The sequence below is a fragment of the Streptomyces sp. NPDC090045 genome (assembly GCF_044747975.1).
Lineage (GTDB): Bacteria > Actinomycetota > Actinomycetes > Streptomycetales > Streptomycetaceae > Streptomyces.
In genome coordinates this window covers 229,538-342,732 of the sequence record NZ_JBIVFA010000007.1, presented here as the reverse complement: position 1 = coordinate 342,732, position 113,195 = coordinate 229,538, and the positions used below count along the sequence as shown (strand labels likewise).

The window sequence follows — 113,195 nt, the reverse complement described above, 5'->3', positions numbered from 1 at the left end:
TAGACCTCGGCGAGGGCCGTGTACAGGGAGGTGTACTTGGCGAGCGAACGGCGCAGCGCGGGGAAGCGCTTGGCCGACAGGTGTGTGGTCTCGATGGCCATCGGCTCGCCGCTGGCCAGGCGCAGCCGCTCGATGCGCAGCACCCGTCCGCCGGTGGTGATCTTGAGCAGTCCGGCGAGGGTGTCGTCGGCCGTCACGTAGCCGATGTCGAGGAGCTGGGAGGTCGGTTCCAGCCCCTGGGCCCGCATGTCCTCCGTGTACGAGGTCAGTTGGAGCGCCTGGGAGACCTTGGGCTTGGCGACGAAGGTGCCTTTGCCCTGGATCCGCTCCAGTCGTCCCTCTACGACCAGTTCCTGGAGGGCCTGCCGGACGGTGGTCCGCGAGGTGTCGAATTCGGCCGCGAGCGTGCGCTCCGGCGGCACCGGGGTGCCGGGCGGCAGCGTCTCGGTCATGTCGAGCAAGTGCCGCTTGAGTCGGTAGTACTTGGGAACACGCGCCGTACGGGTGGCTGCCCCGCCGTCCGGCTCCGTGGTCGCCCCTTCGGTGGCCATCGCCGCCCGCCTTCCCGACTCCAGTTTCGCTGCCGTCACCGGCTCCTCCGATATGTGCGGTCACATCGTGACACGAGTGGGGGGACAGGCCTTCTCTCTCCCCAGGTGTCGGTCCGATAACGGACCGGGCACCCGCTCATTAGACCCTTGACACCCCTAAAGGTCTAGGCCAAGCTCCAGCTACTGGTCTAAACCAATATGGATCAGATCCCGGCCCCACGGCAGTACTTCGCGTATGTCACCGCGGCGGGCGAGGGAAGTGCAGGCAGGCATCCCTGAGGAGGGTGGCGTGAAGCGCAAGCTCATCGCGGCGGTCAGTGTCGCGGGCATGATGGTCGGAGTCGCGGCGTGCGGCAACGGCGGCGACGACAAGGCGAAGACCGACGCGGGTGGCGCCAAGGAGATCACCGTCTGGGTGATGGACGGCTCCGCTCCCAAGGCCTGGATCGACGAGGTCAACAAGGAGTTCTCGGCCAAGCACCCCGGTGTCACGGTCAAGGTCGAAGAGCAGAAGTGGACCGGCATCCAGGAGAAGGTCACCACGGCCCTCTCCGAGAACAACCCGCCGGACGTCCTTGAGCTCGGCAACACGCAGACCGCCGGCTACGCGGTCACCGGCGGGCTCGCCGACCTGACGAAGGACAAGGCCAAGCTCGGCGCCGACGCCTGGCAGAAGAGCATGCTCGCCTCGGCCGAGATCGACGGCAAGCTCTACTCCGCGCCGTGGTACGCCGCGAACCGCGTCGTCATCTACGACAAGAAGGCCTACGAGAAGGCCGGCGTCACCCCGCCGAAGACCCGCGACGAGTGGATCGCCGGTCTGGAGAAGCTGAAGGCGGCCGACCCGGCCTCGCAGCCGATCTACCTGCCCGGCCAGAGCTGGTACGTCCTCGCGGGCTTCGTCTGGGACGAGGGCGGCGACCTCGCCGTCAAGGACGGCGCCAAGTGGAAGGGCGGACTGGGAACCCCGCAGGCTGCTTCCGCCGTGGAGTTCTACAAGAAGCTCCAGTCCTTCTCCACCGCCCCCAAGGACAAGGACGAGGCCAACCCGCAGCAGTCCACCGACATCGTTCCCAAGGGCGGCATCTCCTCCTGGATCGGTCTCGGCTGGGAGGCCGGCGGCGCCGAGAAGGCCCTGAAGGACGCGGGCAAGGAGGCCGACTTCGGCTACTTCCCGATCCCGGGCAAGACCGCGGACAAGACCAGCACCGTCTTCCTCGGCGGCTCGAACCTCGCGATCGCCGAGCGCTCCAAGAACAAGGAGCTCGCCAAGGAGTGGCTGGCCCTCGCCGCAGGCAAGGACCAGATGACCAAGTACGCCGCCGAGACCAAGGGCGCCCTGCTGCCGAACCAGGCCGGCGCGAACTTCACCCCGGCCGCCGGCTCCTTCGCCGAGGCCATGGGCAAGGCCGGCGTCAACGGCAAGATCACCCCGGTCACCGCGGGCTGGGCGAACGTCGAGACCGAGCCGAACCCCATCAAGGAGTTCATGACCAAGGTCCTGAACGGTGAGGACGCCGCCAAGGCGGGCGCGGACGCGGACAAGGAAATCGCGAACCGCATCAACAAGTAGTCCCACCCCGCAGTTCCCGCACCACCCAGCAGTGTGATCGCACCGGGGGCACGGCAGGCGCCACGCCGCCTGCCGTGCCCCCGGTCGCGCATTTGACTCCACAGTCAACCGCGAGGAAGCCACGCCATGACCGTGCACTCCCAGGGAGCGATGACCGCCGCTCCACAGGACGCACCACAGAAGTCCGCCGGACGGCCCGAGAAGTCCGCGCCCCCGACCGGTCCCGGTCCCACGTCTCCTCGCGGAGGCAGAAAATCGCTCCCCTCGGGGTGGCTGCCCTACCTGCTGGTCGCGCCGGCGGTGCTCGCCCTCGCGACACTGCTGCTGTACCCGCTGATCAAGAACGTGATCCTGTCCTTCCAGGACATCAACAAGATCGAGTTCATCCAGCGGAAGTACCCCTTCGCGGGGTTCTCCAACTACACCGAGCTGATCGGTGACGCGGACTTCTGGACCGTGGTCGTCCGCAGCTTCGCCTTCACCGCCGCCAACGTCGCACTGATCATGGTGCTCGGCAGCCTCATCGGCATCCTGCTGAACCGGCTCGGCAAGAAGATGCGCCTGGTCCTCTCGATGGCGCTGGTGATGGCCTGGGCCATGCCGATCGTCGCCTCCGTGCAGGTCTTCAAGTGGCTGTTCGACGAGCAGTTCGGCGTCATGAACTGGGTGATGCGCACCGCCGGCTTCGCCGGATACGAGCAGCACAACTGGATGCAGACGGGCCTCTCGACCCTGACGATCGTCACCGTCCTGGTGGTCTGGGGCTCCATCCCCTTCGTCGCCCTCAACATGTACGCCGGACTGACCACGGTCGGCGCCGAGCTGTACGAGGCCGCCCGGATGGACGGCGCCAACGGCTGGCAGACCTTCTGGAAGATCGTCTTCCCGAATCTCAAGCCGTTCTTCCTCATCACCACGTTCCTCGAGGTGATCTGGGTGTTCAAGGCATTCACCCAGGTCTACGCGATGAACAAGGGCGGCCCCGACCGCGCCTCCGAGATCCTCCCGGTCTTCGCCTACGTCGAGGGCCAGAGCCAGGCCCACTACGGCCTCGCCGCCGCGATCTCCGTCCTGACGATCCTCATCCTCGTGGTCGTCATGTCCTTCTACTTCCGCCTGATCCTGAAGCAGGAGGAGGAGCAGTGAGCAGCAGCACCACCACCACCGCGCCGAAGCCCGCGCAGCAGCTCCGCAAGCGCCGGCCGGTCCGCCCCGCCGCCGTCGCCAAGAACCTCGGCGCGCTCCTCCTCGCCCTGGTCTTCGTCTTCCCCGTGTACTGGATGTTCTCCTCGGCCCTCAAGCCGTCGAGCCAGATGCTCACGAAGGACCCGGTCTTCGTCTTCACCCCGACGCTCGACAACTTCACCAAGGCCACCGGGGTCTCCAACTTCTGGACGTACGTCACCAACAGCGTCCTCGTCACCGTCGGCGCCGTCGCGCTGGCCCTGCTCGTCGCCCTCGCCGCGAGCTTCGCCATCGCCCGCATGAGGTTCAAGGGCCGCAAGGGCCTCGTCCTCACCGTGATGATGGCCCAGATGGCCCCCTGGGAGGTCATGGTCATCGCGATGTACATGATCGCCCGCGACGGCGAGATGCTGAACAGCCTCCCGCTGCTCACCGCGATCTACTTCGTGATGATCCTCCCCTTCACCATCTGGACCCTGCGCGGCTTCATCGCCGCCGTCCCGGTGACCCTGGAGGAGGCGGCCCAGATCGACGGCTGCACCCGCGGCCAGGCCTTCCGCAAGGTGATCTTCCCGCTGCTGGCCCCCGGCCTGATGTCCACCTCGCTCTTCGGCTTCATCACGGCCTGGAACGAGTTCGCCATGGTCCTGATCCTCAACAAGGACAAGAGCGCGCAGACCCTGCCGCTGTGGCTGACCGAGTTCATGTCGGCCTTCGGCAACGACTGGGGCGCCACCATGGCCGCGTCCTCGCTCTTCGCGGTCCCGGTCCTGCTCATCTTCATCTTCCTCCAGCGCAAGGCCGTCGGCGGCATGACCGCCGGCGCCGTGAAGGGATAACGGCCGCCATGACTGTCCTTGCGCACCAGACCGACACGCTCACCCGGGACGCCCTCGCGGTCCTCCAGCCCGGTTTCGAGGGCACCATCGCCCCGGCCTGGCTGCTCCGCCGGATCGGCGAAGGCCTCACCGCGGTCGGCCTGTTCGGCCGCAACATCGCCTCGCCCGAGCAGCTCGCCGCGCTGACCGCGCAGCTGCGTACCGAGCGGGACGACGTCCTGGTCGCCATCGACGAGGAGGGCGGCGACGTCACCCGCCTGGAGGTCCGCGGCGGCTCGTCCTTCCCCGGCAACCTGGCCCTCGGCGCCGTCGACGACACCGGCCTCACCCGCGACGTCGCCCGCGAGCTGGGCCGCCGCCTCGCCGAGTGCGGGGTCAACCTCAACTGGGCCCCGTCCGCGGACGTCAACTCCAACCCGGACAACCCCGTCATCGGCGTACGGTCCTTCGGCGCCGACACCCACCTCGCCGCCCGGCACACCGCCGCCTACGTCGAGGGCCTCCAGGCCGCCGGCGTCGCCGCGTGCACCAAGCACTTCCCGGGCCACGGCGACACCAACGTCGACTCGCACCACGCCCTGCCGCGCATCGACGTGGACCTGGACACCCTCCAGGCCCGCGAGCTCGTCCCCTTCAAGGCGGCCATCGAGGCCGGCACCAAGGCCGTGATGAGCGCGCACATCCTGGTGCCCGCCCTCGACCCGACCCGCCCGGCCACGCTCAGCCCGCAGATCCTGACCGGCCTGCTGCGCAAGGAGCTCGGCTACGAGGGCCTCATCGTCACCGACGGCATGGAGATGAACGCCATCGCCGGGACGTACGGGATCGAGCGCGGCTCCGTCCTCGCCATCGCGGCGGGCGCCGACGCCATCTGCGTCGGCGGCGGACTCGCCGACGAGGCCACCGTCCTGCGGCTGCGCGACGCCCTGGTCGCGGCCGTCCGCGAGGGCACGCTCCCCGAGGAGCGGCTCGCCGACGCCGCCGCCCGGGTCCGCGAGCTCGCCGCCTGGACCCTCGGGGCCCGGCCGGACGCACGGCCGGAGGGGAGCCGCGCGTCCGGCATCGGCCTGACGGCGGCCCGCCGCGCCCTGCTCGTCACCGGCCCGGTGGGCCCGGTCCGGAACCCGTACGTCGCGACCCTGACCCCGGTCGCGAACATCGCGGTGGGCGACGAGACCCCGTGGGGCGTGGCCGGCGAACTGGCCGCACTGGTACCCGGAACCGCCTCGGGCCGCTACCCGGAGGGCGCCGCGGCCGCGGACATCCTGGCGGCGGCGGGGGACCGTACGGTCGTCGCGGTGGTCCGCGACGCACACCGCCACCCGTGGATGACCGAGGCCCTGGACGCACTGGTCGCGGCCCGCCCGGACACGGTCGTGGTCGAGATGGGCCTGCCGCAGGCCGCTCCGCGCGGAGCCCTGCACATCGCCACGCACGGCGCCTCGCGCGTCTGCGGCCGTGCCGCCGCCGAGGTCATCGCAGGGGTGTGACCCGGTTCGAGCGCGCACCACGGTGCCCCCGGCCCCAGGGCCGGGGGCACCGCTGTGTCAGGGCATCTCCCAGAGGGTCAGCCTGGTCTGGAAGTCGGGCCGGCCCTCGTTGTCGCTCACGCTCGTGACCTCCATCATCGCGAGCTTGTTCTGCTTGGTGATGCCGCACAGCACCAGACCCGGCACGATCTGCTTCTTCACCTGGGCGGCATCGAGCTTGGGGGACAGGGCGTTGGCGCCCGCCGCCATCCGGCAGCGCTCCGGCGAGGCGTCCTCGCTCGGCCCCATGGGCCTCTCGAAGAGCAGCTCGTAGCTGTCCCTGACCCCGCCGAGGTGCGAGTACACGATCTCCGTCTGGCCGCTGTCGGCGCCGAGCGGCATGGCCTTGGGCGTGTCCAGGTCGAACTGCGTGTACCCGGTGGAGGGGTAGCGCAGCGCGAAGGCCTCGCCCTGGAAGACGACCTTGTAGCTGCCTGCCTTCGGCGCGGCGGGCGTGGCGGCGGCCTTGGACTGCGAGGGAGCGGAGGACGGGGCGGAGGACGGGACCGGGGCGCTCGCGGACGGGGCCGGCTGCCCGCCCGCCCGGTCCTTCCCGGTGTCGGGATCCGTCTCCGTGTCCCGGGCCAGGGCCCAGCCGGCGACGGCCACCGCGGCCACGGCCACCGCCACGGCGCCCACCACCACCGCCAGGCCCGGGCGCCGCTTCGGGGCGGCCGGCGCCGTCACGGGGGGCCCGTACGGGCCGGCCGGGGGCGGTGCGGCGGCCGCCGGCACCTGACCGCCGGGGCCCCAGCCACCCGTTCCCGTACCGACGGCCGGACCGGTGCCGGTGCCCGTGCCCGTTCCGGGAGCCTCGGGCGGCCACGTGGTGCCGCCCCCGTACGGGCCTCCGGTGGCCGGGGCGCCCGGCAGCACGGTCTCGGGGCCCGTCTCGGCCAGCCGCTCCCGCCGGGCGATGTCGGAGGCGACCGGGACGGGCAGCCAGCCGTCGAAGTCCCGCAGCTGCCGCCCGCTCAGCTCCTGGCACAGTTCGGCCAGTCCCGACGGAGTGGGCCGGGCCTGCGGATCGGCGGCCAGGCAGTGCTGCAGGACGGTCCGCAGGGGCTCGGGGTAGCCGGTGAGGTCCGGCGGCCGCATCTCGGTGTTGGCGATCTGCGCGGCCACGGTGATGGCCCCGGAATCCCCGTACGGATGGCGGCCGGTCGCGCAGACCGCGGCGATCAGGCCGAGCGAGAAGATGTCCGTCGCGGGCGTCAGCGGCAGGCCGTTCGCGTGCTCCGGCGACATGTACTGCGGGGTGCCGATGAAGCCGCCGCTGCGGGTCAGCTGCGTGGCGTCGGCGGCCCGCGCGATCCCGAAGTCGATGACCCAGGGCCCCTCCGAGCCGATGAGCACGTTGCTCGGCTTCAGGTCGCGGTGGATCACCCCGGCCTTGTGCACCGAGTGCAGCGCCTCCGCCGCGCACCCGGTGAGCTGGAGGGCCGCGGCCGGCGGCAGCGGACCGTGCAGCGCCAGTACGTCGTCCAGCGCCAGGCCGGGGATGTACGTGGTGGCCAGCCACGGCTGCGGCCCGTTCGTGTCGTGGTCGACGACGGGCACGATGTGGTAGCCCTGCACCTGCCGGGCCGACCGCGCCTCCTGCTCGAAGCGGCGCCGGAACTCCGGATCCTGCGCGTACTCCCGCCGGATCACCTTGAGGGCGATCGGCTGGTTGCCCCGCGTACGGGACAGGTACACCGATCCCATCCCGCCCTCGCCGATCCTGGCGAGCAGCCGGTAGCCGGACACCTCTCGTGGATCCTCGGGGCCCAACGGCTCCAACTGCGGTCCGGAACCCGTGGTGTTGATGCGATCACCCTCCCCCGTTCAAGGCTGCGATGCTATCGCCGGGCCCACCGGCACCGGCGGGAAATCGGGGAACCCGCAGGTCCGTTGAGGGGGACGCAGGGAACGGCGCCCGGCTGCCCCGGCCGACGCGGAAGGGCCGGGCGCCCCCTGACGGAGGAGCCCGGCCCTTGTCCGGCCGGCCGCGAGGCCGCGGCCTCGTGGTTACAGGCCCTGCCAGCCGGGCTTGTTCGCGTACGCGTGCCGGAAGTAGTCGGCCAGCTTCAGCTTCGACGCGGCGGCCTCGTCCACGACGACGGTCGCGTGCCGGTGCAGCTGCAGCGCGGACGCCGGGACCAGCGCGGACAGCGGGCCCTCGACGGTCTGCGCGACCGCCTCGGCCTTGCCCTCGCCGGTGGCCAGGAGGACCAGGTGGCGGGCGTCGAGGATGGTGCCGATGCCCTGGGTGATGACGTGGTGCGGCACCTGGGCCAGGTCGTCGTCGAAGAAGCGCGCGTTGTCCACGCGGGTCTGCTCGGTCAGCGTCTTGATGCGGGTGCGGGAGGCGAGGGAGGAGCACGGCTCGTTGAAGCCGATGTGGCCGTCCGTGCCGATGCCGAGCAGCTGGAGGTCGACGCCGCCGGCCTCGGCGAGGGCCCGATCGTAGGCCTCGCACGCGCCGACGAGGTCCTCGGCCGAGCCGTCGGGGCCCATGAAGGAGGCCTCGGACAGGCCGAGGGGCTCGACGACCTCGCGCAGTACGACGGCGCGGTAGGACTCCGGGTGCCCGGCCGGCAGGCCGACGTACTCGTCGAGCTGGCAGATGCGGGCCCTGGAGGCGTCGACCAGACCGGCCTTGACCTTGGCGGCGAGGGCTTCGTAGACGGGCAGCGGGGTAGAGCCGGTCGCCACGCCGAGCAGGGCGTCGGGCTTGCGGCGCACCAGGGCGGCCATGGCCTCCGCGATGAGCTCGCCGCCTGCCTTGGCGTCCGGGACGATGACAACTTCCACGCGGGGCCTGCCGATCTGGAGTGGGTGATGTGGTATAGACCAATCTAGCAGAGGTCGGCGCGGTCGGCGGGGGTCTCGTCGTTATCCATGGTGATCCGGATCCGGGCGCCCGGCCCGCCGGGCGGCCGCCCGGACCGAGCGCGGTGCGACGGCGTGCACGGGCCCCCGGAGGAGCGGTCGCCCGAAGGGTGATCCGCTAGATCAGTGCGAGCTGCAGCCCGCCCGTCGCGTCCAGGTGCTGGCCCGTGACCCAGCGGGAGTCGGCCGAGGCCAGGAAGGCCACCACGTCCGCGACCTCCTCCGCCGTACCCACCCGGTGGAAGACGGAGCGGGCGGCCAGGTGGGCCCGGGTCGCCGGGTCGGCGAGCAGGCCCGCGTTCAGGTCCGTCTCGATGATTCCGGGGCCCACCGAGTTCACCGTGATCCCGCGCGGGGCCAGCTCGGCGGCGAGCGAGCGGGTCATCGCGTTCGCCGCGCCCTTCGCCATGACCGTCGCCAGGATCGCCGGCAGGGCGATCTCGGGGGTGCCGGTCACGTTCACGATCCGGCCCCCGTCCCGCAGCCGCGCCAGCCCGTGCTTGATCACGAAGAACGGCGCCTTGGCGTTGAGGGCGTGCGCGCGGTCGTACGTCTCCTCGTCCGTCCCCTCGATCCCCGCGAAGGTGGCCCCGCCCGCGTTGTTGACCAGGATGTCCACGCCCTCGGTGTGCGCGGGATGGGCCTCGTACGCGGCCCACAGGGCCTGTGCGTCGCCGGGGACCCCGAGTTCGGCCCCGATGGCGAAGGCCCGCCCGCCGGCCGCCCCGATCGCCGCCACCGTCTCCTTCGCCGCCGCCTCGTTGCGCCCGTAGTGCACGGCGACCAGCGCGCCGTCCCGCGCCAGCCGCTCGGCCACGGCCCGCCCGATGCCGCGGCTGCCGCCCGTGACCAGTGCCGTCTTCCCCTTGAGCACGCCCATGACGCGCCCCCCTCCGAAATTGATAGTGGTCGCTACAGAAAGGACCGTATCAGATTCCCTAGCGTCCGCTATAGAATGCGGGCATGGTGACCGGACAGCGCGGCAGACCCCGTTCCTTCGACCGCGACGCCGCCCTCGACAAGGCGATGACCGCCTTCTGGGAGCGCGGTTACGAGGCGACCTCCATCTCCGACCTGACCGCCCTGCTCGGCATCAGCGCGCCCAGCCTGTACGCGGCCTTCGGCGACAAGCGCAAGCTCTTCGACGAGGTCGTGACCGTGTACGGGGGCCGGTACGGGGACTTCGCGAGCGTGGCGCTCGCCGAGGAGCCCACCGCCCGGGCCGCCGTCGAGCGCATCCTGCGCGAGGCCGCCGAGGTCTACACCGACCCGGCCCACCCGCGCGGCTGCATGGTGATCAGCGCCGCCATCAACACCACCGCGGACGAGGTGGCGGCGGCCCTGCGCGACCGGCGCAACGCCAACCTGGAGGTGTTCGAGAGCCGGATCCGGGCCGACGTGGCCACCGGGGTGCTGCCCGCGGACACGGACGCGCGGGCGCTGGCCCGGTACGCCGGGGCCGTGCTTCAGGGGATGTCCCAGCAGTCGCGCGACGGGGCGAGCCGGGAGGAGCTGGAGGCGGTCGCGGCGCGGGCCCTGCTGGCCTGGCCGCCGGCGTAGTCGCCGGCTGGGGCCTCCGGCCCGGAAATCCGCCCGAAAATTCCTCTGGGCCACGGTGCAGGACGGGACCCTCAGCCCATCCGGCACCGTAGCCCGGAGTACTTACGGCCGACAGGTGTGCGGTTCCCGACGGCCGGTGGGAGGTGCCTGCGCGGTCAGGGCAGAGCGCGCGGCTTACCTCGATCCGTCCTCCTGTGCGGGGAGGGCGGAAGCTTAGTCAATTGTGGACTAGACCATTCTGTTCTGTCCATCCAAGGACGGGACGTGGAAACCCGTCGCTTCCTCCAACAGTACGCGGCCCGCGGCCCTCCTGGATACTCCTGAGTACCGTCGTGGGGAAAGTCATCACGCGTACCCGGGGTACGCTCGCAACGTGCCCTCCATGAACGACCTCGTACGCCAGCACACCGCTCTCGGTGAAACCGACCTGGAGTGGCTCCACCTGCTGGTCTCGGAGTGGCAGCTGCTCTCCGACCTGTCCTTCGCCGACCTCGTGCTGTGGGTGCCCACCCTCGACGGCACGCGGTACGTCTCGGTCGCCCAGATGCGCCCGAACACCGGCCCCACCTCGTACCAGGACGACATGGTCGGCCACCTGGTTCCGCGCGGCCGCCGTCCGCTGCTGGACGCCGCCCTCGACGAGGGCCGGATCGTGCGCGAGGGCGACCCGGAGTGGCGCGAGGAGGTGCCGGTCCGCGTCGAGTCGATCCCCGTCCGCCGCGAGGGCCGGGTACTGGGAGTGATCGCGCGCAACACCAACCTGCTCACCGTGCGTACACCGAGCCGGCTGGAGCTGACCTACCTCCAGTCCGCCTCCGACCTGGCCCAGATGATCGCCGCGGGCTCCTTCCCGTTCCCCGGCCAGCAGGTCGACATGGACGCCTCCCCGCGCGTCGGGGACGGCCTGATCCGCCTCGACGCCGACGGCGTGGTCACCTACGCGTCCCCGAACGCGCTCTCCGCCTACCACCGGCTCGGCCTCGCCTCCGACCTGGTCGGTCAGCACCTCGGCAACACCACCGCCGAACTCGCCCCCTCCCGCGGCCCGGTGGACGAGGCCCTGGTCAAACTCGCCAGCGGCTGGGCCCCCAGGGAGACCGAGATCGAGGGGAACGGCGGGGTCATCCAGCTGCGCGCGATCCCGCTCAAGCCGAAGGGGACCCGGATCGGCTCCCTGGTCCTCTGCCGGGACGTGACCGAACTGCGCCGTCGCGAACGTGAACTCATCACCAAGGACGCGACCATCCGGGAGATCCACCACCGGGTGAAGAACAACCTCCAGACGGTGGCCGCGCTGCTGCGGCTCCAGGCCCGCCGAATGGATTCTCCACAGGGCCGCGAGGCGCTCAACGAGGCCGTGCGCCGCGTCGGTTCGATCGCGATCGTGCACGAGACGCTCTCTCAGAACCTGGACGAGCGGGTCGAGTTCGACGAGATCGCCGACCGCGTGATCGCGATGGTCTCGGAGATCTCTCCGGGCAAGGTCGACTGCCGGCGTACCGGCCGGTTCGGGATCCTGGACGCGGAGGTCGCCACTCCGCTGTCCATGGTGCTCACCGAGATCCTGCAGAACGCCTTGGAGCACGCCTTCACCCAGGGCGAGCGGGGCACCGTGGAGGTGGCCGCGACCCGCACCGGAACCGGCCGCACCGACGGGCGGCTGCTGATCACCGTGCTCGACGACGGCAGCGGCCTGCCCGAGGGATTCGATCCCCAGCGGGCCGGCAACCTCGGGCTGCAGATCGTACGGACCCTCGTGGAGGGGGAGCTCGGCGGAACGTTCGACATGGTCCGGGCCCAGCCGCGGGGGACCAAGGTCGTCCTCGACCTGCCGTCGAGCCCGCAGAAGTAGCCGTACCGGTCACGCTGCGTCACCCGAGGTGACGTGCGCCGGACCGGGTGGACATTACTCGGCGTGACCGGGAAAGCACTGAGCCCCGGACCGATTTGTGATCGGTCCGGGGCTCAAGAGCACGTTGCTGAGCGCTTATTCGGGTACTACGCGCTGCGCGTCGAGGCTCGAAAGTCGTTGTCAGGCGCTGGCGTTGCGCGCCCGGTTGCGAGCGGCGCGGCGCTTCATCGCGCGGCGCTCGTCCTCGCTGAGACCGCCCCAGACGCCGGAGTCCTGACCGGACTCGAGCGCCCACTGCAGGCACTGCTCCATGACGGGGCAACGGCGGCAGACGGCCTTGGCTTCCTCGATCTGCAGCAGCGCAGGACCGGTGTTGCCGATGGGGAAGAAGAGTTCCGGGTCTTCCTCGCGGCAAACGGCGTTGTGACGCCAGTCCATGGCTGCTCCATCTCCTTGTATTGCGGGCACTTTGCTTGTGAATGTGAACGCTTTCACGAATCCCCCCGTGAGGGAAGGGCGACCGCCCGGTTTCACGCGGGAGACCAGTCTGAGATTCGTGGAGGGGTTCTGGCGATCTGTGCGGGTGCCGGGTTGTGCGGGCTGTCCCGATCGCCATGAAGAGATTCGCAAACCTCGGACGGGGATACAACCCCTTCCGGAAAGTTTTTTTTGATTCGTCGGTGTCTACTAGGTCACAGCCCTACATCGTGAGGGTGGACCGGCGTGTAAACGTTCGAGTGAAAGGCCTTCAGGCCCTTCCACTCACACAATCACACGCAGTGCACGGCGTACGCCTGTGAACCGAACGCTGGTCCGCAGTCCGAGGTGGTCTCCGTCCATCTGGAACGGAAGCGGCACCTTCGAATGCAAGGTGAAGTTGGTCAGATCGTGCAGAGACACCGCGTGCTTGCCGTGCGGACCCCGCTCAGGAGTGGAGGTCAGGAGCTGTGTCGCGTACCGCGCGACCGCCGGAGTTGACAAACGGTCGAGCGCCAATACGTCAAGCGCGGTATCGAACGACGCCTCCGGAGAGGCATAAAGCGGACGATTGCCCAGATACGTCCACGGTGAGGTGTTGCACACTATCGACAGCACCAGATCCGTCACCGGATCGGCGCCCGGTCGCTCCAGCGTGACCGTGCCGTGCCGCCGGTTCGGCTCCTCCCAGAACTGGCGCATCAGCTGTCGTACGTACAGGGCGTGCGTCGAACGCTTGCCGCGTTCCCGCTGCTGCTCGACCCGACCCACCACGCCCGCGTCGAAGCCGAAGCCCGCGCAGAAGGTGAACCAGCGCGCCGGGACCGACTCGTCCTCCGTGCCCGGGGTGCCGGCCGCCAGGCCCAGCCCCACCGTCCGCTCCCGTTGCTCGCGCAGCGCGTCCAGCAGGGCGCCGGTCGCCTCGACCGCATCGTTGGGCAGCCCCAGGGCGCGCGCGAACACATTGGTGGAGCCGCCGGGCACCACCGCAAGCCGGGGCAGCCGGTCCGGATCGGGCCCGTTGTGCAGGAGCCCGTTGACCACCTCGTTGACCGTGCCGTCGCCGCCGAGGGCGACGACGAGGTCGAGCCCCTCGTGCGCGGCCTTGCGCCCCAGGTCCCGGGCGTGCCCGCGGTACTCGGTGGTCACCGCCTCCAGCTTCATCTCGCTGGCCAGGGCATGGGTCAGGACGTCGCGCGTGCGCGCACTGGTGGTCGTCGCTGCTGGGTTGGCCACGAGAAGTGCACGCATGAGCGCCAGACTACCCACCCCTCCTCGCGCCGACCCTACTGCCCGTCCCCTCCGGGGTCCGGGGCCCGCCGCTACCCTGCTGGAGTGAGTAAGAAGCAGCCTGCGCAGGCCCCCGCCCCCACCGCCGCACCGCCCGCCGGGCTGCCCGGCCGGCTCACCGCCGCCGCCGCGCTCACCGCGCTGGAAGGCCTGGCGCTGGCCGGCCTCGGCGTCTACATGCTGTTCGTCGGCATCGCCGGCGACCCCGACTCCCCGCAGCAGGCCGAGACGGGCGGGCTCACCCTGCTCGCCCTCGCCGCGCTGCCGCTGATCGCGGCCCGAGGGCTGCGCCTGGGCCGCCGCTGGAGCCGCGGCCCGGCACTGATCACCCAGCTGATGGCGCTGCCGGTGGCCTGGACCCTCTACAGCACCGGCGGCGCGATGATCGCCGCCGCGGTTGCGCTGGCGCTGGCCGCGGTGGCCGTCGTGGCGCTCCTGGTGAACCCGACGGCGACCGAGGCGCTCGGCATCGGGCCCGGCGAGCAGGCCCGATAACCGGACGTCCGGCGTCTGGTCCTACTCCTCGACCAGCAGCTTCTCGCGGAGCTGGGCCAGGGTGCGGGCCAGCAGCCGGGAGACGTGCATCTGGGAGATGCCGACCTCCTGGGCGATCTGCGACTGGGTCATGTTGCCGAAGAACCGGAGCAACAGGATCCGCTTCTCTCGTGGAGGCAGTCCCTCCAGCAGCGGCTTGAGGGACTCGCGGTACTCGACGCCCTCCAGGGCCTCGTCCTCCGCGCCCAGGGTGTCCGCGACCGCCGGCGACTCGTCGTCGGTGTCCGGGACGTCCAGCGAGAGCGTGCTGTAGGCATTGGCCGATTCCAGCCCCTCCAGCACCTCCTCCTCGGAGATCCCCAGCCGTTCGGCCAGTTCGTGCACCGTGGGGGAGCGGCCGTGCTGCTGGGAGAGCTCGGCCGTGGCCGTCGTCAGCGAGAGCCGCAGCTCCTGCAGGCGCCGGGGCACCCGAACCGCCCAGCCCTTGTCACGGAAGTGGCGCTTGATCTCGCCGACCACCGTGGGCGTGGCGTACGTGGAGAACTCGACCCCGCGGTCGGGGTCGAACCGGTCCACCGATTTGATGAGGCCGATCGTGGCGACCTGGGTCAGGTCGTCCAGCGGCTCGCCGCGGTTGCGGAAGCGCCTGGCCAGGTGTTCGACCAGCGGCAGGTGCATCCGTACGAGCCGGTTGCGCAGCTCCGCCTTCTCCGCCGACCCGTCGGGCAGCGCCCGCAGTTCGATGAAGAGGGCCCGCGCGCCGCTGCGGTCGCGCGGATCCGGCAGCGCCGGGGTCACCGGGAACACCGGCGCCGCCGGCGCCACGGGGGCCGTGGCCTCCGGTGGCTGTGGTTGGTCGTGCTGGTTCTCGCTCATAGGGCCCGCCCGTCGCTCCGCCGAGTCCAAAAAGCCGTCTTCCGCATCCGCGTCAGCCGGGTGCGGCCGGGCGTGCTGCTGCTCCGGGATGCCGCCGTCGACCTCGTGCCGTACCCGGGGCCGATCCCCGCCCCGCACCGGGATCTCCCCGCCGCTCACGCCGGGCCTGGTCCCGCGCCGCGCTGTTTGTAGAGGCTGATGCTCACCGTCCGGTTCTCCTCGACCGTGGCCTCGACCTTGCCGGCCAGCGCCGACAGGACCGTCCACGCGAACGTGTCACGCTCCGGTGCGCGCCCGTCGGTGGTCGGCGCCGAGACGGTCACCTCCAGCGAATCGTCGATCAGCCGGAACACGCAGCTGAGGACGGAGCCCGGCACGGCCTGCTGGAGCAGGATCGCGCAGGCCTCGTCCACCGCGATGCGGAGGTCCTCGATCTCGTCGAGGGTGAAGTCCAAACGTGCTGCGAGACCGGCCGTGGCCGTGCGCAACACCGACAGGTAGGCACCCGCAGCGGGCAGCCGGACTTCCACGAAGTCCTGAGTCCCGGGCTCGCCTGCGATCTGGGACACCCTCACCTCCAAGGTGGTACGAGCTCTGTTCGCCGGTGACGCTATCGCGATCCGGGCGATCGTGTCGCGGCACCCCTCTTGGCGCCCGCTTGGACACCCGCCTACGGCCAGTGACTGATGGTAAGCCCATGGGTACGCACAGTGGCTAGGGGTCTGCGGGGCCCAAATCAGGGGAACCGGCGGAGGGTTGACCTACCCCGCCTCAGACGATCGAACCGTCGACAAAACACCATCGCCAGGTCTCACCCGGTTCGAAGCTCCGCATCACCGGATGACCGGTCTCCTGATGGTGCGCGGTGGCGTGCCGGTAGGGCGAGGAGTCGCAGCAGCCCACCTCCCCGCACTGCAGGCACATCCGCAGTTGCACGGGGTGGCTGCCGAGCGCCAAACATTCGGGACAGGTCTGCGCAGAGGGGATCGGCTCGGGGCGCGGCAGTTCGGCAACATGGGTGCACTCGCTCATGATGACCAGCGTAGAGCCGCGGTGCGGGCACGTGACGGATGAGGTGGATCTTCGTGGAGGTATTGCCGCTGGTGGCGCTCGTCGCGGGCAGCGCGGCCGTCGCGGGGCTGGCCCGCCGTACGCCCGTGCCCGCGCCGCTGCTGCTCGTCGCCGCCGGCCTGGTGGCCGCGTACCTCCCGGGCGTGCCCTCGTACGCCCTCGACCCGCACATCGTGCTGCCGCTGCTGCTGCCGCCCCTGCTGTACACGGCCGCCGTGGACAGCTCGTACCTGGACCTGCGGGCCAACATCCGGCCGATCGCGCTGCTCTCGGTGGGCTACGTGCTCTTCGCGACGCTCGCCGTCGGGTACGCGACGTACCTGCTGGTGCCGGGGCTGTCCGTGCCTGTGGCCCTGGTGCTGGGCGCGGTGATCGCGCCGCCCGACGCGGTCGCGGCGACCGCGATCGCCCGCAAGCTCCGGCTGCCGAACCGGATCACGACCATCCTGCAGGGCGAGTCCCTGGTCAACGACGCCACCGCGATCACCGCCTACAAGGTGGCACTGGCCGCGGCGGTCGGGGTGAGTGCCGGCTGGGCGGGCGGGATCGAGGAGTTCCTGCTGGCCTCGGTCGGCGGCATCGCCGTGGGCCTGCTGCTGATGGTGCCGATCCACCACCTGCGCACGCGGCTGAATGAACCGCTGCTCCAGAACACCCTGTCGCTGCTGATCCCCTTCGTGGCGTACGCGGCGGCCGAGCGGGTGCACGCCTCCGGGGTGCTGGCCGTGGTCGTGGTCGCGCTGTACCTCGGACACCGGAACTGGCAGGTCGACTTCGCCACCCGGCTCCAGGAGGAGGCGGTGTGGAGGGTGGTCGCCTTCGTGCTGGAGTCGGTGGTCTTCGCGCTGATCGGGCTCCAGCTGCCGGTGGTCCTGAAGGGACTGGGGGAGTACGAGGACCTGCACGCGGCCTGGTACGCGATCGCCGTGTTCCTCGTGGTGGTGGTGGCCCGGTTCCTGTGGGTGTTCCCGGCGACCTTCGTGCCGCGCTGGATCTCCCCGCGGATCCGGGCGAGGGAGCCGGACACCGACTGGAAGTCCCCGGTGATCGTGGGATGGGCCGGGATGCGCGGAGTGGTCTCGCTGGCCATCGCCTTCTCCGTGCCGAACGGGGTGCCGCACCGGAACCTGATCCTCTTCCTGACCTTCACGACCGTCATCGGGACGCTGGTGGTGCAGGGGCTGACGCTGCCGCCCCTGATCAGGGTGCTGAAGCTGCCGCCCAAGGACCTGCAGGCCGAGACGCTGGCGGAGGCGCAGGCGCAGAGCGAGGCCTCGCGGGCGGCGGAGGAGCGGCTGGCGGAGCTGCTGGAGGAACCGGAGAACAGCACCCTCCCGCCGCCGCTGGCGGAGCGGCTGCGGACGGTGCTGGAGCGGCGGCGCAACGCCGTGTGGGAACGGCTGGGCGAGGTCAACCCGCTCACGGGGGAGTCGGCGGACGACGTCTACCGCAGGCTCGCGCGGGACATGATCGAGGCCGAGCGGGAGGTGTTCGTCGCGCTGCGGGACCGGCGGCGGATCGACGACGAGATGCTGCGGGCCCTGCTGCGCAGGCTGGACCTGGAGGAGGCGGCGGCGTACCGCGAGTCGACCTGACTCTCCGGCCGGGCGCAGCGGCGGCTACGGGCGGCCCGTGATGACCGCGGCCAGGGTGGTGCCGTGGGGGAAGGCGCCGGCGGCGGTGAGGGCGGTGAGGGCCCACAGCAGCTTGGCCACGTAGATCCGCTCCACCGGGAGGCCGTGCCGGGACTCGAAGTCGGCGGCGAAGGCCTCCAGGGCGGCCGGGACGCGGGCGTAGCCGCCGTGGTGGAAGTCCTCGGCCAGGGACCAGTCGCCGACCGTGCCGCCGTACGCCTCGGTCTGGAGGGAACGTATCTCCGCGGACAGGAAGCCGCCCGCCAGGACGGGGACGCCCAGCGCCCGCTGGCCGGGGGCGAGGCCCGCGGCCAGGCCCGCCAGGGTCCCGCCGGTGCCGCAGGCCACGGCCACCACGTCGGCCGCACCCCGCAGCTCGTGGCCCAGCTCCGCGCAGCCCGCCAGGGCGAGGGCGTTGCTGCCGCCCTCCGGCACGACGTACGCCCCGCTCGCGCCCGCCTCGTCCAGCAGCGGGCCCAGCACCTGCGGGTCGGCCTTGGCGCGGTAGCGCGACCGGGACACGAAGTGCAGCCGCATGCCGTCCGCCGCGCAGCGGGCGAGGGAGTCGTTCAGGGGCCGGCCGGCGAGCTCGTCGCCGCGCACGACGCCGACGGTCCGCAGGCCCAGCAGCCGCCCGGCGGCCGCGGTGGCCCGCAGGTGGTTCGAGTACGCCCCGCCGAAGGTGACCAGCGTGTCCTGCCCCGCCTCCACCGCCGCCCGGAGGTTCGGCGCGAGCTTGCGCCACTTGTTGCCGGGCAGCTCCGGATGGACGAGGTCGTCCCGCTTCAGCAGCAGCCGTACGCCGTGCGCGGCGAACCGCTCGTCCGCCGCCTCGACGAGCGGGGACGGCGGGCGCGGCTGCAGGAGCGCGTCAAGGTCGGCGGGCCGGTTCACCCGTCCATTGTGGGGCGCCCCTGCCCGCGCCGCCGCACGTCACGGCACGACCGGGCACGGCCGGATGCCCGGAAGTTCTTCACGTGCCGGGGGCCATCGGTGATGATGGGTCGTCATATCCGTGTTGACGGTGGGGGATTCATGAACAGCAGTGATGCGATTCCGTTCGGTGTGGTGGGGCTGTTATTCATCGTCCTGGCCTATTTCATTCCGACTGCCGTCGCATTCGGCCGAGGGGTGCCCAACAAGGGCTCCGTCCTGGTGGTCAACCTGTTCTTCGGCTGGTCCGTGGTGGGATGGGTGATCGCGCTCGCCATGGCCGCGCGCAGCAGGTAGCAACGCCCCGTCGTCGTCCCCGGCGCGGCGCCGGGGACGACGGTCCGGAGCCGCGGCCGGGTCCGGGGCCGGTTACTTCAGGCGCTCGGCGATGCGTCCGCGCAGGGAGTCCATCGTGAAGCCCCTGGGGTCGACCTTGCCCGGCTGCCATTCGCGGTGGCCGATCACCGAGCGGGCGGTCCACCGGTGCGCCCGGCAGAGGGCCGCCGCCGCGCGGGCGATGGCGTCGATCTGGACCGCCGGCCAGGGGTCCTCGCCGTCGCCGAGGTTCTCGCACTCGAAGCCGTAGAAGTGGCGGTTGCCGTCGGTGTCCGCCTGGTTGTCCGGCGGGAGCCGCTTCTCCGCGATCACCGCCGCCAGGACGTCGGAGTCGCCGAGGCCGGCGTGGTTGGCGCGGCCGTAGCCGACCAGGTGGACCCGGCCGTCCTTGGCGATCACGCCGTGGCAGAGCGGGCCCGGCAGGGCGCTGTGGCCCTCCCGGCAGAGCTGGACGGTGTACGGGGTGCCGCGCGTGACGGTGTGGTGGATCATCACCCCGTGCATCGGGCCCCAGGGCCCCTTGTGGTTGCGGTTGTGGGTGCGCCAGGCGCCGACCTCGACGACGGTCAGACCCTCGCGCCGCAGTGCGTCGATGAACCGGTCCGCGGACATGGGTGCGGCCATGGTCGCCTCCTTCGTTGCGGTGCGGGACGGACACCCTGTGTGTCCGTCTCATCACGCTACGGTTTAGTGGAGGCGGCCCTTCCGCGGCTAGTGCATTCGTACGGCGAGCGAGCCGATCCGGCCACGGCTCACGCGGAAGCGAGCCACAGGTCGGGGCCGAACACCTCGTAGTGGATGTCGGCGGCCGGCACGCCCCTGGCGATCAGCTGCTCGCGCACGGAGCGCATGAAGGGCAGCGGCCCGCACAGGTAGGCGTGGGTGCCGGGGGCGACGGGGACGGCCGAGAGGTCCATGAGCCCCTCGCCGTCGCCCGGCTCCGCCGCCTCCTCGTACCAGAACCGGGCCGAGGCGTCGGCCAGCTTGTGCGTCAGGGATCGGTGGTCGTCCCGCAGCGGGTGGTCGGCGGGGGAGCGGTCGGCGTGAAGCACCGTCACCGGAGCGGCGTGCCCGGTGTCGGCCAGGTGCTCCAGCATCGAGAGCATCGGGGTGCACCCGATCCCCGCGGAGGCGAGCAGGACCGGGGCCGTCGAGTCCCGCAGGACCAGGTCGCCGTAGGGGGCCGAGGCCCGCAGGGTGTCGCCGGCGCGGACATGCGCGTGCAGGTGGTTGGAGACCTCGCCGTCGGGGCCCGTGGCGGCCGGGCCGTGGACGCGCTTGACGGTGATCGAGCGGACCGGGGGGCCGGGCGGGGAGGAGAGGCTGTACTGGCGGATCTGGCGGGCGCCGTCCGGGAGTTCGACCTGGACCGAGACGTACTGTCCGGGCTTGAACCCGGGCGCGGGGGCGCCGTCCGCGGGGGCCAGCCGGAAGGTGGTGCAGTCGGCCGTCTCCTCCACCCGGCCCGTGACGGTCCACTCGCGCCACACGTCCCCGGCGGTGACCTGCTGTTCGGCGTAGAGGCGCTCCTCGATGGCGACGAGGGCGCCCGCCATCAGCCAGTAGACCTCGTCCCAGGCCCGGGCGACCTCGGGGGTGACGGCCTCGCCGAGGATCTCCGCGATGGCCGCGAAGAGGTGCTCGTGGACGACCGCGTACTGCTCGCGGGTGACGCCCAGGCTGGCGTGCTTGTGGGCGATGCGGCCGAGCATCACGTCGGGGCGGGTGTCCGGGTGCTCCACGAGGTGGACGGCGAAGGCGGCGACGGACCCGGCGAGGGCCTGCTTCTGGAGGCCGGCGTTCTGGTTGCCGCGGTTGAAGAGGTCCCGGATCAGCGCCGGGTGGGCCGCGAAGAGCTTCGTGTAGAAGAGCTCCGTGATCTCGCCGATCGCCGCCCCGACGGCGGGCAGGGTGGCGCGTACGGTCGCGGTCGACTTCTCGGACAGCATCGTGACTCCTTGCGTGAGCTGAGTGAATTGGTATGTGAGATGCGTATTTATGGTCGCGGAAAGATGCGGCCGGTGGGAGCCGGGGCCCATGCGGACTTCTGTTCGGAGGCTGGGACGGTGCCGGTTCCGGCGGGGCGCAAGGCAGTGGGAACCGGCCATCCGGCCCGGACCGTCAGGGTCCGTCGGCCCCCGTGGGCGCCCGGCCGGAAATGCCCAGGAGCAGCGGTCCGGTCGGGGCCGCCACCAGGTCGTTCACCGTCAGCGGGTCCAGTGCGGCGAAGAAGGCCTCCTGGGCCCTGCGCAGGGCCCCGCGCAGCAGGCAGGCGCCGCGCAGCGGGCAGGGTGTGGTGCCGTCGCAGTCCACGACGTCGCCCGCGCCCTCCAGTTCGCGCACCACCCCGCCCACCGAGGCGGCCCGCCCGGCGGAGGTCAGGGCGAGCCCGCCGCCGCGGCCGCGCCGCGCCTCGACCAGCCCGAGGTGCTGCAGCCGGGCGACCACTTTGGCCGTGTGGGTGTACGGGACCTCCATGGTCGCCGCCACGTCGCGGGTGGTCGGGAGTTCGGTCTCCTCGACCGCCAGGCGCATCAGGACGCGCAGCGCCAGGTCGGTGAATCGGGTCAGCCGCATGGGCCCACCGTAGAAAACTTGCATCTTGTGTGCAAGTTAAGCGGCGCGCGCGGGGGCCGCCTGGCCGAAATCGATGGGGTGCAAGGGGCTCGCGGGGTCCCTGGGGGAGGTGGGGGGCCCGAAAGGGTGCCCCGCGCACGGACGGAGTAGTCCCACCCTTTTGTGTAATGGTCCCATCACGTTCTGTACTGAAAGGCTGATCCCGCAGATCCATGGAGTGATCGAAAGGGAAATACATGTCGGTCCAGGCAGGTTCCGAACCCGAGGCCCAGGCACCACAGCGCAGCCTCGGGACGACGGCCGCACGGAACTTGGCAACCACCACCAAGTCCGCGCCGCAGATGCAGGAGATCACCTCCCGGTGGCTCCTGAAGATGCTGCCGTGGGTGTCGGTGCAGGGCGGCACGTACCGGGTCAACCGCCGCCTGAGCTACTCGGTCGGCAACGGCGTCGTCGAATTCGTCAAGACCGGCACCCAGGTCCAGGTGATCCCCGCCGAGCTCGGTGAGCTCCCGCTGCTGCGCGACTACGAGGACCTCGACGTCCTCGGTGAACTGGCCCAGCGGTGCCGCCAGATCGACTTCGAGGCCGGCCAGGAGCTGACCGCCTTCGGCAGCCCCGCCGACCAGGTGTTCCTGCTCGCCCACGGCCGCATCGACCAGATCGGCCCGGGTCCCTACGGGGACGACGCGGTCCTGCAGACCGTGGCCGACGGCGCGTACTTCGGCGAGGACTCCCTCGTCGATGAAGAATCGATTTGGGAGTACACCGCCCGCGCCGCCACCGCCGGCACCGCACTGGTCCTGACCCGCCAGGACTTCCAGCTGCTCGCCGACCGGGTCGACTCGCTGCGCGCACACCTGGAGAACGTACGGACGCTGCCCGCCCAGCGCACCAACAAGTACGGCGAGGCCGAGATCGACCTCTCCGCCGGCCACCAGGGCGAGGCCGTCCTCCCCGGCACCTTCGTGGACTACGAGGCGCGCCCGCGCGAGTACGAGCTCTCCATTGCACAAACGGTCCTGCGGGTGCACAGCCGCGTCGCGGACCTCTACAACCACCCGATGAACCAGACCGAGCAGCAGTTGCGGCTCACGGTCGAGGCGCTGCGCGAGCGCCAGGAGCACGAGATGCTCAACAACCGCGACTTCGGCCTGCTCCACAACGCCGACTACGACCAGCGCATCCAGCCCCACGACGGCGCGCCCAGCCCCGACGACATGGACCAGCTGCTCAGCATGCGGCGCGGCTCCAAGCTCTTCCTGGCCCACCCCAAGGCGATCGCCGCCTTCGGCCGCGAGTGCAACAAGCGGGGGCTCTACCCCGAGTCGGTGGAGATCGACGGCAACCGGGTGCCGTCCTGGCGCGGGGTGCCGATCTTCCCGAGCAACAAGATCCCGATCAGCGACGCCCGGACCACGTCCATCCTGTGCATGCGCACCGGCGAGGACGAGCAGGGCGTGATCGGCCTGCACCAGCCGGGCATCCCGGACGAGATCGAGCCGAGCCTCTCGGTCCGCTTCATGGGGATCAGCGAGCAGGCGATCATCTCGTACCTGGTCACCGCCTACTTCTCCGCCGCCGTGCTGGTGCCGGACGCGCTCGGCGTGCTGGAGAACGTCGAGATCGGCCGCTGGCGCTGAGTACGGTGAACGCCACCGCGACCGGTGAGGGCCAGGAGGCCGCCGCCCTCCTGGAACGGACGAGGGAAACGGTCGATCCGGAGCTGCGCCGGACGGTCGAGAGCCTGCCCGGGGGGATGCGCCGCGTGGCGAGGTACCACTTCGGCTGGGAGCGCGAGGACGGCAGCCTGGCCGAGGGCAACGCCGGCAAGGCCATCCGGCCGGCCCTGGTCCTGGCCGCGGCCCAGGCCCTTGCCGGGCTGGGGGCGGGCAAGGGCGACGAGGCCGTCCGGGCGGCGGTGGCCGTGGAGCTGGCCCACAACTTCACGCTGCTGCACGACGACGTCATCGACAAGGACGTCCGGCGGCGCGGCCGCGCCACCGCCTGGACCGTCTTCGGCGTTCCGGACGCGATCATCACGGGCGACGCCATGATGGCGCTCGCGCTGCGGCAACTCGCGCAGGATCCGCATCCGGCCTCGGCGGCGGCCTCGTCCCGGCTGGCCGCGTGCGTCATCGAGCTGTGCGCCGGCCAGCAGGCGGACTGCGCCTTCGAGCAGCGTCCGGACGTCTCGCTCGACGAGTGCCTGGCCATGGCCACGGCCAAGACCGGGGCGCTGCTGGGCTGCGCGTGCGCGCTCGGCGCGCTGTACGCGGGGGCCGGGCCGGACGAGGTCGACGCCATGGACGCCTTCGGGCGGGAGGCCGGGCTGGCCTTCCAGCTGATCGACGACCTGATCGGCATCTGGGGGGATCCGGGGCACACCGGCAAGCCCGCCGGGGCCGATCTGATCGCCCGCAAGAAGTCCCTCCCGGTCGTGGCCGCCCTCACCTCGGGCACCGCGGCGGGGCAGGAGCTGGCCGCCCTGTACGCGGGTCCCATGACCGGGGACGACGTGCGCGACGCGGCGGACGCGGTGGACCGGGCCGGCGGGCGCGACTGGGCGCAGGCCCATGCCGCCGACCGGATGGGGCGGGCGGTCCAGCAGCTGTCCCGCGCCGTACCGGACCTCGCGGCGGCGGGCGGGCTGCTGGCACTCGCTGAGTTCGTGACGCGCCGCACGCGGTAGCCCGGCGCGATCGGCATGGCCGCGATCGGCAAGACACCGACGAGGCCTGTTCCGGCACGGCACGGTGCCGGAACGGGCCTTACCGCGCCTCGGCGTCAACTCTAGGATCGCTCACGGTTGTTGACGCGTGAGCGAAGGGTGTGACCAGTGGTGCTGGAGATACGTCAGGCGGATCAGTCGGACCGGGACGCGGTGGCGCGGCTGCTCGACGAGGCCTTCCGCACGGACCCGGTGAGCAGCTGGGTCTTCCCGGACCCGGAGCACCGGGCCGCCGTGCACGGGAAGTTCCTCGGCGTCTTCGTGGACGTGGCGCTGGCCGAGGGCCGGATCGACTACGCGGTGGACGGCTCGGCGGCCGCGCTGTGGCTGCGGATCCCTGCGGGCGAGCCGGAGGAGGAGGACGAGACCCCGGCGCGGATGCGCGCGGTGGCCGACCCGGACAACGAGCGGTGCGAGCTGGTCGGGCGGCTGACGGGCGCGGTGCACCCGACGGCCGAGGAGCACGAGTACCTGCTGATGATCGCGGTCGATCCGGGCCGGCAGGGGCAGGGGCTGGGCAGCGAGCTGATGCGCCCGGTGCTGGAGCGCTGCGACCGCGAGGGCGTGCCGGCGTACCTGGAGGCGAGCAGCGAGCGCAGCAAGGGGCTGTACGAGCGGCTCGGGTGGGAGTTCACGGGCGAGGCGGTGCGACTGCCGGAGGGTCCGCCGATGTGGCCGATGTGGCGCAAGCCGCGCGGGTAGGCGGGCCGGCGCGCGCGTGGGGGCTTGCGTGAGGGCCTACGTAAGGGCTTGCCTAACCACTTCAGGTGAAGTACTTTCCTCGACGTGCCTCTGATGCGGTGGCACTGCCGAACGGAAGAGAATCGCTTGCGCAAGCTCACGTACTTCATCGCCACGTCGGTCGACGGCTTCATCGGGGCCCCGGACGGCGACGGCGACTTCTTCTACGCCCACGTCGACGCGGAGTTCACCGAATTCCTCAAGACCGAGTACCCGGAGACCATCGCGGCCCAGGGGCGTGCCGCCCTCGGGATCGCCGACGCCGAGCCGAAGCGCTTCGACGCGGTGCTCATGGGCCGGAACACCTACGAGCCGGGCCTCAAGGCGGGCATGACCAGCCCCTACGGCCACCTGCCCGGGCAGTACGTCGTCTCCCGCTCCCTCACCGCCTCGCCGGACCCGCAGGTCGAGCTGATCTCCGGGGACGTCGCGGCCAAGGTCCGCGAGCTCAAGGCCCGGGACGGGCTGGGCATCTGGCTCTGCGGCGGAGCCGATCTCGCCGCCCAGCTGATCGACGAGATCGACGAGTTCATCGTCAAGACCTACCCGGTCTTCCTGGGCACCGGCATGCCGATGTCGCGGGCCGGATTCGGGGTGCGCCCCCTGGAGCTCACCGGGGTCGAGGTCCTCGGCGGAGGCCAGACCGTCGCCTCGTACGCCGTCAAGCGCTGATCCCGCCGGCCCCCGGGCCTCTCCCGCCCCAAAAGCGCCGAACCGGCCTACCGTGGAGGTATGGCCGGTGAACAGCAGCAGCGCGCACACGAGACGATCGCCCCGCAGGCCGGGCACGAACAGCAGACGTGCCCGGCGTGCGGGCGCCGCGTCGACACGGTGGTCAGGCGGCGCAAGTCACTCGGGATCTTCATTCCGGTGTGGGGCCGAGGCCCCTGCCGGAATCCGGGATGCCCCGATTACGCGGACCCCGAGGAGCGGTGACTCAGCCCTTGGCGGCGAGTTCCTTCTGGCCCAGGCCGGAGGCGAAGCCGTTGGCCCAGAGCTGGTTGACGCGCGCCCGCTCGGCGGAGTTCGGGTTGGCGTTCTGGCACGAGGTGCCCGGTCCACCGCCCGACATCAGCTCGGAGCACGGGCCCGAGTAGTGGTCCGGAAGGCCCAGCACGTGGCCGGTCTCGTGCGCGGTCACGCGGGTGGAGTTGTACTGCTGGTTCTGCCGGTAGTCGAGGAAGATGTAGCCCCGGCCGTGCCCGTCCGTGCTCGCGTACGAGCCGCGTGAGTCGTTGCCCTCGCGGTACGAGAAGTTCCCGCCGGAGGACACCTCCTGCAGCCTCACGTTGCTCACCGAGCTGTTCCAGATCTGCGTGGAGCGGGCTATCTGGCTGCGGAAGCTGGGCGCGTTGCGGGTGTTGTACGTGACGGTCACGGCCAGGACGCCGGGGTTCGCGGCGCGCTGCTCGGTGACCGAACGCTGCACGGCCTCGAAGAAGGCGCGGTTGGCGGCCTCGTTCTCCTGCGAGCCCGCGTACGCGGCGTAGCTTGCGGCATTGCCGACGGGGGCGGGAGCGGCGCTGGCGGTGGGGGTGACACCGAGGGCGGCGGCGAGGCCGAGGCCGACGGTCGTGGCCAGAACGGCCTTACGGGAGTGGCGCATGTGGGGGAGCTCCTACTCGTCCGGTGCGGTGGGGGGTGGGTCGTTCGGTACCGGAGTCTGCGGGAGTCCACTGGCCCGGCGGATGATGTCACTCCCCGATAGCGCCGGCCTATCGGGAAGATTTCGACAGCCCAACTAGCGTGAGAATGGCGGGATTCGGGGGGCTATCAGTGGCTGGTGCGGTCCACCGGGACCGGCCTACTCTCGGGTCATGGAGCTTGAGGTCAGGCACCTGCGCGCGCTGTGCGCCATCGCCGACGCCGGGAGCCTGCACAAGGCGGCCCGGCAACTCGGCGTGAGCCAGCCCTCCCTGACGACCCAGCTGCGCCGCATCGAACGGGCCCTGGACGGCGAGCTGTTCCTGCGCGAGCGGACCGGCTGCCGGCCCACCCCCTTCGGCCGGACCGTACTGGGCCGGGCCCGGCCGCTGCTCGCCGAGATGGCCGCACTGGTGGCCGAGGCCCGAGCGCAGGCCCGCGGACCGCGGCTGCGCATCGGCTCCACGGCCAGCCGGGCACTGCCGGGATGGCTGAGGCGGCTGCACCGGCGGATGCCGGACACCGAGACCTCGCTGGTGGTGGACGTGTCCGCCAACGCGCTCCTGCGGATGGTGGCCTCGGGGCAGCTGGACGTGGCGTTCGTGCACGAGGTGGAGGGCAGCCCGCTGCGGGTGCCGGCCGGGCTGCAGATGCACGTGCTGATGGAGCGGGAGCCGCAGTTCGTGTCGATGTCCCGGGACCATCCGGCCGCCGGACAGTCGGTGGTCTCCTTACGGGACCTGGCCGCCGACCGGTGGATGGTGGACCCCTCGGTCGACGGCGAGTGGGACGGGCTGCGGCGGGTCTTCGCCGGAGCCGGGCTCGACCCGCCCGTCCTCCACGCCGACTACCACACGGCGACCTCGCTGATCATCTCCGGCGAGGCCGTCGCACCCTGCCAGCCGACGTCGGGGCCGCGCGAGGACATGGCGATCCGGCCGCTGTCGGGGGACCCCCTCGCCGTCCGCCTGCTGCTGGCGACCCGGCCCGGCGCCCACGCGGAGGTCTACGAGGACCTCCGCGCCGCCTATCGCGAGGCGGCCCTGCGCACGCCCCCGTACCGCGCCTGGCTCCACCACCACGCGAGCCCCCTGCTGGCGGCCTGACGGGGCCCCGGGCTCCGCACACCTGACCCGCGCCGAACGCCGGTGGGGCCGGATTTTCCGGCCCCACCGGCGTTTTCGGCATGCCCGCGCACAGGCTTGACTTCCCCCGGCCGCGATATATCGTGTTGTTCAGAAGACGCGATATGTTGCGTGCGTCGAGCCCGGTCCGTGAACGCACGAGGAGGATCAGCACCATGACAGAGCAGTCGTCCCGGCCGTCGCCTTCGCAGTCGACCTGGCACATCGCCGAACCGCGGAAAATCGCCTTCGAGGCGGCGGTGACCGAGCTGCGCGTGCGCGTCGTGAGCGGCACGGTGAACGTGGTCGCCGCCGAGGAGGGCCCGGCCCGCCTGGAGGTGACCGAGGTCGACGGACCGCCGCTGTACGTGGTGCAGGACGGCGACACCCTCACGGTCTCCTACGAGGACGTGCCCTGGAACGGCTCCCAGGGCCTCAAGCAGTGGTTCGAGTCGAAGCCCTGGAAGGCCTGGTCCTCCGGCACCGCCGCCGGCCGCAAGGCCTGGGAGCGCAGCGCCGCGATCACCCTCACCGTGCCCGCCGCCACCCGGGTCCAGGTGGCCGCGGTCGACGCCACCGCCTTCGTCTCCGGCATCTCCGGCGGCACCGAGGTCACGGGGGTCTCCGGCGACGCCACGCTGGTCGGACTCTCCGGCCGGGTCAAGGCGCACACCGTCTCCGGCGGCGTCGAGGCCCAGTCCGTCACCGGCGACCTCCGCTTCCACTCGGTGTCCGGCGGCCTGACGGTCGTCGACGGCGCGGGCGTGAGCGTACGGGCCGACTCGGTCAGCGGTGACATGCTCATCGACCTGGACCTCGGCCCGGCGGCCGCGCGCCCCGTGGACATCGCGCTGAACTCCGTCTCCGGCCAGGTCGCGATCCGCCTCCCGCACCCCGCCGACGCCCGCGTGGAGGCCAACACCGCCACCGGCGGCGTCTCCAACGCCTTCGAGGACCTGCGGGTCTCCGGCCAGCTGGGCGCCAAGCGGATCACCGGCACGCTCGGCTCCGGCACCGGCACCCTGCGGGCCACCACCGTCTCCGGCGGCATCGCGCTGCTGCGCCGCCCGCAGGCCGACGCCGACGCCCCCGCGTCCGCCGCTCCCCTCGCGCTCGACAAGAAGGTGCTCTGACATGCCGCCCGTCTTCGCCCACGGCCGCCTGCGCCTCTACCTCCTCAAACTGCTGGACGAGGCCCCGCGCCACGGGTACGAGGTGATCCGGCTGCTGGAGGAACGCTTCCAGGGCCTGTACGCCCCCTCTGCGGGCACCGTGTACCCGCGGCTGGCCAAGCTGGAGGCCGAGGGCCTCGTCACGTTCGCCACCGAGGGCGGGCGCAAGGTGTACTCCATCACCGAGGCGGGCCGCGCCGAACTGGCCGACCGCAGCGGCGAACTCGCCGACCTGGAGCTGGAGATCCGCGACTCGGTCACCGAACTGGCCGCGGAGATCCGCAACGACGTCCGGGGCGCGGCGGGGGACCTGCGGCGCGAGATGCGGGCGGCGGCCTCGGCGTCCGCGACCCAGGTCGAGGACGAGTCCTGGAAGGCGGCCAAGGAGGAGCTGCGCAGGGCGAGGCAGGAGTGGAAGGAACAGGCGCGCCGGGCGAAGGACGAGAGCCGTCGGGCCCGCGAGGAGGCGCAGCAGGCCCGCCGCCAGGCCAAGGAGGCCCAGGAGCGGGCCCGCGAGGAGGTCCAGCGCATCGCGGTCCAGCTGCAGGAGCAGTTCGCCAGGTCCGGTGGCGTGCTGGGCAGTCTGGCGGGGGCGTGGCTCGGGGGCGGTGCGGCGCCGTCTGCGTCTTCGGCCGGGCCGGCTGCCGCGGAGGCCGAGGCCGATGCCGCGGCCGATGCGGGCTGGGCCGAGGATCTGGTGCCCAGCGGTGACCCGGCGCGGGACCTGGACCGGCTGCTGGACCGCTTCCGCGACGAGGTGCGGGATGCTGCGCGGGACCACGGGGTGAGTGCGGCGCAGGTGGCCGAAGCCCGTGCGGGGCTCGCGGCCGCCGCCGCCCGGCTGAGGTCGACGCTGCGGGCCGGGTAGCAGGCCCGGCGCCGTTGCGGGGGCTCCGCCCCCGCGCCTCAAACGCCGGCGAGGCTGGGATGCGCGGCGGGGCTGGGATGTGCGGCGGGGGTGGGAGAGCGGGCCTTCGCCCCGGGTCCCGTGCCTCAAGCGCCGGCCGGGCCGGATCTGTCAGGCGGCCAGGGTGGTTTCGGCTGTGGTGTAGGTGATGCCGTGGTCCATCAGGACCTCGGAGACCGTGCCGGGGCGGGAGAGCAGGGCCAGGAGCAGGTGCAGGGTGCCGATGTGGTGGTCCTTGCGGGCCAGGGCGACGCGGAGGGACTGTTCCAGGACCTTCTTCGAGCCCTCGGTGAAGGGGACCCGGTAGCTGCCGGCGCGGTCGTCCGGCTCGGCGCGGCCGAGGGCCGAGCGGAGCGAGGCGCGCAGGGTCCGCCGGCGCGGCGCGGGGGTCGCGAGCGCGCCCTCGCCGTGGGTCTCCTCGATGCGGGAGACGATCTCCGTGAGGTCGATGCCGAGTCCGGCCAGCGCCTCCTCGTCCGCCCGGGACATGCCGCCCCGGCGGCGGGCAGCCGCCAGGTCGGCGGCCACCGCCGCGCGGTCCACCCCCAGCCGGTCCAGGGCCCCCAGGTCCAGCAGGGAGAGCAGCAGGTGCTCCTCGGTGACGGTGGCGGCCCCGGCCCGCCGGGCCTCGGTCACCGCCCCCGTCACGGTGTTCCGGGCGTCGGTCGTGAAGCGTTCGAACATCAAAGCCTCCCGTACTTCTTGTGCACGGCCTGCCGGCTGACGCCCAGCTCGGCCGCGATCTCCTGCCAGGACCACCCCTGCGCGCGGGCACTGCGCACCTGTACCGCCTCCAGCTGCTCCAGCAGCCTGCGGAGGGCGGCCACGGCACGCAGGCCCACGCGCGGGTCGCGGTCGCCGGCCCGCTCGGCGAGATCGGTTGCTTCCGTCATGACTGTCAATTTAGGTTGACGCGGGAGGGTCTGTCAACCTTCATTGACGCATGCGTGCCTACGGCTTGAGGACGATCTTTCCGAAGAGGTCACCCGCGGCGAGCTTCTCGAAGCCCTCGCGCGCCCGGTCCAGCGGCAGCACCTCGTCGATGACCGGCCGGAGCCCGGTCGTGGCGCAGAACGACAGCAGGTCCTCCAGCTCGTCCTTCGAGCCCATGGTCGAGCCGACCACCTTCAGCTCCAGGAAGAAGATCCGGGTCAGCTCGGCGTGCGCCGGGCGGTCGCCGCTCGTGGCGCCGGAGATCACCAGGGTGCCGCCGGGGCGCAGGGACTTCACCGAGTGGGACCAGGTGGCCGCGCCCACCGTCTCGATCACCGCGTCCACCCGCTGCGGCAGCCGCGCGCCCGGCTCGTACGCCTCCACCGCGCCCAGCTCCACGGCCCGCTTGCGCTTGGCCTCGTCCCGGCTGGTGGCGAAGACCCGCAGGCCCGCCGCCTTGCCGAGGGCGATCGCGGCGGTCGCCACCCCGCCGCCGGCGCCCTGGACGAGCACGGAGTCCCCGGGGCGGACCCCGGCGTTGGTGAACAGCATCCGGTACGCCGTCAGCCAGGCCGTCGGCAGGCAGGCGGCCTCCTCGAAGGTCAGCTCTGCGGGCTTGCGCAGGACGTTCCACGCGGGGACGGTCACCTGCTCGGCGAAGGTGCCCTGATAGCGCTCGGTCAGGATCGAACGGGGCTCGTCGGGGCCGACCCCGTGGCCGCTCTGGCCGATCACGGAGTGCAGGACGACCTCGTTGCCGTCCTGGTCGATCCCGGCGGCGTCGCAGCCGAGAATCATCGGGAGTCTTTCCTCGCCGAGGCCCACCCCGCGCAGCGACCACAGGTCGTGGTGGTTGAGGGAGGCGGCCTTGACGTTCACGGTCACCCAGCCGGGCCGGGCCTCCGGTGCCGGGCGGTCGCCCAGTACAAGGCCGTTCAGCGGCTGGTCACGGTCGATTCGGGCGGCGTAGGCAGCGAACATGCCGCGACGCTACCGCTCGGTAGGGCGGGGTTCCAGCCCTCGCGTGACCGTGGCGGTGAGGCCTTCGTCGCACCGCGCGGGCGGCGCGAGAAAAAGGAAAGGCCCGGCCGGAGGGATCCGGCCGGGCCTCTGCCCGTACAGCTCGCGCGGCGGTCAGGCCAGGCGGGCCACGCCGTCGGCCTTCGCGGCGGCGGCGACGGCCGTGGCGACGGCCTCCGCGACGCGCTCGTCGAACGGCGACGGGATCACGTAGTCGGCGGCGAGCTCGTCACCCACGACACCGGCGATGGCGTCGGCGGCGGCGATCTTCATGCCCTCGGTGATCCGGGTGGCGCGCACCTTGAGGGCACCCGCGAAGATGCCCGGGAACGCCAGCACGTTGTTGATCTGGTTCGGGAAGTCCGAGCGGCCCGTGGCCACGACCGCCGCGTACTTGTGCGCGACGTCCGGGTGGACCTCCGGGTTCGGGTTGGCCATGGCGAAGACGAAGGCGTCCTTCGCCATCGAGGCCACCGCCTCCTCCGGGACCGTACCGCCGGAGACGCCGATGAAGACGTCCGCGCCGGCGAGGGCCTGCTCCAGCGAACCGGTCTGGCCGGTCTTGTTGGTCAGGCCCGCGATCTCCGCCTTGACGTCCGTCAGGTCGGAACGGTCCGCCGACACGACGCCCTTGCGGTCGGTGACGCAGACGTCGCCGATGCCCGCGTCCACCAGGATCTTGGCGATGGCGATGCCCGCCGCGCCCGCACCCGAGATCACGGCGCGCAGGTCGCCGAGGGTGCGACCGGTGAGCTTCGCGGCGTTGCGCAGCGCGGCCAGCGTCACGATGGCCGTGCCGTGCTGGTCGTCGTGGAAGATCGGGATGTCCAGCGCCTCCTGGAGGCGCCGCTCGATCTCGAAGCAGCGGGGGGCCGAGATGTCCTCCAGGTTGACCCCGCCGAAGGACGGGGCGAGCCGGATGACCGTCTCGATGATCTCGTCCGTGTCCTTGGTGGCGAGCGCGATCGGAACCGCGTCCACACCACCGAACTGCTTGAAGAGAATGGCCTTGCCCTCCATGACGGGGAGGGAGGCCTCGGGGCCGATGTCACCGAGTCCGAGCACGGCCGTGCCGTCGGTGACGACGGCGACCACGTTGGACTTCCAGGTGTACTCGTTCACCAGCTCCGGCTGCTCGGCGATGGCGCTGCACACCTTCGCCACGCCGGGCGTGTACGCGAGGGACAGGTCGTCCTTGTCGTTGACGGGCACCGTGGCCTGGATGGCCATCTTGCCGCCCCGGTGCAGCGCGAACACCGCGTCCGGGTTGTTGTCCGTGACGCTGTCACTGCGAGGGTTGATGATCTCCGCTGCCACTGTGTGTGACCCCTTAAGTCCTTTGAATCGTTGAGGGTGGCCACTCCTGGTTAAGGGGTGGGCGGGCACCGCGTCCGTACTCCGCATCGACGGTTGGCCCGTCTCCGCGGAGGGGAGGTTCGTACGCGCGGGCGCGCCGCACGCGCGCCCTGAGCCCCGGATGAGGGGTGTAAGGATCTGTTCTACCCGAAGAACGCTCGCCCAGACGAGTCGATTCCCGCTCAATCGTAGGCCGGTTGCCCCGCTTTTGGCGAAAAGTCCAAACCTTGATGTCCAACGGGCGAGACGCCCCGGAGAAACTGCGGTGAAAAGGCCAGGTCACGGCAGGTTTTTCGGTCTCGAACCCCCATGTCCGCAGTCCTGTTGGGTCACACCGGCCGCCCGTTATGCGATTTTGACCTGACGGGCACCCTGAATGTCTCGGTCCGAATGGCAAGATGCCGTAATCACACGAGGTCGCGACACTCGATGGTGCGTGCCCGACCGTTTTTCGATGCTTTTCCACCACTGCCGGAGGACCAAAGCCATGACCGCTAGCACCACCCGTCGTACGACCGCCGCACGGTCCCGGATCGCCGCGGTCGGCGCGATCGCGGTCGCGGGCGCCCTGATCCTCACCGGCTGTGGTGACCAGACCGACAAGGCTTCCACCAGCCCGTCGGGTGCGGCGAACAACAGCGCCCCGCTCTTCTCGAAGCTCCCGAAGAAGATCCAGGACGCCGGTGTCATCAAGGTCGGCACCGACGCGACCTACGCGCCGATGGAGTTCACCGAGGGCGGCAAGATCGTCGGTGTCGACCCCGACATCGCGGCGGCCCTGAGCAAGCAGCTCGGCGTGCAGTTCAAGTTCGAGTCCGGCACCTTCGACACCCTGATCGGCAGCATGCAGACGGGTCGCAGCGACCTGGTCATGTCCTCGCTCACCGACACCAAGGCCCGTCAGGAGGGCCTGGACGACAAGGGCGCCAAGACCGGTGCCGGTGTCGACTTCGTCGACTACTTCTCCGCCTCGACCGGCATCCTGGTCAAGAAGGGCAACCCCCAGGGCATCAAGACCCTCGACGACCTGTGCGGCAAGACGGTCGCCGTGCAGCGCGGCACCACGTACGAGGAGTCCGCCAAGACCCAGGCCGAGAAGTGCAAGACGGACGGCAAGGGCGAGCTCAAGATCGAGTCCTTCCCGACCGATGCCGAGGCCCAGACCCGTGTGAAGGCCGGCGGCGCCGCCGCGGACCTGAACGACTCCCCGGTCGCCGCGTACATCGCGCAGACCGCCGGCGGCGGCAACGACTTCGAGGCCATCGCCAACCCGACCGACGCCGGTCTCTTCGGCATCGCGGTGGACAAGAAGAACACCGAGCTGCGCGACGCGCTCAAGGAAGCCCTTGACGCGGTCATCAAGGACGGCACGTACAAGGCTGCCCTGGACAAGTGGAACGCGGGCTCCGGCGCCGTGACCGAGGCCAAGATCAACGCCGGTTCCTGACCTCCGCGTACCACCGCAGCACACTGAAGGGCAGTCACTGTGACTGACAAGCTCGACAAGGTCCCGGGCCCGGCGGACACCCCGCCGGCCGGGGCCGTCCCCCCCGAGGCCATCAAGGCCATCCCGGTGCGCCACTACGGCCGCTGGATCAGCGCCGTGGTCGTCATCGGCCTGGTCGTGGCGCTCGTGATCGCCTTCTCGCAGGGCAACGTGCGCTGGGCGACCGTGCCGGAGAAGCTGTTCGACCCCACCATCCTCCGTGGTGTCGGCAACACCATCTGGATCAGCATCACCGCGATGGCCCTGGGCCTGGTGCTCGGTGTCCTCTTCGCGGTCATGCGGCTCTCGAAGAACCCGGTCACCAGCACCATCGCCTGGTTCTACATCTGGCTGTTCCGCGGCACCCCGGTGTACGTGCAGCTGCTCATCTGGTTCAACCTCGCCCTGATCTTCCCGATCCTGAACCTCGGGTTCTACAAGGACGAGATGACCCAGGTCATGACGCCCTTCCTGGCCGCCCTGCTGGGCCTCGGCCTCAACGAGGGCGCGTACATGGCGGAGATCGTCCGCGCCGGCATCCAGTCGGTCGACGAGGGCCAGACCGAGGCCTCGCACGCGCTCGGCATGACCCGTACGCAGACCATGCGCCGGGTCGTGCTCCCGCAGGCCATGCGGGTGATCGTGCCGCCGTCGGGCAACGAGTTCATCAACATGCTCAAGACCTCGTCGCTCGTCGTCGCCGTGCAGTACTTCGACCTGCTGCGCGCGGCCCAGGACATCGCGTCCACCTCGTTCGCGGTGATGGAGATGTTCTTCGTCGCCTCGATCTGGTACCTCGCCCTGACCAGCGTGTTCAGCGTCGGCCAGTACTACCTGGAGCGCCGCTACGCCCGTGGCGCGCTCCGCTCGCTGCCGCCCACGCCGCTGCAGAAGATCAAGGCGAAACTGTCCAGCTTCTCGAACCGCAAGGCGGTGGCCTGATGACGACTGCCATGGTGAAGGCCGAGGGCGTCCACAAGTCCTACGGTGCGGCGCACATCCTCAAGGGCATCGACCTGGAGGTCGCCCCGCGTGAGGTCTTCTGCCTCGTCGGCCCGTCCGGCTCCGGCAAGTCGACCTTCCTGCGGTGCATCAACCACCTGGAGCAGGTCAACGCGGGACGGCTGTACGTCGACGGCCAGCTCGTCGGCTACCGCCAGAAGGGCGACAAGCTCTACGAGCTGAAGGACAGCGAGGTCGCGGCCCAGCGCCGGGACATCGGCATGGTCTTCCAGCGCTTCAACCTCTTCCCGCACATGACGGCCATAGAGAACGTCATGGAAGCCCCGGTCATGGTCAAGGGCGAGTCCAAGGCGGTGGCGCGCGAGCGCGCCATCAAGCTGCTGGACCGCGTGGGCCTCGGCGACAAGGGCGGGAACTACCCCACCCAGCTCTCCGGCGGCCAGCAGCAGCGCGTGGCGATCGCCCGCGCGCTCGCCATGGAGCCGAAGCTGATGCTCTTCGACGAGCCCACCTCGGCGCTCGACCCGGAGCTGGTGGGTGACGTCCTCGACGTCATGCGCGACCTGGCCGAATCGGGCATGACCATGATCGTGGTCACGCACGAGATGGGCTTCGCCCGCGAGGTCGGCGACAACCTCGTCTTCATGGACGGCGGCGTGGTCGTCGAGTCGGGCAACCCGCGCGACGTGCTGGGCAACCCGCAGCACGACCGCACGAAGGCGTTCCTGTCCAAGGTGCTCTAGGGCTCCGGCGGACAGGTGAGGGGCGGTACGGGATTCCCGTACCGCCCCTCACCCGTGCTCATGTCCCTCCTGGGGATCCAGGTCCCTACTTCAGACCTAGGACCAGCGCGTCCGAGGGGGAGCGCCAGACGGTTCGGGCCTCCGCGAAGCCGGCTCCGAGCAGGGCGGCGGTGTGCCAGGCCTCGGACGGGGTGTCGCCGTCCGCGTGCTCCCCGTAGATCGCGAAGCGCTGCTTCACCGGCTCCGCGAGGACCGGGTCCGCGGCGGCCAGGTCCCACCACTCGCGCCAGTCCAGCGCGCCGGCCGACTTGGCCCGGTCCATCCCGGCGTGCCGGTGGGCGTGCTCGGCGGCGTCAATGCGGGGGGTGGCCGGGTCGGGCATGTGGTCGGCGTTCATGAACACCCCGCCCGGGGCCACCAGCGGCGCGAGCTGCCCGTACAGGACGGTCAGGTCCTCGCTGTGCAGCCAGTGCAGGGCGGTGGCGGTCAGGACCGCGTCGTAGGAGTCGTGGGGGAGGGCGGAGCGCCAGTGCGGGTCCTTGAGGTCGGCGGTGACGAAGGCGACCCGGTCGTCCCCGGCGAAGTGGCCCTCGGCGATGGCCAGCAGCGCGGGGTCGAGATCGACGCCCGTACTGGTGGCTCCCGGGAACCTCTTGAGGACCCGGTCCGTGATACTTCCCGTACCGCACGCGAGATCCAGCACCCGGGGGGTGGGTCCCACCAGGGCCTCGACCATGTCCAGCATCACCCGGAACCGCTCCTCGCGGTCGGGCATGTACCACTCCTGCTGCCGGTCCCAGCTGTCCTGCCAGGCCTGCCAGTACCCGGTGCCGGTGGCCGTATCTGTCGTATTCGTCGTATTCGCCATCCCGAACCCCTCCTACGTAATACCCTCGAAGACGTCTCAGCCGTTACCGGAGACATTAATCCGCAGCCGTAAGGACTACAAGTGGAACTGGCCCATTACTCGGACTTCGCCGTGCGCCTGGTCAACACCGAGGAGCCGGCCCGCAACAAGGACGAGCTCACCTCCGTGGACGCCGTCCGTGCCCTGTTCGGCGCAAGCGTGCAGATGGCCCGCCGCGTCACCGACACCGACGTCACCCGTTTCCGCAACGTACGGGCCCGGCTGCGCGCCGTCTTCGAGGCCGCCGACGGCGGTGACCACGTCCTCGCGGTCGACCTGCTGAACTCGCTGCTCATGGAGTTCCCGGTCAGCCCCCAGGTCTCCGGGCACAAGACCATCGGCGAGGACGGCCGCCCCGACTGGCACATCCACCTCGCCGAGCACCCCTCGAACGCATCGGCGGGCTACGCCGCCATGGCGGCCATGGGCCTGGCCTTCGCCCTCACCGAGCACGGCCCCGACCGCCTCGGCCTGTGCCAGGCCGCGCCCTGCCGCAACGCCTACCTCGACACCTCCACCAACCGCTCCCGGCGCTACTGCTCCGACCGCTGCGCCACCCGGGCGAACGTGGCCGCCTACCGCGCCCGCAAGCGGCTGGAGGCCGAGGAGTCCGCCCGCAGCGGGCGCAGCGCCGAGGCCGCCCAGGACAGCCGGGCCCTCAGCGAGCGCTGATCCTCCTCGCGCGGCCGGAAGCGCAGCACCGCCGTCGCCAGCACCAGCTCGCCGGGCACCGGACCGTAGACGGTGCTGTCGCCGGTCTCGTTGTACGGGTTGTCGCCCAGCACCCACCAGCAGCCGCCCGGCCGCCGCTCCACCGCGCGCTTGATCACCAGCAGGTCCTGCTGGAAGGGATGGCGCAGCACCACCACGTCACCCGGGCGGACGGCGGCCCCGTAGCGGACCACCACCTGGTCCCCGTTGGTCAACGTGGGCACCATCGACGCCCCCGTCACCTCCACCACCCCGAACCGCTTGCGCGGGCGCCCGTTCTCCACCATGCGTGTCCTCCTCGTCACCCCCGCATGCTGCCGCACCGGTCCGTACATTCGCTCACCGGTCCGGCCGCGCCCCTGGACTTTTGTCCTAAGCCCATGGGGGCGCCCGCGAAATCCGGTTCTCCAGCGAGTAATCTCCCCCTTGAGAAGACGATCACGAGGAGGACACACTCCATGCTTTCCCGCCTCTTCGCCCCCAAGGCGAAGGTCTCCGCCCACTGCGATCTTCCGTGCGGCGTGTACGACCCTGCCCAGGCCCGCATCGAGGCCGAGTCCGTCAAGGCCGTGCAGGAGAAGTACCAGGCCAACGACGACGCCGACTTCCGCGCGCGCGCCATCACCATCAAGGAGCAGCGCGCCGAGCTCGCCAAGCACCACGTCTCGGTGCTGTGGAGCGACTACTTCAAGCCGCCGCACTTCGAGAAGTACCCCCAGCTGCACACCCTGGTCAACGACACCCTGAAGGCCCTCTCGGCCGCCAAGGCGTCCAACGACCCGGCGACCGGCGCGAAGGCCCTCGAGCTCATCGCCGAGATCGACCGCATCTTCTGGGAGACCAAGGCCGCCTGATCCGGCGCCCGGTACCCCTGCTCGCGCCTGCCCGAGAGGCCGGCGCGACCACGAGAACGGCCCGACTGCCTTGTGGCAGCCGGGCCGTTCTCGTTTCGCGCTTTTCGGCTCCGCGTCCTGCGGGTACGCGCCGAGCTCACTCGTCGGCGTCGTCGTCCTCGTCGTCCAGGCGGGCCAGCCAGGTGGCCAGGCGTTCCACCGGGACCTCGAAGTCCGGGTTCAGGTCGACGAAGGTGCGCAGCTGCTCGGCGAGCCACTCGAAGGTGACCTCCTCCTCGCCGCGCCGCTTCTCCAGCTCCTCGATGCCGCGATCGGTGAAGTACAAGTCGGGCTCCGTGCCGTGATGGGGGTGTGCAGGGGGTGTTTCCCGCCAGGATAATCCGCGGGGCCGAAGAGGCCTCCCGCCCGTGGTGTCCCCGGGGCTAGCCTGGATGCCCAACGAGCGGGGGGTGCGGATGAGGGACGGGCGCACGACCGGCCCGGCGCGCGCCTTCGAGCTCCTCGAGCCCCTCGTCCAGGCCGCGACCGTACGCGTTCACGCCCCGCCGGGCGGGTATGACAACCCCGGCAGCCATCGGACCGGTCCCACGTGGGGGAGCGGTTTCTTCATCGCCCCCGGCTGGGTCCTGACGTGCGCGCACGTGGTCGGCGAAGGGGGTGCTGCGGTGCGTCTGACGGGACGCGAGGTCGGCATCACCTTCTCCTCCGGGGCCCACGGGGCGACCGGGACGGTCACCGGGCGCGTGGAGTGCGTACTGCCCGAGCGGCTGGAGGAGCGGCGTCCGCGCCGGGGCGCCCTGTGGGACCTGCCCGACCTGGCGCTGCTCAGGGTCCTGGCCCCGGTGTCGCACGCCTGCGTCTGGCTGACCGACCGGTCCAGACCACGCTTCGACGAGGTCGCCTACTTCGGCTGCACCGAGGACCTCGGCACCCCCGAGATCACCGGCCGCACCACCCGGCTGCGCGGCAGCGCCGGGAACGGCGCGGCCATCCGGCTCGGCGACGACGACGAGATCGACCCCGGCATGTCCGGCGGCCCCGTGGTGGACCTGGCCCGCGGGGAGGTCGTCGGGGTGCTCAAGGCCCGGCGGCACGGGGCGGGCGGCGGGCTCGCCGTCTCCGTCGTGCAGCTGCGCACGCTGCCGATGCCCGCGCGCGGCCAGGTCGGGCTCTACCGGCGCGTCATGCAGGCCCACGACCTGCACCACTACGACCAGCACCTCAGCGACCTCGACAACCGCCGGACCTGGACGGACGCGCACGGCGAGCTCCCCCCGGAGGAGGGCGCCCCGTACGGCGGCCGCGGCCGGCTCACCCCCGGCGAGCGCACCACCCTGTGCGGGCTGCTGGCCGAACTGCCCCCGCCGGGTTCCTCCGAGGTCGTACGGGCCCTGGTCGAGGCGGCCCGCGGGGAGGAGCCGGACCCGCAGCCGCCCGCCCCGCTGAGCTGGCGCGACGGGCTGGGGCTGCTGCACGACCCGCCCGGCGGCGTGGCGGAGGCCGCGGCCATGCTCCGGTACGCGACGGACGTGAGCGTGGCCGACTACCGGGAGCCGCCGACCCCGGGCGCGGACGAGGAGCTGTGGGACTGGATCCGGGCCACGGCCGAGCGGCTGTGGCGCCCGCTGCGGCGCGAGCTCGGCGAGCGCCACGAGCGGGGCCTCGCGGAGCGGGAGCGGCGCCGGCGGGCCTCCGCCGGCCGGGCGGTGGGCGGCCCCGCCCGGCGGGCCGGCGGGCTGCCGCCCGGGTCCTCGGCGCTGCTGGAGGTGTGGGCGCACGGCTGGGAGGACGTCTACGACTGGCGGGTCTCCGTCCTGGCCGGTCCGGCGCACCCCGGGCGGGTGACCCCGGTGGACTCGGGCGTACGCGCCACCCTGGCGGGCCTGCCGGAGGCGTTACGGGTCCCGCTCGCCGAGGCCTTCCGGCGCTGCGACACCCACGAGGCGGCGGCCCTGCTCGAAGTGGCCGTGGCCCCCGAGCTGTTCGGGCTGGCCGTGGACGAGTGGGTGGTGGCGGGCGGCGTACCGCTGGGCGTGCAGCGGCCGGTGGTGCTGCGTCACCCGGGCGGGCGCACCGGGGCCGGGCACCCGGCCGATCCCGGGCAGCCCGCGGATCCCCAGGATCCGGCGGGCCGCGCGCACCCCGCGGATCCCGAGGGCCCCGAGGGCCGCGGGCACCCCGCGGCGGCCGCCCGGTGGGCGCGGGTGCAGGCGGGACCGCTGCTGGACGAACGGGCCGACTGCGTACGGGGACGCCCGCGCAGCCCCGCCGCCGAGTGGCTGACGGGACTGCCCGACAACACCGTGCCGGTGCACTGCCGGGCGGCGGACCAGGAGCCCACGCTCGGCTCGCTGCACGCGGTGCGGGAGGCCGGGTACGGCGTGGTGGTGACCCGGCGGCCCCCGCCGGATCCGGGAGCCTCGTGCGCGCCGTTCCACCGCGGGCTGCGGGAGGAACTGGCCGACGCCGGGCGGGCGGAGGTGCTGCCGCTGCGGCTGCAGGCGCTGCGGGGGCGGGCGCACGGGGCGGACCCCGACGCGTACTGGGCCGCCGGGACCGGGCTGGTGTGGGAGGACCCGGCGCGGCCGCTGCCGGACGACGAACCGCTGCAGGGCGACCTGTGACGGCACCGGGCCCGGCCGATTCGAGTGAGTGAGGGAGGGGCAATGAACGACGAGTGGCTCATATACCGGGGGGTCGGTGAGCCCCATGACGGGATCGACGCCCTGCCCGACCCGCCGCCCTGGCGGGACTTCGACGGCGGTCCGGTGGCGGCGCCGGGCGGGCCCGCCGTGGCCGCCGACGGCAACGTGGCCCGGCGGCTCGGGGCGCACCGGCAGGCCGCCGAGCTGCACCGGCCGGAGCCCGAGGAGCTGGAGGCCGTCAACGCGGCGCTGTACCTGCGCCGGCCGCTGCTCGTGACGGGCTTCCCCGGAACGGGCAAGTCCACCCTCGCGCACGCCGTCGCCCACGAGTTGAAGCTGGGACGGGTGCTGCGCTGGCCGGTGGTCTCGCGGACCGTGCTGCAGGACGGGCTGTACCGGTACGACGCCCTCGCGCGGCTGCAGGACGTACAGCTCGCGGCGAGCGGGGGCGCCGGAGCGGGTGGGGCCGACGGGGACCCGGGCGGGGCTTCGGCCGGAGCCCCCGGCATCGGGAAGTACATCCGGCTCGGACCGCTGGGCACGGCCCTGCTGCCCACCGGGCGGCCCCGGGTGCTCCTCATCGACGAGCTCGACAAGAGCGACATCGACCTGCCCAACGACCTGCTGAACGTGCTGGAGGAAGGGGAGTTCGCCCTCCCCGAGCTGGAGCGGGTCGCCGACACCGAGCCCGAGGTGCAGGTGCTCACCGACGACGGGACCAAGGTGACCGTCCGCGGCGGCCGGGTCCGCTGCCGGGAGTTCCCCTTCATCATCCTCACCAGCAACGGGGAGCGGGACTTCCCCGCCGCCCTGCTGCGGCGCTGCATCCAGCTCAAGCTCGGGCAGCCCGGCGAGAAGCGGCTCGCCACCATGGTCCGCGCCCACCTCGGGGAGGAGGCCGCCCGGCTCGGGGCGGACCTGATCCGGGAGTTCCTCAGCCGCTCCCAGACCGAGCTGGTCGCCGCCGACCAGCTGCTCAACGCCGTGTACCTGACCCACTACGCCTCCCCGCCCACCCGGGAGGACCTCGCGGACCTGCTCATCCAGCGCCTCGACCGCCCGAGGTGACGGGCCGTGCCGCCTGCCGCACCCGAATCCCCTCAGGCCGCCCCGACCGTCCCGGGCGTCCGCGAACTGGCCGCGCTGCTGCGCGCCGCCGGGCTCGACCCGAGCGCCGAGGAACTCGCCGACGCGCTGTGGCTGGCCGGGCACATCCGCGGGCCGGGCACGGCCGCGCCGGGCGCGCGGGGGCCGGACCCGGACGAGGACGAGGACGCCGAGGACCCGGCCGGCAAGCCCGTGGAGCCCGGCCGGGAAGAGCCCGACGCCGATGATCCGGTCCGGCTCTACGCATCCGGGGCGCGCCGCGCCGGAGGCGCCGAGGGGGACCGGCCGGAGGAGTCGCCCGAGGAGTACGGAGTGCCCGTACGGGTGCCCCGGGCCGCCGCGCTGCCGCGCATCCTGGACATCCAGCGGGCCCTGCGCGCCCTGCAGCGGCACCGCCCGCCCGCCCCGCCCACCCGGCTGGTGATCGACGAACCGGCCACCGCCGAGGCCAGCGCCCGCGCCCTCGGCCTGGTCATCCCGGTGCTCCGGCCGGAGAGCCGGCGCGAGGCGACCGTACGGCTGGTGATGGACGCGTCCCCGTCGATGGCCGTGTGGCAGGACATGTTCGACGAACTGCGCGCGGTGTGCGAGCGGCTGGGGGCCTTCCGGGACGTCCAGGTGCACTACCTGCACCGTCTCGCGGACGGTACGGCGGTCCTCGGGCGCAGCCCCCTGCCCGCCTCCGGGCTCCGCTCCGGCGACCAGTTGCGGGACCCGACCGGCCGGGCCCTGACCATGGTGGTCTCCGACTGCGCCGGGCCGATGTGGCGCGAGGGCGCCGCGCAGCGGCTGCTGTACCGGTGGGCCGAGTGCACCCCGTGCATGGTCGTCCAGCCGCTGCCGCAGCGGCTGTGGGGCCGCAGCTGGCTGCCGACCGAACGGGGCACGCTCACCCGGCTGGAGGGCGGCGGGCAGAAGCTGAGGTTCCGGCCGGACCGGCCGCTGCCGCCCGGACGGCTCACGGGCGGGCTGACCGTGCCCGTGCTCCCGCCGAGCCCGACCGCCCTCGGGGCCTGGGCCCGGCTCGTCGCCGGACTCGGCACCGGGCCGGTGCCGGCCGAGGTCGGCCGGGTGCTGGCCGGCCATCCGGCCGCGCCCGTGCCGCCGCCGCGCGCGGTACGGCCGCCGCGCGAGCTGGTGGCGCGGTTCCGGTCCTCGGCCGCGCCCCGGGCCGTACAGCTGGCGGTGTACCTGTCGGCGGCGCCGCTGACGCTGCCCGTGATGCGGCTGGTGCAGCGCACGATGCTGCCGGACTCGGAGCCCTCCGACCTGGCGGAGGTCCTGCTGAGCGGGCTGCTGCGGCGCAGCGGGCCGGGGCCGGGGCACTGGTACGAATTCGTACCCGGGGTGCAGGACGTGCTGCTGGGGCCACTGGGACGGGACGAGGCCGCCCTGGTGCTCAAGCACTGCTCGGAGTACGTGCTGGCGCACTTCGGGCGGGGCGTACGGAACTTCCCCGCGCTCGCGGTCTCGCAGCTCACCGGGGCGCCGCCGACGGTGGCCGACCCCGGGCCGCAGGAGGCCGAGCGGATGCCCGAGGGACGGCTCCCGCAGGCCTTCGCGCAGGTTTCGGCCAAGGTCGTACGGCGCTACCTGCCCGGCATGCCGGAGCAGGGCCCGGCCCGGCGCGAGCCTCCTCCCACCCCCGCACTCGGGCGGGCCGGGGCGGTGCGCGCCGCACGGGACCGGCTCGCGGACGCGGCGGCGGACGGGGGCGCGGACGGGGGCGCGCGGGCCCTGCACGAGGCCGTCGCGGTGCTGCGGCGGGCGGTGACGGCCCCGGTGGCGCCCGGCGACCCGCCGGAGGAGGCGGAGACCGAGCTGGCGGGCGCGCTGCTGCGGCTGTGGGCGGCCCAGCGGGACCCGGAACTCCTCGCCGAGGCGGAACGGGCCGTGACCGGGCTGCGGACTCCGGCGGCGCGGGCCGTCCTCGGCCGGGTGCTGTACGAACGGGCGCTGGCCCACGGCCCCGACGCGGAGCTGCTGGCCGACGCGGACCGGGAGTTCGCGGCGGCGGGCGCCACGGCCGACCCGGAGCTGCGGCGGGACTGCGCGGTGCGGCGGGCCGAGACCCTGATCCGGCTGAGCGGGCTGCGGGCGGACGCGGGCGCGCTCCGGGAGGCCCGCGCGGCCCTGGAACCCCTGGTGGGCCCCCCGGCCGCCCCCGGCGGGGCCCTCGACGGGGACCCGGACGCGCACCCCGATCCCTCGGAGCCCGGATCCGACCCCGAACTGCAACGGGCCCTGGGCCGGGTCCTCCTGGCCCTCCTGCCCCGCACCGAGGACCCGGCCGAGCGCACGGCCCTGGCCGAACAGGCCGCGGCCCGGCTGGCCGTGCCCGGCCCGGCCGCGGGCACGGTCGCCGTGGCCCGGGTGCGGGTGGACCTGGCCGGCGCGCTGCGGTACCTGCCGGCGCGGCTGGAGGAGGCGGCCGGCCAGCTGACCACGGCCCTGGAACGGGCCGGCGGCGACCCGGAGCTGCGGGTCGCCGCCCTGGTGTGCCTGGCCCGGGTGCACCGGGAGCGGTACGCGCGGGACGCCGACCCGGCGGCCCTGGAGGAGGCGGCCGAGGCGTACGGCCGGGCCCGGCGGCTGATCCCCCGCGACGGGGAGGCCTTCGGGGAGCTGCTGCCCGAGTGGGGCGAGGTGCTCCTGGAGCGGGCCCGGGCCGCCGACGGGCGGCGGTTCACCGGAGCCGCCGTACGCGTCCTGCGCGACAGCCGGGCCGCGGTCCCGCAGTCGGACCCGGGAGCCGCGCACCGGCTGGTGCGGCTGGCCACAGGGCTGCGGCTGCGGCACGCGTACGAGGGCGACCCGGTGGACCTGCGGGAGGCGGAGTACCTGCTGGAACTGGCCGTCCGGCACGGCCGCAGCCCGCTGGAGCGGGCCCGGGCCTGGCGGGACCACGGCGACGTGCAGCAGGAGATCCACGGTCACACCCGGGCGGTGGAGCGCCTCGACCGGGCGGCGGACTCCTACCGGCGGGCCTGGCGGGCGGCCCTGGAGGCCGACCGCGAAAGCCGCACGGGCCGCGAGGACCGCGACGGCCCGCAGGGCCACGAGCCCCCCGCGGCCCTTACGGCCCTTCCGGCCCCTGCGGGCGGCGAGGGCACCTCCGGCACCTCCGGCGCGGCCGTCCGACTGGCGGCCCGTGTGCAGGAGTCGCGGGGAGAGGTGCTGGAGCGCCTCGCCCGCCCCCGGGCGGCCCTGGACGCCTACCGCTCCGCGCTGGAGCTGTGGACGCGGCCCGGCGCGGCCGGCGGGGGCGAGGCCGACACCGCCGACGCCGAAGGGCGGACGGAGGCGCTCCGGGCCCGGGTGCGGGCCCTGGAAGCCGGCCTCTGACGGCGGCGCCGCGAGCGGAGCGCGCTGTTTCCGCGGACCGGCCGGAGGGAAAGGGCAGGGGACCGTCCGGTCCGCGACGCGACAGGGGGAGCAGCGGCACATGGTGACGAAGCGGCAGGAAGTGGAGGCGGTGACCCCGGCATGCCCCGGGCGCCTGCCCGACCTCTCCGGGCTGGACCTGGCCGCGCTGCGCGGGATCGACCATCCCGTGCTGGCCCAGGTGATCGAGGGCATGGTCGAGCGGGTGACACATCCGGCCGAGATCCTCAACGCCTTCGACTCCGGGGTGACCTGACCGGCGCGCGTCTGATCCGCCCCACCTTGAAACCGAGTTGACCACTTTCCGCCGTTAGCGGGGACCGTCCTCAGGGCAGGGATGGACCGTCCGCCGGGGGTTGCCTCCCGGAGGCACGGGGGAGGAAGGCGGGGCGATGAGGCGAGCGGTCACGAGCAACTCCGCGCTGCCCGCGCCCGGCGACACCGACTCCACCCAGCCCCAGCCGGTCCCGTCCCGGCCTCGGCAAGACCCGGCCCGGCCCCAGCCGGCCCCGGCCCGGCCCCAGCCCCAGCCGGCCCCGGCCCGGTCCGAGCCGGTCCCGCCCCGGCCACAGTCGGTCCCGGCCCGGTCTCGGCAAGACCCGGCCCAGCCCCAGCCGGCCCCGTCCCGGCCTCAGCAAGATCCAGCCCGGTCCCAGCCGGCCCCGGCCCGGTCTCGGCAGGAGGTCGCCGGGGTGCATCGGCTGCGTCATGTCCGGTACGCGCCCTGGCCCTACGCCCGGCTCGACGTGGCCGCGGCGCGGGCCGCGGGCCACCGGCCGCATCCGATCCGGCAGTTCGTGCTCAAGACGCGCAGCCGCTGCAACCTCGCCTGCACCTACTGCTACGTCTACGAGATGGCCGACCAGGGCTGGCGCGGCCAGCCGCCCGCCATGACCGCCGCCACCGCCGCCCGCGCCGCCGAGCGGATCGCCGAGCACGCCGCCGCCCACGCCCTGCCCCGCGTCGACCTGGTGCTGCACGGCGGCGAACCGCTGCTCACCGCCCCCGCCGCGCTGGCCGGGCCCGTCGAGGCCGTACGGGCCGCCGTGGCCCGGGCGGCCCCGCGCACCCGGGTCACCGCCACCGTCCAGACCAACGGCACCCTGCTCACCCGCGGCCGCCTCGCCGCCCTCGCCGCCGCCGGGATCCGCGTCGGCGTCAGCCTCGACGGCGGACTGCCCGCGCACAACACCCGGCGCGTGGACCACGCCGGGCGGCCCGGCTTCGGCGCGGCCGCCCGGGGCCTGCGGCTGCTGGCACGGCATCCGGACAGCTACGCCGGGGTGCTGTGCGTCGTCGACCTCGGCCAGGACCCGGTGGAGACGTACGAGTCCCTGCTCGCCTTCGCCCCGCCCGGCATCGGGCTGCTGCTGCCGCTCGCCAACTGGAGCAACCCGCCCCCCGGCCACCACCCGGGCCTGACCCCGTACGCCGACTGGCTGCTCGCCGTCTTCGAGCGCTGGTGGCACGACGGGGTGCGGCGCACCCGGATCCGGCTCTTCGAGGAGATCATCGCCCTGCTGCTCGGCCTGCCCGCCGCCACCGAGACCCTCGGGCTCGCGCCCGCCGCCACCGCCGTGATCGAGACCGACGGCTCCATCGAACAGGCCGATTCACTGAAATCCGCGTACGAGGGGGCCGCCGCGACCGGCATGAGCCTCGACACCCACAGCTTCGACGAGCTCCTCGACCACCCCGGCCTCGCCGCCCGCCAGCTCGGACGGGACGCGCTCGCCGCCGGATGCCGCGCCTGCGAGCTGGTCGAGGTGTGCGGCGGAGGGCACTACCCGCACCGCTACCGGGCCGGCGAGGGCTTCCGGCAGCCGTCCGTGTACTGCGCCGACCTCCAGGTCCTCATCCGGCACATCGCCTCCGCCGTCCACCGCGCGGCGCAGGCCACCGGGGCCGCCGTCCCCGTGACCGCCGCCCGGCGCACCGCCCAGACCGTCACCGAGCGAGCCGCCCCGTCCGCCAAGTCCGCCCCGTCCGCCCAGGCCGCCGCCCGGCGCGCCGCACGGGCCGCCGCCGCCCATCCGCCGGCGGTCGCCTCATGACCACCGCCCTCACCGCCTTCACCGTCTCCTCCCGCACCCTGCGCGCCCTCGCCTCCACCGAGCCCTCCACGGAAGGCACCCGCCTGGTCCGCGACGTGCGCCGCTCCAAACGCCTCGTCCTCCTGCGCGCGGTACTCGACGCCGCCCCCGGCGGCTCCTCCGGGGAGGCCGCCGACCACTGGGCCCTGTTGGAGGAGGCCGAGCGCCGCGACGCGGGCGCCGTGCGCGACGTACTGCACTACCCGGCCACCGGGGTCTGGGCCGAGGAGACCCTGCGCCGGCTGCACGCCTCCTACGGCCCCCCGCCCGACCTCGGCCACCTCGGGGCCCTCGCCGTCGCCGCCGCCCTGCGCGCCGGCCTCGCCTTCACGCACACCCTGCGGCCCCAGCACGGCCGGCTCGTCCTGCCCACGCTCGGCCTGCTGCGCCCGGACCGCCCCGGCCCGCTCACCCTCACCGAACGCTCCTGGGACCCCGACGACCCCGCCACCGTTGCCCTGCACGCCCTGCCCGGGGGCCGGACCGCCCTCGACGACCTCGACCCCTACCGGGCGCCCGGCCCCGCGCAGCCCGCGCCCGTCCGCCCCGCCCGCCGGCTCACGCCGAAGGGGCACAAGCGCTGGGACACCCAGTGGTCCGGCGCGCTCACCCTGCTCCTGCGGTACGACACCGTCCGCGCGGAGGAGACGGGACAGCTGCTGCGCTCCGTCGTACCGCTGTCGGGCGGCTCCCGCTCCAACGGCGCCACCCTGCCCGCGGCCGCCGGCTCCGTCCTGGCCCGCGCGCAGGCCCCGCCCGCCCTGGCCGCCACCCTCGTCCACGAGGTCCAGCACGGCAAACTCGCCGCCCTCGCCGACGTCCTGACCCTGCACACCGCCGACCGCACGCCCCGCCACTGGGCCCCCTGGCGCAGCGACCCGCGCCCGCTGGAGGGACTCCTGCACGGCGCCTACGCCCACCTGGCCCTGGCCGGCTACTGGCAGCGGGCCGCCCTCTACGGGGCCCGCGGCGCCTGGGCCCAGCACGCCCGGATCCGCGCCCAGGTGGCCGCCGTCCTGCCCGCCCTGCGCGCCCACGACCGACTGACCGCCGCGGGGCGGGAGTTCACCGAGGCGATGGCCGCCGCCGAACGGGCCATGGACGAACTGCCGCCGCCCGGCGACCAGCACACCGCGGCCCGCCGGGCCGTCGACCGGGAGCGCCGCGCCTGGTGCGAGGAGCACCCCGAACTCGCCCCGTTCGCCCGCGGTTGAGGGGCCGCGCCCACCGGCACCGCTGCGGTACCTTTTCAGTCCCGTCCACTGCCCGGAGCCCAGGGAGACGGCGCATGACCACCGGTAGTCGGCAGGACCAGGGCAACACCGCGCACCCGTACCCGCACGCCCAGCCGCAGCGCTTCGTCATCAGCTTCGCCGGGTTCAACCGCCCCTGGGCCGTGTGGATCGGCCACCGCCTGGAGGAACACGGCCACCGCGTCGCCCTCCAGCGCTGGGACCCGCAGAACAGCCCCGGCATCGCCCAGGCCCTCGACGACCTGGCCCGCTCCGGCAGCCGGGTCCTCCTCGTCCTCAGCGAGCGCTACTTCTCCGCCGGCACCCACGCCGACGAGGAGTGGAACACCGCCCTGCGCGCCGTCACCGACCGCCACCCCGACCGGTTCGCGGCCGTCTGCCTCACCGACGCCCCGCTGCCCAGCGCCGTCGCCGTGCTGGAGAAGACCGACCTGTGGGGCCTGGACGCGTACGAGGCCGAGTACCGCGTGCTGCGCCGGCTGGAGCTGCCCACCGACCGGATCGGCACCGAAACCGGCCGCCGTGGACCCCGCTTCCCCAACGACCCGCCCGAGATCTGGGGCCGGGTCCCGCGCCGCAACCCGCGCTTCACCGGCCGCAACGACGTCATCGGCACCCTGCGCGAGGCCCTGGCCGAGGCACCGGCCGGCGCCTCCACCGTCACCCTGCTCGGCCTCTCCGGCGTCGGCAAGACCCAGGTGGCCACCGAGTACGCCTACCGCTTCGCCTCCGAGTACGACGTGGTGTGGTGGGTCCCCGCCGAGGACCGGCCCACCCTGCGCGAACGCCTCGCCGACCTGGCCCCCGCCCTCGGCCTGCCCCGCGGCGCGGGCAGCTACGGCGAGCAGATCCGGGCCGTCCTCGAAGCGCTGCGGCGCGGATCCCCGTACGGCCGCTGGCTGATGGTCTTCGACGGCTGCGACAACCCCGACGACCTCATCGACCTGCTGCCCTCCGGCGCGGGCGACGTCATCATCACCTCCCGCAACCGCGAATGGGCCACCCGGCACACCAGCCTCGTCGAGGTCCCGCTCTACGCCCGCCCCGAGTCGATCACCTTCATCCGCCGCCGGGCCCTGCGCCTCACCGCCGACGAGGCCGACCAGCTCGCCGAGGCCCTGGAGGACTACCCGCTCGCCCTCGACCAGACCGCCGGCTGGCTCGCCGACTCCCCGCTCCCGGTGGGCGACTACCTCGCCCTGCTGCAGCGCCGGATGGACTCCCACGAGGCCGTCACCGTCTCCGAGGACTACCCGCTGCCCTTCCCCACCGCCCTCGCCATACTCCTCAACAACGTCCGCGAGAACTTCCCCGACGCCCTCTCCCTGCTCCGGCTGTTCGTCTTCTTCGCCCCCGGACCGGTGCCGCTGCGGCTGCTGCGCGAGTTCCCCGCCGACGACGTGCCCGAAGAGCTCGCCGGGCTGATCAACGACCAGATCCGGTGGAACGCCGCCCTCAACAAGCTCGTCCAGTTCTCCGTCGTCCGGCTGGAGTACTCCGACCTGCCACTGGAGGAGGGCGGCGGCGGGCTGGAGACCGTACAACTGCACCGCATGGTCCACGGCATCGTCCGCGAGGACCTCTCCGAGGAGGAGGCCGAACCGCTGGCCCGGGCCGTCCGGCAGGTCCTCGCGGCCGCCGACCCCGGCGGGCCCTCCGACTCCCGGCTGTGGCCCCGCTACGCCGAACTCGTCCCGCACCTGGCCACCTCCGGGGTGCTCACCAGCGGAAACCCGCGCATCCAGAACTTCCTGCTGCGCTGCCTGCGCTACCTGATCCTCGCCGGGGAGTACCGCACCTGCCTGCGGCTCTCCGAGGAGACCGACCTGATCTGGCGGGCCGTGCTCGGCGAGGACCACCCCAAGGTGCGCGAGCTCAGCTACCAGTACGGCAACGCCCTGCGCAACCTCGGCCTGTTCCGGCGCGCCGAGACCCTCACCAAGACCGTGTCCGGCCGGCTCACCGCGGAGCGCGGCGACCGGGACCTGGAGAGCCTGCGCGCCACCAGCGCGTACGGCGGCGTCCTGCTGTGCATCGCGAAGTTCGAGCCCGCCCGCGAGATCTTCGAGCACTGCCTGAGCACCTACCGGGAGCTGCTCGGCGAGGACGACTCCGTCACCCTCGACGCCCAGAACAACCTCGCCGCCACCTACCGGCTGCTCGGCCGCTACCAGGACGCCTACGACCTCGACCTGGACACCCTGCGCCGCCGCGAGCGCGTCCTGAAGCCCCTGCACATCTCCACCCTCGCCTCCGGCATCGCCTGCGCCATGGGACTGCGGCTGATGGGCCGCTACCGGGAGGCGCAGACCCGGCAGGAACAGGGGGTCAAGCTGAACACGCAGGTGCTGGGGCTGGGCCACCCGCAGACCCTGCGCGCCGAGCACAACCTCGGGATGTGCCTGCGCCGCTCCGGGGACATCCCCGGCGCGGGCCTGCGGCTGCGGACCGTGTGGGAACGGGCGACGCGGGTCTTCGGGGTCGACTACCCGTGGACCCTGATGGTCGCCTCCGACTACGCCACCTACCTCAGGGAGTACGGGGACATCGGCGAGGCCCGCCGCATCTCCGAGGACGTGGTCCGCGGCTACCAGTCGCAGCTCGGCCTCGCCCACCCGTACAGCATCGGCACCGTCGGCAACCTCGGACTGGTGCTCCGCGCCCAGGGCGAGCGCGCGGAGGCCCTGTCCCTGGCGGAGCAGGCCCTCGTCGGCATGCGGGGCGCGCTCGGCGACCGCCACCCGTGGACCCTGGGCTGCGCCCTCAACGCCACCGGCCACCGCAACATCACCGGCCGGCTGGAGGACGCACTGGACCTGAGCCGCGACACCCTGCGCACCGCGGAACAGGTGCTGGGCCCGGACCACCCGATGACGCTGAGCGCCCAGATCGCGCTCGCGGCCGACCTCCGCTCCGTACGGGAACACGCTGAGGCGGCGAAGCACGAGGACGCGGGCATCAAGGGCCTCACCCGCACCCTGGGCGCGCAGCACGTCCACACCGTATCGGCGAAGCAACAGACCAGGCCGTACTGGGATTTCGAGCCGCAGCCGTAGCGGGTCCGGTAACGCCTCCGGGGCCCACTAGTCCGGCACCGGGATGAGGTTGGGGCCGTTGTCGAACACCTGGTCCTTGAACCTGGCGCGTTCCTCCGGCGTGACGCACTTGACGTCGCCGTCCCACATCTCCCGCCATACGTAGCCGGGCATGCAGGTGGACGGCCCGTAGGCGCCGCCGCCGGGCTGGCGGTGGGGGTTCTGCGCGTGGGCCCGGTCGCGGATCTGCGGCGTGACGCAGAGGGAGTCCCCGTCGAAGCTGTCACGCCAGACGTAGCCGGGCAGACAGGTGTACGGCCCGTAGGCGCCGCCGTCGGGCTCCTGGTGGGGGTTCGGGTAGACGTCGGAGCGGACGCCGGCCGCCGACTGCGACGGCTGGGCGACCGCCGCCGACGCCGGCAGCGCGACGGCTCCGCAGATGAAGGCGACCGAGGCGACGGGTATCACGAAGCGCGCGATCCGCAGCCTGGGCCGGGTGGCAGCAGGGGTGTGGACGTCGTAGGACATGGTGGGCTCCTCGCAGGTGTGGGTCCGGCGGCGCGGGGCGCCGCCGGATCTCTGACGGGTTCGTGGCCCCGCGGCCATCGCCGCGTGAGCACACCTCCAGTAAGCGAGCCGGCGCCGGTCCCGGTCATGTCCCGGAAGGACGTGACTTGACGGGACGGAGCAGGGGTGCTGGGTGACCGAGAGGAGGCACCGACCCGGAAGCCGGGCCAGGGACGCCGGAAGGCCCGGCTCCCCCCGAGGGGGAGCCGGGCCTTCCGTACTGCTGAGCTCAGCGCAGCGATCAGGCCTCGAAGACCTCGTTCAGCAGGAGCTGCTGCTCCGCCTGGTGGCGCTTGGCGGAGCCGACCGCCGGCGACGAGCCGTGCGGGCGCGAGATGCGCCGCAGGCGCTCGCCCGCCGGGACGTCCGCGCCGACCGCCAGGTCGAGGTGGTCGATCAGGTTCAGCGCGATGAACGGCCACGCACCCTGGTTCGCCGGCTCCTCCTGCGCCCAGATGTACTTGGCCGCGTTCGGGAACTTGGCGATCTCCGCCTGGAGCTCCGCACCGGCGAGCGGGTACAGCCGCTCGATGCGGATGATGGCGGTGTCGGTGATGCCGCGCTTCTCGCGCTCGGCCTCCAGGTCGTAGTAGACCTTGCCGGCGCAGAAGACGACCTTGCGGACCGCGTTCGCGTCCACCGTGCTGTCACCGATGACCGGACGGAACGAGCCGGTCGTGAACTCCTCCGCCTTCGACGCCGCCGCCTTCAGACGCAGCATCGACTTCGGGGTGAAGACGATGAGCGGCTTGTGGTGCGGGTTGTGGACCTGCCAGCGCAGCAGGTGGAAGTAGTTCGACGGCAGGGTCGGCATCGCGACCGTCATGTTGTCCTGCGCGCACATCTGCAGGAAGCGCTCGGGACGCGCGGACGAGTGGTCCGGGCCCTGGCCCTCGTAGCCGTGCGGGAGGAGCAGCGTGACGCCGGAGGTCTGGCCCCACTTCTGCTCGGCCGAGGAGATGAACTCGTCGACGACGGTCTGCGCGCCGTTGACGAAGTCACCGAACTGGGCCTCCCAGAGGACCAGCGCGTCCGGGCGGGCCAGCGAGTAGCCGTACTCGAAGCCCATGGCCGCGTACTCGGAGAGCAGCGAGTCGTAGACGTTGTAGCGGGCCTGGTCGTCCGACAGGTAGAGCAGCGGCGTGTAGTCCTCGCCCGTCTCCCGGTCGATGAGGACCGCGTGGCGCTGGCCGAAGGTGCCGCGGCGGGAGTCCTGGCCGGACAGCCGGACCGGGGTGCCCTCCATCAGCAGCGAACCGAAGGCCAGGGTCTCGCCCATGCCCCAGTCGATGGTGCCCTCGTCGATCATCGCCGCGCGGCGCTGCAGCTGCGGCAGCAGACGCGGGTGGACGGTGACGCCCTCGGGGATGGTGACCTGGGACTCGGCGATCCGCTTGACGACGTCCTGCGAGATCGCGGTGTTCACGGCGACCGGGAACTCCTGCGCGGTCTGCGCGGGCGTCACCGGGGCGCCGGCGGCCGGAGCCGTGGCGGCCTCGCGGACCTCCGCGAAGACCTTCTCCAGCTGGCCCTGGAAGTCCTGCAGCGCCTGCTCGGCCTCTTCCAGGGTGATGTCGCCGCGACCGATGAGGGACTCGGTGTAGAGCTTGCGCACCGAGCGCTTCTTGTCGATCAGGTCGTACATCAGCGGCTGCGTGAAGGCCGGGTTGTCGGACTCGTTGTGCCCGCGGCGGCGGTAGCAGATGAGGTCGATGACCACGTCCTTGTTGAACGCCTGGCGGAACTCGAAGGCGAGCCGCGCGACGCGGACCACGGCCTCCGGGTCGTCGCCGTTCACGTGGAAGATCGGCGCCTCGATCATGCGGGCCACGTCGGTCGCGTACATGGACGAACGCGAGGACTCCGGGGCGGCGGTGAAGCCGACCTGGTTGTTGATGACCACGTGCACGGTGCCGCCGGTGCGGTAACCGCGCAGCTGCGACATGTTCAGCGTCTCGGCGACGACGCCCTGGCCGGCGAAGGCCGCGTCGCCGTGGAGCGCGAGCGGGAGGACGGTGAAGTCCGTGCCGCCCTTGTTGATGACGTCCTGCTTGGCGCGGGCGACACCCTCCAGGACCGGGTCGACCGCCTCCAGGTGCGAGGGGTTCGCGACGAGCGAGACCTTGATCTGCTCGCCGTCCAGGCCGGTGAAGGTGCCCTCGGCGCCCAGGTGGTACTTGACGTCGCCGGAGCCGTGCATGGACTTCGGGTCGAGGTTGCCCTCGAACTCGCGGAAGATCTGCGCGTACGACTTGCCGACGATGTTCGCCAGGACGTTCAGGCGGCCGCGGTGGGCCATGCCGATGACGACCTCTTCGAGGCGGGCCTCGGCGGCCGAGTCGATGACGGCGTCGAGCAGCGGGATGACGGACTCGCCGCCCTCCAGGGAGAAGCGCTTCTGGCCGACGTACTTCGTCTGCAGGAAGGTCTCGAAGGCCTCCGCCGCGTTCAGGCGGCGCAGGATGCGCAGCTGCTCCTCGCGCTCCGGCTTGGTGTGCGGGCGCTCGATGCGGTCCTGGATCCAGCGGCGCTGCTTCGGGTCCTGGATGTGCATGAACTCGACGCCGGTGGTGCGGCAGTACGAGTCGCGCAGCACGCCGAGGATGTCGCGGAGCTTCATCATCGACTTGCCGGAGAAGCCGCCGACCGCGAACTCGCGCTCCAGGTCCCACAGGGTGAGGCCGTGCTCGGTGATGTCGAGGTCGGGGTGCTTGCGCTGCTTGTACTCCAGCGGGTCGGTGTCGGCCATGACGTGGCCGCGGACCCGGTAGGAGTGGATCAGCTCGAAGACGCGGGCGGCCTTCGTGACGTCGTCGTCGTGGCTGGCGTCGATGTCACGGTTCCAGCGGACCGGCTCGTACGGGATGCGCAGCGACTCGAAGACGGCGTCGTAGAAGCCGTTCTCGCCGAGCAGCAGGTTCGCGACGATGCGCAGGAACTCGCCCGAGGCCGCACCCTGGATGACCCGGTGGTCGTAGGTCGAGGTCAGGGTCATGACCTTGGAGATGCCCAGCTTGTTCAGGGTGTCCTGCGAGGTGCCCTGGAACTCGGCGGGGTAGTCCATGGAGCCGACGCCCATGATGACCGACTGTCCGGGCATCAGGCGGGGCACGGAGTGGACGGTGCCCAGGCCGCCGGGGTTGGTCAGGGAGACCGTCACACCGGTGAAGTCGTCCATCGTCAGCTTGCCGACGCGGGCGCGGCGGACGATGTCCTCGTAGGCCTGCCAGAACTCGAAGAAGTTGAGGGTCTCGGCCTTCTTGATGCCGGCGACGACGAGCTGGCGGTCGCCGTTGGGCTTCACCAGGTCGATCGCGAGGCCGAAGTTGATGTGCTCCGGCTTGACCAGGGTCGGCTTGCCGTCCTTCTCCGCGAAGGAGTGGTTCATGCCGGGCATGGCCTTGATCGCCTGCACCATCGCGTAGCCGATCAGGTGCGTGAAGGAGATCTTCCCGCCCCGGGCGCGCTTGAGGTGGTTGTTGATGACGATGCGGTTGTCGAACAGCAGCTTCACCGGGACGGCGCGGACGGACGTGGCCGTCGGCACTTCCAGGGAGGCGTTCATGTTCTTGGCCACGGCGGCCGACGGGCCGCGGAGCGTCACCAGCTCGGGGCCCGCGGGGGCCTCGGTGGCGGGCGCGGCCTTCGGGGCGGCTACGGCGGAGGGGGCGGGCGCGGCCGGTGCGGCGGCCGGGGCCTGGGAGGTGACAGTCACAGCAGGGGCACCAGAGGGGGTGGCAGGAGCAGGGGCAGGAGCTGACACAGGCGTGGGCGCGGGAGCCGGGGCGGTCGCGGGCGCGGCGCTCGCCGCCCCCGTGGCGGCGTCGGCGACCTGCGGGGCCTGGGCGACGGTGGTGGCGGCCTGTGCGGAGGCGCCGTCCGTCGTCGTCGTGGGCTTCTCCGTGCCGGCGGACTTCACCGGAGCGGCGACGCCCCCCGGCTTGTAGTCGGCGAAGAAGTCCCACCAGGCCCGGTCGACCGAATTCGGGTCCTGGAGGTACTGCTGATAGATCTCGTCGACGAGCCACTCATTGGCACCGAAGCCTGAGGCAGGGTTCTTCCCGCCCTCTGCTGCTTCGGTCGTGGTGCTCGAGTTACTGGGGGACTGTGGCGACACGGCGGCAACCGCCCTCTTCCGCTTCACAAGGTATGGACAGCGGGAATAAAGGCTACGCCTCCTCGGCCGCTGCATGCAGGCCGGGCGGGACTTCCGTCGCGCAGGTCACATCGAACGGCGGGTTTCACCGCCTGGAATGGCGGGAAACAAGTGTGGTTCGGGTAGGGGGCACCGAGGTTGCGGCCCCCTTGGCTTCGCACCCCTGACGGACCCCGGGTACGTGTGGCCGAGATCATGTCCTTCCCACTCGAACCCTACGTCAACACGGAGCCTGCGAGCTGCCCGGAAGCGTGACAAGGATGCGGCAGCCGCGTGACGATTCGGCCACTCCGATCCGCCCGCCGTGCAGCTCCACGGCCCAGCGGGCGATCGCCAGCCCCAGTCCGGTACCGCCGTCGCCCCCGCGGGCGCTGCCCCGGTTGAACCGCTCGAAGACCCGGTGGCGCTCGGCCTCCGGGATGCCGGGCCCCTCGTCCCGCACTTCCAGGACCAGGCCGCCGGGTGCGTCGCCGGCCCGGGCGCGGACCGTGACCCGGCCGTGCGGCGGGCTGTGCTTGACCGCGTTGTCGATCAGGTTCGCCACCACCTGGTGCAGGCGCTCGTTGTCCGCGTACGCCCACAGCTCGGGCGGGAAGACGTCCAGGTGCAGGTGCACGTCGTTGCGGGTGTGCCCGCCCGAGCCGGAGAGCAGCCCCGGCCGGCCGGCGGCCGCCAGCCGCGACTCCTTCAGCACCCCCGACAGGTACGGCCACACCTCGAAGCGGCGCGCGCGCAGCGGGACCACGCCGTTGTCCACCCGGGACAGGTCCAGCAGGGTCTCCACGAGCCCGCCGAGGCGCTCGGTCTGCTTCAGCATCGTGCGCATGGTCTCGGGATCGGCGGCCGAGACCCCGTCCACCACGTTCTCCAGCACGGCGCGCAGCGCGGCGATCGGCGTGCGCAGCTCGTGCGAGACGTTGGCGACGAGCTCCTTGCGGTGCCGGTCCACCGCCTCCAGGTCGTCCGCCATCAGGTTGATGGTGGAGGCCAGGTCGCCCAGCTCGTCGCGGCGTCCGGCCCCGCGCACCCGCCGGGTGTAGTCGCCGTGGGATATCGCCCGGGCCACCGTCGTCATGTCGTCCAGCGGGGCCGTCAGGCTGTGCGCCACGAACTGCGTGATCAGCATCGAGGCGATCACCGAGAAGACCGTGATGAAGCGCAGCTCGGTGTCGGTGCGCAGGGCCACCAGCAGCAGGCCGGTCGTGATGAAGACCGAGACCACAACGAGCGTGCCCAGCTTGGTCTTGATCGAGAACGGCGAGAAGGGCCGCAGGCCCCCGGCGGGCCGCTGCCGCTGCCTTTGCCGCTGCCTCGGTCCGGTCGGCGGGCCGCTCACGGCTGGGCCGGGGTCTCCAGGGCGTACCCGACGCCGTGGACCGTACGGATCCGCTCCGCGCCGATCTTGCGCCGCAGGGCCTTGATGTGGCTGTCGACCGTACGGGTCCCGGACGCGTCGGCCCAGTCCCACACCTCGGCCAGCAGCTGCTCCCGGGAGAGCACCGCCCGCGGGGTCCCGGCCAGGCACACCAGCAGGTCGAACTCGGTCGGCGTCAGGTGCACGTCCTCGGTCTGCACCCGGACCCGGCGCTGCGCGTGGTCGATCTCCAGATCGCCCAGGCGCAGGGTGGCCCCGCGCGGGGTGGACGCGGCGATCGTGGCCCGCTCCACCCGGCGCAGCAGCACGTGGACCCGTGCGGCCAGCTCGCGCATCGAGAACGGCTTCGTCATGTAGTCGTCCGCGCCGACCCCGAGCCCGACCAGCAGGTCGGTCTCGTCGTCCCGGGCGGTGAGCATCAGCACCGGGACCGGCCGCTGCGCCTGGACCCGGCGGCAGACCTCCAGTCCGTCGAAGCCGGGCAGCATGACGTCCAGGACCAGCAGCTCCGGCAGCCAGCTCTCGGCCGCGGCGACGGCGGCAGGGCCGTCCGCGGCCGTCTGTACCTGGAAGCCCTCCGCGCGCAGGCGGGCCGCGATGGCCTCGGCGATGGTGTGGTCGTCCTCGACGACGAGCACACGCCGCTGGGCGCCGGGTGTCGCCGCGGCGCCGTTGTGTGTGGTGTGTGTCTGTTCCATGTCCGCCCCTGAAGATCCCGCGTGAATGGGGTGCAGCGTAGAGGAGGCATCGGCCTGCGGCTACGTGGGGTTCGGACATGGCATATGTGCTGGAGCAGGTTAAGCGGAATGATATGTACCGGGTGCCGGACCCCCCACGGGACCGGCACCCGGCGGGCGGGACCGGTCAGGTGCCCCGCCGTCTGCGGCCCCCTACAGGGTCAGTCCGTGCCCGTGCGGGAAGACCGGGTCGTGGGTGTCGTTCGGCACATCGGGGCGGGAGGCCGCGACCGCTTCCATCGAGCGCGGGAGCTCGAAGGGGAGCCGGCCTTCGGGGACGGCGCGGCCGAAGGCCACGTCCAGCAGGGCGGCGTCCGAGGCGCCGTAGTCGGCGATCAGGGCGGCCGCGCGGTCGGCGATCTCCGGGATGACGGCGGCCCGCTCCAGGTTGATGCAGACCAGGGTCGGGACCCGGTCCAGGAGGGCCAGGATCTCGGCCAGCTCCGCCTCGGGGAAGGCCAGCGAGCCCGAGTGGAAGAAGGATTCGAAGAGGTTCTCCCGGGGTTCGTACGGGGTCCGCAGGCGCAGGACGGCCAGGTCTGCGTCGGCCGGTCCGGCGACCACCTCGCCGTACCCGGCGGCCACCGCCTCGTCCACGCCCCGCACGTACAGCCTCGGCCGCCCGCGCAGCGGCAGCCGGCCGCCCGGGTTGGTGAGGACGGTCAGCGAGCGGCGCTGGGCCGCGTCGCCCAGAGCCGCGAAGTCGGCCCGGCCCACGGTCTCGGCCGCCGCGTCCGGATCCACGTACGGGTCCTCGAACAGGCCGAGCGTGAACTTCTCGCGCAGCAGCCGGCGTACGGACGCGTCGATCCGGGACTCGGAGACGCGGCCCGAGCGGACCAGCTCCACGACGACCTCCGGGCACTGCTCGCCGCCGAACTGGTCGCAGCCGGCCTCCAGGGCGCGGGCCGCCCGCTCGGCCACGCTCAGGTGCTCCAGGCCCCAGGCGCGCGCCGGATGCACCTGCCCGAAGATCGTCGCGTCGTTGAGCAGCCCCCAGTCGGTGCAGACGATGCCGTCGAAGCCGAGCTCCTCCCGGAGCAGGCCGGTGACCACGCCCTTGCTGAAGCCGAAGCCGACCTCCTCCCAGTCGGTGCCCATCGGCTGGCCGTAGTACGGCATCATCTGCGCGCACCCGGCGGCGATCGCGGCCTTGAACGGCTCCAGGTGGTGCTCGCGCATGCCGCCCGGGTAGACCTGCTCCTTGCCGTGCGCGAAGTGTGGGTCCTCGCCGTCCTTCTGGGGGCCGCCGCCGGGGAAGTGCTTGACCATGGCGGACACCGATCCGGGGCCGAGGGCCGGGCCCTGGAGGCCGCGTACGTACGCCTGGACGAGCCGGCCGGTCAGCTCGGCGTCGGAGCCGAAGGTGCCGGTCTGGCGGGCCCAGCGGGGCTCGGTGGCCAGGTCGATCTGCGGGTGCAGGGCGACGCGGAAGCCGACGGCGAGGTACTCGCGGCGGACGGTGTCCGCGAACCGGTGGACGAGCTCGGGATCGCCGATCGCGGCCAGGCCCAGGGCCTCCGGCCAGGCGGAGAAGGCGCCGGCGTTGAAGGAGGCGCCGATGTTGTCCGTGAAGGCGTGGCGCGGATCGGTCGAGAGGGTGACCGGGATGCCGAGGCGGGTGGCCGCGGCCATCTCCTGGACGGCGTTCTGCCACCGGGCCATCTCGAAGGCCTCGTAGGTGCCCAGCAGGTTGAAGTGCGACAGGAAGCGGTCCTCGACCAGCTCGGGCGTGGTGAAGGGGAGCATCGAGCCGTCGGTCTCGGTGACCGGGCTGCCGTCCGCGTTCATCATCAGCATCGAGTGGAAGAGCTGGCCGGCCTTCTCCTCCAGCGTCATCCGGGAGAGCAGATCGGCCACGCGCCGGTCGACGGGGAGGGAGGCGTCCTGGTACTCGGGGATTGCGTTCACGGCGGGGCTCCTGGACTGCGTGACCGGGCGGATCGGCGGCGTGGCGTCACGGTAGAGGCGAAAACCTTGCACCCGCTAGGTTTTTGAAAAGTGACCTGGATCACGCTCCCGGGCGGCCGGGCGGGAGCGGCGTCTAGGGTGGTGCGCATGGCAGGGGACACGGGGCGAGCGGCTCCGAAGGGCGCCGGGCGCGGGACCTACGCGGTGGGCGACGCCCGCCGGCAGAAGATCCTCGACACCGCGGTCGAGCACTTCGCGCAATGGGGCTTCCACGCCTCCTCGCTGGCCCGGATCTCGGCCGGCTGCGGGATCACCCAGGGCGGACTGCTGCACCACTTCCGCGGCAAGGAGGACCTGCTGCTGTCGGTGCTCGCGCAGAGCGAGCGGCACGACGTGGAGCGGCTCTTCGGCGAACCCGCAGCATCGGTCGCCGCGTACTTCACCACCCTCGTGGGCCTCGCCGCGGACAACGAGCGGCGGCCCGGCATCGTCCGGATGTTCAACACCCTGGTCGGCGAGGCCGCCGACCCCGGGCATCCCGCCCACGCGTACTTCGAGCAGCGCTACGCCCGGGTGCTCGGCCACACCGTCGACGTGCTGGAGGCGGGCGTCGCGCGCGGCGAACTGCGCCCGGACGCCGACTGCGAGGCCGCCGGGCGGGAGGTCATCGCCGTCATGGACGGCCTGCAGATCCAGTGGGTGCTGGCGCCCGGGAACGTGGACATGCCGACCCGGCTGCGCGGCTTCCTGGACCGGCTGCTGCGGGAGCTCTCGGCCGCGGGGACGGGCCCGGCCCTGTCCCTGCCGAATGCGGAAGAGGCGGTCTAGCCCGCCGTGAAGGAGGGCAGGGCGTCCACGACCTTCGTCAGGGCCGGCGGCAGGGAGCCCTGGTCGCCCGCCACCTCGAAGCCGCCGTGCACGAAGGCGTAGAAGTACCCGTCGTAGATCGTGGGGCCGCCCGTGGCGATCCTGGGCAGGTGGGCGAAGTCCGCCTCCTGGAGTGCCGTGCGCAGGGCGGCGAGATCGGCCTCCGGCATCGTGCCGGTGCGCTCCTGCTTCGCCCTGGCGTCCAGCAGGGTCCAGGAGCCGTCGCCCTTGACGATGAGGGTGTGGGTCTGGCCGGCGAAGCCGCCGCTGCGGGTCACGCGGACCAGGGTCTCGCCGGGGGCGGGGACCCGGCCGGCCGTGGGGCTCGCGGTGGGGTCCGGGCTCGTTCCGGGACCGGGGGCGCTTCCGGTCGGGCCGGGCACCGACGCCGTCGGGGCCTTCGGGGGCGCGTCGTCGCCGTCACCGGAGGGAGACGGTCCGCATCCCGCCAGCAACGCCGCACCCAGCACCAGGCCCGCCACCGCTCGTAACGCGCGCACACCCACCTCCGCCATCACTCCGGTCCACCCCCGAGTATGGAGTCCCCACACCCGTTCCGACAGCTCACGGAGGCCGACATCAGCCGGATCGCCCCCTGGCGACTGCTGCCGCCGCTGCTCGCCGTGGTCCTCGGCCTCTGGGGCCTGGAGCGGAGCGGCAGCATGTGGCGCGACGAGTCCGTCACCTGGCAGGTGGCCCACCGGCCGCTCGGCGGGATCCGGGAGCTGCTGGGCGGCGTCGACGCCGTCCACGGCCTGTACTACCTCCTCATGCACGGGGTGTTCCAGCTCTGGGACGGCGGCCTGTGGGCGCTGCGGCTGCCCTCCGTCGCCGCCACCGCGCTCGCGGCCGCCGGGGTGGCCGCCGTCGCCCACCGGCTGGTGGGGGAGCGGGCCGCGCTGATCGCCGGCTGCGTGTACGCCGTCCTCCCGCCCGTGCAGATGTACGCCCAGGAGGGCCGCTCGTACGCCCTGGTCGCGGCCGCCGTGGTGTGGGCGACGTACCTGATGCTGCGCGAGCGGTGGGCGGCGTACACGGTGGTGCTGCTGCTCGGCTGCTGGCTGCACGAGTTCGCGGTGCTGGCCCTGCTCGCCCACGCCTTCACCGCGTGGCGCTCGCGCGGCTGGCGGTGGAGCGCCGCGGCCGTGGCCGTCCTCCTGCTGCCGCTGGCCGTGGTGAGCGCCCGGCAGGCCGAGCAGCAGCTCGGCTGGCTCGGCCGGCCGAGCTGGCAGGACTGGGCGGCGTACGGGGTGGTGGGCGGCGCGGCGCTGCTGCTCGCGCGGGGGGCCGCGAAGGACCTCGTCCGGGTGGCGCTCCCCCTCACCCTGCTGCCGCCCGGGCTGCTGATGGTGATCTCCCTGCTGCACCCCTGGTACGTCGACCGCTACGTCCTCTACGCGCTGGCCGGACCGGCCCTGCTGGCCGGGGCCCGGCTGGCGGCGGCCCGCGGCTGGTGGCCGTGGGTGCTGGCCGGGGCGCTGCTCGTGCCGTTCGGCATCTGGTCGGTGTGGCTCCGTACGCTGGAGAGCCGCAAGGACGACGTCCTCGCGGTGGCCGCCGCGGTCCGGGAGCGGGCCCGGCCGGGGGACGCGGTGGTGTTCATGCCCTCGCGCCGGCGCGAGTGGCTGCTCTCCTCGCCCGGGACCTACGCGGACCTGCGCGACGTGGCCCTGGACCGGACCCCGGCCGCTTCGCACAGCCTCCAGGGCACCGAGCTGTCCCCGGACCGGATCCGCTCGGCCCTGCTCGCCTCACCGCGGGTGATCGCCCTGCTGGACCCGGCCGGTCAGCCACTGGACCCGTACCCGCGGGAGGCGGTCAAGCGGGAGACCCTGGCCACCCGGTTCGAACTGTGCTCGACGACCGCCGTCCGCGGAGCCCGCATCGCCGTGTACGCCCACCGGGGCTCCTGCCGCTGACCCGGCCGCTGCCCCGCCGGGGGTGCGCCGCCGGTGTGAGCCCGCCCGGGCGCTCGCCGCTGCCCTGCTCGCAGCCCCGAGCCGGGCCGGCCTGCCGGGAGGCCCGCCGCCGCCCCGGCCCGGCGGGGGCCCGGTCGGCGCGCGGACGGGACGGGGCCCGCCGCCGCCCCGCCCGGCCGGTGCCCCGAGCGGCGGAGGAGGATGGGGCGACCCGCGTCGCACAGCCGGAGGTGCCGAATGCCCACGCCCCAGAACGCCGCGCCCCAGGAGCCCGCGCCTGCAGCGGTGGGCGAACCGGCGCCGGCGCCGGGAGGACAGGCGGCCGGCGAGCCGGCGGGACCGCTCGCCGGCGTGCCGCGCGGGTCGGAGACCGGGGCATGGGCCGGGCCGGAGGCGGGACGGCTGCCCGGGCCGGAGGCCGAATCGCTGCCCGGGGCGGAGGCCGGATCGTTGCCTGGGGCCGAGGCCGGACTGCTTTCCGGGGCGGAGGTGGGACGGCTACCTGGGCCGGAGGCCGAGCCGTTGCCTGGGGCGGAGGCGGGACTGCTGCCTGGGCCGGAGGCCGAATCGCTGCCCGGGGCGCTCGTCGGGGTGGACTGGCTGGGCGCGCGGCTCGGGGCGGCCCGGCTGGTGGTCCTCGATGCCTCCGTCGGTGCCCACCGGGGTGCGGAGCGGCGGATTCCGGGGGCTCGTCCCTTCGACCTCGACGGGGCCCTGTCCGACCACGGGGCCCCGGCCCCGCACACCATGCCCGGGGCCCGTGAGTTCACCGAGGCCGTGCGCGCGCTCGGGATCTCCGACCCGGACACCGTCGTCGTCTACGACGGCGCCGGGATCTACTCCAGCGCCCGCGCCTGGTGGATGCTGCGCGCCATGGGCTTCGACCGGGTTGCCGTCCTCGACGGGGGACTGCCCGCCTGGACCGCCGCCGGCCTGCCCGTCGAGGACACCGGACCGGCCTACGACGGCCCGCGCGGCTCCTTCACCGCGCGGCCCCGTCCCGGGCTGCTGGTCGGCAGCGAGACCGTCGCCGCGGCCCTGGCCGATCCGGCCGCGGCCGTCGTCGACGCCCGCACCCGCGGGCGCTTCGCCGGTACCGCCCCCGAGCCCCGCCCGGGCCTGCGCGCCGGGCACATGCCGGGCGCGGTCAACCTGCCGTTCGGCGAGCTCCAGGACCCCGACGGCCTGATGCGCCCGGCCGGGGAGCTCCGCGCGGCCTTCGCGGAGGTCGCGGGCGGGCGCGAACGCCTCTACTTCAGCTGCGGCTCCGGGGTGACCGCCTGCGTGCTGGCCCTCGGCGCCGACCTCGCCGGATACGAGGAACTGGCCGTGTACGACGGCTCCTGGAGCGAGTGGGGCCTGCCGTCGCCGCTGCGCCCGGTCGCGACCGGCCCGTAGGCGTCCGGGCGGAGGCGGCGGCGCCGGCCGGGCGGGGGTTATCCCCACCCGGGGTCCGGGTACCGGCCCCATCGGCCGGGCGGCCGCGCCGCGCGAGGATCGGTCCATGACTTCTCACGCCACGTCACCCCGCCCCGTCCGCACCGCGGTTGCCGTCCTCGGGGCCGGACTCCTGCTGGCCGGCTGCTCCTTCTCGGACGGACCGAAGAAGACGGCGACCGCCGACACCACGGTCACCGAGGCGGTCGCGGCGGTCGAGGTGACGGATGCCCGGGCGGGCTCGATCGAGGTCACTCCGGGGACGGGTCCCGGCGTCACCGTACGCCGCACCGTCCACTACCGCGGCGGCCCGGCCCCCACCCCCGGCCAGCAGGTCAGCGCGGGCGTGCTCACCTTCTCCAACGGCTGCTCCGGCAGCTGCTACATCGACTACCGCCTGGAGGTCCCGGCCTCGGCCAGGGTCAAGCTGGAGAGCAGCAGCGGCCGCATCACCGTCACGGGCGTGGCGGCCGCCGAGGTGGAGGCCGACTCCGGCGAGGTCCGGGCCGAGCGCATCGCGGGCCCGCTGAAGATCCGTACCTCCTCGGGCGAGATCACCGCGGCCGGCCTGACCGGCCCGAGCGCGGACGTCCACTCGGACTCGGGCGACGCCCGCCTGGACTTCACCGCGGCCCCGTCCTCGGTGCTCGCCGAGACCACCTCGGGCGACGTGACACTGAAGGTCCCCACGGCTCCCTACCGGGTCGACGTCTCCACCACCTCCGGCGGCCGCGACATCACCCTGCCCGCGGACCCCTCGGCCGCCTCCCGCCTCTCCGCGAAGACCACCTCGGGCGACGTCCGCGTCTCCGCCGTGTGACGCCGGCGCCCGGCCGCCGTCCGGTCGCGTGGGTGACGGCCTGCTCAGTCCTGCGGCCGAGCGCCGGGCCCGTCGCGGTGTGCCAGGCGGGAGAGGACCTTGGCGTACACGATCGTCGCCGCCGCGGAAACGGTCACCACGACTGCCAGCGCGAGGATGCCCAGCAGTGCGGGCCACTGGCGCAGCGGGTCATCGCACCGGGAGTCCCCGGACGAAGACGGGTCGACCAGCGGGGCCCGGCACAGGGCCCTGTCCCCGAAATCGGGGCCGTAGTCGGCGAGCATCAGGAAGGCGAACCATCCCCAGATCGCCAGCGCCAGGATCATCCACGCGATCGACCACGCCTCGATCCGGCGTGCCCGCCGATGCTCCTGTCCGGCCTGCGCCGGCGCGGTACTCGCGGCATCGGGCGTCTGCTGGGCCGGCACCTCGGCGGTCATGTCTCCCCCTCTTGGACACGGATCAACGGACGGCAGTCCATCACACCGCTCCGGCCCGCCGCGGCATCGCCCCGTCCGGCCGGAACAGGGCATCCACCCCTGTTCGCCCCCGGCGAACGGGGGTTGGGGAACATCGGGGGGCGCACATGCATTGAGTCGGCATAGCTCAACTTCACTGCCGGAGGGAAGATCATGGCTTCGACGTCCGTCACACTCACCCTGCCCGTGCTGCCGCTCGACGACGAGGTCGTGCTGCCCGGAATGGTCGTTCCGCTGGACCTGTCCGACCCCGAGGTGCGCGGTGCCGTCGAGGCGGCCCAGGCCGCTGCGGGCACCGGGAAGCCCCGGGTGCTGCTCGTGCCGCGGATCGACGGGAAGTACGCCGGGACGGGTGTGCTCGGGACGGTCGAGCAGGTGGGGAGGCTCTCCGACGGGGACCCCGGGGCGCTCATCCGCGGCCGCGGCCGGGTCCGTATCGGCGCCGGCACCACCGGGCCCGGGGCCGCGCTCTGGGTCGAGGGCGAGACCGTGGACGAGACCGTGCCGGACCCGCTGCCCGGATCCGTGGCCGAGCTCGTCAAGGAGTACAAGGCGCTCGCCACCAGCTGGCTGAAGAAGCGCGGTGCCTGGCAGGTCGTGGACCGGGTCCAGCAGATCGAGGGGGTGTCCGCGCTGGCGGACAACTCCGGGTACTCGCCGTTCCTGACCGTCGACCAGAAGGTCGAACTGCTGGAGACCGCCGACCCCGTCGCCCGCCTCAAGCTCGCCATCAAGGCGCTCAGCGACCACCTCGCCGAACAGGACGTGGCCGAGTCCATCGCCAAGGACGTGCAGGACGGCGTCGACAAGCAGCAGCGGGAGTTCCTGCTCCGGCGGCAGCTGGAGGCCGTGCGCAAGGAACTGCGCGAGCTGAACGGGGAGAAGGACGGCGAGGAGTCCGACGACTACCGGGCCCGCGTCGAGGCCGCCGACCTCCCCGAGAAGGTGCGCGAAGCCGCCCTCAAGGAGGTCGAGAAGCTGGAGCGGGCCAGCGACCAGAGCCCGGAGGGCTCCTGGATCCGCACCTGGCTGGACACCGTGCTGGAACTGCCCTGGAACGAGCGCACCGAGGACCGGTACGACATCCAGGGCGCCCGGGCGGTGCTGGACGCCGAGCACGCCGGCCTGAGCGACGTGAAGGACCGCATCACCGAGTACCTCGCCGTCAGGAAGCGGCGCAGCGAACGCGGCATGGGCGTCATCGGCGGCCGCCGCGGCGGGGCCGTGCTCGCGCTCGTCGGGCCGCCCGGCGTCGGCAAGACCTCCCTCGGGGAGTCCGTCGCCCACGCCATGGGCCGCAAGTTCGTGCGCGTCGCCCTCGGCGGAGTCCGCGACGAGGCCGAGGTCCGCGGCCACCGCCGGACCTACGTCGGCGCCCTGCCGGGCCGGATCGTCCGGGCCATCAAGGAGGCCGGGTCGATGAACCCGGTGGTGCTGCTCGACGAGATCGACAAGGTGGGCTCCGACTACCGCGGAGACCCGGCGGCCGCCCTGCTGGAGGTCCTGGACCCGGCGCAGAACCACACCTTCCGGGACCACTACCTGGAGGTGGAGCTCGACCTGAGCGACGTTGTCTTCCTGGCCACCGCCAACGTCCTGGAGGCCATCCCGGAGGCGCTGGCCGACCGGATGGAGCTCGTCCGCCTCGACGGCTACACCGAGGACGAGAAGGTCGTCATCGCCCGCGACCACCTGCTCCCGCGCCAGCTGGAGCGCGCCGGCCTCGCCGCCGACGAGGTGGTCCTGGAGGAGGACGCCCTGCGCAGGCTGGCCGGGGAGTACACCCGGGAGGCGGGCGTCCGCACCCTGGAGCGGTCCCTCGCCCGCCTGCTGCGCAAGGTCGCCTCCCAGCACGAGCTGGGCGAGCGCGATCTGCCCTTCCGCATCGGCGCCGACGACCTGCGCGGGCTGATCGGACGCCCGCACCACGTGCCCGAGTCCGCCCAGGACCCGGCCGAGCGGCGCACCGCGGTCCCCGGCGTGGCCACCGGCCTCGCGGTGACCGGCGCGGGCGGCGACGTGCTGTTCGTCGAGGCCTCGCTGGCCGATCCGGAGACCGGCGCGGCCGGCCTGACCCTCACCGGCCAGCTCGGCGACGTCATGAAGGAGTCGGCGCAGATCGCGCTCAGCTTCCTGCGCTCGCACGGCGCGGAACTGGAACTCCCGGTCGCCGACCTGAAGGACCGCGGCGTGCACATCCACTTCCCGGCGGGCGCCGTGCCCAAGGACGGCCCGAGCGCCGGCATCACCATGACCACCGCGCTCGCCTCGCTGCTCTCCGGCCGGCAGGTCCGCACCGACGTGGCCATGACCGGCGAGGTCTCGCTGACCGGGCGCGTCCTGCCGATCGGCGGCGTGAAGCAGAAGCTGCTCGCCGCGCACCGGGCCGGGCTGACCACCGTGATCATCCCGAAGCGGAACGAGGCCGACCTGGACGACGTCCCGGCGGAGGTGCTGGAGGGGCTGGAGGTGCACCCGGTGACGGACGTGCGCCAGGTACTGGAGCTCGCCCTGGCCCAGGCGGAAGTGGAGATCGCCGCCGCGGCGTGACGGAGGGCGCACGGCCCGCCGAGTGCCCCTCCCACGCTTCGCGCGCGCCCTGCGCGCGCCACCACACGGCCCGGCTCCCCGCTCCGGCGGGGTCCCGGGCCGTCGGCGCGCGCCCTGCGAAATACTGGCCCCTCACCCACCGGGGTGCCACACACCATCGAAGGAGCGGGACGTGCACGGGAGCGAAGACCAGGAGTTCCTTGCCCTGGAGCGGGAGCTGTCCGTCTTCCTCCGGCGCGCCCGCGCCTCCTCCGGAGAGATGGCCCGCGAGCTCCACCCCGAGCTGGAGCCCGCCGCGTACGGGCTCCTCGTACGCCTGGAGGCGGCCGGCCGGCAGCGGGCCACCGAGCTCGCCGCCTACTTCGGGGTCGGCAAGGCCACCATGAGCCGGCAGCTGCGGGCCCTGGAGGTCCTGGGCCTGGTGGCCCGCGAGCCGGACCCCGCCGACGGCCGGGCCTTCCTGGTCGGCCTCACCGAGGAGGGCCGCGAGCGGTTCCTGCGGGTACGGGGCGCACGGCGCGAGCAGTACATGCGCAAGCTCGCCGGCTGGGACCGCGGCGAAGTGGCGGAACTGGCCCGGCTGCTGAACCAGCTGAACGCGGGCGCCGAGTAGGGGCACCCGCCCGACCCGGGCCAGGGGTCCGGAGCCCGGCGGTTCCAGAGCCCGGCGGTTCTAGAGCTCGGCGTAGACCGTGGACGCGTCGTCGTGCCGCTTGTACCGGGCCGACGGCCGGGCCGGGTCGCACTCGATGGCGCGGACCCGGCCGATCAGGCCCTGCGCGCCCTCCTTCCGCAGCACCGCCAGGCACTCGGTCCAGTCGCCCTCCCCGAACGTGTCCGTCCACCGGCTCGCCCCGTCCGTGAGCGCGGCCACCGCCCGCACCTGCCCGCGCGGGGTGCGCCCGGTCACCGCCCGGGCCGCCACCGCCGGGTCCGCGGCCGCCGTGAAGAAGCCGCCCTCCGCGTTCCGCAGCGCGTCCGTCGCCGCCACCGAGCGCAGCACCTCCCGCGGCAGCCGGTCCAGCCGGTCGTCGAGCACCGCCGTCACCTCGCCCCCGGGCGTCTGGAGGAGGAGTACGGAGTCCGAGAGCACGAGGTGCTCCACGTGGGCCTCGTCCCAGCGGACCATGACGACCGTCGCCTGCGGCGTGCGGACGTGAGAAAGGTCACAGGTGTCGCGGTGGGCCTCGGCCGTGGCGCGGACGGCCTCGGCCAGAATCCGGTCCAGCGTCATGTCCCGCCGCGATCCGGACAGTTCGGTCAATCGGCCGCCGAGCCGGGCCGCGAACCACGGAACTCCGTGCACGCAGCCGTCCTCTCCCTTCGGCGGGGTGACCCCGTCCAGGGCGATCAGAACGCCGCCGCCAGAGGCGGGGATCGCCGCCGACACCCAGTCCTCATTGGGGCGTTCTTCGCTGCCGGGGGCCGAGGCGAGATCGATGCGCATGCCACCATTCTGCCGGGCGGGGACCGCACCGCACGCGCAGGTCCGTACCAAAGCGGGAGGAGGCGGGCGGCCCGTACGCGGACCGTTCGGGCGCGGTCGGTGAGGGCCCGGGGCGGGGCGCCGGCACGCGGGCGGACATGTGGGCGGGCATCCTGCCAAAGCCCGTATCGATCTTTCAACCACCTGTCCACGGAGGCGCTCTGGCACAGGGTGCCCGAGTTGGTTGCCAACTCATCCGTGATGTTCACTCGTTCGAGTGGCCGGGTGGGCGATGTGCGGCTCTCTCCCCAACACGCTGCAAAGGTCTGAGGCGGTACGAGGGGGCAGGGGGCGTTTACTTGTTGACCGGCCGTTACCTCGGCCACACGAGTAGACGAGCACAAGCACACGTACAGGATTGCGAGCACCGGTGCAGAAGAAGCGGTCTCGGAAGAACGGCACCGCCGCCGACGGCCCGGCCCCCGCAGGACGCCGCGTCCGCGTGCGCCGCAGGCTGGTCGTCGGCGTTGCCGTCGCCGGCCTCACCGTCCTCGCGGCAGGCACACCCGCCGTCGTCACCGCCGCGAGGGAGCTGAACGACTCCCAGCGGCTGGTCACCCTCGCCGAGCAGACCGGGCAGATCCTCACCGCCGCGCACGTCCTCGCCGACGAACGCGACGCCGTGGTCGAGTACGCCGCCAAGGGCCGGCCCGGCGCCGCCCGGGGCGCCCTCCAGGAACGCATCCTGCGTACCGACCGGCAGATCGCCGAGGCCGCCACCGAGGTCGACGAACCCCTCGCGGTGGCCCTCGCCCGCGTCGCGGCCGTCCGCACCGAGGCCATCGACGGCAAGGGCACCGCCCTCGCCGCCCACCAGGCCTACACGGGCGTCATCGCGGAACTCCTCGCGCCGGGCGACCGGCTCGCCGAGCTGACCCCGCCGCGCGCCGGGGCCGCCCTCACCACCACCCGCCCCCTCGCCCCGCTGGGCCAGGCCGTGGAACAGGCCTCGGCCACCCGCGGACTGCTGCTCGCCGCACTGGGCGTCCCCCGCGGCGACCAGCCCCCGGGCTCGGCCGCGGTCGACGAACTCACCACCGCCGCCCAGCGTTCGCGCGTACGGGAACTGGCCGCCCTGGACGACTTCGCGCGGGCCGCGCGGCCCGACGTGCGCCAGACCCTCACCGCCACCGTCACCGGCCCCGAGGTCAAGACGGCCGACGACTTCCTCAAGCGGCTCACCGACCGGCCCACCCTGACCCCGGCCGACCGCAAGGCCGACGGAGCCGCCGTCGGCAGCGCGCTCACCGCCCGCATCGACCGGATGCGGACCGTCGAGGCCACCCTCGCGAGCCAGCGGTCCTCCGCCCTGGCCTCCCTGCGCGACGACGACGTGACCCGGCTCGAAACCCTGGTCGCCCTGCTCGGCCTGCTGTTCCTGATCGCCGTCGGCGTCTCGACCGCCGTCGCCCGCTCGCTGACCCGGCCGCTGTCGGTCCTGCGGCGCGGCGCGGCGCGGCTGGCGACGCCGGAGGGCTCGGTGGAACCGGTGCGGTTCACCGGCCGCAACGACGAGTTCGCCGAGGTCGTGCGCCACCTGAACGCGGTGCGCGACCAGACGGTCTCCCTGCACACCCGGATCGCCGGGCTCGACGCCGACCGCCGCCGGATCATCGGCCGCAACGAGGCGCTGAACGCCGGCCGGGACGTGCTGGAGGAGGAGCTGACGAAGCTGCGGGCGGGGCTGGAGGAGCACCGCCGCGTCATGTCGACGACCTCCGTCTCGCTGTCGCTGCGGACCCTGGGCCTGGTCGAGCGCCAGCTCGCGGTCATCGAGGAGCTGGAGTCCAAGGAGCAGGACCCGGACCGGCTCGCGACCCTGTTCAAGCTCGACCACCTGGCGACCGTGATGCGCCGCCACAACGAGAACCTGCTGGTCCTGGCCGGGCAGGAGCACGGCCACGGGCAGGTGCTGCCGGTGCCGCTGGTCGACGTGATGCGGGCCGCCGTCAGCGAGATCGAGCGCTACGAGCGCGTCGACCTCGCCGCGCTGCCCTCGTACACCCAGGTCGCCGGGCACGCGGCCGACGACCTCTCGCACGTGCTGGCCGAGCTGCTGGAGAACGCGACCACGTTCTCGCCGCCGGACGTCAAGGTGAAGGTGTCCGGCTGGACGCTGGACTCCGGTGACGTGGTGCTGTCCGTCGTGGACGAGGGCATCGGGGTCACCGAGGACCGGCTGGAATCGCTGAACTCCCGGCTGTCCACGCCCGAGGCGTACGACGAGGAGCCCGAGGCCGAGCACGGCCTGGGCCTCGGCCTGTACGTGGCCGGGCGGCTCGCGGCGCGGCACGGGGTCACGGCGGAACTGCGCGCCGGACGGCACGGCGGGACCGAGGCCCTGGTGGTCGTCCCGGCGGCGCTGCTGCCCGCCACCCCGCCGGTCTCCCCGGTCCACACCCTGGCCACGCCGGGCGCGCCCGCGCTGCACCTGCCGGGCGTGATCGCCGAGGCCAACGAGAACACCCTCCCGCCCCGCCGCCGAGGCACCCACGCCGCCCCGGACCCCACCGACCAGGCCACCGCCACAGACCAGGCCACCGCCGACGCCCCGGCCACCCCGGCCGACGCCGACGCCACGGAGCAGGCCACCCAGGCTGCCGCCAACTCCGCTGCGGAGCCGACGGCCCCGGCTGCCGCCGACGAGTCCGCGGCTTCGGCCGACACGGAGGCGGAGTCCGCCTTCCGCGTGCCCACCACCACGGTGGCCCCGGTGACCCTGGCCGAGGCCCTCGCCGGCCCGACCACCACCGAGCCGCCCCTTCCCCCCGCCGACCAGATCTTCACGGCCGAGCCCCCGGCTGGGGACGCACCCGCGGAGCAGATCCTCACGGCCGATCCCCTCGCAGGGGCCCTGGCCGAGCAGGACTTCACGGCCGAGCCCCCCGCAGGGGACCTGGCCGAGGAGGACTTCACCGCCGAGCCCCCGTCAGGGGACGTGCCCGCGGAGCAGATCTTCACGGCTGAGCCCCCCGCGGGGGACCTGGTGGAGCAGGCCTTCACCGCCGATCCCCTCGCAGGGGACCTGGTGGAGCGGGCCTTCACCGCCGATCCCCTCGCAGGGGACCTGGCGGAGCAGGCCCTCACCGCCGAGCCCCCGTCAGGAGAGGTGCCCGCGGAGCAGATCTTCACGGCCGAGCCCCCCGCGGGGGACTTGGTGGAGCAGGCTTTCGCGGCCGAGCCCCCGTCAGGGGACGTGCCCGCAGAGCAGGTCTTCACGGCCGAGCCCCCCGCAGGGGTCCCGGCTGGGGACCTGGCCGAGCAGGCTTTCACCGCCGAGCCCCCCGCAGGGGACCCGCACACGCATGCCCCCGCCGAAGGCAACTGGCTTCCCCGTCAGGGCAGCCACCCCGCCGACACCGCCGAGGCCGTCACCGACAAGGGCCTGCCGAAGCGGACCCCGCGCACCGTCACCGCCGGGCGCGCGGACGACGTACGGCCGCCCGAGCCACCGCGCCGGATCGACGCCGACGAACTCCGGCGCCGGCTCGGCGGTTTCTACCAGGGAGCCCAGGACGGGCGACGCGTCGTCGCCGCCGAGCTCGCCCAGGACCACGCGCAGGACCAGGGGCAGGGACACAGCAAGACCGACCAGGGGGACACCGCACAGGAGGCACGCACATGACCGCGCCCAGTACGTACGGACTGAGCACCCAGGCCCGCAACCTGCAATGGCTGCTGACCGACCTGGTCGAGGAGGTGCCCGGCGTCAACTCCGTCGCCGTCGTCTCCTCGGACGGGCTGCTGCTCCTGTCCTCCGACCCGGCGACGGGCAGCGCGGGCGGCGCGGGCGAGCCACAGACCAAGGACAGGCCGAAGGGCCCGCGCGGGGCGTCCGCCGACCTCGCCACCATCGTGTCCGGCCTCGGCAGCCTCACCACCGGCGCCGCCGCCCTCATGGAGACCGGCGCCGTCAAGCAGACCATGGTCGCGATGGAGCACGGCTCCGTCTTCGTCATGGCCATCAGCGACGGCTCACTGCTGGGCGTGCACGCCACCCCCGACTGCGACATGAGCGTCGTGGCCTACCACATGGCCCTGTTCGTCGGCCGCGCCGGCCACGTCCTGACCCCCGAAGTCCGCAGCGAGCTGCGCCAGTCGATGGAGAACACCCCGTGAGGAGTACGGCCTCCGACCGGCTGCCGATACGCGGCGCCGACCGCCGCCCCGCCCGCGTCCGCCCGTACTCCCTCACGGGCGGCCGCACCCGGTTCACCCAGGTCCTGAACGTCGAGACCTTCGTCGCCGCCCTGGACACCAAGGTGTCGGAGCCGCGGAAGCCCGACCGCATGCCCGAGATGCCCGCCATCGTCGAGGTCTGCCGCCGCATGCGCACGATCGCCGAGATAGCCGCGCTGCTGAAGCTGCCGCTCGGGGTGGTCCGCGTGCTCGTCAGCGACCTCGCCGACCAGGGCCGGATACGGGTCTACGGGACCGGCCACGGTACGGGCCGTCCCGAACGCGCGCTGCTGGAAAGGGTGCTCAGTGGTCTTCGCCGTCTCTGATCAGCCGGTGTCGCCGGCCGTGGACGACGAGCCCGTCCAGCCCTGGCAATACGACCGTTCCCGCGCGCCCGTCGCCGTCAAGGTGCTGGTCGCGGGCGGCTTCGGCGTCGGCAAGACCACCTTCGTCTCCTCCGTCTCCGAGATCACCCCGCTGCGCACCGAGGCGGTGATGACCCAGGCCAGCGTCCCGACCGACGACCTGTCCGGCACCCCGGACAAGAACACCACCACCGTCGCCATGGACTTCGGCCGCGTCACCCTCGACGACGACCTCGTGCTCTACGTGTACGGGACCCCGGGCCAGGAGCGGTTCTGGTTCATGTGGGACGACCTGGTGCGCGGGGCCATCGGCGGGCTCGTGCTGGCCGACACCCGCCGGCTGCGCGACTGCTTCCCGGCCCTCGACTACTTCGAGAGCTGCGGGCTGCCGTACGCCGTCGCCGTCAACCACTTCGACGGCTCCCAGTCGTACGAGCCGCAGGACGTGCGCGAGGCGCTCAGCGTCCCGGCCCACGTACCCGTCGTGATCATGGACGCGAGGCGCCGGCACACCGTGATCGAGTCCCTGCTGGCCCTGGTGGGCCACGCCCTCGACACCACTCCCGAATAGCCCCGCAGACCCGAATCGAGAACGTGAGATGCGCAAGATACTCGTCGTCGGAGCCGGCCAGTCCGGTCTCCAGCTCGCCCTCGGCCTCCAGTCGAAGGGGTACGAGGTCACCCTCATGTCCAACCGGACGGCGGACGAGATACGCACCGGCCGGGTCATGTCGACGCAGTGCATGTTCGACACGGCGCTCCAGCACGAGCGCGACCTCCGGATCAACTTCTGGGAGCAGCAGGCCCCGAAGATCGAGGGCCTCGGCGTCTCCGTCGCCGCCCCCGACGCCGGCCGCGCCGTCGACTGGCTGGGCCGCCTCAAGGGGTACGCCCAGTCCGTCGACCAGCGCGTGAAGATGGCCGGCTGGCTGGACACCTTCGCGCAGCGCGGCGGGCAGCTGGTCGTCCACGGCGCGTCCGTCGCCGACCTCGACTACTTCTCCCGTACGTACGACCTGGTGCTGGTCGCCGCCGGCAAGGGCGAGCTGGTGTCGATGTTCGGACGGGACGCGGCGCGGTCCCCGTACGACGCCCCGCAGCGCGCGCTGGCCGTCTCGTACGTGCACGGGCTCGGGCCGCGCGCCGAGCACCCGGACACGGAGGCCGTGCGCTGCAACCTGGTCCCGGGCGTGGGCGAGCTGTTCGTGATGCCGACCCTGACCACCTCGGGCCGGGCGGACATCCTGTTCTGGGAGGGCCTCCCGGGCGGTCCGCTCGACGTCTTCAACGGGGTCAAGGACCCGTCGGAGCACCTGGCGCTCACGCTGGAGCTGATGGAGAAGTTCACGCCGTGGGAGTACGCCCGGGCGACGAAGGTGGAGCTGACGGACGCGGGCGGGACGCTGGCCGGGCGCTACGCGCCGGTGGTCCGCAACCCGATCGGGCGGCTGCCCGGCGGCGGCCTGGTGCTGGGCGTCGCGGACGTGGTCGTCGCCAACGACCCGATCACCGGGCAGGGCTCGAACTCCGCCGCCAAGTGCGCGGCCTCGTACCTCTCCTCGATCCTGATGCACGGGGACAACCCGTTCGACGAGGCGTGGATGAAGGCGACCTTCGACAAGTTCTGGTTCACCACGGGCAAGCCGGTGACCCAGTGGACGAACGCCATGCTGGGCGTCCCGCCGGAGCACGTGCTCAACCTGATCGGCGCGGCCGGGCAGCTGCAGCCGGTGGCGGATCGATTCGCCAACGGCTTCGACAACCCGGCCGACTTCGACGCGTACTTCTACGACCCCGAGGACGCGGCGGACTACGTGGCCGAGGTCGCCTCGTCGGTCGCGGCGTCCTCGGAGGGTGCCTCCTCGGACGAGTAACCGGCGTCCTCGTCCCCCGCCGCGCCCGTCGTGCCCGCCGCTTCCGCCCCGGGCAGCGGCGGGGGAGTGAACTCCGTGAGCGGGGTGCCGCCGGGGTCCGGGCGCACGGCGCCGAGGAGCGGGTTCGCGGCGAGGGGCGAGACCTTCACCTTCGCCCCCGGCCGCGGCGCCTGGATCACCTTGCCCTCGCCCACGTACAGGGCCACGTGCGTGGCCTTGGGGAAGTAGACGACCAGGTCCCCGGGACGGAGCTGGTCCAGCGGCACCTTCGGCAGCTGCGCCCACTGCTCCTGGCTGGTCCGCGGGATGGTGCGCCCGGCGTGCGCCCAGGCCTGCGAGGTGAGCCCGGAGCAGTCGAAGGACCCCGGGCCCTCGGCGCCCCAGACGTACGGTTTGCCGATCTGCGCCGCCGCGTAGGTGAGGGCGGCGCCGCCGGCCGCGGTGGGGGTGCCGGTGCGGGCGGGGAGCCGGCCGGAGTCCAGCAGGTCGCGCTGCGCGGCCGCGGTGTTCTCGGCCTCCCGCGCGCCGAGCCGGGTGAGCTGCTCGGGGGTCAGCGAGGCGAGCACCCGCTCGACCTCCTTGAGCTGCGCCGCGACCTCGTCCTTGTGGAGCTTCTGCCGCGCCGCCAGGGTCTGCCGGGTGTCCAGGGCCTTGCGGGCCCGGACGGCGAGCGCGTCGGCCTTCTTCTCGCCGCGCGTGAGCCGGCTGAGCACGCCGGCCTGCCGGGCGCCCTCGCGGGCGGTGAGCCGGCGCTGTTCCAGGGCCGCCTGGGGGGTGCCGGCGAGCAGCATCCGGGCGTAGGGGGAGAGGCCCCGGGTGCCCTGGTACTGCTCCCGGGCCAGCCGCCCGACGAGGGCCCTCTCCGAGTCGAGGGCGGTACGGGCCCGGCCGAGGTCGGTGGTGCGCCGCCGCTCCTCCTCCTCGCCGGCCTTGAGGGCGACCTCGGTGGCGTTGTACGCCTCGGCGGCCTCCTCCGCCTTCTGGTAGAGCCCCTGCAGCCGGGTGAGCAGCACCCCGACCGACTCCGCCTCGGGGCGGGCGGGCTCGGCCCCGGCACGCGGGACCGGTCCGGCGACGAGGAGCGCCGCGGCGATGCAGACGGCGCGAAGCGGCCGATATGACATGGGATCACCTCCGAGGCGGCCGATGCTGCCACGCCCGGTATGACAAATCGTCCAACGGTGTCGGCCGGTCGCGGAGTGCCACCCGGTTGGAGGAGGGTCCCGCGTGGTCGGCGCCGGTCTCCGGCGGGCCGGCATCGAAAACCGGTTCGGGGCCGGGGGAGGGGCTGTGGGATCCTCACCAGCGATGAACACCTTTGCCATGCACCGCACCACCGTCTGCACGGTCGCCGCCGTCGCGATCGCCCTCACCGCCCTGTCCGGCTGCACGGACGCGCCCGCCGGGGCGGCCGCCCCGGCGGCGCCCGCGGCCACTCCCGCCGGAGCCGCGGCCTCTTCCGCCGCGCCCGTCGCGGGGGCGTTCGACCCCGAGGCGGCCCTCGCCGAGGCCGAGAAGTCGCCCTACGCGGCCTCCGTGAAGTTCACCTCCGAGGCCGCCGGCCAGGAGATCTCGACCACGACCGGCCGGTCCAACCTCGGCACCCTCTACACCGGCCGGGCGGAGGTCCGTTCCGCGGGCGGGAGTCCGGGCGCCCCGGCCCTCTGGACGGAGACCGTCACGACGGCCGACGCCAACTACGTCCGCAACCGCGCCGTGGCCGGCGGCGACTGGATGAAGACGCCCCGCTCCGCGGGCAACAACGAGGCGGACTACGCCGGTTACGCCAAACTGCTGCTCGCCGCCGGGCCCTCGGCCCGCAAGGGCATGGAGGACCAGGGCGGGACTCCCGCCTATCACCTGACCGGGCACCTCGGCATCGACCAGGTGGCCTCCGTCGATCCGCGCACCCACCGCTCGATGAAGGCCAAGGGCGTCACCGGCTTCGACATCGACCAGTGGATCGACAGCCAGGGCCGCACCCTGCGCTTCGAGCAGCGCATGGAGCTGCGCGGTACGCCCGCCGCCAACAAGGGCACCTTCGGCGAGTTCGGCCCCGTCGAGACCTTCGCCGCGCCGACCGGCTGATCAACCCCGGGATCCACCCTGGCATTCGTGCGGTTGTTCTGATGGACTCCGCGGATGGTGCTCCTGCTTCTGCTGCTCGTTCCGGCCGCGCCGCTCGTGACCCTCGGGCTCCTCGGCTACGGCCTGGGCACCCTCGGCCGCCGCGGGCGGTACCGGAGCGCGGCCGCGCTGCTGGGCGCCGTCGCGGCCGGTTTCTACACGTGGGGGCTGCTCCACGTCGCCGGTGCCGTGGTGAGCGCGGAGGACGGCGGAGCCTCGTCGTCGCCGCTCCTGCCCTGCCGGACGCCGGGGCAGGAGGAACGGGCCTCGAAGGTCATCGACTACAGCGTGGACTACGTGCCCCTCCGGTTCGTCTGCGAGACGACCGGCGGCGGGCGCTACGCCGGCGAGTCCGTCCCCGGCTACGTCAATCCGGCCGTGGCGGTCTTCGCGCTGGCCGCCCTCGTCTGCGGGGCCGCCCCGGCCGTGGTGTCCGGGCGCCGCGCCGCGAAGGGTCCGGCCGTGTGACGCGGCCGCGCGGCGTCAGTCGCGCAGCAGGCGGGCCTTGGCCGCCGTGAACTCCTGCGGGGTCAGCAGGCCCTCGCGGGCCAGGTCGGCCAGTTGCCCGAGCTCCGCCACCAGGGGGGTCCCGGGCGCGGTCGCCGTCGGGGCGGCCGTCCCCCCGCCGTCCCTTTCCTCCTCCGGCTCGGGTCCGGACTCGGGCGCCGGTTCAGGTTCAGGTCCAGGTTCCCATTCCGGTTCCCATTCCTGTTCCTGTTCCCGTTCCGCCGGGGCCTGAGCAGCCTGGACGCCCCGCGCCGGCAGGCCCCGGCGTGGCGGCCCGTCGGGGCCCACCGCACCCGTCGTGTCCTGCACCGCCCCGGCCGCCCGGGCCAGCAGACCGCGCAGCAACGGGTGCCCCGCCGGGCGCTGGGCCGGGCGCACCGTCGCTCCCACGGGCCGGATGAACATCAGGCGACCCCCGCCCGGGGGTCCGCCGGGATCCGGTCCGGCGGGATCCGGACCGAGCCGACGATCCGCCCGCCCGCCGCCCGTACGGCGACCGCCGCGTCCTCGGCCCACACGTGCTCGACCACCAGCAGCAGCGCACAGCTCCCGCGCTCCAGCAGCCCCGCCGCCTCCTGCACGTCCTCCGGTCCGATGAGCCGTGCCACGTCCCGCCCCGTCAGCAGGCCGTGCAGCTCCACGAACTCGTCGAACTCCGCCGCGAGCACCTCGCCCGAGGCGGTCCTCGTCGCCACGAGCCCGTCGATCAGCCGGACCACCCCCGCCTTGCGCAGCCCCATCACGGCCTCGATCGCAGGGACCCGGAGCTGCTCCTCCGGGAAGGCGAGGACGATGAATTCCACGGGTCCCATACGCCTCGGCTCCTCACGTGTGACCGTTTTTGACGACTCTTCGGCACACTATGACATAAGCGGACATACCATCCGTCTGCTTGCTACGTTTCGCGTATGACCGCTCTGACGGCGAAGGTGACGGAGCCCGCGCCCCCGCCCCCCGACGCCGGCGCCCCCAAGCGCCGCGGCGTCGAGCTGACGCTCCTCGCCGGCGCCGTCCTGGTCTCCGTCCTCGGCCACCTCTACGTCGGCCTCGCCACCACCGGCCACATTCCCCGCCTCGCCGGCCGGTACGCCGCCGGGCTCGGCGCCGCCGCCCTGCTCGCGCACCTCGCCGTCCGGTTCAGGGCCCCGTACGCCGACCCGCTCGTGCTGCCGATCGCCGTCCTGCTCAACGGTCTCGGGCTGGTCTTCATCCAGCGCCTCGACGCGACCACCCCCGGCCACCTCACCGCCGGGGACCAGCTCCGCTGGTCCGCCCTCGGGATGGCGCTCTTCGTCCTCGTCGTCGCGCTGCTCCGCGACCACCGTGTGCTGCAGCGCTACGCGTACCTGTCGGTGGCCGCCGCCCTCGTGCTGATGCTGGTCCCCGTCTTCTTCCCCGCCGTCAACGGCGCGCACATCTGGATCAGGTTCGCCGGACTCTCCTTCCAGCCGGGGGAGTTCGCCAAGATCCTGCTCGCCGTCTTCTTCGCCTCCTACCTCGCCGCGAACCGCACCGCCCTCGCCCTCACCGGCCGCCGGCTCTTCTGGAAGCTGCGCCTGCTCCCCGGCCGCGTCCTCGGCCCGATCCTCGCGATCTGGCTGCTCAGCGTCGGCCTGCTCGTCCTGGAGCGGGACCTGGGGACCTCGCTGCTGTTCTTCGGACTGTTCGTGATCATGCTGTTCACCGCCACCGGGCGGATCGGCTGGATCGCGATCGGACTGCTGCTCGCCGCCCTCGGCGCGTACGCCGTCGGGACCTTCGAACCGCACGTGCACAGCCGCGTCAACGACTGGCTGAACCCTTTCGCCTCCATCGAACGCGGCGAAGGCCCCGGCCAGCTCGCCCAGTCCCTCTTCGCCTTCGGCGCCGGCGGCCTGCTCGGCGCCGGGCTCGGCCACGGCCACTCCTTCCTCATCGGCTTCGCCGCCAAGTCGGACTTCATCCTCGCCACCGCCGGCGAGGAGCTCGGCCTCGTCGGCCTCGCCGCGATCCTGCTCCTCTACGGGCTCCTCGTCGCCCGCGGCTTCCGCGCCGGCCTCGCGCTGCGCGACCCCTTCGGCCGGCTGCTCGCCACCGGGCTCGCCTCGATCGTCGCCCTCCAGGTGTTCGTCATCGCGGGCGGAGTCACCGGGCTGATCCCGCTCACCGGCATGGCCATGCCCTTCCTCGCCCAGGGCGGCTCCTCCGTCGTCACCAACTGGATCATCGTCGCGCTGCTCGTCCGGCTGAGCGACAGCGCCCGCAGACCGCGCCCCGCCGACGAGGGGGCCCGGTGATCCGCTACATCCGCTGGTGCGCGTACTTCTGCGCCCTGCTGCTCGTCGCCCTGCTGGTCAACATCGCCCGCGTACAGGTCTGGGAGTCCGCCGCCTACGGCGCGAACCCGGCCAACAAACGCCCCGCCATCGAGCGCTACGCGAAGCCGCGCGGGGACATCCTGGTCGACGGGCGGCCCGTCACCGGCTCCCGCGACAGCGGCCAGCTGCTGCGCTACGAGCGCACCTACACGAACGGCCCGCTCTACGCGCCCGTCACCGGCTTCTCCTCCCAGACGTACGGGACCAGCTTCGTGGAGCGCGCCGAGGACGCGGTCCTGTCGGGCACGGACCCCGGCCTCTCGGCCTTCCCGCTCTGGTACGACCTGGCCCGCGGCCGCCCGGCCGGCGGGAACGCCGCCATCACCGTCCGCTCCGGCATGCAGCTGGCCGCGTACGCCGGGCTCGCGGGCAAGCGCGGGGCGGTCGCCGCTGTCGAGCCGGCCACCGGGAGGATCCTCGCGCTGGTCAGCAGCCCCTCGTACGACCCGGCGGAGCTGTCCGGGACGGGCGCGCGGGTGCAGGCGGCCTGGGTGCGGCTGAACGCGGACCCGGCCAAGCCGATGCTCAACCGGGCGCTCCGCGAGACGTACCCGCCCGGCTCCACCTTCAAGATCGTGACGGCGGCGGCCGCCCTCGACGCGGGCGTGGTCACCGACGTGGACGCGCCGACCCGCACCCCCGACCCCTACCCGCTGCCCGGGACCAGCACCCTGCTGCCGAACGCGGCCACGGGCTGCGAGGACGCCTCGATGGCCGACGCGGTGCAGTGGTCCTGCAACACGGTGATGGCGAAGATCGGTGTACAGGTCGGGCTGAACGCGATGGTGGAGGCGGCCCGCCGCTTCGGGTTCAACGGCGACGGGCTCCGCGTGCCCTCCTGGGTATCCCGGTCGACCTTCGACACCGACATGAGCCAGGACCAGCTGGCCCTGTCCTCGATCGGCCAGTTCAACACCAAGGCCACCCCTCTCCAGATGGCGATGGTGGCGGCGGCGGTCGCCAACGGCGGCGAGCTCGTGTCGCCCTACCTGGTGGAACGCACCACCCAGGACGACGGCTCCCCGGTCCGGCGCGGGGACCGGCGCAGCCTGGGCCGGGCGATGAACCCGGCCACCGCGCTGCGGATGCAGGAACTGATGGTGAAGGTGGTGGAGAACGGGACGGGCCGGAACGCGGCGATCCCGGGCGCGGTGGTCGGCGGCAAGACCGGCACCGCACAGCACGGCGTCGGCAACGCCGGCACCCCGTACGCCTGGTTCATCTCCTGGGCCAAGGCCGAAGGCGCGCCGCTGCCGGCGGTCGCGGTGGCGGTGGTGGTCGAGGACGCGGCGGCGGACCGCGGCGACATCAGCGGCAACAGCGCGGCCGCACCGATCGCCCGGTCGGTGATGGAAGCAGCCCTGTCCCCGACCCCCCAGCCCTAGCTCGTCCCTTCCGGACCCTGCCGGGTCGGGTGTGTGCAGGGGCGCTCCCCGCAGGGCGTCGAACGCAAGGTGCCCCGGCCCTCCGACCCCCCGACACGTTCGACGCCCGAGGAGACGCCCCGGAACGCGCCCGGCCCACCACAACCGCCGCACGCCCGGGCCGAGGCCCCCGCAGCCCTAGCCGGAGGCTCCATCGCGAACCGTCGCCTCCACCTCCGCCACCCGCCGCGCCTCCTCGGCCGCGAAGCGCTCGCGGTCCAGGACCTCGGCGATCTCCTCGTCCTGGCTCATCAGCAGGTCCAGGTTGGAGTCGCCCATCTCGAAGACGCCCATGTCCACGTACGCCTGCTGGAGCCGCTCGCCCCACAGCCCGATGTCCTTCACACACGGCACGATCCGGCTGAACAGCAGCTTCCGGAACAGGTGCAGGAACTCCGACTGCTCGCTGAACCGCTCCGCCTCCTTCCTCGGGATGCCGAAGTTCTCCAGCACCTCCACCCCGCGCAGCCGGTCCCGCATCAGGTGGCAGCCCTCGATCACGAACTCCTCGCGCTCGCGCAGTTCGGCGTCCGTCAGCTGCTTGTAGTAGTCCCGCAGCGCCATCCGCCCGAACGCCACGTGCCGGGCCTCGTCCTGCATCACGTACGCCAGGATCTGCTTCGGCAGCGGCTTGTCCGTCGTGTCGCGGATCATGCCGAAGGCGGCGAGCGCCAGCCCCTCGATGAGCACCTGCATGCCCAGGTACGGCATGTCCCAGCGGGAGTCGCGCAAGGTGTCGCCCAGCAGCTCCTGCAGGCTGCCGTTGATCGGGTACAGCATCCCGACCTTCTCGTGCAGGAAGCGCCCGAAGACCTCGGCGTGCCGGGCCTCGTCCATGGTCTGCGTGGCGGAGTAGAACTTCGCGTCCAGGTCCGGCACCGACTCCACGATGCGCGCCGCGCACACCATCGCGCCCTGTTCGCCGTGCAGGAACTGGCTGAACTGCCACGCGCTGTAGTGCCGGCGCAGTTCGCCCTTGTCCTTCTCGGTGAGCTTGGCCCAGTGCCGCGTGCCGTAGAGCGTCAGCGACTCGTCGGGGGTGCCGAGCGGATCGTACGGGTCCACCTCGATGTCCCAGTCGATGCGCTTGGCGCCGTCCCACTGCTTGTCCTTGCCCTTCTGGTAGAGGGCGAGGAGCCGCTCGCGGCCGTCGTCGTACTCCCAGTTGAAGCGGGCGGAGCCGGAGGCGGGAACCTGCCAGACGGCTTCGCCCGGGTCCTCGGTGTAGAGCTCGTGCGTCGACATTGACGCCTCCTCGTCTCACGTACTGCCGTGCGGGACCGGATGGTTGGCAGGGTCACACGTTGGTAGACACGGGGTCAACAAGTCGTGCGCGAGGGATTGACGACCTTGCTGACAGGCAGTCTCATAAGAAGTGACCGCCGGTAACTCGACCACGAGGTGTCCGAAACCATGACGACCGTGACCGAACGAGCCGCGCTCAGGGACGCCCTCGGCCTGCTGAAGGACCGGGAGCAGATCGCCGAGCGACTGCTCGAATCCTCGGCCAAGCACTCCTTCGACCCCGACAAGGAACTCGACTGGGACGCCCCCGCGGTCGAGGGCAAGTACTACTGGCCGCCCGAACTGCTCTCCCTCTACGACACCCCGCTCTGGAAGAAGATGGGGGAGGAGCAGCGCATCGACCTCTCCCGGCACGAGGCGGCGGCGCTCGGCTCGCTCGGCATCTGGTTCGAGATCATCCTGATGCAGCTGATGGTCCGGCACATCTACGACAAGTCGCTGACCAGCAATCACGTGCGCTACGCCCTCACCGAGATCGCCGACGAGTGCCGCCACTCGATGATGTTCGCCCGCATGATCAAGCAGAGCGGCAGTCCCGAGTACCCGGTCTCCCGCCTCAACCACAACCTCGCCCGGATCCTGAAGACCGTCTCCACCACCCCCGGCTCCTTCGCCTGCACCCTCCTCGGCGAGGAGATCCTCGACTGGATGCAGCGCCTGACCTTCCCGGACGAGCGCGTGCAGCCGCTGGTCCGCGGGGTCACCCGGATCCACGTCATCGAGGAGGCCCGGCACGTCCGGTACGCCCGCGAGGAACTGCGCCGCCAGATGCTGACGGCCCCGCGCTGGGAGCAGGAGCTCACCCGGATCAGCTGCGGCGAGGCCGCCCGCGTGTTCTCCCTCGCCTTCGTGAACCCGGCCGTCTACGACAACGTCGGCCTGGACCGCCGCGAAGCCGTCGCCCAGGTCAGGGCGAGCGGCCACCGCCGCGAGGTCATGCAGACCGGCGCGAAGCGGCTCACCGACTTCCTCGACGACATCGGCGTCCTGCGCGGGGTCGGCCGGAGGCTGTGGAAGAGCTCCGGACTCCTGGCCTAGGCCCTGGCCGGGCGCCGCTGGGCCACGGAGATCGCCCGGACCGGTCCCGGGCCGTCACGGTCGGGCTACCCTGCGGTCATGACCGTACGCGCCTACCGCAGGCTCAGCGTCGAGGAGCGGCGAGCCCAACTCCTCGACGCGGCCCTCTCGCTGTTCGCGCACCGGGCGCCGGAGGAGGTCTCGCTCGACGACGTCGCCGAGGCCGCCGGGGTCTCGCGCCCGCTCGTCTACCGCTACTTCCCGGGCGGCAAGCAGCAGCTCTACGAGGCCGCCCTCCGCTCGGCGGCGGACCTCCTCGAACTCTGCTTCGCCGAACCCCAGCAGGGACCCCTGACCCAGCGCCTGGCCCGGGCCCTGGACCGCTACCTCGCCTTCGTCGACGAACACGACGCCGGCTTCGCCGCCCTCCTCCAGGGCGGCAGCGTCGTGGAGACCTCCCGCACCACGGCGACGGTGGACGGCATCCGCCGGGCCGCGGCCGACCAGATCCTCGTCCACCTGGGCGTCCCGTCCCCCGGCCCCCGGCTGCGCATGATGGTCCGTACGTGGATCACGGCGGTCGAGGCGGCCTCCCTGATATGGATCGACGAGGGCAAGCAGCCGGAGGTCGACCGCCTCCGGGACTGGCTCCTGGACCAGTTCATCGCCCTGCTGACGGCCACCGCGGCCACCGACCCCGAAACCGCGGCGGCCGCGCGCGCCGCGCTCGCGCTGGAATCGGCGGACGGCCCGGTCGGGGTCCTGGCCCGCCGCGTGATCCCCGTGGTCTCCGAGGCCGCCCACCTGCTGTGACACTGGTGGGGTGAGAAGCCAACCGACCCCCTTCGAGGGCGGCCCGATGGACGGCCGGGTCCTCCCGATCCTCCTCCGCACGACCGGCCACCCCCCGAAGTGGTACGAGATCCCCGTCCCCACGCCGGACGGCCCGCCGACGGTGCTGCTGTACGAACGCGTCCCGGCGGGCTACTCGAAGCGCCTGGGCCTCCAGAGGGGCTGGAAGTACGAATTCCGCCCGACGGGCCAGAAGCCGAAGCCCCGCTGGCCCTGGAAGAAGCCCCCTCGCACCTGACACCGGGTGTCCCCGCAGGGCGCCGAACAACGCAGCTCGCCCCTCCGCCCCTCCCCAGCGGGGCGGCTTGGCCCGTCTCAAAGACCGGGGCTCCGCCCCGAACCCCGCCGGGCTCTGCCCGGACCCTCCCCCAGACTCCGTCCGGGGAGACCCCCACCCCTCAAACGCCGGCGGGGCTGAAGTGTGCCGGGGTCGGGTGTGTGCAGGGGCGCTCCCCGCAGGGCGTCGAACACAAGGTGCCCCGGCCCTCCGACCCCCCGACACGTTCGACGCCCGAGGAGACGCCCCGGAGCACACCCGGCCCCACCCCTCCGACCGCCCCGCGCCCGCCGAGCCCCGGCACGGGAGCCGCCCCGCGCCCGCCGAGCCCCGGCACGGGAGCCGTCCCGCGCCCGCCGAGCCCCGGCACGGGAGCTGGACCCGCCCGCCGAGCCCCGGCACGGGAGCCGCGCCCGCCCGCCGAGCCTCCGGCTAGGAGCCCGGCAGTGAGAGGATCGCCAGCCCCCCGCCCCCCTCCGCCCGGCGGAACTCCAGCCGCGCGCCGATCGCCGTCGCCTGCCCGACCGCGATCGTCAGGCCCAGCCCGTGCCCCTTGCCACCGCCGCTGCGGAAACGCTGCGGGCCGTGTGCCAGGAGGTAGTCGGGGAAGCCGTCGCCGTGGTCCCGTACGGTCACCACCGGCCCGTCCACCGTCAGCACCACCGGCGGCCGGCCGTGCCGGTGGGCATTGGCCACCAGGTTCCCCAACACCCGTTCCAGCCTGCGCCGGTCCGTCTCCACGTGGGCGTCCCGGACGATCACCACCTCCGTGTCCGTCCCCGACGCCCGCACCACCCGCCCGGCCAGCCGCCCCAGCTGGTGCAGGTCGGTCTCCACCGCCTCGCTGCCCGAGTCCAGCCGGGAGATCTCCAGCAGGTCCTCCGTCAGCTGCCGCATCGTCCGGACCCGCTCGCGCACCAGCTCCGTCGGCCGGCTCTCCGGCAGCAGTTCCGAAGCCGCCTGCAACCCCGTCAGCGGCGTGCGCAGCTCGTGCGCCACGTCCGCCGTGAACCGCCGCTCGCTCTCCAGCTTCGACTGCAGGCTCGCCGCCATCGTGTCCAGCGCCCCGGCCACCGTCGCCACCTCGTCCTGGTGCCGCGAGGGGTCCTTCGTCCGCGGGTCGTCCACCCGCGCGTCGAGGTCGCCCTGGGTGATCCGCCGCGCCACCGTGGCCGTCTGGTGCAGCCGCCGGGTCACGCGGGTCACCGCGAAGGCGCCGACCAGCAGCGTTCCGCCGATCGCCAGCACGGACGAGCCGATGATCGCGTTGTCGAGCCCGCTGATCGTGCGCGCGCTCTGCCCGTAGTCGACGGCGGTCGCCAGCGCCCGGCCGTCCGCCGGCGCCGCCGCCCACATCAGGGCGCGGCCGCGGTGGTCGGCCACGACCGTTCCCCGCTGCCCGCCGAGGGCGAGCGCCCGCAGCTCCGGCGGCAGCCCCTCGGGATCCAGCCCCGCGTCGCGCGGCAGGGCCTCGCCCGCCTCGTACGCGCGCGACACGTCGTGCAGTTTGCCGAGCGCCTTCTCGCGCGCCGTGGCCACCGTCTGCCGGGTCACCTCCACGTGCACGAGCACACCCAGCACGGCCGCCAGCGAGCAGCACATCACCACGATGAAGCACGCCGACTTCCAGGTCAGCGTGGCCGTCCAGGCGGGCAGCCGCGGCCTCGGCCCCCGCTCCGGCCCCCGCTCCGGTCTCGACCCCCGCTCCGGTCTCGGCTCCGGCTTCGATCTCATGGCCGGACCGGCGCGGGCCCGGGCCCGCGGTTCGACGGGTCCCGCGGACCCGAGGGCACCCGTACGATCTGCTCGCGCGTCGGCAGCATGGTGAGCTGCTTCTCGTCCCAGGACCAGGCGGTGATCAGCTCGTAGCCGCGGTTCCCGCTGGGCACCCGCAGGACCACGTCCCGCCCGGCCAGTTCCACCGAGATGACGGTCTCCGTGGTCGCCATGATCCGGTTGAGCCGTCCGTCGGGGTCCGCGGTGTACACCCGTACGGACATCATCTTGTCGGGGAACTCGATGCCGACGATCAGCTCGTCCTTGCCGTTGCCCGTGAGGTCCCGGTAGTACGGCGTCAGCACCGGACACGCCGCGGCCTCCGCCCCCGTGCCCTCGCCCTCGTCCTCATCCTTCCCGCAGGCCCTGATCGCGGCCGCGGTCTCGGGCGGCATCCCGTCGGCGCCGACGGCGGTGTTCGGATGGGCCCGCAGCTCCGCCTGGACGAGGGCCACCGGGTCGACCCCGTGCACGTCCTGGTCGCGGACGGGCGGGATCCCCTTGACGTACTCGGGCGGGGCCCCGCCCGGATCGGCGGGCGGTACGGACGCCCCCGTACGGTCGGGCCACAGGTGGACGGGTCCGCTCGCGGTCGGCGTGGCGCCGGCGCCGACGAGCCCGCCGGTGTCGCCGCAGCCGGCCAGCAGCGGAAGCAGGGCCAGGGCCGGCAGGGCGCGGAACGGGAACCGGAAGCGGAACCGGCGAGACGTGCGATGCCTGTTCACAGCTTCCCGTGCCTTCCTGTCCGCGCTACGACGACGTCCGATCTCGTCAACCATATGCGGAGGTACGCCCCTTTTGAGATGTCAGCTGTCCGTGCGCCCGCGGCGCAGCATCGCGAAGCCGAGCCCGGCGGCGCCGACGGCCGCGATCCCGCCGCCGGCCGCGAGCAGCAGCACGCCCTCGCCCGGACCGTCGGCCAGCGTACTCAGGCGCGGCGCGTCGGCGGGCCGGGAAGCGAGGTCCCGGAGGCGGTCCGTGGACGGCTGCTGCGGAGCCGAGGCGGGGAGCGCGTGCCCGCTGCGCGTACCGGTCTTGTGCCCGTCGCCCGCGACGGCGTGCCCACCGCCCGGCGCGGCGTTGTCGCCGACCCAGGAGGTCAGCCGCCCGGTGGAGTCCAGCGCGGCGTGCAGGTCCCCGGCCGCGGCGAAGTCGGTGACCCCGTCACGGCTGGTGAGCGTGGCCGCCCTGGCGCCGTCGGCGGTCAGGATCTCGGCCTGGTACGCGCCCTTGGCGATGCGGTAGACCCTCGCCGTGGACGCGTCGTCCGCGAGGGTCAGGCTCTTGACCAGGGTCCGCGGCGGGGCCGCGGAGTGCGCGGACGAGGCCGCCGGCACCCCTTCGGCCAGCGCGGCGGCGGTGGGCAGCGCCAGCAGGCTCGCGGCACATGCGGTCACGGCGGAGGCGCGAACGAGGGTGCGGCGGCTGACGGTGCTCACGGGAAGCCCTTCGGTGCTGGTCGGGACCTGGCGCGTCCAGGTGTGACCAACGTAGGCGGCGGCCGTTGCGGCCGAGCCCCGGACGTGTAACAGCGAAGTCGCAACGTTCCGTCGGAGTCGTTACACAACCGAGGGATTGTGGTGCGGCGTTCCGGCTGCTCCCATGGACGGCGGGGGGTGAGGGCGATGCGCGGACTCAAGGTACTGCCGAGCGGCCGGCCCGGCCGCGGCCGGCTGTACGTCAACCTGCCCGACGGGCAGGCGGTTGCCTGGTACGACCGGCAGGCCAACCGGATCAGCGTGCTCGCGGACGACCACCGCGAGGCGATCCTGGCGGTGCTGCGCCCCTATCTGAGCGGGACCGTCTCGATCGGCCCGCCCCCGGTCCCCACGGCGGCCGACCTGCGGCGCCTCGCCCTCCCGCCGGACGCGGACCTGGCCCCCAACCGCCCCGGCGAGACCCTGCTGGGCGAGCTGGAACACGGCTCGGCGGGCACCCGCACCCGGCACCGGCTGCGCCAGGACCTCGCCGCGCAGCAGCGGATGGGCGACGCCTTCGACGCCCTGGAGCCGGACGGCTGGCGGACCCTGCACTGCGTTCCGCTCCCGGGCCTCGGCAGCATCGACCACCTGCTCATCGGCCCGGCCGGGATCTTCTGCGTGCGTACGATCCCGGGCCGGCGCCAGCGCGCGGTGATCGGCGACCTCCTGCTCACGGTGGGCCGCACGGAACCCCGCCCGGACCCCCGCTGGATCCGTCGCGCGGCGGCCCGCGCCTCCCAGGCCCTGACCGCCCGGGTCACCCCGGCCCTGGCCCTCGTCGACGCCTCCCGCATCGACAAGGCCCCCACGGTCCGCGACATCCGCATCCTCCATCCCCCCACGGCGACCCCGGACCTCACGGGATCCCCCACCACCCTCAAACCCCCAGAAATAGAAACCCTCTTCACCCAGGCCCGCAACACAAACACCTGGCTCACCGCCAACCCCTGAACCACCAGGGCCGCACGATCCAGCTGGGCCGCACAAATCCAGCCCCCCGCGGGGCCGCACGATCAGCGGCGCCGCACAAATCCAGCCCCGCCGGCGTTTGAGGCGCCCCCTGCCGGGGCCGCGCGATCCGGCGGGGCCGCACAAGACCAGCCCCGCCGGCGTTTGAGGCGCGGGGTCTGGGGCGGAGCCCCAGTTGCGGGAAGGGGCGGGTAGGGGAAGCAAAGCGCCGCAGGCTCCGGCCCGCACCCCTCAGGCCGAGGACCGCTTCCGCGGCGTCGCCGCCTTCTTCGCGGCCGCCCCCGTCTTCTTCGCAGTCGCGGACCCACCCGCACCCGAAGCCGTCTTGCCCGAAGCCGACTTGCCCGCCGCCTTGCCCGTGGTCGCCTTCTTCTTCGTCCCGGCCGCGGCCGCCGCCGCAGTCTTCTTCGCCGAAGCCGCCGTCGACTTCTTCCCGCCCACCGCCTTCGGCGCAGCCGCGCCCGTACCCCCCGCCCGCGCCTTGCTCCGTATCGGCGTCACCTCGGCCCCGGCCCCGGCCCCGGCCCCGGCCCCAGCCTCGGCCCCGGCACCCGCCTCCCCCCGGGAAGCCTTCGCCGCCCGCACGCTCTTCTCCAACGCCGCCATCAGGTCGATCACCTGCCCCCCGGCCGGCTCCACCACAGCCTCCGTCGGCTCGAACGCGCCCCCCGCCTTCGCCGCGATCATCGCCTCGACCGCCTCGCGGTAGTCGTCGTGCAGCGAGTCCATGTCCACCTCGCCCAGCGTCGCCATCAGCGCGTCCGCCAGGTCGAGTTCGGCCTCCCGCACCGACACGGTGACCTCCGGCGCCACCCCTTCCGGCGCCCGGATCTCGTCCGGCCACAGCAGCCCGTGCATCGCGATCACGTCGTCGACGACCCGCAGCATGCCCAGCCGCTCCCGCCCCCGCAGCGCGTACTTGGCGATCGCGACCTTCCGGCTCCGCTTCAGCGCCTCCCGCAGGAGCGTGTACGGCTTCGCCGCCGTCGCCCCGTTCGCCGCGAGGTAGTACGCCGCGTCCATCTGCAGCGGATCGATCTCCTCGGCGGGTACGAATGACATGATCTCGATCGTCTTCGCGGTCGCCAGCGGCAGCTGCGCCAGGTCCTCGTCCGTGATCGGGATGACCGACCCGTCGGCCTCCTCGTACCCCTTGCCGATCTCGGCGCCCGGCACCTCCTCGCCGTCCAGCTCGCACACCTTGCGGTAGCGGATCCGCCCGCCGTCGCCGAGGTGGATCTGGCGGAAGGAGATCGAGTGGCTCTCGGTGGCGTTCACGAGCTTGATCGGAATGCTGACCAGGCCGAAGGAGATCGCCCCGTTCCATATGGATCGCACGGTTCCTCCTGATTCGTGGCAGTCTCATCGTATGACGCCGATCACCATGGTGGAGGGCCGTCGCATCGCGCTCAGCAATCTCGACAAGGTCCTGTACCCGGAGACCGGCTTCACCAAGGGCGAGGTGCTCCACTACTACGCCACCGTCGCGGGCCCGCTCCTCGCCCACGTCCACGACCGGCCGGTGTCCTTCCTGCGCTATCCCGACGGACCGGACGGCCAGCTCTTCTTCACCAAGAATCCGCCGCCCGGCACACCCATCTGGGTGAAGACCACGCCCGTGCCCCGCTCCGACGACCTGTCCGCCGAGCAGGTGGTCATCGCCGACCTGCCCTCCCTCATGTGGGCCGCCAACCTCGTCGTGGAGCTCCACACCCCCCAGTGGCCCGCCGGCAGCCCCGCGGTCGCCGACCGGATGGTCCTCGACCTCGACCCCGGCGCGCCCGCCACCGTCGTCGAGTGCTGCGCCGCCGCGCTCTGGCTGCGCGAACGGCTCGCCGCCGACGGCCTGCACGCCTACGCCAAGACCTCCGGCTCCAAGGGCATGCACCTGGCCGTCCCGCTGGAGCCGACCCCGTCCGCGCAGGTGTCGGCGTACGCGAAGCAGCTCGCCCAGGAGGCCGAGCGCGAGCTCCCCGACCTGGTCGTGCACCGCATGGCCAAGGCCCTGCGCCCCGGCAAGGTCTTCGTCGACCACAGCCAGAACGCCGCCGCCAAGACCACCGCCGCCCCCTACACCCTGCGCGCGCGGGCCCGGCCGACCGTGTCGGCGCCCGTGTCCTGGGAGGAGGTCGAGGCCTGCCGGACCCCCGCCGGGCTGGTCTTCCTCGCCGACGACATCGCGCCGCGGCTGGAGCGCGACGGGGACCTCTTCGCCCCGCTGACCGACCCGGACCGGGCCGGGAGACTGCCCGGGGGCCGGCCGTGATCCGCGTCGCGCTGGCCGCCGCCGTACGCACCCTGCCGCGCGCGGCGGGCCTGGCGTACGAGCCGAAGTTCGACGGCCACCGGCTGGTGATCGTGCGCACGGCCGAGGACGTGGTCCTCCAGGCGCGCTCCGGCCGCATCGTGACCAGCGCCTTCCCCGACCTGGCCGCGGCCGCGCTGCTGTTGCCCGCCGCGACGGTCCTCGACGGCGAGGTGGTGGTCTGGCACGCCGGCCGCACGGATTTCGCCCTCGTCCAGCGGCGGGCGGCCGCCACGCCCGCGCGGGCCGCCGTACTCGCCCAGAGCCTGCCGGCCTCGTACGCCGCCTTCGACGTGCTGGAGCTGGCCGGGCTCGACCTGCGCGCACGCCCGTACGAGCGCCGCCGGGCGCTCCTCGTCGACCTGCTCCTGCCGCTCGGGCCGCCGCTGCAGCCGGTGCCGATGACGACCGACCCGGAACTGGCCGCCACCTGGTACGAGACCCTGCCCGCCAGCGGGATCGAGGGCCTCGTCGTGAAGCGGCTGGACCAGGCCTACCCGGCCGGGCGGCGCGGCTGGCAGAAGCTCCGGCACACGGACGTCCGCGACGCGGCGGTGGTCGGCTACACCGGAACCCCGCGCCGGCCGCTCGCCCTGGTGCTCGTGCTGCCGGTCGGGGACGAGACCCCGCTGGTGTCGAGCCCGCTGACGGCGGCGCTGCGCGCGGAGGTGGCGGCGGAGCTGGCCTCGCGGGCGGCGGCGGCCCCGGCCACCCCGACCGCCCCGGCTCTGGCCACGGTGACGGCGATCGGGCTCGGGGAGGTCCCCTTCCGGCCGCTCGACCCGCCGCTCACGGCGGAGGTCCGGCACACCTCGACCCGGCACCCGCCACCGGAAGTGCTCCGGCTGCGGTCAGACCTCTGACCCGCGCGGGAGGCGCGGGCCAGAGGACGGCCGGATTTTCGGACTGCCGAATCGCCGGATCAGGCGTGCGCTCCACGTCCCGCGTCCGGGGGAGACCCCGGCTGCGGGTGCGGGCCCGGTCCCTCGGGCTGCTCGTACCCGGACTCGCGTTCCTTCCTGACATCGTCGGGATGGCTGGAGGTCGTGGAGCCGAAGTTTCCGTAGCCCTGCATTTCGTGCGGCCTCAGGCCGCCCTCGGGGATCTCCACCGGATCCCGCTCCTCACGGACCTCGTAGACCGCGCCGCCGTTGGGCAGGTGCGGCTGTTCCTCCGTGGTGGGCGGCGGCGGTTCCTTCGCCCGCACCCGCTGGCCCAGCTTGAATCCGCCGAGCAGCATGGCGACGACGACCAGCCCGACGAACAGGAACCACGCGATGTTGAGGAGGATCGCGTCCACGCTCAGGATCGTGTCCATGCTGCCCAGTTTCACTCACTTCATCCAGATCCGCGCATTTCCGCCCCGGATGCCGTACGGCATCCGGGGCGCGCACCGCCGGGGAAGGCGCGGACCCAGGCACGGACCGAAGGGCGGCTCCGGAGGCGACCCCAGAGGCCGCTCCAGGGCCACTCCGGCGGCGGATCCTGGAGTGGTCCTACGAGTTGATGGGCCCAGCGGCATCCCGCAGTGCCCCCGCCTTGCGGGCCCCCAGCACGCCCAGGATCTCGGCGCAGATCGCCAGCGCCGTCTCGGCCGGGGTGCGGGCGCCGAGGTCCAGGCCGATCGGCCCGTGCACGCGGGCCAGCTGGGCCTCGCTCACCCCCGCGGAGACCAGCCCCTCCCGCCGCCGCGCCGTCGTGCGCCTCGACCCGAGCGCCCCGATGTACGGAACCCCCGCCGCCAGCGCGGCCCGCAGCGTCGGCACGTCGAACTCCTCGTCGTGGCTCAGCATCACCACGCACGCCGCGTCCCGGCGCGCCTCGATCAGACCGGCCGCCTCCTCCCGGCCGGTGACCAGCGCGGCCTCCCAGCCCAGCAGCAGCGCCTGCCGCTCGATGATCTCGGCCAGCTCGCCGCTGCCGCCGATCAGCACGTACGGGGCCGACGGATGCGCCTCGACCAGCACCAGCCCGGACTGCCCGTACAGCGCGTCCCGCCCGGGCCGCCGGACGGCCAGCAGCTCGCCGGCCCGCCGCCCGGCGTCGTCGTGCGGTACGTCGGTGGCCCGTACGACCTCACTGGAGGCCTGGTCGGCAGCCTCGTTCAGCCGGGTCACCAACGCCACCCCGACCCCCTCGCCGAGCAGCTCCCACCACTCGGCCGGGATCGCCGAGAGCGGCTGGAGCAGCACTTCGGCCTGCCCGCCGCAGGTCAGCTTCGCCTCCACGGCCTCGGCCAGGCGCACGGACACCTCGCACACCCGCGCGGTGTCCCCGGGCCGCATGGCCCCGGCCTCGGCGATCAGCTCGGCGTCGAAGACCCCCCGGTACAGGGCGCCGACACACTCCCCCCGCGCATCGACGAGCACGGCCCCGGCCGGATCCCGCGGCCCGAACCCCTGCTCGGTCACGGGCCGGGCCAGATACCCCGCCCGCCCCTCGGCCACCCACTGCCGCGCCGTCTCCACCAGCTCACGCATCTGTGCCGCCCCATCCACTCCGAGCTCACTCCCCGCAAAGCGCCAGGTCAACGGCACTATGCGGCCTCAGAACCACCCTAAGCACGCCCCTCACCCCTACCCACCCCCCAAACCCACAGACCCCGCCCCACCTCCCTCGTACAGACCACCGGAAATCCTCCAGTCCGCACCGGCCCGGTGAATTCACGCGGCGCGACGTCCGCCCTCCCGTTGACGCTCGCGTCACCCGTTCGGGGCTGATCGGGGCTTTGGTGTCCCATCTGGGCTAAACGGCTACATACCGCATGGCATGCTCGGGCATCCCAAAACCCCTGCTCCGAAAGGTGTGTTCATGCTCCGCACCACCCCTCGAACGGCTGCCCTGACCGCCGGCGGGGTCCTCCTCGTCACGGTCACGGCGGGTTCCGCGTCAGCCGTGGGCTGGGGGAGCATCACCGTGTCCTACGACGGCAAGCCCCGCGCGACGGCGTACGGCGACTTCCGCAACGATCGACACATCAACGCGAAGAACAAGGTCATGTCGAAGGACCTAGCTGCGGACGGCAACACGGTCTACACGACGGGGAACTGGTACTTCGAGAACGGTGCCGAGGTTCACCAGCTGAACACGCCCGAGCACAACCACACGTACTACGTCACCCACTACCTGAAGCACCCACTCCAAGCCACTGCGAAATCCGTCCGAGGCGGCACCCGGGCCTGCGTGCAGCTCGGCTGGCCGATTCCCGATACCTGTTCGGCACAGGCACTCCCCACGTTCGACTACTGAGACACCGAGGACATCTCGATGATCAACCCTCCTCGGCGTGGAGACCGGACGCCGGACGAAGTCGATCCTGTCCCCGACTATGGCGATGGTGCCCCACGGCTCGATGTCCGCGGTCTCGTGGTCCGCTACCGGACCAGGACCGCCCTCGACATCCCGGAGCTCTCTTTCCACTCCGGCATCACCGCCCTCACCGGTTCCAACGGGTCGGGCAAAACGACCTTCCTCAAGGCCTGCGCACTCCTCCTGCGACCGACGTCCGGGTCGGTGTCCCTCGGCGACCAGGGACCGAACCGGCGCACGAGCCTCCGCCGTCACCGCGAGGCCGTCGGATACCTCCCCCAAGCACCCGACTTCCCAGGCCACTTCACCGTCCGGGAAGCAGTGACCTATGCGGCGTGGCTGCGCGGTGTGCCCCGAAGCCGGCGCGCGCAGGCCATCCAGCACGTGGTCGAGGACCTGAACCTCACCGACGTCGCCGACGCCTGTCTGCGCAGCCTCTCCGGAGGCAACCGCCAGCGTGCCCACATCGCCCAGGCAGTGGTCCACGAACCCGCAGTCCTCCTCCTGGACGAGCCCACGACTGGCATCGACGTGGAACACCGCATCGAGCTGCGCGCGTACCTGGCCCGCATGGGCCGCACCCGCTGCGTCGTCCTGAGCACGCACCACACGGAGGACATCGAGCTGTTGGCCGACCGGATCGTCTCACTGCGCGAGGGCCGGATCGTCTTCGACGGCACCCCCACGCAACTCATGGCTCGGGCCGACGCGGGTGCCACCACTGCGACGGCCCGCTCGGTGGAACAGGCCCTACGCAACCTGAGCGGCGGCGGTGGCTCTGCCGAGGGCGCTGAGGGCGGTGGCCGTTGAACCGCACTGTCACAGGAAGTCGCCCTGTGGAACAGCCTGTGCTCGACCGCGTCGGCGGAGGTGCCCGATGACCACCAGTGCTCCCCTTCTTCACATGCGCCGGTCGCTCGGCCGCACCGCTTTCCCCTTCTTCCTTCTCCTCGTGGTCCTCAACACCCTCCTGCGCCCGATGGCCTGGCGGTACGAGCCCATGTGGGCGGTGTATCAGTACAACTTCACCGTGATGTTGCTCGGCCCGCTGCTTGCGGGCGTGGCCGCTTGGGAAGGCCATCGACTCTCCCGAGCCGACGCCTTCCTCTCCGCTCACCACCGCCCCCTTGCGATGTTGGCGGCAGCTTGGGCGGCACTTCTCGCCTGGTCCTCCGGGGCCTTCCTCCTCGGGCTGGCCCTGGTCCTCGGACGGGTGGCCTGGGGTGGCACCCCACCCACCCTCGGCCTCCCCGAACTCCTCACCCCTCTCCCCGCGCTCGCCCTCCTCGGTCTCGCCTGCGCCGTTGGCCTCACGGCAGGCTGGCTTGCTGGTGACGGCGGCAAGGTAGCGGCTCCGGTGGCGGCGATCGTCGTGTTCCTCGCCTTCCTCCTGCTGTACGCGGGCGACCTCTCTGAGTTCGTGATGGTCGGCGGAGCCACCAGCTCGCTCGTCGGGCTGAGGCCCAAGGCCGACACCCAGACGTCCCAGGTCGCGTTCTACGTGGCCGCCACTCTCCTTGCGCTCCTCGTCGGAGCCTGGAGCGCTGCCCTCCACCGCCTACGCCCGCGACACTTCCTAGCCGCAGCAGCCACCGCCGTGCTGTGCGCATTCTCGGCAGGCCACCTCGCTTCGGCCGACCCTCTGTACCTCGAAGCCCGCCCGGGCGATGTCCGCTGCCACGGCACCCACCCCGAGATCTGTCTCGGCCGTGGTTACAGCTCGTACGAGCCCCACCTCCGCGCCGGCCTCACCCCCCTGGTGCAGGCCATGGCGCAACTGAACCTCCCCGCCCCGGCCTCATTCCGCCAGGACGCCCTGCGCAGTACGACGAACACCGGTCAGCTCTCCCCGGACACCGTCACGGGCGACCGCGAACTTCTGCTCGACATGTTCCTGGGTACCTACTACGGCTCCGACTGCACCATCGAGCCCGGCAGCGTCATGGAACGCAATCACGTCAACGCCCGGTACTGGCTCGCCGAAGCCGTAGGCGTTGCCCCGTATGAGGACCCTGCCCTGGACCGTCGACTCACCTCTGGGACCACCCCCGAGCGGATCTCCGTAGCGCGCGCCGCGTTCCAGGGCCTGGTCGCCTGTGATGGCTAGCCTCCTCTACGCCCGCCGCTGGTGCCTCGGCCGTCAGACGCTCGTGGCCGTTCTGTGCGCGCTGCTCTGGGTCGCGACCCCACTGCGCCTGTACGACGTACCGGCCCGAGACGGCGTGCAAGGCGCCCTCTGGCCGATGGTCCCAGCGCTCTACGCGGCCTTCCTGCCCTCCGTCCTCGCCACGGCGGCCGAGGTACAGGAACGCATCACCCCGACGGCGGCCCGCCTCCGGGCGACGACCACAGCAGTGGTCCTCGCCCTCGCAGCGGCCCTCGCCCTCACCGGCGCAACCAACGACCCGGCCGTCGCCTTCCGGAACACGCTCCTCCTCACCGGCCTGGCCTTCTACGGCTCCTGTCTCCTCCCGCCGGCGGCAGCCTGGATGCCCCCGGTGGCCGTTCCGATGATCATGTGGCTGATCGGAACCCAGCCCCAGGCCCACGTGGAACCCTGGTCCCTCCTCCTACTCCCGGGCACGGTTTCCTACGCGTGGATCATCACCGTGCTCATCACGACAACGGCCCTCACGACGTACCTCCTCCGCGGCCCCCGCCTCTGACCGTCCGACAGGAAGACCGTGCACCAGGCTCGTACCTCCTCGGTGAACGCGGCCGACACCGCCTCTCCACCCCGGACCAGGCTCACCCCCAGTACGACGAACCCACCCGCGGCGTCCCTGTCTATGGAGGTCATACGACGAAGCAGCGGAGGGAAAAATGCCGCTGCCTCCTGGTCCGTGAGCGGGCCTATCGACGATCCGAAGCGCCCCCTTTGCATCGGCCGAAAGTCAGGCGTCGAACCTAGTGAACCGTGTGGGCTCGCGCAGCGTTGCCAGCGCTCCGTCGAGGTTGGCCAGGCGGGCTGCCAACGTCGACTCGGCGAGCCGCACCGGCAGAGCGGCATTGAATTTCAGACCTGACAGCGCTCGAGGGTCCACGGAGGGTAGACACAAGTGCTCGGCGGCTTCGGCTGCCACCTTTCGCCATTCCTCTGCGGTGACATCCTCACGTAGGCGGAGGTAGGTCCCGGTGGGGCGCTGAAGCGGATCCGCGACAGAGGACAACGTTGCAGCCAGCGTGACGTTGGCGCGGTAGCCAGCCCAAGTCCACCAGCGCACGCTGGTGTCCTTGCCGCCGCGCACGATCACAGTCCCGTCGGCGTGAACCAGCTCAGCCCCCTCCTCCCGGGCTTGCGACAAGGCGCTCTCAGCACGTCGCGTGAGTGCGACAGGGGGCGTCGTACCGAGTACGACCTCACGGGCAGCGCGTGTCAGCTCGTACGAGCTCGCCCGCACGAGGCCCACGCCGCCCCAACGGGCGCGTCCGCCGCTTTCCACCGGTTCGACGAAGCACCGGCGCCGGGCCCAGTCGATGTAGGTCACCTGCCAGCTGCGCCCCGCCAGCAGGAGCCGCCTGGGGCCTACGACCTCCTCGGTCAGGAGTGCAGGGTCCGTCGTACCGATCTCTGTGCGGCCGGACATCACGGTGAACTCGGGAGCCGCCGTGAAGACGGCAGTGAGGTCCATGAAGTGCCGGTATCCGAACCGCTTTTCCGCCTCCGGGCCGATGAAGAGCATGCCTCCGTCCTGGTCGAGGTAGCCCTCGGAGACCAGGTGGCGCACGATCGGTTCGGCGGACGGACCGAAGGGGCCGAGTCCGCCCCACCATTCCTGCCACAGCCGGTCGCCGATGCGATGCTCCTGCAAGCACAGGGCGAGCATCTGTTGTGCGGCGATGTGCCGGGGCTCGGGGGGCGCTGTGACCGGCTCGACCCAGCCGCGGCTCCACAGGAGCAGCAGGGCGGCTGCGGACAGCAGTCCGCTTCCGTCGGTCGCGAGGAAGAGGCAGTTGCGCGAGGATCCGGGCCGACGGCCGGTACGGCCTATGCGCTGCAGGAAGGAGGCCACCGAGCCGGGGGCGTCGATCTGGATGACCCGGTCCAGGTCTCCGACGTCGATGCCGAGCTCCAGCGTACTGGTGGAGACGATCACGCAGTCGCGTGCTTCGGCGAAGGCTTCTTCGGCGCGGCGCCGCTCGTCTGCGGACAGTGACGCATGGGACAGGAAGGTGGTTACCCCTTTTGCCCGCAGGCTGGATCCGAGTTCCTCCACCTGGCGCCGGGATTCGCAGAACACGAGCCGCTTCTCGCCTCGGTGCAACGCCGCGATGACCGTTGCGGCATTGGCCAGCGACCCTACGTAGTCGAGCTGCACGTCACCGGGCGGTGGCAATGCGGGTGTCTTCTCCCGGAGATGCGGTGCAACCACCCGAGCAGTCCGTCTGCCGGACGCCGACCCCTGAAGCCAGCTCAACAGCTCCTCGGGGTTTCCCACGGTGGCCGACAGGCCGACGCGCTGGATCGGCCGCCCGACGACGCGCTCCAGCCGCTCCAGCACGGCCAGCAGGTGCCAGCCGCGGTCATCGCCGGCGAAGGCGTGCACCTCGTCGACCACGATCGCCTGGAGGCCCGAGAAGAACGCCCGATGGTCGACGTTCGCGCTGACGAGCATCCCTTCGAGCGACTCCGGGGTGGTCAGCAGGACATCCGGACGATCCCGCAGGATCCGTCGGCGTCGTGACTGGGCCACGTCTCCGTGCCAGAGGGCAGCGCTCCGTCCCAGCCACGAGGTGTAGGTCTCGAGCCGCGGCAGCAGATTGTTCAGGAGCGCTTTGAGGGGGCACACATACAGCACTGACGTGCCGGTCCAGCCCTCCAGCTCCATCCGGGACAGCAGCGGAAAGGACGCGGCCTCCGTCTTTCCGCCGGCCGTGGGCGCGAGCAGCACGGCGTCGGCGCCTTCCATGAGTGGCGCGATCGACTCCTCCTGGAGAGGCCGGAGGCCGGGCCAGCCTAGAGAGTTGACGATGTGGTGGACAAGGCCGGAGTGCAATGCATCCAGCGGGTCGTGGCCCTGTCTGCCATTGGTCACGACAGGTCCAGCTCGACATCGTCGGCGCTGGCCGCCGCGGCGTTGCGCTCCACCGGGCTCATCTCCGATGCGTTGAGGGTGAGGGCGTAGTGCTTGCGCGGGTCGAAGTCCTCGAACTGATCGATGCGGTCCAGCACATCGCCCACGAGCTTCTTGAGGAACAGCCGGGGAGCCACGCCGACCTTCCCGCCGAGCGAGCCCCCCACCGCACGGGCGAGGTCAGCCACGTATGCGTCGTCGGCGTTCGAGGCGATCCGCTCGGGCGCCGTGGAGCCGTCGGCGTACAGGTCGCGGATGGTGATCCCGAGTGAGATCAGGGATTCCAGGGTGAAGCCCGGCAGCCGGAGCTGCACGGCGCGGGGGTTGTCGAACCGGGGATCGGTGGTGAAGTCTGTGGCCAGCCGCTGGGCGAGGGGAGCCAGGCGTTGCGCGCCCTGCTGGCCGTCGTAGAAGGCGGGAGTGCCGGTGATGACGAGGTAGAGACCGGGGAAGCGTCCCGAGTGCACCTCGTCGATGAGCTGACGCAGCGCGTTGAGCGCCTTGTCGCGGGCATCGGAGCGGACCCGCTGGAGCGTTTCCACTTCGTCCAATACGAGGAACAGCCCTGCGTGGCCGGAATCGCGCAGCACGGTCAGCAGCCCTTGCAGGAAGCCGAATGCGCCGAAGTGATCGAGGTCGCCACGTACGCCGGCCGCCCGGCGGGCAGATGCGGCAACGTGCGGCTGGCCGCCCAGCCACGCCATCACGGCAGCGGCGGTGGCCTCGTCGCCCTCGTCCTGGGCCTGACGATAGCCGCGCAGTGCTGCGGCAAAGGAGGGCGCGTGCCGGGACACCTCGGCGAGCCGCGCCGTGGTGAGCCGGTTCACCGCGTCGGAGAGCGCCTCGTCGGATACACCTGCGGCGAGTGCGTCCTCCTCGAGCGCGTAGAACCACGCGTCCACGACGGGGCGCAGGGCGCTGGGCGGGAAACCAGGCGTGGCCAGCCGCTCGGTCAGCCGCCGGTACACCGTTTCCAGCTTGTGCAGGGGAGTCTCGGTCTCGGAGACCTGGATCTCGGCGACTGCGAAATTGCGCCGCTTGGCCCGCTCGCCCAGCCAGCGGGTGAAGAAGGTCTTCCCGGACCCATACTCGCCGCGCACCGCCTTGAAGACCGAGGCGCCGGAGGACACGGCCTCGAGCTCGCCGTCGAGGGCGGACTCGAACCGGTCCAGTCCGGTCGCCAGTAGGTCGAGCCCGCTCTCGGGTACGGCGCCGCGGCGCAGTGCGTCGATGACGTCCCGGCGGCGGGCGGCGCTCACAGTGGCTGGGCGGATCGGCTGGTCGGTGCTCACCTGACCAGTGTTTCATTGGGCACGAGGGTCAGGGGACGGAGCCCGCATAGTGGGTGGCGGGAGAGTGGCTGGAATCCTTCACTGTCGTCCTGAGGCAGTCCGGAATGCCGGTTGACTGTGGCGTGATCACGTTGGTGCAATTGCGAACTGCACGACTAATGCACCAGGTGGGGGAAGGCCAGCGTGTCACTCGACAGTCCTACGCTCAAGGATCTTCTGAAGAAGATCGCGTCCGGAGCCCTGCAGCTTCCGGACTTTCAGCGCGAGTGGAAATGGGAGGATGAGCGCATCAAAGCGCTCATCGCCACGGTGACGCTCGACTACCCGTTGGGTGTCGCGATGACGCTGCAGACGGGAGGTGCACCGCAATTCCGGACCCGCCCGCTCAGTGGCGCCAACGAGGATTCGGGCATGCCCGATCTGCTCCTGCTGGACGGGCAGCAGCGACTCACCTCGCTCTTCCAGGCGCTCTACCGCGATCAGCCGGTGGAGACCGTCGACGACCGCAACAAGCCGCTGAAGCGCTGGTACTACATCGACATCGCCAAGGCGATCGGTGCACCCTCGGAGCGTGACGAGGCGATCGTTTCCGTCCCGGAGGACCGCATCCTCAAGGCGGACGGCCTCGGCCGCGGCGTACTAGACCTGAGTACGACGGAGAAGGAGTGCCGGGCGGGGTACTTTCCGCTGAACGTGGTCTTCGACACGAAACGCGTCAATGCGTGGCACCGGGCGTACGTCCAGCTCGACGGCTCCAACTGGGACCACTGGTCGCAGTTCGAGGACCTCGTCCTCAATCACGTCCAGGCATTCAACGTTCCCATGATTAACCTGCCGGCCACGACCACCATGGGTGCGGTCTGCGCCGTGTTCGAGCGGGTGAACACGGGTGGTGTACCGCTGAACGTGTTCGAGCTGCTCACCGCCACCTACGCAGGCGACCAGGCTCACGTGGACGAGTTCAACGACTACTACCAACTGCCCGCGGAATGGCTGCGGATCAAGACGGACCTCGCCTCGCGCCATCCGGTGCTCGGCAACCTCGAAGCAGGCCTGGACGATGGCCTGAGCAGCAGCGACTTCCTGCAGGCGGTGGCACTGCTGCGCACCTGGGAGCGGAAGCAGGCCGGCCTGGGCTCCTCCCTCTCCTGCAAGCGACGCGACCTGCTGGAACTGCCGCTGGCCGACTTCCGGCGGCTGGCACCGCGCATTGCCGAGGCCTTCGCCTGGGTCGGCTCGTTCCTGCAGGGCCAGTGCATCGTGCGGGGCGGCGATCTGCCGTACCGCCCGCAGCTCGTGCCGCTGGCGGCCGTACGCGCCATCGTCGGCGAAAGCACGGATACCGCGGACGGCGAAGAGAAGATCGCCCAGTGGTACTGGAACGGCGTCCTGGGCGAGATGTACGGCGCGTCCATCGAGCGGCGCATGACCCGGGATGTGGAACAGCTCGTCGGGTGGATCCGACGGGAACCGGGCGTCATCCCAGACACGGTCAGGGAGGCCGCGTTCCTCAACGAGCGACTCGACACCCTCACCACGCGCAACAGCGCTGCTTACAAAGGCATTTACGCGCTCCTGATCAAGCAGGGGGCGGTGGACTGGTGTTTCACCGAAGCCCCGCTGAACGCTGACAAGATCGTGGCTCAGAGCGTCGACGTCAGGCAGATCTTCCCCAAGACGTGGGCGACCGGCCAGCACAGCAAGAAGACCAACTCCATCGTCAACAAGACGCCGTTGTCCTTCCGGGCTAGCCGCAGCATGATCGGACCGCCGGCTTCGTACCTCACTGCACTGCAGCTCGAATCCGGGCTGCGTGAGGAGTGGTTCGACGATGTCATCGCCACCCACCTGATTGACCCAGCCACCCTGCACAAAATGGACTTCGACCTGTTCTACGAGAACCGGGCGAAGCAGCTGCTGGACCTGGTCCGGCAGGCGATGGGCAAGGGGACGGTCTTCCGCGGTGGCTGGGGCGGTGAGAACTGACATGCCCAGCACCCCTTCCCAGCAGCAGCTCCGGGACCTCAAGGGCAAGGAGCTTCCGGTCCTGGATCTCCTCGCACTGTTCGGTGCCCGCCGCCGTGACCCGTCCACCGTGCTGGCTGTCGAGGCGGCGCTGAACGCGGCCGGCCTGTCGACCGTCCCGTACTTCGCGACCTGCGGCCATCACGCCGAGGTGTTCGTCCAGGCTTTGGGCACCCCGGTGACCGTGGTCCAGGACAGTGACGAGTCGGACGCCGACGCCGACCTTGAGGACACAGCGGAGGGCCTGCTGCCGCAGCGTCCTCTGAGCATCGGCGACGTACTCCCGCCCGGCGGCGGGCTGATGGCCCAGCCTCCCAGCGCTTCGCTCGAAACCGTCACGCACTTGATGCGGCACAACAACTTCTCGCAGGTGCCCATCATCGAGGGGCAGAACATTCTGCACGGAGTGGTCACCTGGAGGTCGGTGGCCAGGATGTACGAGTTCGGCCTGCCGCCGACCGTGGCTAATGCGTCCGAGCCTCCTGCCCACTGGGCTGTTGCGCAAGACAACCAGGACTTCTTCTCCCTGCTGCCGATGGTCAGTGAGCAGGGGTATGCGTTGATCCGCGGCAACGACGGAACGATTCGCGGGATCGTCACGGCCGCGGACATCACAGAGCGCTTTGCGGCGACCGCGAGGCCGTTCTTCCTGATCGGTGAGATTGAGATGCGGCTGCGTAAATGCCTCGGGAAAGCTGTCGGCCCCGATGCCATCCGCGCCATCCAGCCCAACAACCGCAAGACCGGACAGATTTCTGACCTGCAGTTCGGCGACTACGTGATCCTTCTCGATGGCCAGCAGCGGAAGGAGTCGCTCCGCCCCCAAGCCGATCAGAACTGGCTCGCACTTCAGTGGCCCTGGGAGGACCGGGTCCAGTTCGTACGAAAGCTCGATCGCGTACGCATCATCCGCAACAAGGTCGCACACTTCCACCCGCAGCCGCTGTCCGGCGAACTGCACGACGAACTGGAGAAGTTCTGCCTGCTCCTCCGCCACTACGTGCAGGACATCTGAGGCGCGTGGGGTCGCCGGATCACAGGCGACCCCACGCGCTCACCCCAGCTCGAACTGCTCCCGCAGTCGCGCGGTGCTCAGCCGCAGGGTCCGCCCGTCCGGCAGCGTCTCCAGCACCTGAACACCGTCGTAGTTGAGCAGCTGACGCAGCACCGCTGCGAAGCCCTCGACCCGGCGCGAGGCCGGCAGATTCACCCGTTGCGCCAGGGCTGTCATCGGCAGCGTGCCGCGCGCGTCGATCAGCGCCCGTACGGCCTGCTCCACCCGTACGAGATCCGGCTTGCGAGCCAGCATCTCCACCTGGGACCCGAAGATCTCGGATGCCAGCAGCGCGCTCACCAGCGCTTCGTCCGGGGAGATGGGTGCGACCCCGAACAGGGCTTCGCCGGTGGTGTCAGGCACCGGCGCCACGTCGAACAGTGAGTCGTGGCTCTTGGCCAGTTCAGCCTCTGCCTTGGTGCGCTTGGCCGGCTTCCTCGCCGCTGCCTGGGCAGGGGCGAGCATCGCCGGCAGCTGCTGTGCAGGGGCATGGGCGCCCAGATGCCACCAGGGCGGCTGCTGGTTGCCGAGTTCCCGCCAGCCCTGGGGCGGGGTCGCCCCGAACGGCAGGAACGCCAGCACCGGAATCGTGAACTCGGCCAGTGCCGCGCCGCCGTGGTATCCGGCCCGCTGAGCGCTGTAGCGTGCATCCGGATCCCAGAGTGCGACGATCTCGCCGCCCGGCTCCGGAGCCACCACCCTGGGACCGGCCAGACGCACTTCGACATCGGACACCGGCTCCCCAGGGGTGCGATGCCGCGCAGATTCCGCACCGGCAGTGTGGACCCGGACCCCGTACCGGTCGACGACGTGGCCGTGGTCGCTGGTGAGGAGCACGGCCCGGCCTTGGGTGGCCGCCTGCCGCAGCAGGACCCGCAGGGCTCCTATGTCGGAAAGCCGCCAGGCGCCGTCACCCAGTTTCTGCTCGCTCGACAGCCTGTCGTCGACCGTGTTGAGGACGACGGCCACGTGCGTGCGTTCGCTCGAAAGCGCATCGAGGAGCTCGGGCCCCAGCCACTCGCCTCCGGTGTCGGCCCGCAGGTCGTCCTTGTGGAACACCGCCGCCTTGTTGTCCCCCCAGAACCGGTGAGTCGGGAACAGCTGTTTCTCCTGGGCCTGGGCGCCTCGCATCAGCCGGGCCGCGAACAGCGAGGTCCGGGACACCGCGGTGATAGTGGGAAGAGCGGCCGCCATCGCGCGGCGCTGGGGCTCGTCGCCGGTGCCGGGCAGCGGATCGTACTCGGCCCAGTGCCGGCGCAGCTCTTCACCCAGCTCGGCAGCGATCGCGACGCTCATGCCGTCGAGTACCAGCAGCAGGACACGCTGCTTGCCCGATTTCGCCAGGGGCGCCACCACCCGCGGCAGGAACGTCTCCACGGTGAGCATCGATCCGGGGTCCCGGCCGCTCTCGGTCCACGCGGCCAGCGCGACGGCGAACTCCCGGTCGATCTCGCGCCGCGCGCTGCGTACCGACGCGCACAGTCGGTCGTACGAGGACTTCAGCACCGGATCCGGATCCCCGCCGGCCTGGACGTGTTCCAGCGCCATGTCCACCCAGCCGGTCTCCGTCACGTGACGGCTGAGTGCCGCGGGCACGGTCGGCGACGCGCTGCCCGGAGCGGTGGCCAGCCACTGCGTGAGCCGCAGCGCCATCTCCGCCCGGCCGATGCGGATCTGTTCGTCCGTACCAGGGGCCAGGTGGTGGGCGTTGAGCGTCTTCAGCGCAGCGCTCGTCTGCTTCGGGGAACCCGAGAGCAGGGCCTCGCCGACCGCCGCGAACCGTGCTTCCAGTCCGGCTCGCAGCAGCGGACTCCTGCGCTCTGCCATCTCGGCGCCGAACTGCTGGACCAGGGTTGCCGCGCGGTCGAGGACGATGCCGTGCAGCCGGCGTGCCGTTGCCGCTGATCCCTCGCTTTCCGGTGAGCCCGTACGACCGGCGATCAGCAGTCCGGAGACGAAGGCCTCGCAAGCCCGCCCGAACTTCTCGGCGAGAGAGTCGAAGGCGTCACCGCGTACCTCGAAGTCCTCGCCGAACCAGCGCTCGGCACGGCCGCGCGCCCGATAGACATCGGCGTCCGCATCCGGGTCGGCGTGCTCCCAGAGGGCCGCGCACAGGAGACCGAAGGCGACCGCGTCCGGGCCGTGTTCGGCCTTGACGAGCGCGAACAGCGCCTGTCCGGCCTCGCCTGCCTGGTCGTCGCTGCCGAGGAACCGGGTCAGGCCGTCCCGCTCGGGTTCGCGCAGTGCCAGGAAGCGCTCCGGACCGCCGGGTACGAGGGACCAGCTCAACAGGGCCGGCACGTCCAGGACGTCGTCGGCGTCGCGTGCTTCCGACTCGTCGAGGTCGGGGTCGTAGCGGCCGATGCCGAGCCGGCGGAGGGCGAGGGCGGTCAGCGCTCCGCGCCGGGACAGCATGCCGCCGGCCAGGGCGGGCCAGCCGCCGGGCGGGGTCGCGTCCAGCAGGGACTCCGCGGCCCAGTTGTCCTCGAGCAGCCGCACGTCCGTGCCCCGGGCGGCGAAGGATTCGCGGACGACGTCCCAGGTGTCGACCGCGTTGATCCGCTGCCGGTGCACTTTGGCCAGCGCGTCGGGGCCGAGCTCGGCCTCTTCGCGGTCGGTCAGTACGACGAGCACCTCGGGGCCGGTGGCTTCCGGCGCGAGGTGTCCGAGTACCAGCTCGTACACGGCGAGCGCGGAGGGTGCGATACGGATCTCAGCCTTCCGGGCGTCCCCCCAGGTCAGCTCGGACGGACCCTCCCACACGGCTGCAGCCCGCAGCAGCACCGTCCGCCGCTTGCCGGGCTTGAGGCGGCTGGCCTGGGAGGCCAGGTACTGCATGATCGTGGCGCTGTTGAGGCGTACCGCGCTGGTGGTGGTGTCGGCGGCGGGCGGGGTCACTCCACCACCCGCCAGGTGATTTCGACGGTGGCGTCGGGCTCGGAGGCGAGCAGCTCGGCCAGTTCGGCGCGCAGCTGGGCGGCGGCCTGGGCAGCCTTGGTGCGCCCGCCGCCGGAGCGGCGGGAGGCCTTTCCGGGTGCGGGGTGCGAGGTCGGGACCGGCGGATGGCTGGTCTCGGTGTTGAGGTCGATCTCATTGGGGCCGGCGGGGAACCCGATGGCGGGCTGCACCGGAGCCTGCGGCTGGCGGGCAGGAGCGGCAGCGGTCTCGCTGCGGTCGATCACGCTGACGATCGCGCGACGTGCCTCGAGCAGGGCGTCCTTGAGGTTCGAGGTGCGCTGGTCGGCCTGCGCGGCGCCGCGGAGCGTCTCGAGGACGGCCTCGCCCTGGGCTCCGTACTTGGGAGCCAGCTTCAGCATGTCCCAGGCGGCCCGGGCCAACGAGTCGGCCACGGTACCGGCCTGCTTGATCGAAGCGCCGTAGCGGCTGGGGGAAACCTGGCCGAGGTCGAAGCCGGCGAAGGCCGTGATGATCTTCTTTGCCTGGGCGGTGCCGCCCGCGGGTCCGAGCTCGAGCCCCTTCAGATGGTCGAGGAGATCGCGGGAGCGCCGGGCGATGGCGAGTCGGCCGTTCTCGTCGGTCCCGTCCAGCCCGAGCAGCACGGAGTGCTTCTCCAGCTCGGTGACGAGCGCGATGGTGTCTTCCTCGTAGCGCCGCACCTGTGCGTTGATCTGCCGGGAGAACTGGCTGACCATCCGGCCGCGCCGCAGCGTCGGCGGCTTGTCGCCGAAGATCTCCCAGTACCGCCGCCCGGCCTCTTCCCAGGTCTCCACGTCAGGCAGCGGCTGGGACCTCAGGCCGTCGACCGGCTTGATCTCCAGCGGCCCGGGGGAGGGGTCGAGCGGGGATCCGCCCCGGACCCACACCCGGTCGTCCATCTCCGCGTACGAGGCGATGACGAGGTTGGCGAGGAAGGTGTCCAGTCCCATCGGCTCGGGCCGGTCGATCCAGTCGGTCAGCTGGACGACACTCAGGTCGCCGGGACCGCCGCTGGTCTTGGCCTCCAGCGCGAAGTGCTCCACCCAGCGGGTGGACAGCCGGAAGTACGCCTCCTTCTGCTGCCCGAGGCCCAGAGGCACGCCGATGCGCCGCATCACGGTGCGGTCCTTGGCGGGGATCTCGGCCTGCCGGTCGCCTGCCTCGACAGCGGCCCGGATGTAGCCGAAGACGGTCTTCGCGTCCGACGGCTTCACGGCCGTCTTGGTGTCGTCGGGGTCGAGGTCGGGATGGGCCGGGTACTGCTGGCCCAGCAGCTTCGCGGCGATGTGCCGGGCTCCGTCGCCCAGCGTCTGCCCGATCGATACGCGCAGCTCAGGGATCTCGATCAGCGACTCGAAGTGGTCGTTGAAGGACACGTCGACGTCGGCGGAGGTCTTCTGCGCGCAGCCGTAGGCCTGCTTGAAGGCGGCCTTGACCGTCTTGGTGAGCGCTTCTCGCTGGCCTTCGAGGAGCCCCTTGGCGCGCGCCCGGTTGTCGGCGTTGAGGTGCTGGGCGTACTGGGTGTCGAATCGGCGCTGGTCGGCGAGCGCGTAGTCGATCGTGACGAGGCGCTGGAAGTCCTGGTAGCGGGCGGTCGAGAGGTGGGTGGGGATCCAGGCCACCGTCCGCGCCGGTACGCCGGGCCGTTCGCGGAGCTTCTGCATGCGGTTGGAGTCGTCGCGCGGCTGGTAGGCGCCCTCGTCGTAGGGGAGGTCGATGACGAACCGCCACAGGCCTTCCTGGCTGGGGGCGAACTCGTGATCCGGCGTCTCCGGGTCGGCGAGGTTGAGGAAAACCACCTCGGCCGTCCGGTTGGAGCCGCGCCAGATCAGCCGGAGCTCGTCGGCGCCCATCTGGTCCAGACGGTTCAGCCCGAGTTCTTCGGCGAGCAGCCGCTTGGCGAGGGCCTGGCGGTTGGACCGGTTGTTGTTGATGTTGGCGTTGGCGATGACCGAGTCGACGTCGACGCCGGCCAGCTCGAGCCGTACGCCGGGGTTGGCCTTCGTACCGGTCGCCTTGATCTCGGCGAAGCGGGCGGCCCACTCGTCGACCTTGGCCTTGATGACCCCGACCTCGGCGCCCGGGATGGGCGACACCACGGAGCCGTGGTTCAGCGCGCCGAGGCGGCGGATCGTCAGATCGCGCAGGGCGGGCACGCTGGGCGCGAGGGAGGACAGCAGCAGCGTGCAGATAAGCCGGTCATCGCCGATGAAGCCCTTGCAGCGGCTGAGGAGCTCCCGGTCGGTAACGCTCTCCGGCCGGTGGCGGTAGCGCTCGATGTCCTCTTCGGTGACGTCGTAGGTGGCGAGCAGGTGGGGACGCAGCTTGCTGCGGTACAGCTTGTCGGCCGCCTTGAACTCGGCCTTCAGGCTGTCCACGAAGGGCTTGTCTCCGCCGTCCGCGATCACGGGGTACAGGTCGCCGAGGGGGATGAGCTGGTCGAGGGTCGCGTCGTCCCGGTGATCGGCGAGGAGCTGGCCCATCAGCTTCAGACCGGTACGGGAGCGCTGAAGCGCGGAGGAGATGTGGACGAGGGTGTCCATGAAGGCTGGGGAGAAGGGGTAGGTCAGCCGGAACGAGTCCTCGTCCGCACCGGTGGTGCCCTCGTCGGAGCCGAGCAGGACGTCCCAGACCTGCGGACCGACCCGCTTGATCTTCGCGAAGGCCGCGTCGAGCTTGGCGGCCGCCTCGGCGTCCTTGGGCTTGAGGAGGCGGGCATGGGCGATCTGCGGGAGGTTGCGGTCCTCCAGCGTGATCTTGTCGAACCGGCCGGAGGCCAGGTTCAGGCTGGCCTGGATCGCGGCCTCGGCCACGCCAGAGGTCTCCTCGCCGACCAGCTCGCGCAGGTCGCGCTGGCGGGCGATGAAGGACACGATCGGGATGGCGCGGCGGGCGTCAGCTCCTTCGACGAAGTTGGTGATCTTGTCGACTTCGCGGGAGATGAACTTGTCGTCGTGGATGCGGTTGGCGAGCCAGAGGATCAGCTCGTCCATGAAGAGGATCAGGCCGTCGTAGCCGAGGGACTTCGCGTGCTCGGCGATCACGGCGAGGCCGGCGTCGAGGGAGATGAAGCCGTGCTCGTCCTCGCCGGCGTTCTGGGTGAAGCCGGGGAACCAGGTGACGCTCGCGTCGTGCACGAGCTTGGCGCGCAGTTCGGAGGGGGTGGAGGGGCTGACGAGGTTGAGGTTGTCCTCGCTGCCGTCCAGCTCCTCGGCGTCGAGGGCGGTGTTGAGTAGCTCGGGCGTCCAGGCGAAGGCGTCGCCCCAGTCATCGCCGTCGTCGGTTGTGGTCGTGCTGTCCTCGTCGGCTCCGGCCAGCCCCTTGATGAACGCCTCGTCGCCCATCCGCACCCGGTGGGAGCGGATGTCGGCGAAGAGCGAGTCGGTCCGGTAGACCTGCGGGGTGGGGGCCTCGGGGTGCAGCTTCTTCAGGTGAGTGACGTACCCGCCGAGGACACGCTGCTCCAGAGACTTCGCGCCGAGCATGTGGTACGGGACGAGCAGGAACCGCTTGCGGTCCACGCTGAGCCACTCGTGCTTGGCGAGTATCGGATCGAAGTCGGTACGGGAGAGGGCGGCCGGGTCGCGACGGAGGAGGGCGTGCAGGACCGCCATGAAGTGCGACTTACCGGAACCGAAGGAACCGTGGAGGTAGGCGGCCTTCGAGGTGTGCCCGTCGAGGGCAGCCTTGATGTATCCGAGGGCGTCGTCGAAGTTCTCGAGAAGTCGCTCGGTGACGACGTAGTCGCGCAGCGCGCGCTCGGTGCCTGCGGGAGTGACCGCCTCGGCAAGCTTCAGGACGAAGTCGGAGGTCGAGATCGACGTCTTGATGTCGATGACGTCGCGGAGCATGGGGGCCGTGGCGGCGGTCGAAGCCATGTCTGTCTCGCGTCTCCTGTTGTCCGGCGGTGCGTACGTCGTCGT

The 113,195-nt window shown here is 72.4% G+C and carries 99 protein-coding genes (1 of these 99 cut by a window edge); 56 read left to right on the top strand and 43 right to left on the bottom strand.

What is annotated here, in order from left to right; translation table 11 throughout:
* Positions 1–551: the 5' portion of a GntR family transcriptional regulator gene (locus ACIPYQ_RS21185; RefSeq protein WP_030709888.1), read on the bottom strand. 214 nt of this gene lie to the left of the window's left edge; the window shows 551 of its 765 coding nt (coding positions 1–551); its start codon is at positions 549–551; its stop codon lies beyond the left edge, outside the window.
* A gap of 289 nt (positions 552–840) precedes the next feature.
* Here ACIPYQ_RS21185 and ACIPYQ_RS21180 point away from each other — a divergent pair, with 289 nt between their 5' ends.
* From ACIPYQ_RS21180 to ACIPYQ_RS21165, 4 genes are all read left to right on the top strand, one after another.
* Positions 841–2,124, top strand: coding sequence for an extracellular solute-binding protein (locus ACIPYQ_RS21180; RefSeq protein WP_401253251.1), 1,284 nt, complete (start codon positions 841–843; stop codon positions 2,122–2,124).
* A gap of 126 nt (positions 2,125–2,250) precedes the next feature.
* Positions 2,251–3,270 carry a sugar ABC transporter permease gene (locus tag ACIPYQ_RS21175; protein WP_361753035.1) on the top strand — a complete coding sequence of 340 codons (1,020 nt, stop codon included), beginning with the start codon at positions 2,251–2,253 and terminating at the stop codon, positions 3,268–3,270.
* Positions 3,267–4,148 carry a carbohydrate ABC transporter permease gene (locus ACIPYQ_RS21170; RefSeq protein ID WP_401253247.1) on the top strand — a complete coding sequence of 294 codons (882 nt, stop codon included), beginning with the start codon at positions 3,267–3,269 and terminating at the stop codon, positions 4,146–4,148. The genes ACIPYQ_RS21175 and ACIPYQ_RS21170 overlap by 4 nt, the downstream gene beginning before the upstream one ends.
* Positions 4,149–4,156: 8 nt before the next feature.
* Positions 4,157–5,638 (top strand): glycoside hydrolase family 3 protein, encoded by a 1,482-nt coding sequence (locus ACIPYQ_RS21165; protein WP_401253244.1) that lies wholly within the window; start codon positions 4,157–4,159, stop codon positions 5,636–5,638.
* Positions 5,639–5,695: 57 nt separating this feature from the next.
* On the opposite strand, the gene ACIPYQ_RS21160 is transcribed toward ACIPYQ_RS21165, so the two are convergent.
* The 3 genes from ACIPYQ_RS21160 to ACIPYQ_RS21150 form a co-directional block, all read right to left on the bottom strand.
* Entirely contained in the window at positions 5,696–7,426 is a 1,731-nt protein-coding gene (locus tag ACIPYQ_RS21160) for a serine/threonine-protein kinase (protein ID WP_401253241.1), read from the bottom strand.
* 261 nt (positions 7,427–7,687) lie between these two features.
* On the bottom strand, positions 7,688–8,473 hold the full coding sequence (nagB, locus tag ACIPYQ_RS21155) for a glucosamine-6-phosphate deaminase (protein WP_362234655.1): 786 nt from the start codon (positions 8,471–8,473) through the stop codon (positions 7,688–7,690).
* Positions 8,474–8,669: 196 nt separating this feature from the next.
* Positions 8,670–9,431: an SDR family oxidoreductase gene (locus tag ACIPYQ_RS21150; protein ID WP_401253238.1), complete on the bottom strand. Its 762-nt coding sequence runs from the start codon at positions 9,429–9,431 to the stop codon at positions 8,670–8,672.
* A gap of 83 nt (positions 9,432–9,514) precedes the next feature.
* On the opposite strand from ACIPYQ_RS21150, the gene ACIPYQ_RS21145 reads away from it, so the two are divergent.
* Positions 9,515–10,111: a TetR/AcrR family transcriptional regulator gene (locus ACIPYQ_RS21145; protein ID WP_401253235.1), complete on the top strand. Its 597-nt coding sequence runs from the start codon at positions 9,515–9,517 to the stop codon at positions 10,109–10,111.
* Between the two features lie 382 nt (positions 10,112–10,493).
* Positions 10,494–11,963 carry a PAS domain-containing sensor histidine kinase gene (locus tag ACIPYQ_RS21140; RefSeq protein WP_361753242.1) on the top strand — a complete coding sequence of 490 codons (1,470 nt, stop codon included), beginning with the start codon at positions 10,494–10,496 and terminating at the stop codon, positions 11,961–11,963.
* Positions 11,964–12,143: 180 nt separating this feature from the next.
* Here the strand turns inward: ACIPYQ_RS21140 and ACIPYQ_RS21135 are convergent, their stop codons facing one another.
* Both ACIPYQ_RS21135 and ACIPYQ_RS21130 read right to left on the bottom strand, forming a co-directional pair.
* Positions 12,144–12,401: a WhiB family transcriptional regulator gene (locus tag ACIPYQ_RS21135; protein WP_003953983.1), complete on the bottom strand. Its 258-nt coding sequence runs from the start codon at positions 12,399–12,401 to the stop codon at positions 12,144–12,146.
* A 324-nt stretch (positions 12,402–12,725) separates the two neighbouring features.
* Entirely contained in the window at positions 12,726–13,691 is a 966-nt protein-coding gene (locus tag ACIPYQ_RS21130) for a diacylglycerol/lipid kinase family protein (RefSeq protein ID WP_401253232.1), read from the bottom strand.
* Positions 13,692–13,775: 84 nt separating this feature from the next.
* Between ACIPYQ_RS21130 and ACIPYQ_RS21125 the strand changes: the two genes are divergently transcribed.
* Positions 13,776–14,225 (top strand): hypothetical protein, encoded by a 450-nt coding sequence (locus ACIPYQ_RS21125; protein ID WP_361753049.1) that lies wholly within the window; start codon positions 13,776–13,778, stop codon positions 14,223–14,225.
* A gap of 21 nt (positions 14,226–14,246) precedes the next feature.
* Here ACIPYQ_RS21125 and ACIPYQ_RS21120 read toward each other — a convergent pair whose 3' ends face one another.
* The 3 genes from ACIPYQ_RS21120 to ACIPYQ_RS21110 all read right to left on the bottom strand — a co-directional run bounded on the left by ACIPYQ_RS21120 (position 14,247) and on the right by ACIPYQ_RS21110 (position 16,133).
* Positions 14,247–15,245: an RNA polymerase sigma factor SigF gene (locus tag ACIPYQ_RS21120; protein WP_401253434.1), complete on the bottom strand. Its 999-nt coding sequence runs from the start codon at positions 15,243–15,245 to the stop codon at positions 14,247–14,249.
* Between the two features lie 11 nt (positions 15,246–15,256).
* Positions 15,257–15,670, bottom strand: a complete 414-nt coding sequence (locus ACIPYQ_RS21115) for an anti-sigma regulatory factor (protein WP_030012703.1) — start codon at positions 15,668–15,670, stop codon at positions 15,257–15,259.
* Between the two features lie 202 nt (positions 15,671–15,872).
* Complete coding sequence (locus tag ACIPYQ_RS21110; protein WP_361753051.1) at positions 15,873–16,133, bottom strand: UBP-type zinc finger domain-containing protein; 261 nt, start codon at positions 16,131–16,133, stop codon at positions 15,873–15,875.
* Between the two features lie 53 nt (positions 16,134–16,186).
* Between ACIPYQ_RS21110 and ACIPYQ_RS21105 the strand changes: the two genes are divergently transcribed.
* A complete protein-coding gene (locus ACIPYQ_RS21105; RefSeq protein WP_401253227.1) occupies positions 16,187–17,767 on the top strand; it encodes a Na+/H+ antiporter in 1,581 nt (526 codons plus the stop codon).
* Positions 17,768–17,791: 24 nt separating this feature from the next.
* Here ACIPYQ_RS21105 and ACIPYQ_RS21100 read toward each other — a convergent pair whose 3' ends face one another.
* Positions 17,792–18,700, bottom strand: coding sequence for a 1-aminocyclopropane-1-carboxylate deaminase/D-cysteine desulfhydrase (locus ACIPYQ_RS21100; protein WP_401253224.1), 909 nt, complete (start codon positions 18,698–18,700; stop codon positions 17,792–17,794).
* Between the two features lie 141 nt (positions 18,701–18,841).
* Between ACIPYQ_RS21100 and ACIPYQ_RS21095 the strand changes: the two genes are divergently transcribed.
* The gene (locus ACIPYQ_RS21095; RefSeq protein ID WP_361753057.1) at positions 18,842–19,036 is read left to right on the top strand and encodes a superinfection immunity protein; all 195 of its coding nucleotides are present in this window, start codon (positions 18,842–18,844) and stop codon (positions 19,034–19,036) included.
* Positions 19,037–19,108: 72 nt separating this feature from the next.
* On the opposite strand, the gene ACIPYQ_RS21090 is transcribed toward ACIPYQ_RS21095, so the two are convergent.
* The 3 genes from ACIPYQ_RS21090 to ACIPYQ_RS21080 all read right to left on the bottom strand — a co-directional run bounded on the left by ACIPYQ_RS21090 (position 19,109) and on the right by ACIPYQ_RS21080 (position 21,652).
* Positions 19,109–19,699 (bottom strand): N-acetylmuramoyl-L-alanine amidase, encoded by a 591-nt coding sequence (locus ACIPYQ_RS21090; RefSeq protein WP_401253221.1) that lies wholly within the window; start codon positions 19,697–19,699, stop codon positions 19,109–19,111.
* A gap of 128 nt (positions 19,700–19,827) precedes the next feature.
* Positions 19,828–21,024: a globin domain-containing protein gene (locus tag ACIPYQ_RS21085; protein WP_401253218.1), complete on the bottom strand. Its 1,197-nt coding sequence runs from the start codon at positions 21,022–21,024 to the stop codon at positions 19,828–19,830.
* A 172-nt stretch (positions 21,025–21,196) separates the two neighbouring features.
* Entirely contained in the window at positions 21,197–21,652 is a 456-nt protein-coding gene (locus tag ACIPYQ_RS21080) for an RrF2 family transcriptional regulator (protein ID WP_401253215.1), read from the bottom strand.
* A gap of 236 nt (positions 21,653–21,888) precedes the next feature.
* On the opposite strand from ACIPYQ_RS21080, the gene ACIPYQ_RS21075 reads away from it, so the two are divergent.
* From ACIPYQ_RS21075 to ACIPYQ_RS21055, 5 genes are all read left to right on the top strand, one after another.
* On the top strand, positions 21,889–23,295 hold the full coding sequence (locus ACIPYQ_RS21075) for a family 2B encapsulin nanocompartment shell protein (RefSeq protein ID WP_401253213.1): 1,407 nt from the start codon (positions 21,889–21,891) through the stop codon (positions 23,293–23,295).
* A complete protein-coding gene (locus ACIPYQ_RS21070; RefSeq protein WP_401253431.1) occupies positions 23,292–24,344 on the top strand; it encodes a family 2 encapsulin nanocompartment cargo protein polyprenyl transferase in 1,053 nt (350 codons plus the stop codon). The genes ACIPYQ_RS21075 and ACIPYQ_RS21070 overlap by 4 nt, the downstream gene beginning before the upstream one ends.
* A 147-nt stretch (positions 24,345–24,491) precedes the next feature.
* Complete coding sequence (locus ACIPYQ_RS21065; protein ID WP_401253210.1) at positions 24,492–25,085, top strand: GNAT family N-acetyltransferase; 594 nt, start codon at positions 24,492–24,494, stop codon at positions 25,083–25,085.
* Between the two features lie 126 nt (positions 25,086–25,211).
* On the top strand, positions 25,212–25,796 hold the full coding sequence (locus ACIPYQ_RS21060) for a dihydrofolate reductase family protein (protein ID WP_401253207.1): 585 nt from the start codon (positions 25,212–25,214) through the stop codon (positions 25,794–25,796).
* 60 nt (positions 25,797–25,856) lie between these two features.
* Positions 25,857–26,060, top strand: coding sequence for a hypothetical protein (locus ACIPYQ_RS21055; protein WP_361753069.1), 204 nt, complete (start codon positions 25,857–25,859; stop codon positions 26,058–26,060).
* Position 26,061: 1 nt separating this feature from the next.
* Here the strand turns inward: ACIPYQ_RS21055 and snpA are convergent, their stop codons facing one another.
* Entirely contained in the window at positions 26,062–26,730 is a 669-nt protein-coding gene (gene snpA / locus ACIPYQ_RS21050) for a snapalysin (protein ID WP_401253203.1), read from the bottom strand.
* Positions 26,731–26,941: 211 nt separating this feature from the next.
* On the opposite strand from snpA, the gene ACIPYQ_RS21045 reads away from it, so the two are divergent.
* The 3 genes from ACIPYQ_RS21045 to ACIPYQ_RS21035 all read left to right on the top strand — a co-directional run bounded on the left by ACIPYQ_RS21045 (position 26,942) and on the right by ACIPYQ_RS21035 (position 29,932).
* Entirely contained in the window at positions 26,942–27,874 is a 933-nt protein-coding gene (locus ACIPYQ_RS21045) for a LysR family transcriptional regulator (RefSeq protein WP_401253200.1), read from the top strand.
* 194 nt (positions 27,875–28,068) lie between these two features.
* Positions 28,069–29,025, top strand: a complete 957-nt coding sequence (locus ACIPYQ_RS21040) for a DUF4097 family beta strand repeat-containing protein (RefSeq protein ID WP_401253197.1) — start codon at positions 28,069–28,071, stop codon at positions 29,023–29,025.
* A 1-nt stretch (position 29,026) separates the two neighbouring features.
* Positions 29,027–29,932: a helix-turn-helix transcriptional regulator gene (locus ACIPYQ_RS21035; protein ID WP_401253194.1), complete on the top strand. Its 906-nt coding sequence runs from the start codon at positions 29,027–29,029 to the stop codon at positions 29,930–29,932.
* A 150-nt stretch (positions 29,933–30,082) separates the two neighbouring features.
* On the opposite strand, the gene ACIPYQ_RS21030 is transcribed toward ACIPYQ_RS21035, so the two are convergent.
* The 4 genes from ACIPYQ_RS21030 to ACIPYQ_RS21015 form a co-directional block, all read right to left on the bottom strand.
* On the bottom strand, positions 30,083–30,655 hold the full coding sequence (locus ACIPYQ_RS21030; RefSeq protein WP_361753079.1) for a Clp protease N-terminal domain-containing protein: 573 nt from the start codon (positions 30,653–30,655) through the stop codon (positions 30,083–30,085).
* The gene (locus tag ACIPYQ_RS21025; protein ID WP_030013034.1) at positions 30,655–30,864 is read right to left on the bottom strand and encodes a helix-turn-helix domain-containing protein; all 210 of its coding nucleotides are present in this window, start codon (positions 30,862–30,864) and stop codon (positions 30,655–30,657) included. The genes ACIPYQ_RS21030 and ACIPYQ_RS21025 overlap by 1 nt, the downstream gene beginning before the upstream one ends.
* A gap of 58 nt (positions 30,865–30,922) precedes the next feature.
* Positions 30,923–31,885, bottom strand: coding sequence for a zinc-binding dehydrogenase (locus ACIPYQ_RS21020; protein ID WP_376618466.1), 963 nt, complete (start codon positions 31,883–31,885; stop codon positions 30,923–30,925).
* Between the two features lie 153 nt (positions 31,886–32,038).
* Entirely contained in the window at positions 32,039–33,241 is a 1,203-nt protein-coding gene (locus ACIPYQ_RS21015) for an NADP-dependent malic enzyme (protein ID WP_401253189.1), read from the bottom strand.
* A gap of 526 nt (positions 33,242–33,767) precedes the next feature.
* On the opposite strand from ACIPYQ_RS21015, the gene ACIPYQ_RS21010 reads away from it, so the two are divergent.
* The 3 genes from ACIPYQ_RS21010 to ACIPYQ_RS21000 are packed head-to-tail and all read left to right on the top strand — an operon-like array spanning position 33,768 to position 36,472.
* Positions 33,768–34,727, top strand: a complete 960-nt coding sequence (locus tag ACIPYQ_RS21010) for an ABC transporter substrate-binding protein (RefSeq protein ID WP_401253187.1) — start codon at positions 33,768–33,770, stop codon at positions 34,725–34,727.
* Positions 34,728–34,766: 39 nt separating this feature from the next.
* Positions 34,767–35,708: an amino acid ABC transporter permease gene (locus tag ACIPYQ_RS21005; protein WP_401253184.1), complete on the top strand. Its 942-nt coding sequence runs from the start codon at positions 34,767–34,769 to the stop codon at positions 35,706–35,708.
* Positions 35,708–36,472 (top strand): amino acid ABC transporter ATP-binding protein, encoded by a 765-nt coding sequence (locus ACIPYQ_RS21000; protein WP_361753085.1) that lies wholly within the window; start codon positions 35,708–35,710, stop codon positions 36,470–36,472. Before ACIPYQ_RS21005 ends, ACIPYQ_RS21000 begins: the two co-directional genes overlap by 1 nt.
* An 85-nt stretch (positions 36,473–36,557) precedes the next feature.
* Here ACIPYQ_RS21000 and ACIPYQ_RS20995 read toward each other — a convergent pair whose 3' ends face one another.
* Entirely contained in the window at positions 36,558–37,340 is a 783-nt protein-coding gene (locus tag ACIPYQ_RS20995) for a class I SAM-dependent methyltransferase (protein ID WP_401253181.1), read from the bottom strand.
* 81 nt (positions 37,341–37,421) lie between these two features.
* On the opposite strand from ACIPYQ_RS20995, the gene ACIPYQ_RS20990 reads away from it, so the two are divergent.
* A complete protein-coding gene (locus tag ACIPYQ_RS20990; protein ID WP_361753089.1) occupies positions 37,422–38,051 on the top strand; it encodes a CGNR zinc finger domain-containing protein in 630 nt (209 codons plus the stop codon).
* Here ACIPYQ_RS20990 and sodX read toward each other — a convergent pair.
* Positions 37,955–38,377: a nickel-type superoxide dismutase maturation protease gene (gene sodX / locus ACIPYQ_RS20985; RefSeq protein WP_361753091.1), complete on the bottom strand. Its 423-nt coding sequence runs from the start codon at positions 38,375–38,377 to the stop codon at positions 37,955–37,957. The two genes, ACIPYQ_RS20990 and sodX, sit on opposite strands and share 97 nt — an antisense overlap.
* 171 nt (positions 38,378–38,548) lie before the next feature.
* Between sodX and sodN the strand changes: the two genes are divergently transcribed.
* Positions 38,549–38,944 carry a superoxide dismutase, Ni gene (sodN, locus tag ACIPYQ_RS20980; protein WP_030709803.1) on the top strand — a complete coding sequence of 132 codons (396 nt, stop codon included), beginning with the start codon at positions 38,549–38,551 and terminating at the stop codon, positions 38,942–38,944.
* 136 nt (positions 38,945–39,080) lie between these two features.
* On the opposite strand, the gene ACIPYQ_RS20975 is transcribed toward sodN, so the two are convergent.
* The gene (locus ACIPYQ_RS20975; RefSeq protein ID WP_030709801.1) at positions 39,081–39,269 is read right to left on the bottom strand and encodes a DUF6104 family protein; all 189 of its coding nucleotides are present in this window, start codon (positions 39,267–39,269) and stop codon (positions 39,081–39,083) included.
* A gap of 106 nt (positions 39,270–39,375) precedes the next feature.
* Here ACIPYQ_RS20975 and ACIPYQ_RS20970 point away from each other — a divergent pair, with 106 nt between their 5' ends.
* From ACIPYQ_RS20970 to fxsT, 7 genes are all read left to right on the top strand, one after another.
* Positions 39,376–41,568, top strand: coding sequence for a trypsin-like peptidase domain-containing protein (locus ACIPYQ_RS20970; protein ID WP_401253176.1), 2,193 nt, complete (start codon positions 39,376–39,378; stop codon positions 41,566–41,568).
* Between the two features lie 42 nt (positions 41,569–41,610).
* On the top strand, positions 41,611–42,657 hold the full coding sequence (locus ACIPYQ_RS20965; protein ID WP_401253175.1) for an AAA family ATPase: 1,047 nt from the start codon (positions 41,611–41,613) through the stop codon (positions 42,655–42,657).
* 6 nt (positions 42,658–42,663) lie between these two features.
* Positions 42,664–46,041, top strand: coding sequence for an SAV_2336 N-terminal domain-related protein (locus ACIPYQ_RS20960; RefSeq protein ID WP_401253172.1), 3,378 nt, complete (start codon positions 42,664–42,666; stop codon positions 46,039–46,041).
* 100 nt (positions 46,042–46,141) lie between these two features.
* Positions 46,142–46,336, top strand: coding sequence for an FxSxx-COOH cyclophane-containing RiPP peptide (gene fxsA / locus ACIPYQ_RS20955; protein ID WP_361753099.1), 195 nt, complete (start codon positions 46,142–46,144; stop codon positions 46,334–46,336).
* 436 nt (positions 46,337–46,772) lie between these two features.
* Positions 46,773–48,134, top strand: a complete 1,362-nt coding sequence (locus tag ACIPYQ_RS20950) for an FxsB family cyclophane-forming radical SAM/SPASM peptide maturase (protein WP_401253169.1) — start codon at positions 46,773–46,775, stop codon at positions 48,132–48,134.
* Positions 48,131–49,387: an HEXXH motif domain-containing protein gene (locus ACIPYQ_RS20945; protein WP_401253166.1), complete on the top strand. Its 1,257-nt coding sequence runs from the start codon at positions 48,131–48,133 to the stop codon at positions 49,385–49,387. Before ACIPYQ_RS20950 ends, ACIPYQ_RS20945 begins: the two co-directional genes overlap by 4 nt.
* Before the next feature lie 74 nt (positions 49,388–49,461).
* Entirely contained in the window at positions 49,462–52,482 is a 3,021-nt protein-coding gene (gene fxsT / locus ACIPYQ_RS20940) for an FxSxx-COOH system tetratricopeptide repeat protein (RefSeq protein ID WP_401253163.1), read from the top strand.
* A 27-nt stretch (positions 52,483–52,509) separates the two neighbouring features.
* Here the strand turns inward: fxsT and ACIPYQ_RS20935 are convergent, their stop codons facing one another.
* The 5 genes from ACIPYQ_RS20935 to ACIPYQ_RS20915 form a co-directional block, all read right to left on the bottom strand.
* Complete coding sequence (locus ACIPYQ_RS20935) at positions 52,510–52,989, bottom strand: hypothetical protein (RefSeq protein ID WP_401253160.1); 480 nt, start codon at positions 52,987–52,989, stop codon at positions 52,510–52,512.
* A gap of 280 nt (positions 52,990–53,269) precedes the next feature.
* A complete protein-coding gene (locus ACIPYQ_RS20930; protein ID WP_361753105.1) occupies positions 53,270–57,145 on the bottom strand; it encodes a multifunctional oxoglutarate decarboxylase/oxoglutarate dehydrogenase thiamine pyrophosphate-binding subunit/dihydrolipoyllysine-residue succinyltransferase subunit in 3,876 nt (1,291 codons plus the stop codon).
* Positions 57,146–57,404: 259 nt separating this feature from the next.
* On the bottom strand, positions 57,405–58,520 hold the full coding sequence (locus ACIPYQ_RS20925; protein ID WP_383562913.1) for an ATP-binding protein: 1,116 nt from the start codon (positions 58,518–58,520) through the stop codon (positions 57,405–57,407).
* Entirely contained in the window at positions 58,517–59,257 is a 741-nt protein-coding gene (locus ACIPYQ_RS20920; RefSeq protein ID WP_361753107.1) for a response regulator transcription factor, read from the bottom strand. Before ACIPYQ_RS20920 ends, ACIPYQ_RS20925 begins: the two co-directional genes overlap by 4 nt.
* Before the next feature lie 192 nt (positions 59,258–59,449).
* Positions 59,450–61,207: a glycoside hydrolase family 3 protein gene (locus ACIPYQ_RS20915; protein WP_401253155.1), complete on the bottom strand. Its 1,758-nt coding sequence runs from the start codon at positions 61,205–61,207 to the stop codon at positions 59,450–59,452.
* Between the two features lie 147 nt (positions 61,208–61,354).
* Between ACIPYQ_RS20915 and ACIPYQ_RS20910 the strand changes: the two genes are divergently transcribed.
* Positions 61,355–62,035, top strand: a complete 681-nt coding sequence (locus ACIPYQ_RS20910) for a TetR/AcrR family transcriptional regulator (protein ID WP_401253153.1) — start codon at positions 61,355–61,357, stop codon at positions 62,033–62,035.
* Here the strand turns inward: ACIPYQ_RS20910 and ACIPYQ_RS20905 are convergent.
* Positions 62,032–62,574, bottom strand: coding sequence for a hypothetical protein (locus ACIPYQ_RS20905; protein ID WP_401253150.1), 543 nt, complete (start codon positions 62,572–62,574; stop codon positions 62,032–62,034). The genes ACIPYQ_RS20910 and ACIPYQ_RS20905 overlap by 4 nt on opposite strands.
* Before the next feature lie 36 nt (positions 62,575–62,610).
* Between ACIPYQ_RS20905 and ACIPYQ_RS20900 the strand changes: the two genes are divergently transcribed.
* The 3 genes from ACIPYQ_RS20900 (at position 62,611) to ACIPYQ_RS20890 (ending at position 66,250) form a co-directional block, all read left to right on the top strand.
* The gene (locus ACIPYQ_RS20900) at positions 62,611–63,993 is read left to right on the top strand and encodes a hypothetical protein (RefSeq protein ID WP_401253147.1); all 1,383 of its coding nucleotides are present in this window, start codon (positions 62,611–62,613) and stop codon (positions 63,991–63,993) included.
* 570 nt (positions 63,994–64,563) lie between these two features.
* Complete coding sequence (locus tag ACIPYQ_RS20895; RefSeq protein ID WP_401253428.1) at positions 64,564–65,391, top strand: sulfurtransferase; 828 nt, start codon at positions 64,564–64,566, stop codon at positions 65,389–65,391.
* A 106-nt stretch (positions 65,392–65,497) separates the two neighbouring features.
* Positions 65,498–66,250: a DUF4097 family beta strand repeat-containing protein gene (locus ACIPYQ_RS20890; protein ID WP_401253144.1), complete on the top strand. Its 753-nt coding sequence runs from the start codon at positions 65,498–65,500 to the stop codon at positions 66,248–66,250.
* A 44-nt stretch (positions 66,251–66,294) separates the two neighbouring features.
* Here ACIPYQ_RS20890 and ACIPYQ_RS20885 read toward each other — a convergent pair whose 3' ends face one another.
* Positions 66,295–66,690 carry a hypothetical protein gene (locus ACIPYQ_RS20885; protein WP_401253141.1) on the bottom strand — a complete coding sequence of 132 codons (396 nt, stop codon included), beginning with the start codon at positions 66,688–66,690 and terminating at the stop codon, positions 66,295–66,297.
* Positions 66,691–66,882: 192 nt separating this feature from the next.
* Here ACIPYQ_RS20885 and lon point away from each other — a divergent pair, with 192 nt between their 5' ends.
* The gene (gene lon, locus ACIPYQ_RS20880; RefSeq protein ID WP_401253138.1) at positions 66,883–69,279 is read left to right on the top strand and encodes an endopeptidase La; all 2,397 of its coding nucleotides are present in this window, start codon (positions 66,883–66,885) and stop codon (positions 69,277–69,279) included.
* A 172-nt stretch (positions 69,280–69,451) separates the two neighbouring features.
* Positions 69,452–69,892: a MarR family transcriptional regulator gene (locus ACIPYQ_RS20875; protein ID WP_319727299.1), complete on the top strand. Its 441-nt coding sequence runs from the start codon at positions 69,452–69,454 to the stop codon at positions 69,890–69,892.
* 60 nt (positions 69,893–69,952) lie between these two features.
* Here ACIPYQ_RS20875 and ACIPYQ_RS20870 read toward each other — a convergent pair whose 3' ends face one another.
* A complete protein-coding gene (locus tag ACIPYQ_RS20870; protein ID WP_401253134.1) occupies positions 69,953–70,726 on the bottom strand; it encodes a protein phosphatase 2C domain-containing protein in 774 nt (257 codons plus the stop codon).
* Between the two features lie 409 nt (positions 70,727–71,135).
* Between ACIPYQ_RS20870 and ACIPYQ_RS20865 the strand changes: the two genes are divergently transcribed.
* Genes ACIPYQ_RS20865 through ACIPYQ_RS20845 form a run of 5 tightly spaced genes read left to right on the top strand, consistent with a single transcriptional unit; the run spans position 71,136 to position 77,183 of the window.
* The gene (locus ACIPYQ_RS20865) at positions 71,136–74,390 is read left to right on the top strand and encodes a nitrate- and nitrite sensing domain-containing protein (RefSeq protein ID WP_401253132.1); all 3,255 of its coding nucleotides are present in this window, start codon (positions 71,136–71,138) and stop codon (positions 74,388–74,390) included.
* Complete coding sequence (locus ACIPYQ_RS20860; protein WP_401253129.1) at positions 74,387–74,884, top strand: roadblock/LC7 domain-containing protein; 498 nt, start codon at positions 74,387–74,389, stop codon at positions 74,882–74,884. Before ACIPYQ_RS20865 ends, ACIPYQ_RS20860 begins: the two co-directional genes overlap by 4 nt.
* Positions 74,881–75,270 (top strand): DUF742 domain-containing protein, encoded by a 390-nt coding sequence (locus ACIPYQ_RS20855; protein WP_401253127.1) that lies wholly within the window; start codon positions 74,881–74,883, stop codon positions 75,268–75,270. Before ACIPYQ_RS20860 ends, ACIPYQ_RS20855 begins: the two co-directional genes overlap by 4 nt.
* Entirely contained in the window at positions 75,251–75,880 is a 630-nt protein-coding gene (locus tag ACIPYQ_RS20850; protein WP_361753133.1) for an ATP/GTP-binding protein, read from the top strand. Before ACIPYQ_RS20855 ends, ACIPYQ_RS20850 begins: the two co-directional genes overlap by 20 nt.
* 28 nt (positions 75,881–75,908) lie before the next feature.
* Positions 75,909–77,183: a styrene monooxygenase/indole monooxygenase family protein gene (locus tag ACIPYQ_RS20845; RefSeq protein WP_401253124.1), complete on the top strand. Its 1,275-nt coding sequence runs from the start codon at positions 75,909–75,911 to the stop codon at positions 77,181–77,183.
* Here the strand turns inward: ACIPYQ_RS20845 and ACIPYQ_RS20840 are convergent.
* Positions 77,120–78,307: an NlpC/P60 family protein gene (locus tag ACIPYQ_RS20840; RefSeq protein WP_401253122.1), complete on the bottom strand. Its 1,188-nt coding sequence runs from the start codon at positions 78,305–78,307 to the stop codon at positions 77,120–77,122. The two genes, ACIPYQ_RS20845 and ACIPYQ_RS20840, sit on opposite strands and share 64 nt — an antisense overlap.
* A 184-nt stretch (positions 78,308–78,491) precedes the next feature.
* On the opposite strand from ACIPYQ_RS20840, the gene ACIPYQ_RS20835 reads away from it, so the two are divergent.
* Together ACIPYQ_RS20835 and ACIPYQ_RS20830 are read left to right on the top strand one after the other, a co-directional pair.
* Positions 78,492–79,271, top strand: a complete 780-nt coding sequence (locus ACIPYQ_RS20835; protein ID WP_401253119.1) for a hypothetical protein — start codon at positions 78,492–78,494, stop codon at positions 79,269–79,271.
* 54 nt (positions 79,272–79,325) lie between these two features.
* Complete coding sequence (locus ACIPYQ_RS20830; protein ID WP_401253117.1) at positions 79,326–79,778, top strand: hypothetical protein; 453 nt, start codon at positions 79,326–79,328, stop codon at positions 79,776–79,778.
* 15 nt (positions 79,779–79,793) lie between these two features.
* Here ACIPYQ_RS20830 and ACIPYQ_RS20825 read toward each other — a convergent pair whose 3' ends face one another.
* Both ACIPYQ_RS20825 and ACIPYQ_RS20820 read right to left on the bottom strand, forming a co-directional pair.
* Complete coding sequence (locus ACIPYQ_RS20825) at positions 79,794–80,207, bottom strand: SHOCT domain-containing protein (protein WP_401253114.1); 414 nt, start codon at positions 80,205–80,207, stop codon at positions 79,794–79,796.
* A gap of 14 nt (positions 80,208–80,221) precedes the next feature.
* Entirely contained in the window at positions 80,222–80,629 is a 408-nt protein-coding gene (locus ACIPYQ_RS20820; RefSeq protein WP_401253111.1) for a DUF6325 family protein, read from the bottom strand.
* A 96-nt stretch (positions 80,630–80,725) separates the two neighbouring features.
* Between ACIPYQ_RS20820 and ACIPYQ_RS20815 the strand changes: the two genes are divergently transcribed.
* Both ACIPYQ_RS20815 and ACIPYQ_RS20810 read left to right on the top strand, forming a co-directional pair.
* The gene (locus tag ACIPYQ_RS20815) at positions 80,726–82,093 is read left to right on the top strand and encodes an FtsW/RodA/SpoVE family cell cycle protein (protein WP_401253108.1); all 1,368 of its coding nucleotides are present in this window, start codon (positions 80,726–80,728) and stop codon (positions 82,091–82,093) included.
* Positions 82,090–83,559, top strand: coding sequence for a penicillin-binding transpeptidase domain-containing protein (locus ACIPYQ_RS20810; RefSeq protein ID WP_401253106.1), 1,470 nt, complete (start codon positions 82,090–82,092; stop codon positions 83,557–83,559). Before ACIPYQ_RS20815 ends, ACIPYQ_RS20810 begins: the two co-directional genes overlap by 4 nt.
* 177 nt (positions 83,560–83,736) lie before the next feature.
* Here ACIPYQ_RS20810 and ACIPYQ_RS20805 read toward each other — a convergent pair whose 3' ends face one another.
* Positions 83,737–84,843, bottom strand: a complete 1,107-nt coding sequence (locus tag ACIPYQ_RS20805) for a ferritin-like domain-containing protein (RefSeq protein ID WP_401253103.1) — start codon at positions 84,841–84,843, stop codon at positions 83,737–83,739.
* A 168-nt stretch (positions 84,844–85,011) separates the two neighbouring features.
* Between ACIPYQ_RS20805 and ACIPYQ_RS20800 the strand changes: the two genes are divergently transcribed.
* From ACIPYQ_RS20800 to ACIPYQ_RS20790, 3 genes are all read left to right on the top strand, one after another.
* Positions 85,012–85,941, top strand: a complete 930-nt coding sequence (locus ACIPYQ_RS20800; RefSeq protein ID WP_401253100.1) for a diiron oxygenase — start codon at positions 85,012–85,014, stop codon at positions 85,939–85,941.
* A gap of 78 nt (positions 85,942–86,019) precedes the next feature.
* Entirely contained in the window at positions 86,020–86,733 is a 714-nt protein-coding gene (locus tag ACIPYQ_RS20795; RefSeq protein ID WP_361753155.1) for a helix-turn-helix domain-containing protein, read from the top strand.
* 10 nt (positions 86,734–86,743) lie between these two features.
* The gene (locus tag ACIPYQ_RS20790; RefSeq protein ID WP_401253097.1) at positions 86,744–87,010 is read left to right on the top strand and encodes a hypothetical protein; all 267 of its coding nucleotides are present in this window, start codon (positions 86,744–86,746) and stop codon (positions 87,008–87,010) included.
* Between the two features lie 471 nt (positions 87,011–87,481).
* Here the strand turns inward: ACIPYQ_RS20790 and ACIPYQ_RS20785 are convergent, their stop codons facing one another.
* The 3 genes from ACIPYQ_RS20785 to ACIPYQ_RS20775 form a co-directional block, all read right to left on the bottom strand.
* Positions 87,482–88,783 (bottom strand): histidine kinase dimerization/phospho-acceptor domain-containing protein, encoded by a 1,302-nt coding sequence (locus ACIPYQ_RS20785; protein WP_401253094.1) that lies wholly within the window; start codon positions 88,781–88,783, stop codon positions 87,482–87,484.
* Positions 88,780–89,550 (bottom strand): hypothetical protein, encoded by a 771-nt coding sequence (locus tag ACIPYQ_RS20780; protein ID WP_401253091.1) that lies wholly within the window; start codon positions 89,548–89,550, stop codon positions 88,780–88,782. Before ACIPYQ_RS20780 ends, ACIPYQ_RS20785 begins: the two co-directional genes overlap by 4 nt.
* Before the next feature lie 81 nt (positions 89,551–89,631).
* The gene (locus tag ACIPYQ_RS20775) at positions 89,632–90,264 is read right to left on the bottom strand and encodes a hypothetical protein (RefSeq protein WP_401253088.1); all 633 of its coding nucleotides are present in this window, start codon (positions 90,262–90,264) and stop codon (positions 89,632–89,634) included.
* Positions 90,265–90,450: 186 nt separating this feature from the next.
* On the opposite strand from ACIPYQ_RS20775, the gene ACIPYQ_RS20770 reads away from it, so the two are divergent.
* Positions 90,451–91,257 carry a nuclease-related domain-containing protein gene (locus ACIPYQ_RS20770; protein WP_401253085.1) on the top strand — a complete coding sequence of 269 codons (807 nt, stop codon included), beginning with the start codon at positions 90,451–90,453 and terminating at the stop codon, positions 91,255–91,257.
* A gap of 249 nt (positions 91,258–91,506) precedes the next feature.
* On the opposite strand, the gene ACIPYQ_RS20765 is transcribed toward ACIPYQ_RS20770, so the two are convergent.
* Entirely contained in the window at positions 91,507–92,613 is a 1,107-nt protein-coding gene (locus ACIPYQ_RS20765; RefSeq protein WP_401253082.1) for a Ku protein, read from the bottom strand.
* Between the two features lie 31 nt (positions 92,614–92,644).
* Between ACIPYQ_RS20765 and ligD the strand changes: the two genes are divergently transcribed.
* Both ligD and ACIPYQ_RS20755 read left to right on the top strand, forming a co-directional pair.
* A complete protein-coding gene (gene ligD, locus ACIPYQ_RS20760) occupies positions 92,645–93,541 on the top strand; it encodes a non-homologous end-joining DNA ligase (RefSeq protein WP_401253079.1) in 897 nt (298 codons plus the stop codon).
* On the top strand, positions 93,541–94,443 hold the full coding sequence (locus ACIPYQ_RS20755; protein ID WP_401253425.1) for an ATP-dependent DNA ligase: 903 nt from the start codon (positions 93,541–93,543) through the stop codon (positions 94,441–94,443). The genes ligD and ACIPYQ_RS20755 overlap by 1 nt, the downstream gene beginning before the upstream one ends.
* Positions 94,444–94,502: 59 nt before the next feature.
* Here ACIPYQ_RS20755 and ACIPYQ_RS20750 read toward each other — a convergent pair whose 3' ends face one another.
* On the bottom strand, positions 94,503–94,898 hold the full coding sequence (locus ACIPYQ_RS20750; RefSeq protein WP_361754765.1) for a DUF6479 family protein: 396 nt from the start codon (positions 94,896–94,898) through the stop codon (positions 94,503–94,505).
* Between the two features lie 178 nt (positions 94,899–95,076).
* Positions 95,077–96,060 carry an XdhC family protein gene (locus tag ACIPYQ_RS20745; RefSeq protein ID WP_401253075.1) on the bottom strand — a complete coding sequence of 328 codons (984 nt, stop codon included), beginning with the start codon at positions 96,058–96,060 and terminating at the stop codon, positions 95,077–95,079.
* Positions 96,061–96,391: 331 nt separating this feature from the next.
* Here ACIPYQ_RS20745 and ACIPYQ_RS20740 point away from each other — a divergent pair, with 331 nt between their 5' ends.
* From ACIPYQ_RS20740 to ACIPYQ_RS20725, 4 genes are all read left to right on the top strand, one after another.
* The gene (locus ACIPYQ_RS20740; RefSeq protein WP_401253072.1) at positions 96,392–96,829 is read left to right on the top strand and encodes a hypothetical protein; all 438 of its coding nucleotides are present in this window, start codon (positions 96,392–96,394) and stop codon (positions 96,827–96,829) included.
* A 117-nt stretch (positions 96,830–96,946) separates the two neighbouring features.
* Positions 96,947–97,699, top strand: a complete 753-nt coding sequence (locus tag ACIPYQ_RS20735) for an ATP-binding cassette domain-containing protein (RefSeq protein ID WP_401253069.1) — start codon at positions 96,947–96,949, stop codon at positions 97,697–97,699.
* Positions 97,700–97,766: 67 nt separating this feature from the next.
* The gene (locus tag ACIPYQ_RS20730) at positions 97,767–98,996 is read left to right on the top strand and encodes a hypothetical protein (RefSeq protein WP_401253066.1); all 1,230 of its coding nucleotides are present in this window, start codon (positions 97,767–97,769) and stop codon (positions 98,994–98,996) included.
* A complete protein-coding gene (locus ACIPYQ_RS20725; protein ID WP_401253063.1) occupies positions 98,989–99,555 on the top strand; it encodes a hypothetical protein in 567 nt (188 codons plus the stop codon). The genes ACIPYQ_RS20730 and ACIPYQ_RS20725 overlap by 8 nt, the downstream gene beginning before the upstream one ends.
* 228 nt (positions 99,556–99,783) lie before the next feature.
* Here ACIPYQ_RS20725 and ACIPYQ_RS20720 read toward each other — a convergent pair whose 3' ends face one another.
* Together ACIPYQ_RS20720 and brxD are read right to left on the bottom strand one after the other, a co-directional pair.
* Entirely contained in the window at positions 99,784–101,925 is a 2,142-nt protein-coding gene (locus ACIPYQ_RS20720) for a DEAD/DEAH box helicase (RefSeq protein WP_401253061.1), read from the bottom strand.
* Entirely contained in the window at positions 101,922–103,256 is a 1,335-nt protein-coding gene (brxD, locus tag ACIPYQ_RS20715; RefSeq protein ID WP_401253058.1) for a BREX system ATP-binding protein BrxD, read from the bottom strand. Before brxD ends, ACIPYQ_RS20720 begins: the two co-directional genes overlap by 4 nt.
* A gap of 183 nt (positions 103,257–103,439) precedes the next feature.
* Between brxD and ACIPYQ_RS20710 the strand changes: the two genes are divergently transcribed.
* Together ACIPYQ_RS20710 and ACIPYQ_RS20705 are read left to right on the top strand one after the other, a co-directional pair.
* The gene (locus ACIPYQ_RS20710; protein ID WP_401253055.1) at positions 103,440–105,242 is read left to right on the top strand and encodes a DUF262 domain-containing protein; all 1,803 of its coding nucleotides are present in this window, start codon (positions 103,440–103,442) and stop codon (positions 105,240–105,242) included.
* A gap of 1 nt (position 105,243) precedes the next feature.
* Positions 105,244–106,296: a CBS domain-containing protein gene (locus ACIPYQ_RS20705; RefSeq protein WP_401253053.1), complete on the top strand. Its 1,053-nt coding sequence runs from the start codon at positions 105,244–105,246 to the stop codon at positions 106,294–106,296.
* Positions 106,297–106,335: 39 nt separating this feature from the next.
* Here the strand turns inward: ACIPYQ_RS20705 and pglZ are convergent, their stop codons facing one another.
* Entirely contained in the window at positions 106,336–109,173 is a 2,838-nt protein-coding gene (pglZ, locus tag ACIPYQ_RS20700) for a BREX-2 system phosphatase PglZ (protein WP_401253422.1), read from the bottom strand.
* Positions 109,174–109,229: 56 nt separating this feature from the next.
* Positions 109,230–113,150, bottom strand: coding sequence for a phage resistance protein (locus ACIPYQ_RS20695; protein WP_401253051.1), 3,921 nt, complete (start codon positions 113,148–113,150; stop codon positions 109,230–109,232).
* Positions 113,151–113,195: the final 45 nt, after the last annotated feature.

What these genes read in the sequence shown, in the direction of transcription:
- ACIPYQ_RS20965 (WP_401253175.1), top strand. Translation starts at nt 41,611, where the DNA reads ATGAACGACGAGTGGCTCATATACCGGGGGGTCGGTGAGCCCCATGAC.
- ACIPYQ_RS20995 (WP_401253181.1), bottom strand. Translation starts at nt 37,340, where the DNA reads ATGGCGAATACGACGAATACGACAGATACGGCCACCGGCACCGGGTAC.
- ACIPYQ_RS21000 (WP_361753085.1), top strand. Translation starts at nt 35,708, where the DNA reads ATGACGACTGCCATGGTGAAGGCCGAGGGCGTCCACAAGTCCTACGGT.
- ACIPYQ_RS21175 (WP_361753035.1), top strand. Translation starts at nt 2,251, where the DNA reads ATGACCGTGCACTCCCAGGGAGCGATGACCGCCGCTCCACAGGACGCA.
- ACIPYQ_RS20815 (WP_401253108.1), top strand. Translation starts at nt 80,726, where the DNA reads ATGACCGCTCTGACGGCGAAGGTGACGGAGCCCGCGCCCCCGCCCCCC.
- snpA (WP_401253203.1), bottom strand. Translation starts at nt 26,730, where the DNA reads ATGCGCCACTCCCGTAAGGCCGTTCTGGCCACGACCGTCGGCCTCGGC.
- ACIPYQ_RS21150 (WP_401253238.1), bottom strand. Translation starts at nt 9,431, where the DNA reads ATGGGCGTGCTCAAGGGGAAGACGGCACTGGTCACGGGCGGCAGCCGC.
- ACIPYQ_RS20770 (WP_401253085.1), top strand. Translation starts at nt 90,451, where the DNA reads ATGCGCGGACTCAAGGTACTGCCGAGCGGCCGGCCCGGCCGCGGCCGG.
- ACIPYQ_RS20740 (WP_401253072.1), top strand. Translation starts at nt 96,392, where the DNA reads ATGCTCCGCACCACCCCTCGAACGGCTGCCCTGACCGCCGGCGGGGTC.
- ACIPYQ_RS21090 (WP_401253221.1), bottom strand. Translation starts at nt 19,699, where the DNA reads ATGGCCGCACCCATGTCCGCGGACCGGTTCATCGACGCACTGCGGCGC.
- pglZ (WP_401253422.1), bottom strand. Translation starts at nt 109,173, where the DNA reads ATGCAGTACCTGGCCTCCCAGGCCAGCCGCCTCAAGCCCGGCAAGCGG.
- ACIPYQ_RS20745 (WP_401253075.1), bottom strand. Translation starts at nt 96,060, where the DNA reads ATGCGTGAGCTGGTGGAGACGGCGCGGCAGTGGGTGGCCGAGGGGCGG.
- ACIPYQ_RS21040 (WP_401253197.1), top strand. Translation starts at nt 28,069, where the DNA reads ATGACAGAGCAGTCGTCCCGGCCGTCGCCTTCGCAGTCGACCTGGCAC.
- ACIPYQ_RS20695 (WP_401253051.1), bottom strand. Translation starts at nt 113,150, where the DNA reads ATGGCTTCGACCGCCGCCACGGCCCCCATGCTCCGCGACGTCATCGAC.
- ACIPYQ_RS20800 (WP_401253100.1), top strand. Translation starts at nt 85,012, where the DNA reads ATGACGACCGTGACCGAACGAGCCGCGCTCAGGGACGCCCTCGGCCTG.
- ACIPYQ_RS20830 (WP_401253117.1), top strand. Translation starts at nt 79,326, where the DNA reads ATGGTGCTCCTGCTTCTGCTGCTCGTTCCGGCCGCGCCGCTCGTGACC.
- lon (WP_401253138.1), top strand. Translation starts at nt 66,883, where the DNA reads ATGGCTTCGACGTCCGTCACACTCACCCTGCCCGTGCTGCCGCTCGAC.
- ACIPYQ_RS20900 (WP_401253147.1), top strand. Translation starts at nt 62,611, where the DNA reads ATGGAGTCCCCACACCCGTTCCGACAGCTCACGGAGGCCGACATCAGC.
- ACIPYQ_RS21135 (WP_003953983.1), bottom strand. Translation starts at nt 12,401, where the DNA reads ATGGACTGGCGTCACAACGCCGTTTGCCGCGAGGAAGACCCGGAACTC.
- ACIPYQ_RS21010 (WP_401253187.1), top strand. Translation starts at nt 33,768, where the DNA reads ATGACCGCTAGCACCACCCGTCGTACGACCGCCGCACGGTCCCGGATC.
- ACIPYQ_RS20795 (WP_361753155.1), top strand. Translation starts at nt 86,020, where the DNA reads ATGACCGTACGCGCCTACCGCAGGCTCAGCGTCGAGGAGCGGCGAGCC.
- ACIPYQ_RS20845 (WP_401253124.1), top strand. Translation starts at nt 75,909, where the DNA reads ATGCGCAAGATACTCGTCGTCGGAGCCGGCCAGTCCGGTCTCCAGCTC.
- ACIPYQ_RS21085 (WP_401253218.1), bottom strand. Translation starts at nt 21,024, where the DNA reads ATGCTGTCCGAGAAGTCGACCGCGACCGTACGCGCCACCCTGCCCGCC.
- ACIPYQ_RS20705 (WP_401253053.1), top strand. Translation starts at nt 105,244, where the DNA reads ATGCCCAGCACCCCTTCCCAGCAGCAGCTCCGGGACCTCAAGGGCAAG.
- ACIPYQ_RS21055 (WP_361753069.1), top strand. Translation starts at nt 25,857, where the DNA reads ATGGCCGGTGAACAGCAGCAGCGCGCACACGAGACGATCGCCCCGCAG.
- ACIPYQ_RS20750 (WP_361754765.1), bottom strand. Translation starts at nt 94,898, where the DNA reads ATGGACACGATCCTGAGCGTGGACGCGATCCTCCTCAACATCGCGTGG.
- ligD (WP_401253079.1), top strand. Translation starts at nt 92,645, where the DNA reads ATGACGCCGATCACCATGGTGGAGGGCCGTCGCATCGCGCTCAGCAAT.
- ACIPYQ_RS21110 (WP_361753051.1), bottom strand. Translation starts at nt 16,133, where the DNA reads ATGAGCGAGTGCACCCATGTTGCCGAACTGCCGCGCCCCGAGCCGATC.
- ACIPYQ_RS20820 (WP_401253111.1), bottom strand. Translation starts at nt 80,629, where the DNA reads ATGGGACCCGTGGAATTCATCGTCCTCGCCTTCCCGGAGGAGCAGCTC.
- ACIPYQ_RS21130 (WP_401253232.1), bottom strand. Translation starts at nt 13,691, where the DNA reads ATGCGTGCACTTCTCGTGGCCAACCCAGCAGCGACGACCACCAGTGCG.
- ACIPYQ_RS21095 (WP_361753057.1), top strand. Translation starts at nt 18,842, where the DNA reads ATGAACAGCAGTGATGCGATTCCGTTCGGTGTGGTGGGGCTGTTATTC.
- ACIPYQ_RS21020 (WP_376618466.1), bottom strand. Translation starts at nt 31,885, where the DNA reads ATGTTCGCTGCCTACGCCGCCCGAATCGACCGTGACCAGCCGCTGAAC.
- ACIPYQ_RS20870 (WP_401253134.1), bottom strand. Translation starts at nt 70,726, where the DNA reads ATGCGCATCGATCTCGCCTCGGCCCCCGGCAGCGAAGAACGCCCCAAT.
- ACIPYQ_RS21030 (WP_361753079.1), bottom strand. Translation starts at nt 30,655, where the DNA reads ATGTTCGAACGCTTCACGACCGACGCCCGGAACACCGTGACGGGGGCG.
- ACIPYQ_RS21025 (WP_030013034.1), bottom strand. Translation starts at nt 30,864, where the DNA reads ATGACGGAAGCAACCGATCTCGCCGAGCGGGCCGGCGACCGCGACCCG.
- sodX (WP_361753091.1), bottom strand. Translation starts at nt 38,377, where the DNA reads ATGGTGGAGAACGGGCGCCCGCGCAAGCGGTTCGGGGTGGTGGAGGTG.
- ACIPYQ_RS20835 (WP_401253119.1), top strand. Translation starts at nt 78,492, where the DNA reads ATGAACACCTTTGCCATGCACCGCACCACCGTCTGCACGGTCGCCGCC.
- fxsT (WP_401253163.1), top strand. Translation starts at nt 49,462, where the DNA reads ATGACCACCGGTAGTCGGCAGGACCAGGGCAACACCGCGCACCCGTAC.
- ACIPYQ_RS21080 (WP_401253215.1), bottom strand. Translation starts at nt 21,652, where the DNA reads ATGCGGCTGACCCGATTCACCGACCTGGCGCTGCGCGTCCTGATGCGC.
- ACIPYQ_RS20805 (WP_401253103.1), bottom strand. Translation starts at nt 84,843, where the DNA reads ATGTCGACGCACGAGCTCTACACCGAGGACCCGGGCGAAGCCGTCTGG.
- ACIPYQ_RS20725 (WP_401253063.1), top strand. Translation starts at nt 98,989, where the DNA reads ATGGCTAGCCTCCTCTACGCCCGCCGCTGGTGCCTCGGCCGTCAGACG.
- sodN (WP_030709803.1), top strand. Translation starts at nt 38,549, where the DNA reads ATGCTTTCCCGCCTCTTCGCCCCCAAGGCGAAGGTCTCCGCCCACTGC.
- ACIPYQ_RS20970 (WP_401253176.1), top strand. Translation starts at nt 39,376, where the DNA reads ATGCCCAACGAGCGGGGGGTGCGGATGAGGGACGGGCGCACGACCGGC.
- ACIPYQ_RS21140 (WP_361753242.1), top strand. Translation starts at nt 10,494, where the DNA reads ATGAACGACCTCGTACGCCAGCACACCGCTCTCGGTGAAACCGACCTG.
- ACIPYQ_RS20840 (WP_401253122.1), bottom strand. Translation starts at nt 78,307, where the DNA reads ATGTCATATCGGCCGCTTCGCGCCGTCTGCATCGCCGCGGCGCTCCTC.
- ACIPYQ_RS20730 (WP_401253066.1), top strand. Translation starts at nt 97,767, where the DNA reads ATGACCACCAGTGCTCCCCTTCTTCACATGCGCCGGTCGCTCGGCCGC.
- ACIPYQ_RS21145 (WP_401253235.1), top strand. Translation starts at nt 9,515, where the DNA reads ATGGTGACCGGACAGCGCGGCAGACCCCGTTCCTTCGACCGCGACGCC.
- ACIPYQ_RS20860 (WP_401253129.1), top strand. Translation starts at nt 74,387, where the DNA reads ATGACCGCGCCCAGTACGTACGGACTGAGCACCCAGGCCCGCAACCTG.
- ACIPYQ_RS21045 (WP_401253200.1), top strand. Translation starts at nt 26,942, where the DNA reads ATGGAGCTTGAGGTCAGGCACCTGCGCGCGCTGTGCGCCATCGCCGAC.
- fxsA (WP_361753099.1), top strand. Translation starts at nt 46,142, where the DNA reads ATGGTGACGAAGCGGCAGGAAGTGGAGGCGGTGACCCCGGCATGCCCC.
- ACIPYQ_RS21035 (WP_401253194.1), top strand. Translation starts at nt 29,027, where the DNA reads ATGCCGCCCGTCTTCGCCCACGGCCGCCTGCGCCTCTACCTCCTCAAA.
- ACIPYQ_RS21075 (WP_401253213.1), top strand. Translation starts at nt 21,889, where the DNA reads ATGTCGGTCCAGGCAGGTTCCGAACCCGAGGCCCAGGCACCACAGCGC.
- ACIPYQ_RS20920 (WP_361753107.1), bottom strand. Translation starts at nt 59,257, where the DNA reads ATGGAACAGACACACACCACACACAACGGCGCCGCGGCGACACCCGGC.
- ACIPYQ_RS20910 (WP_401253153.1), top strand. Translation starts at nt 61,355, where the DNA reads ATGGCAGGGGACACGGGGCGAGCGGCTCCGAAGGGCGCCGGGCGCGGG.
- ACIPYQ_RS20785 (WP_401253094.1), bottom strand. Translation starts at nt 88,783, where the DNA reads ATGAGATCGAAGCCGGAGCCGAGACCGGAGCGGGGGTCGAGACCGGAG.
- ACIPYQ_RS20935 (WP_401253160.1), bottom strand. Translation starts at nt 52,989, where the DNA reads ATGTCCTACGACGTCCACACCCCTGCTGCCACCCGGCCCAGGCTGCGG.
- ACIPYQ_RS20945 (WP_401253166.1), top strand. Translation starts at nt 48,131, where the DNA reads ATGACCACCGCCCTCACCGCCTTCACCGTCTCCTCCCGCACCCTGCGC.
- ACIPYQ_RS20890 (WP_401253144.1), top strand. Translation starts at nt 65,498, where the DNA reads ATGACTTCTCACGCCACGTCACCCCGCCCCGTCCGCACCGCGGTTGCC.
- ACIPYQ_RS21165 (WP_401253244.1), top strand. Translation starts at nt 4,157, where the DNA reads ATGACTGTCCTTGCGCACCAGACCGACACGCTCACCCGGGACGCCCTC.
- ACIPYQ_RS20885 (WP_401253141.1), bottom strand. Translation starts at nt 66,690, where the DNA reads ATGACCGCCGAGGTGCCGGCCCAGCAGACGCCCGATGCCGCGAGTACC.